This window comes from Blastomonas natatoria (assembly GCF_003201955.1).
In the GTDB taxonomy this organism is placed as follows: domain Bacteria; phylum Pseudomonadota; class Alphaproteobacteria; order Sphingomonadales; family Sphingomonadaceae; genus Blastomonas; species Blastomonas natatoria.
The window spans coordinates 172,313-284,352 of record NZ_QJJM01000002.1; the positions used below are offsets into that span (position 1 = coordinate 172,313).

Sequence of the window (112,040 nt, forward strand, 5' to 3'; positions counted from 1 at the left end):
ACTACTGCAGCCTGACCTAGGATCACGACGGTGCCAGCTTTGACGTTCTTTCGAGCAAAGGCGGTGTGTCTTTAAGCGGTCCCGTTACCGGTGCCAGACTAACCACCCCCGCTCATCCTGAGCCGCGGGCGACAAGCCCGCGAAGTCGAAGGACCCGCGCCCACGCTGGCCGAATAGCGGGGCCTTCGACAGGCTCAGGCTGAGCGGATGTGGGTGGCTGCTATGGAGCCGTTCTAAAAAAACCTGCCGTTCAGGAAGCGACCCCATAGTCGACATTACATTAATCGCCGCTCAGAATCTGGCTTGCCGCATAAATCGCGATCAGCTCTTCCGGTTTCGCTTGCGTAGCGACATGGAGGATCATAGTTCGTTGCAGTTCGACATAGGGATGAAACGCACAGTTCCCGGCGAACCATAGCGCTTCCGACATTGGTTCATCGGAATGCCACGTCGTCATGACGAACTTTTCATCCGGTATGTGGCCGTAATTAAAGGTTTCAAGGACCGCCCAATCAACCGCGTCATGCCACTTTTCGCACTCGGCCCCCCAGGCGATTGCATACAGGCAACCGCCTTCTACCAACCATTGGGCGATGCTGTTGCGCCAGTCGTCGATCACCGTGGTCTCGGAGACAATGACTGCCCGAAGCGGCCCGATGGGTAGCTGTGGTGGAGTCTCGTTTGGAGGCAGATGCACGTATTCCGGTCCCATGCGCTCAGCTTAGGGGAACGGTTCCAATCGGCAATCCCTTGTCCGCAAACCACCCAGAAATCGTCATTCGTGCCGAGTAAAGTCAATGCCGGAAGCGGAGGTTGCAAAAACTCGAGAAGACAGAGGTTTCTGAATGCAACGCTCCTGCAGCGCGCTCGCGAGCGCCGGAATCCAGAGCGGCTGCAACACCATATCGCACCTGGGCTCCGGCTTTCGCCGGAGAACAGGAGGCCGCTTCAGCTGAAATTCGCAGCCCGCTTCTGCATGAACGCGAAGACCGCTTCCATCTGGTTGGGCGTGCGGATAATGTCTTCCTGCAGCTCGCTTTCCTCCATCAGGATCGCGTCGGTGTCCATGTCCGGGGTGCGGTTGAACAGGTCCTTGGCGGCCCGGATGGCGTCGGGGTTCTTGCCTGCGATCTCGGTGGCGATGGCCATCGCGCGCGCGTGCGGATCGGCATCGATATGCGTGGCAAAGCCGACCCGCCCCGCCTCCTCGCCGCTGAACTCGCGGTTGGTATAGGTGAGCTCGCGCAGTGCATCCTCACGCACGGTGCCGCGCCAGAGCGCATAGCCGCCCATATCGGGGATCAGCCCCCAACGCATCTCCATGATCGACAACCGCGCATCGGGCGCGATGATGCGCATGCACGCGCCGGACATGATCTGTAAGCCCCCGCCGAAGCACACGCCGTGCACCGCAGCGATCACCGGCATCGGCAGCTTGCGCCAGCCGAACGCGACCTGCTGGAACTTGTTGGCATTGCCGTAGGTACGATCGGTGAGCTTCGACGGAGCCGAACCGTCGCCGCCCCCGGCAGGCGCGGTGAAGCTCGCCATGTCGAGCCCCGCGCAGAACGAGCGCCCCTCGCCCGAAAGCACGACCGCGCGCACGCCCGGTTCCTTTTCCAGCCGGTCGATCGCGCCGATAATACCGTCGAACATCGCCGGATCGAGCGCATTCATCTTGTCCGGGCGGTTGAGCCGCACATCGGCGACGTGGTTTTCGATTGTGATGCTGACCCGGTCGTTCATGAAACTGCCTCTCCGTTGAGCCTTAATGCCTGCTCCACCAGCGGGAGCTGATCGTTGCCGAAATACATATCGGTGCCATGCACGAAAATCGAGGGCGAACCATAGCCGCCGCGCGCCACCAGCCGCTCGGTATTGGCGCGCAGGCGGTCCTTGACCGGCTGGCTGCTGGCCGCCGCGACTAGAGCCGCGCCGTCCATCCCGATCGCTTCCGCGACCGCAGCCACCTCTGCCGGATCGTCAAGATTGCGCTGCTCGACGAAATAGGCGTGGAAGGCGGCTTCGGCGAAGCGTTCGAGCGCAGCCTGATCATCCTCCAGCGCGCAGCAGGCGCGCATGGCGTTGACACTCTTCAATGGATGCCAGGGCGCGGGGAATTTGAGCTCCACGCCCGCCAGCCGTGCCCAGTCGCGCATCACCTTGCCCATATGGCGGAACTTGGGGCTGTCCATGGCCTCGCGCGCGGCATAGACCGACGGGTTGACCGCATTGAACACACCGCCGACCAGGATCGGCGTCCAGCGGATTGTCGCGCCATGGCGCGCCGCCAGCGGGCGGATGTTGTGGAATGCGAGATAGGTCCAGGGGCTGGAGAGGTCGAAGCAGAATTCGATGGCGTGGGTCATTTCGTAGCTCGCCGATCAAGAGAGTGGAAGATATTCGTCATTCCCGCGAACGCGGGAATCCCGCTTGTCCGGATGCCTGTGAAGAAAGCGGGACCCCCGCCTTTGCGGGGGTGACGAGAGGGCAAGAAGGTCACGACTTTATCCCGAATAATGTCTCGCGCACCTTCTCATCGGCCTGCGGGTTGCGGTTGATCGCGTTCTTCATCACCGCAAGCCCCGCCTGCAGCGCCGGACGCGCGCGGCACAGCGCATACCAGCGCTTGATGTTCGGATAATCATCGAGCGTGATCTCCTGGCGCTTGTGCGTCATGATCCACGGGAAGATCGCCATGTCGGCGATCGTATATTCCGCCCCGGCGACATAGTCCGCCTCGCCCAGCCGCCGGTCGAGCACGCCGTAAAGCCGCGCGGTCTCGCGTTCGTAGCGGTCGATGGCATAAGGCAGTTTCTCGGGCGCATAGAGCTTGAAATGGCCGTTCTGGCCGAGCATCGGCCCCAGCCCGCCCATCTGCCACATCAACCACTGCATCACGCTGTACCGCCCGCGCAGATCGCTCGGCATGAACTGCCCCGATTTTTCCGCGAGATAGAGCAGGATGGCGCCGGTCTCGAACACGCTCACCGGCTCGCCGCCGTCAGTGGGGGCGTGATCGACGATTGCCGGGATCCGGTTGTTCGGACTGATCTTCAGGAACTCCGGCGCAAACTGCTCGCCTGCGCCGATATTGACCGGGCGGACGGTATAGGGCAGCCCGCATTCCTCCAGCATGATCGATATCTTCCACCCATTGGGTGTCGGGGCAAAATACAGATCGATCACGGCCTCTCCTCACGCAGATTCGCATTGCGTCTTGCAACCGACCATAATCAATGTGCACCGCCTGTCACCCCTCAGATACCGGCAGTCAGACCAGTCGATAACCACCGTGCCGAACCGTTTCGATTTCGGCGCTTCCCTCCAGCACAGAAAGGCTGCGGCGCAGCTTGCAGATATGCACTTCGACGCTGTTGGTGCCTGGATCGAAGGCGGTTCTCCACACCGCCCGCAACAGGTCATCGCGGCTGACGACCGAACCGAACTGCCGCGCCAGTGCCAGCAGCAGGTCGAACTCGCGCGGCATCAGCGCCAACGCCATGCCCTGCCATCGCGCCTGTCGCAGGCCGACATCGAATTCGAACCCTGCCAGCCGCACCAGTCCTTGCTGGGCGGCGTGCAATCGGTCTGCGGCCCTGAGCCGGGCAGCGAGTTCGCCAGGTGCGATGCGCGCGCAAAGGGCATCGGCCGCGCCGGCGTCGATCAGACTGGCCCGCCCGAAGGCCGCGCGGACACCGACGAACAGCAACGGCGCCGAACGCGCGGACAATTCGGCTGCCCACAGACGCGCGTGCTTCCGATCCCGGGCGTCGCAAACCACCCGCCGGTGGCGGACCATGGCGGGATCTCTGGAATAGGGCTGGGTATCGACGCCGAAACGCGTCAGCATCAGCGCAAGCCGCTCCAGGCTCGCGCTATCGGACCCCGCCAGCAACCAGCGCGAGTCCTCGGTATTTTGGCTGTGCGGCGCACCGCCCGGGGCAGGATTGGAAACTTGCTTCATGGCTTGTCCTCCGGCGCACGAGACCGTGTGCCGGAGAACATTAAAGCGCGTTCATTGCATCTGTTTGAGCGCAGTCGCCTCCGAAACGGAGGGTTGCCGGCCCGGGTTCAGGAGCCGACCGCCTGGCCCGGCGTGTTGACGCCCATGCTGGCGAGATAGCGCTTAACGTTGCGCGCCGCCTGGCGCAGGCGCTGCTCGTTCTCGACCATCGCGATGCGGACATAGCCCTCGCCGTCCTCGCCATAGCCGACGCCCGGCGCCACCGCGACCTTGGCGTGCTGCAGCAGCTGCTTGGAAAATTCGAGGCTTCCCATATGCTTGAGCGCAGGCGGCAACGGGGCCCAGGCGAACATCGAGGCGCGCGGGGCGGGAATGTCCCACCCTGCCCGGCCGAACGCATCGATCATCACGTCGCGGCGCTTGTGATAAAGCTCGCGGTTCTTCTGGACGATATCCTGCGGGCCGTTGAGCGCCGCGCAGGCCGCCGCCTGGATCGGCGTGAATGCTCCATAATCGAGATAGCTCTTCACCCGGGTCAGTGCGGCGATCAGCTGGCGGTTGCCCACGGCAAAGCCCATGCGCCATCCGGCCATCGAATAGGTCTTGGACATCGAGGTGAATTCGATCGCCACGTCCTTGGCGCCGGGCACCTGCAGGATCGAGGGCGTCGGGCAGCCATCGTAATAGAGTTCGCTATAGGCAAGGTCGGACAGGACCCAGACCTTGTTCTCCTTCGCCCAGGCGACCAGCCGCTCGTAGAACGCCAGGTCGACCACCTCTGCGGTGGGGTTGGACGGATAGCCGACCACCAGCACCGAAGGCCGCGGCACGGTGAACGCCATCGCGCGGTCGAGCGAGCGCCAGTAATTCTCGTCCGGCGTGGTCGGCACTGAACGGATCGTCGCGCCGGCGATGATGAAGCCGAAAGTGTGGATCGGATAGCTGGGATTGGGCGCGAGCACGACATCGCCCGGCGCGGTGATCGCGGTGGCGAGGCTCGACAGGCCTTCCTTCGAGCCCATGGTCACCACCACCTCGGTCTCCGGGTCCAGCTCGACATTGAAGCGGCGCGCGTAATAGTTCGCCTGGGCGCGGCGCAGGCCGGGAATGCCCTTGGATTGGCTGTAACCATGCGCATCGGGCTTCATCGCGACTTCGCACAGCTTTTCGATGACGTGCGGCGGCGGCGGCAGGTCGGGATTGCCCATGCCGAGATCGATAATGTCCTCTCCGGCCGCTCGCGCCGCGGCCCGCATCGCATTGACTTCAGCGATCACATAGGGCGGCAGGCGTTTGATGCGGTAGAATTCGTCGGACATAAGGATTTCGCTTTTCAGTTCTCCGTGAATGGAGCGGCATCCTTGACCTATGTGCGCGCGCGTGTCGAGCAAAAGCGGGCAGAATCGATCCTCCCCGATACGGGGAGGTGGATCGCCGAAGGCGAGACGGAGGGGAAGCGAGATCACGCCGCACGTCCAGACGCTTCCCCTCCACCATCCTGCGGATGGTCCCCCTCCCCGTTTCGGGGAGGACTTAGAAGGACTTATCTTTGCGTGTCGTGGCTGCTAGTAAACCCGAAAGCATCGACAACGAGAGGCCGCCATGTCCGCCGAGAACGACTTCACCCCGCCGGGCCTGCCCACGCTGGAAGAGATGCAGCACTGGACCTGGGTGTTCGGCCGCGCGCAGCAGATGATGCTGGAACACGCCGCGACCATGGCGCAGCAGATGGCGCAGAAGGACCTGCCCCAGCTCGCCGATCCGCAGGCGTTCCAGGCGAAGCTCCCCGCCTGGATGGGATCGATGCCGCAGGCGATGCTCGATGCGCAGGCCGATATGTGGCGCGACGGCATGACCTTGTGGCAGGGCTTTATCGGCGCGATCACCCCGCCTGCCCTGATCGCCGAGCATGAGGGCGGCCCGCCCGCGACCCCGGCGCAGGTGCCGGAACTGCGCAGCGACCGCCGCTTCGCCGCGCGCCAGTGGCACGACAACCCGGTCTATGCGCTGATCCAGCAAAGCTATCTCATGGTCAGCGAACAGATGCTGCGCGTCGCAGACCGGCTGGAAGGGCTGGAACCCAAGCAGAAGGAAAAGCTGCGCTTTGCCCTGAAGGGCATGATCGACGCATCGAGCCCCGCCAATTTCGCGCTCACCAACCCGCTGGTCATGGAAAAGCTGGTCGAGAGCAAGGGCGAGAACCTGTTGAAGGGCCTCGACCACATGCTGTCCGACATGCGCAAGGGCCAGCTCACCCATACCGACCCCGATGCCTTCGAGCTCGGCCGCAATATCGCGGTGACGCCGGGCAAGGTGGTGTACGAAAGCCCGCTGTTCCAGCTGATCCAGTATGCCCCCGCGACCGAGGAGGTGGTGGAAACACCGCTGGTCATCCTCCCGCCCTGGATCAACCGCTTCTACATTCTCGATCTCAACCCGCAGAAAAGCTTCGTCAAATGGGCGACCGAACAGGGCATCACCGTGTTCATGGTCTCGTGGAAGTCCGCCGACGAGAGCATGGCCGAGGTGATCTGGGACGATTACGTCAAGGCGCAGATCGAGGCGATCGATACCGTGCGCGACCTGCTCGAGGTGCCGAGCGTCCACACCATCGGCTATTGCGTCGCGGGCACCACGCTGGCCGCCACGCTGGCGCTGCTGGCGAAGCGCGGCGAGGCCGATCGGGTCAAGTCGGTCACCTTCTTCACCGCGCAGGTCGATTTCGAAAAAGCGGGCGACCTCACCCTGTTCGTCGATGACGAGCAGCTCGCGCTGATCGAGCAGCTCGGCAGCGCGGGCTATCTCGACGGGCGCTACATGGCCGCGACATTCAACCTGCTGCGCGGGCGCGACCTCATCTGGAACTATGTGATCAACAACTATCTGCTCGGCGAGGATTATCCCCCGTTCGATCTGCTGCACTGGAATGGCGACACCACCAACCTGCCCGCCAAATGGCACCAGTCGTATCTGAAGGACCTGTATCGCGACAACCGGCTGGTCCGCCCCGGATCGATCGTGATCGACGGCACGCCCATCGACCTGAGGCTCATCGAGACCCCGGCCTATATCCAGGCAGGCAAGGAAGACCATATCGCGCCGCTGGAGAGCGTGTGGCGGCTGAACGAGCAGCTTTCCGGCCCCACCCGCTTCGTGCTGGCAGGATCGGGCCATATCGCGGGCGTGGTCAACCCGCCCTCGATGCAGAAATACCAGTACTGGACCAACGACGCGCCCGCGAACAGCCTCGAGCATTTCGTCGCAGGGGCGAAGGAGACGAAGGGCAGCTGGTGGCCCGACTGGATCGACTGGCTGAAGGCGCATGGCTCCAAAACAGTCAAGGCCAAGGGCGCGCGCGTGCCCGGCAAGGGCAAGCTGAAAGCCATCGAGGATGCGCCGGGCCGTTACGTCAAAGCGCGCTGATCCGATTGCGCGTGCGGCGCAAAGAGGCTATGGAAAAGGCCATGGCCGCGAAGGCCTGAACCTGCTGGCCTAAGCAGATTTGCACTTTTGTGCAGTGCAACATTTTCCTTGACGTCAAGCCCGGCGATCACTATTGTGCAGTGCAGCATGAAGCAGCACGAGAGTGATATTCCAATGTCCGATCAAAGCAAAACGCCCGCCGTCGGGGACGCCGGCAAGGCCTATGCCGCTGCCGCGAGTGCGAAAGCGGAAGCCGCCTCGGCGGCTCCCAAGGCCGAACCTGCCAAGGCTGCCGACCCTGTGGTCGCGCCGAAGGTCGCCCCGGCTGCGGCACATGCCGTAACCCCGGCGCCCGTGGCGGCGAAGCCTGCCCCCGTGGCCAAGGCGGTGGCTGCCAAGCCCGTCGTCAAGGCCCCGGAACCAGAGATGGCCAAGCCTGCCGCCAAATCGGCAAAGCCCAAGACCACGCCCAAGAAGTCCGCAGTCAAAGCATCACCGGTCGCCGCAAAGGCCGCCGCACCCGCAATCGAGAAGGAATCGAAGATCATGACCACCGCAGAAACCATCACCACCGAAACCAAGAAGGCCGCCGAAGCCATGACCGAGCGCCTGAAGAGCCTGATGGGTGACATGTCGACCCGCGCCAAGACCGCCTATGAAAAGGGCACGGAAATGGTTTCGCAGGCCAGCGAGTTCAACAAGGGCAATGTCGAAGCCCTGGTCGAATCGGGCAAGATCGCTGCCAAGGGCGCGCAGGAAATGGGCCAGGCCTATGCCGAAGACGCCAAGAAGGGCTTTGAAGAGCTGACCGCGGCGCTCAAGGAAATGACCACCGTCAAGTCGCCGACCGAGTTCATCGAGCTGCAGACCAAGCTGGTCAAGAAGAGCTTCGACACCGCCGTCGCCCAGACCTCGAAGAACAGCGAAGCGTTCATCAAGCTGGCCGGCGACGTGTTCCAGCCGATCTCGAACCGCGTCAGCGTCGCAGTCGACAGCTTCAAGAAGGCCGCGTAACCCTTACGCCCCTTCCCACTGGGAAATCAGAAAGCCGCTCCGGGCAACCGGGGCGGCTTTTTTGTGTGCTATTGTTCAACACACCGCTGAGTGTTAGATTTGAGTTATTGGCGTGTTTAAGAAAAGTGGCTATAGTTCAAGCAGAAGCTCTATTTTCTACGCAGGGAGGATGGCGCCTTTGCTCGTCAAGCGCGCTACGCCATTTACCGTCCAACACATATTGCCCGCCCATTCGTCGAGCTAATCGGTCGGCAGTACGAGAAACTTCGTCTATGACATCCAGAGTGCGTTGATCTCTGTCAGTCATTTTTCGTCTCCCTTTTTCCGTCGGGTTTTGGATGCCTGAAACCCATGAAATTTTCCAGCCGAAAATCACGAAAGGAACAGAATGTCAGACGAGCCGAACGCAATTTCGCACCCGGAGCTGGTGTTTGGCATTGCTGGCCCAATCGGGATTGATATTGACGCAATCTCGCAAACACTCACAGCCGCATTACAATCAGTCGATTACCTCACCGTGCCCATCCGCATCACCGCAGAGATCGACGAAGAGATCACCGACGTTATCAGACCCGAGAGCGCCGATTACGAATCGGTGATGTCATACAAGATGGACCACGCAAGCGCGGTATGCCGTCGGTATCAATCAGCTGACACACTGATGCGATTTGCAATGCGAGCTATCCGGCAGCACAGGGCATCACTCGGTAGCCCGAATCAATCAGATGAACAGCCCGACCAGATTCCCCCAGAGGATCGGGTAGCAGCCAAAACTGCTTATTTGATTCGACAATTAAAACGACCTGAAGAAGTCGATCTCATGCGTAAAGTTTATGGGCGACAATTCGTCCTTATCTCTGCTTATGGATCCGCCGATCAGCGAAAGCGTATTATCGAGCAAAAATTGAAAAGATCGCTTCAGCTTGATGTACCTGAACATGAAATCAGTGCAAAGGCTGACAAGCTCATACATCGAGATATGAATGAAGACGGAGACGTTCATGGCCAGCATTTGCGTGAAACTTTTCATCGTGCGGATGTTTTTATCGATGGAATAAATAAGAAGGAAATGGAAGATAAAACTGTTCGCTTTATCGAAGCTTTATTTGGCAAATCAGATATAGCTCCTACAAAATCAGAGTATGGAATGTACGCGGCAAAATCTGCCTCCCTGCGTTCAAGCGACCTATCCCGACAAGTAGGCGCGGCCATTTTCACTCACGATGGAGAACTAATCACCCAAGGTTGCAACGAGGTCCCCAAAGCCTTTGGAGGAACCTATTGGGATGGCGAAGAACCTGATTTTCGTGACATAAAAATGGGACACGATCCGAACGATATCTTGAAGCGCGAAGTTATTCGTGATCTCCTAGAAAGGCTACTCCGAGGCGGTATGCTCTCTGAGGAAGCTAAAAATATTGGATCCTCTTCTGATATTGTGGACCGACTCACCCAAAAACGTGGCGCTGATCCAAAAACCGGTGAAGGTGCGTTACATGGTGCCCAGATCACTGATCTGACCGAATATGGCCGCGTCGTCCACGCTGAGATGTGCGCCATCTGCGATGCCGCTCGACTTGGTCGATCAATAAAAGGGGGGACACTTTATTGCACCACTTTTCCATGCCACAATTGCACAAAGCATATACTCGCATCAGGTATATCAAAAGTCATCTATATGGAACCATATCCAAAAAGTAAGGCCAAAGAACTTCACGAGAATGAAATAGAGATCGAAAACGAAAGCAGCGAACGCGTATCTTATTTACCATTTCTGGGAATATCACCGTACCGATACAGAGACATATTCCAAAAAGGCCGCAGAAAAAAGGATGGAATTGCTGTGGAATGGTATGCGAACGTCCCAAGACCGATGATTGACGTTCCCGTCCCAACTTATGTCGATCTTGAAAAATGGGAATACGGATTACTGCTCGGCCAATTCCAATCCATATCACCATAGTGGCTAAATAAAAATCAAATCAGCTCCACCTCAATAATTTCCCCGCCCCGGACCCTCTGACGTACTGGGGCATGCCACGCCCGATTCTCGGAGGGCCTTATGCGTATCTGTTCGTACATCCCATCATCGGTTAAGCGGGGCGGAGAATGCGGGGACATGGCCTCGCGCCTGGCTGGCCTATCTCACCGGGCCTTCGTGGCGCACCGGTAAATGATTTGTTGAGAACACCCACGCTACACACCATCGCAACCTCCAGCGGAGATGGTGCTTGGAATTCTCGCTCGATCCGATGCGGTTATGGGAGCTGCGATCCTTCCAGGTGATCGTCGGCACGGCGGCGGTCACGCTGCTGGTCGCGCTGGTCGGCGGATATCGGGCGTGGGTGTCGCGCAAGGCGCTGGCCAATAGCGGGGTCAGCGTGCTGTTCTGGCTGACCAACCTGCTGCTGCTGCCCTGGCTGGCGCTGGCGACTGCCGGCTTCCTCATGGCCTATGAGGCGCTCGGCCTGCCGGGCCTGCCGTCCTCGGTCTGGCAGGATGTGCCGTTCCCGCTGCTGGTGGTCATCGCCTTTGTCGCCAAGGAATTCTGGCTCTACTGGTCGCATCGCTGGCTGCACAGCCGCTGGGGCTGGCCGATCCACGCCATTCACCATAGCGACACGCATGTGAACGGCCTCACCCAGTGGCGCATCCATCTGCTCGAGGCGGTGGTGATGCGGCTGTTCGCACTGGGGATGATCGGCTGGATGGGCCTGCCACCCGCAGCCGCCGCAGCCAGCACGCTCGCGGTGCTGATCCATTCGGCCTATGTCCATTCGCCGCTGGACTGGGACCATGGCCCCTTGCGCATGGTCATTGCCAGCCCGCGCTTCCACCGCTGGCACCATCTCGATGCCGAGCCTGCCTATAACACCAATCTGGCCAATGCCTTGCCGATCTACGACTGGATGTTCGGCACCTATCGCGCGCCGCACGTGATCGATGCGCCCATGGGCGCCAGGAGCGCGGGCGTACCCGATACCGATTTCGTCGCGCTGTGGATGTACCCGTTCCGCGAGTGGGCGCGGATGATCGGGGAGATGGCGGGGGTGCGGCCACCTTCGCCAGAAAAGCCCCCCGCTAGCCCGGAAGGGGCGTGACCAGGGGTCGGCGGCCCCTACCGGAATTTTGATCCACCTCAATGATCGCACCCTGCCCCTCCCGCATGCTCTGACATGACGGGGCATCTCCCCCGAGTCTCCGGAGGGGCCCCATGCGTATCCTGTTCGTGCATCCCAATTATCGTTCGGGCGGGGCTGAGATTGCGGGGACATGGCCTCCCGCCTGGGTGGCCTATCTCACCGGGCCGCTGCGGCGCGCCGGCTTTGACGACATCCATTTCATCGACGCGATGACCGAAGGGGTGTCGGATGACGATCTCGCCGCACGCATGGCAGCGCTTCAGCCCGATCTCGTCGGCACCACCGCGATCACGCCCAGCATCTATGCGGCCGAGCGCGTGCTGGAGATCGCCGCGCTCACCGTGCCGCACGCGGTGCGCGTGCTGGGCGGGGTGCATGCGACCTTCATGTACAAGCAGGTGCTGGTAGAAGCGCCGCATATCGATGTCATTGTCCGCGGCGAGGGCGAGAATATCGCGGTCGAGCTGTTCGGCGCGATCCAGCGCGGGCGCTATCTCGAGGAGCGCGGCGAGATCGCGGGCCTCGCGTACCGGGAGGGCGATGCGATCGTCGCGACCAGGGCGGCCGAGACGATCAAGGACATGGACAGCCTGAAGCCCGATTGGGACATTCTCGACTGGAAGCAATATACCTATATCCCGCTCGGCACGCGCGTCGCCATCCCCAATCTGGCGCGCGGCTGTCCGTTCACCTGCAGCTTCTGTTCGCAATGGAAATTCTGGCGCGATTATCGCGTGCGCGATCCCAAGAAGGTCGTCGACGAGATTGAGGAGCTACACGAGAAGCACGGCGTCGGCTTCTTCATCCTCGCCGACGAGGAGCCGACGATCAACCGCAAGAAATTCATCGAATTCTGCCAGGAGCTGATCGATCGCGGCCTGCCGGACAAGGTGAAATGGGGCATCAACACCCGCGTCACCGATATCTATCGCGACAAGGAGCTGCTCAAATTCTATCGCTCCGCAGGGCTCGTGCATGTGAGCCTCGGCACCGAGGCGGCGGCGCAGATGCGGCTCGACCTGTTCAACAAGGAAACCAAGGTCGAGGAGAACAAGACCGCGATCCGCCTGCTGCGCGAGGCCGATATCTTCGTCGAGGCGCAGTTCATCGTGGGCCTCGAGAACGAGACGGCCGAGACGCTCGAGGAAAGCTGGCGCATGGCCTGGGACTGGCAGCCGGACCTCGCCAACTGGTCGATGTACACGCCCTGGCCGTTCACCCCGCTGTTCGAGGAGCTGAAGGACAAGGTCGAGGTCCATGATTTCAGCAAGTACAATTTCGTCACCCCGATCATGAAACCCGCAGCGATGGAGCGCGGCGAGCTGCTCGACCGCGTGATGGCCAATTACCGCCGATTCTACATGCGCAAGGCCCTGTTCCATTATCCCTGGCGCGGCACCGGTTTCCGGCGGCGCTATCTGCTGGGCTGCCTCTATGCGTTCCTGCGCGCGGGCTTCCGCCGCACCTTCTATGATCTGGGCAAGGCGGGCTATTGGGGGCCGCAGACCGCGAAGAGCGTCGACTTCCATTTCGACGAGAAGCGCATCGCGGTCGAGAATGCCGCGACCGACTGGGAAACGGCGGCGGACCGCGCCGCGCGTGCCGGGGAACGCCGCGCTGCCGTCCGCGCGCAGATGAAGGAGCGCGCAAGGGATCGCATCGAGCTGAGTGCAGCGCCGAAGGGCGAGTGAGGTGGCTGACGCTCCCTCGCGCGCTGGCAGTGTGCAGGCGCACACGGGCGCGCTGATCGGTCCCAATGCCGTGCTGCAACTGGCATGGGCGATGGAGGGCACGATCGGCGCAGACGCGGCGCGCGAGGTCCTGGAGGTGGCGGGCATCGACGCGCTCCCCTCGGGCGAGACGATGATCGCGGAAGCCGAGGCGCTGCGCCTGCATCAGGCGCTGGCGATACTGCACCCGGACGCGGCGGAGCAGATCGCCGAGGCGGCAGCAATCGGCACGGCGGACTATATCATCGCCCACCGCATCCCGCGCCTTGCCGCGATGGCCTTGCGCTGGCTCCCCGCCCCCCTCGCCGCGCGGCTGCTGATGCGTGCCATCGAGCGGCACGCCTGGACGTTCGTAGGCGCAGGGCATTTCACCGTCACCGGGCCATGGCATTTCATCATCGACCGGTCCCGCTCAGGCGATGCGACCGACCCGCCCGACACCCTGTTCCTATGGTATGCGCACGTTTTCGCGCGGCTCTATTCGCGGCTGGTGCGCGCGCGGTCAGGCTGCACCGGTGCCGCGCCCGATCCGCGCTATCCCTCGCGCTGGCACTATCGCATCGCGCCGGTCACAACTGGCGCAGCGCCCGCGCGGGCCGCGCCGCCAGCACGGGGAGCGATCCGGCAATCCCCAGCCCCAGCGTCAGCAGCGCGCCTCCACCCAGAGTCATCAGCACCACCGGCCAGTCGGGTGCCCAGTTGAAGCTGAAGATCTGGGTGATGACATACCAGGCAGCGGTCAGCCCCAGCGCGAGCGCGACCAGCGCCAGCAGCGCGGCGAGCAGGCCATATTCGAGCGCCTGGGCCGACAGGATCTGCCTTCGCGTCGCGCCCAGCGTCTTCAGGATCACGCTGTCATAGATGCGCGCCTGACGGCTGGCGGCGATCGCGCCGATCAGCACCGCGATGCCGGAGAGGATCGCGATCGACCCGGCGGCGGCAATGGCGGTGGCGACCTGCGTCAGGATCGTCGTCACCTGGCCGATCACGTCGCGCACCTCGATCACCGAGCTTGAGGCGAACCCGGCGAGCACCGCCTTGCTGACGGCGCGCTCCTTGACGTCCGCGTCCGCCATGCCCTTGAGCGAGACCGTCGCGGCGAGGTTGTGCGGCGCATCGCGCAGCGTGTTGGGGCTGAACACCATAGTGTAGTTGAAACCCATCGTGTCCCAGTTGATCTGGCGAAGCGAGGCGATCTTCGCGGTGAATTCGCGCCCCAGCAGGCTGACGGTCAGGCTGTCGCCGACCTTCAGATCGAGGATTCGCGCCATCTCGCGATCGACCGAGACCAACGGCGGTCCGTCATAGCCTTTCGGCCACCATTTGCCCTCGACCAGTTCGCTCCCCTCCGGCAGGGTTTCGGCGTAGGTCAGCCCCCGCTCGCCACGCAGCACCCAGGCGTTCTCCGGAATGTCCTTGAGATCGGCGACGCGGATGTCCTTGTAGCCGGTAATCGTCCCGCGCAGCGAGGGCACCGCGTTGACCTTCGCCCCGGGTGCGGCCTGCTCGACCGTCCGGCGGAACTCCTCGCCCCGCGCCACCGGCACGTCGAGCACGAACAGGTTTGGCGCTTCCTTGGGCACAGTGCGGGTGATCTCGTTGGTCAGGCTGGTCTGGATGCCCGCAAGGATCACGAACAGGGTGAGGCCCAGCCCCAGTGCCACCACGAGCTGCCCGGTCTGCGCGCCCGGACGGTGGAGGTTGGCGAGCGCCAGCCGCAGCAACGGAGCCTTGGGACGCGGCAGGCGCGCGGCGGCCCAGCGGATCGCCCAGCCTATGCCGGCGAGCATCAGCAGCACGCCGGTCGCCGCCGCCATGAACCAGGCGGAGAACACCGCCTCGCGCGCGGTCACCAGCGCCAGCGTGACGATGCCTGCAATGCCCACGCCGACCGCGATCAGCGTCGCACGATCGGGCCAGCGATTGCCCTCGATCAGCGATCGGAACAGCCCTGCTGCGGGCACATGCCGCGCGCGCGCCAGCGGCGGCAGCGCGAAGATGAACGCGATCAGCAGGCCATAGGCAGCGCTCACCGCCAGCGGTAGCGGATGGATCGCAAAGCCCGGCTTGACCGGCAGCACATCGCCCGCCGCTGCGATGATCGCAGGCGGGATCAGCGCGCCCGCGACAAGCCCGCCCAATATGGCGAGCGCCGACACCGCGAGGATCTGCACGAGGTATATCCTCAATATGTCGCCCGAACCCGCGCCCAGAATCTTGAGCGTGGCGATGCCCTGGCGCTTGGTGGCGAGATACGATGCCACGCCATTGCCGACGCCGATGCCTGCAATCACGAGGGCCGCGAGCCCCACCAGCGACAGGAACTGGCCCATGCGTTCGATGAAGCGCGCCGTCCCCGGTGCGCCCCGTTCGCGGTCGCGCAGTTCCAGGCCTGCTTCGGGAAACTCTGCCTTCAACCGCTCGATCGATTGCGCCGGATCGGCCAGCGGGCCGACCTTCACACGGTATTTCGCTTCATACATGCTGCCCGGCTGGATCAGCCCGGTGCGCTGAATGCCGAGGTCGGACACGAGCGCGACCGGGCCGAGCGTGAAGCCCTCACCCAGCCTGTCGGGTTCGTCGACGATGATGCCGCTGATCGTGAATTCGGCCTCTCCAAAGCGGATCCTGTCGCCGGGCTTGAGGTCGAGCCGGTCGGCCAGCCCTGCACCGATCACGGCGCTAGCAGGATCGAGGGGGCCGTATGTGCCCGATTGCAGCGTCAGCGTGCCATAAAGCGGATAATCATAGTCCACGCCCTTCAACTCGGCCAGGATCGCATCGGGACCGGTCCCCTGCGCGCGCGGGCCGGTTCGCTGTGCCATGGCCTGCATGCGTACCGTTTCTGAGACCAGCCCGTCGCGCTCGAACGCGGCGAGCTCGGCCTCGGTCGCCATGCGTTGCGACATGGTCACCTCGAAATCGCCGCCCAGAATGACCTGCCCACGCTGCGACAGCTCGCCGGTGATCGAGGCGGTGAGGCTGCCGATCGTCGCCAGCGTCGCCACGCCCAGGAACAGGCAGATGATCAGCAGCCTGAGGCCGCGAAACCGTCCCGACAGGTCACGTCGCGCGATGCGCCATATCTGCGCCCAGGTCATGCGCCAGCGCCACCCGCACGATCGGCGACGATCAGCCCGTCGCGCATCTCGATCACGCGGTCGCAATGCGTCGCGAGCGACGGATCGTGGGTGATAATCAACAGCGTCGCCCCGCTCGCGCGCTGTCGGCTAAACAGCAGGTCGATGATCGCTTCACCGGTCGCGCCGTCGAGATTGCCCGTCGGCTCGTCGGCAAAGATGATCTCCGGCCCCGGTGCCATGGCGCGCGCGATGGCGACGCGCTGCTGCTCACCGCCCGAAAGCTGGCTGGGATAATGGGTGACGCGGTGGCCAAGCCCCACTGCCTCGAGCTCGCGCTGCGCGGTGCCGAAGGGATCGGCAATCCCGGCCAGCTCCAGCGGCACGGCGACATTTTCCAGCGCGGTCATCGTCGGCAGCAGGTGAAAGGCCTGCAATACGATGCCGATGCGGCCGCGCCGCGCGCGCGCCAGGCCATCCTCGTCCATCGGCCCGAAATCCACTCCGCCCACGCGCACCTCGCCGCTGCTCGCACGCTCCAGCCCGGACAGGATCGCCATCAGCGAGGATTTGCCCGATCCCGAAGGGCCCAACAGCGCCACCGACTGACCCAGCGGGATTTCCAGATCGATGCCCTTCAGAATCTGCGTCTGATGGCCTGCCTCGCCCAGCGAGAGGGTGACATTGCGGGCGGCGATAGCAATATGGGGGGCAATTTGCGGCCGCGTGAGCGTATCGTGCATGAAATGAAAGGGCTTTCGCTTTGGGACGGAACAGCATTCTATATGGGGCGGCTTTGTTGCTTGTCCATTGCACCACGGCCTGCACGCAGCCGTCGGACGAAGCGACCAAGCCGCCGGTCGAAAAGGGACAGGAAACCGGCGCCGAAAAGCCGGGGCGCAATCCGCTCAATGCCGATACGCGTCTGGTCATGGCCTTCGGTGACAGCCTATACGCCGGCTATAACGTCAAGCAGGACGAAAGCTTCCCTTCGCAGCTCGAAAAAGCCTTGTCCGCCAAGGGCATGAATGTGCAGGTCCATAACGCCGGCGTCTCTGGCGATACCACCGCCGCAGGATTGCAGCGCCTCGCCTTCGCGCTCGACGGGCTGCCGCGCAAGCCCGATCTCGTCATTCTGGGCCTGGGCGGCAACGACATGCTGCGCGGGATCAGCCCCGACCAGACCGAAAGCAATCTGGAAGCGATGCTGCAGGAATTGCAGAAGCGCGACATTCCCGTGGTGCTCACCGGCATGATCGCTGCGCCCAATCTGGGCCAGGACTATGCGCGCAAGTTCAACCCCATCTATGCGAAGCTCGCCGAGAAATATGATGCCGAGCTGTACCCGTTCTTCCTGGATGGCGTCATCACCGACAAGGCGCTGATGCTGCCCGATGGCATCCACCCCAACCCCAAGGGCATCGCCAAGGTGGTGGCGGGGATCGACGACATCGTAGCCGATGAATTGAAGGGCTGAGCCGATAGCGTCAGATTGGCGACACATCGCAGACAACCTGGCGACAGTTTGACGTAGACCAGCACCTGATGAGTCACGGTGACGCCATGGCGGCGTCATCGCATGCTCCTAGCAGCGCCCCGGAACATCAACGGGGGTTGCGCCATGATTCTGAACACATCTGCCGCTGCGCTGCTGCGCACATCGATCTCGCTCATCGCCTTTGCTGCCGCCGCGAGCGTGCCTGCCATGGCGCAGGAGGCAGCCGACGATGAGAATGCTGTCGAAGGCGAAATCATCGTCCAGGGCGCAATCATCACCGCGCAGGGCGAATCGATCGCGCAGAAGCGCAATGCCGACAATCTGATCGACATCTCGGCGGCAGACTCGGTCGGCCGCTTCCCCGACCAGAACAGCGCCGCCGCCCTGTCGCGCCTGCCCGCCGTCGCGGTACAGCGCGACCAGGGCCAGGAGCGCTATATCCAGGTGCGCGGCGCGCCCAACCGCTGGACCTCGGTCAGCATCGACGGTGTACCGATGATCGGCGCGGACGAGGGCGGCCTCACCCGCGCCTATCGCTTCGACGCGGTGCCGGCAGTGATCCTGAACGCGCTGGCGATCAACAAGTCGCTGACCCCCAATATCCAGGCCGAAGCGATCGTCGCCAATATTGACCTCCGCACCTTCTCGCCGCTGGCGGGCAAGAACGGCTTCCATGTCCAGGGCGATGTCGGCTACGGCTTCATGGAACTGGGCGAAGGCGACCAGCGCCAGGGTTCGCTGCGCGTCTCGTACAGCGACGGCACGTTCGGCGTCGTTGCGGGCGCATCGCACTATCGCCGCGAGCAGGTAACCGACAACCGGGAGGTCGGCCTGTATGACGAGCCGAGCGGCCCCGCCGACACCCAGTTCGGCCCGACCGAAATCGACATCCGCCAGTATCGCCTGGTCCGTGAGAATAACGGCCTGTTCGCCGCGTTCGAATATTCGCCGCAAGCGGGCCAGAAGCTCTATGCCAGGACCATCTATACCGAATTCAAGGACGACGAGCAGCGCGACCAGTACGAGATCCGGCTCGACCGCGCACTGTCGGGCACGCGCAACCTGTCGGGCGGCGATCTCGTCCGCGTGCCCGTTCGCGGGTCGTTCAACCTCGGCAACTATCGCACGCGCAATTTCATCAACACCATCGGCGGCGATTATGAGGAGAATGGCTGGAAGGTGAACTTCGCGGCCAACTATACCCGCACCGAGAACACCACCTATCTGCCGCTTGTCCAGGCGAGCACCGCCACCGCGACCTCGCCTTCGGTCCGCTATGATTTCAGCCGTCCCAACCTGCCGATCGTTCAGCTGTTCCAGACCGTCCCCGGCGCGACGGCGGGCAGCTTCGTGCGCGGCCCGGCGCTGGCCAATTTCGACCAGACGACGCTGATCAACGCCAACACCGCGCCCGCACTCGTCATCCCGATCGTGCAGGACGTTTTCACCGACAGCTATACGGTGAAGCTCGATGTGGCAAAGGAACTGGGCGATGTGACGCTGACCGGCGGGCTGCTCTATGCCGATCGCGATATCGGCGGCTTCATCTTCGCGACCTCGAACGCCGTACTTCTCTCGCCCGCCGCGCTGGCGGGGACCGGGCTCAGCTTCAACCCGGCCAGCTATATCACCAACACCCCCTGGGATACCGGCTTCCCGCTCGGGCTCACCTTCAACTATGTCGACAACACGCGGATGCGCGCCGATCTCGACAACATCTTCGCGACGCTGCAGCGCCAGGGTCGGTTCAATCCTGCAAATAACGTTCCGGCGGAAAACCGCTTCCAGCTGAACGAGAAGACGCTGACCGCCTATGGCATGGCCAAATGGGTTTTCGATGGCGGCCAGGTGATCGCAGGCGCGCGCGTCGAGCATTTCCGGCTGCAAAATCAGGGCCAGGCGCGGCTCGCCAACGGCACGCTGGTGCCGCTCTCGGCACCGCAGGACTATACCGACATCTTCCCGAGCGTGAACGCCAAGTTCGACCTGACCGACAATCTGGTCTTCCGCCTTGCCGGACAGCGCGGCATCGCCCGGCCCAGCTTCGGTGAAATCCGGGTCGGGTCGGCGATCAACGACACCAACAGCCCCGGCACGATCGCGGGCGGCAACCCTGATCTTCGCCCCGAATATACCTGGGGCGTCGATGCGAGCCTGGAATATTACATCCCCGGCCAGGGCATCATTGCGGTATCCGCCTATCACCGCTGGGTCGACAATGTGCTGTTCTCGAACACACAGATCGTCGGCACGGACGCGTTCAACAGCAACGGCGTCGATCGCTCGCGCTATCTGCTCACCTCGAGCTTCAACGGCAATTCGGGTGAGCTTTACGGCGTCGAGTTCAACTATCAGCAGCAGTTCACCTTCCTGCCCTCGCCGCTCGACGGCTTCGGGTTCCAGGGCAACCTGACGCTGATCGAGGGCAGCTTCGATACCGACCAGCGCCGCAATATCGGCTTCCCCGGCACCTCGGACACGATCGTCAACGCCTCGCTCTATTACGAGAAATACGGGCTTTCGGTCCGCGCGAGCTATCAATGGCGCAGCGACTATCTGGAAACTCTCTCGATCGGCACCGGCGGGACGGTTACGGGCGACGAGTTCCGCGGCGGGTATACCAATGTCGATGTCGCGATCCGCTATGACATCACGCCGAACATCAGCCTGTTCGCCGACCTCAACAATCTGACCGACGCCAAATATACCGCGTTTCTCGGCAGCAAGGGCCGCCCGACCGAGGTGGAACAGATCGGCCGCCGGTACCTTGCCGGCATCCGCTTCGGCTTCTGAAAGGAGAGACTGTATGCGCCTCAAGACCGCTTTCGCCCTCGCGCTGTTCGCCAGCGCCGCGCCTGCGCTCGCTATCGATAGCGTGATGGTCAGCCGGATCGATGCCGACAAGGTCAAGGTGACCTGGACCGACGCCGATCCGGTGGACATCATCGTCACCGACACGCCAATCGCGGCCGGGGCGGCCGTGCCGGCGGTCAAGGCCAACCGCAAGGGCGAGGCGATCGTCGCACTGCCCGCGAGCAAGCGCCAGTTCCTCGTCCTGCGCGACGGCGGCGATGCCTCGCTCACGCTGACGGCGGAGCGCGAGCTGCCGCTCGCCAGGGGATCGAACTTCCGCGATCTGGGCGGCTACAAGGCGGCGGGCGGCAAGACCGTGCGCTGGGGCAAGATCTTCCGCTCGGGCGCGCTGCCGCTGCTCACCGACGAGGATTACACGCTGCTCGGCGGGCTCGCTATCGGCACCATCGTCGATCTGCGCTCGATCGAGGAGCGCGAGGTTGCCGCGACCCAGCTCGACGATCGCACCGGTGCGCTGTTCATCTCCAACGACTATTCGCTGAAACCCCTGATGGCGAACATGGGCAGCATGAAGGGCGAATATGTCTATACCGGCATGGAAAAGCTCCTCGCCCCCCAGTACCGTTCGCTGTTCAAGCGGCTGCTCGCCGACGATGGCGCGGTGATGTATCACTGTTCCGCCGGGCAGGACCGCACCGGCATTGCCTCGGCGCTGATCCTGAGCGCGCTGGGTGTCGACCGCGAGACGATCCTGGCCGATTATCACCTCTCGACGCAGCTGCGCCGTCCGCAGAACGAGATGCCGCCGCTCGACCCGGCCGACTATCCGACCAACCCGATTGTGCAATATTATGCCGCCGCCGCGAAAAAGCCCGGTGGTGTGAAGGCAGAGCCGCTCTATTCCGCCTCGGGCAAATCGCATCTGGCGCAGTTTTTCGAGGTGATCGACCGCGATTATGGTGGGGTCGAGGGCTATCTGGCGACGATCGGGATCACGCAGGTCGACATCGCGCGGTTGCGGGCGCTGTATCTGGAATGACTTCACGTCCTCCGGCGAACGCCGGAGTCCAGAGCGACTGCAATGCAATCTCGCCCCTGGATTCCGGCTTTCGCCGGAAAACGTGCTTCATGCGACAGTTACCGGAACAGCAGCACCGATGTCTGCCCGGCGCGGATCATCTGCGTCGTGGTACTGCCCACCAGCATGTTGCGCAGCGGGCTGTGGCCGTACGCCCCCATGACGAGCAGGTCGATGCCGCGTTCCTTGATGACCTGCGGAAGAACCGCATCAGGATTGCCCTCGCGCTGAATCGCCTTGACGCCCGCGCGCCCGGTAAACCGGGTCTGCGCCCAGTCGATATGCGCGGCATTGGTATCTGTATAGGGTCCGACCAGCACGACATCGATATCGAGCCCACCGAACAGCATCGAGGTAGAAACATAGTCGAGCGCCTTGTGGCTCGAAGGCCCGCCGTCAAAGGCGATGGCGATGCGCTGCGGGGCCTTGAAGACGCGGGTGGCAACCAGCACCGGCTTGCGGCTCTGGCGGATGACGCGCTCGACCTTGCTGCCCAGATGACCCTTGGCAAAATCCGCCTGCGCGCCGCGCTTGCCGATTATGGTCATGTCGCTGAACGCCTCACGCTCGGCGATCGTCTCGACGATACCGCCCTCGCGCAGGCTGAGCTCGACATCGCTCACCCCGCGCGCGCGCAGCTGGTCGACAGCAGCCTCGAGCAGTAGCTGTCCCTGGCGATCGGCCAAACGCCCTTCCGCCGCCTTGAGCGCCAGCACCTCATCGAGCAGGCCCGGCTTGCCCGCCAGCCCTGCTCCGTCGAGCTCGGCGCGCGCGTCGTTGCGCTGGATAACGTGAAGCAGTTCGACCGTCGCCTTGAGCCGCTGCGCCGCCCAATCGGCGTGCTCGCACACGGTCTGCGAATAATGCGATACGTCGAGGCAGGCCAGAAGCCGCTGCATGTTTCTCTCCTGTCGGTTCCCGGCTGTTGCCGGTGAAGCTTGAGCATGGGGGAAGCGGCATTGCACCGGCATGGCCCCCTGGTTGTGCAACGTTCAGGACGGTGGATCGATGCCCGTCAGGTCACGCGCGTGGCGACCTTGTATTCGTCTCGCTGCCAGCGCCCCTCACCCATGATGGTGGCGAGCCGGTCGACTGCGTGCCAGATATCTGCAAAGCCCAGATAGAGCGGCGTAAGCCCCAGCCTCAGCACATCGGGCGCACGGAAATCGCCGATGACGCCCGCGTCGATCAGCGCGCGGTTGATCGGCCAGGCATTGGGATGCACGAAGCTCGCATGGCTGCCGCGAAGGTCACCACGCGCCGGAGTGATCGGGACCAGCTCGGGACAGCGCGCCGCCATCAGCTGGCTCAGGAAATCGAACAGGGCCTGTGATTTGCCCCAGAGCGCATGGCAATCCGCCTCGAGCATGAGATCGACCCCTGCTTCCAGCGCGAGCAGCGAAAGCATCGGTGGGGTCCCGGCCAGAAAGCGCTCGATACCCGGTGCGGGCTCGTATCCGTCGGTCATCGCAAAAGGCGCGGCATGGCCCATCCAGCCCTGGATCGGCGAACCGAGAAATTCGAGCGCCTCGGCCGCGACATACAGGAAAGCAGGCGCGCCGGGGCCGCCGTTGAGATATTTATAGCCGCAGCCCACCGCGAAGCGCGCGGCATCGGCAGCCATGTTCAGCGGCACCGCGCCGGTGCTGTGCGACAGGTCCCAGATCAGCGGGACGCCATGCGCATCGGCCAGCGCCTGGATCGCTGCCATATCGAACCGATCGCCAGTCTTGTAGTGCACATGGGTGAGCACGATCAGCGCGACATCCGGGCCGATCTGCTCAACAATGGAATCGCGCGCCGCGGCATCGAGCACGAGGCCATGCTGCGCAGCAATTCCTGCAGCAACATGGAGGTCTGTGGGGAAGTTTCCGCTCTCGGTGAGTATCGTCCTGCCCTGCCCCGGGCGCGCCGCCAGGATCGCGCCCATCAGCTTATAGAGGTTCACCGTGACGGAATCGCAGGCAATCACCTCGCCCGGCGCCGCTCCGATCAATCGAGCGATCTTGTCACCGATCCTGCGCGGCGCGCCGATCCAGTCGGCATCGTTCCAGCTGCGGATCAGCCCCTCTCCCCATTGCCGATCGACCGCATCGTGCATCAGGCCGCGCGTCGCCACCGGCAGCGCGCCGAGCGAATTGCCGTCGAGATAGATCACGCCTTCGGGCAGTGCAAAACGCTCGCGCCAGCCGCGCAGCGGATCGGCGGCATCGCGAGCTTCGGCCTCGGCGAGCGAAGGAAAATCGGTCATCATCAACGCCCCAACAACTGCTTGATCCGTGCCTTTTGCGCAGCCCAGCTGCGGCTGGTCGGCGCAATCAGCTCGACATGGCCTTCGGGCCCGTGGACATGATTTTCCACGGCCACCCCGCGCCTCTTCATGTCGGCAGCATAGGTCTCGGCATAGACAGGCGGTGCAATCCGGTCCTTGTCGGTATGGAACTGAATCTGCTGCGCCTGGCTCACCGGCATTTCCGGCGGAGAGGTCAGCGCGAACTGACCACCTGCCATTTTCGTCGGCGCGCCGGTGCCGCAGGCATGGCCGGTGCGCTGCATCGCCGCGCGCAGATCGGCAATGCCGGCCTGGCTGATCGCGGTGTCGATGCGCAGGGGATTTGCACCACGCAAGGGCTCGCCCTCGGGCAGCGCCTGGCGCGCGGCCAGCCAGAGGGCGAGATGCCCACCCGCCGAATGACCAATGGCAATGGTGTGGGCAAGATCGAGGTTGAGCGCCTTGGCCTGATCTGCCAGCAGATCCGCCGCTGCACCGACATCGACATAGGTGCCCGGGTAGCCGCCGCCGCGATCAACTCCGCGATATTCGATGTTCCACACGGCAATGCCGTCCTTACGCAGATCGTCAGCGATGTAGTTCATGATGTCGCGGGTCGCGATCTCGGTCTGCCAGCAGCCGCCATGGATCATCACGACGACCGGATGCGGCCCCTGGCCCTGCGGCAGCCACAGATCGACCAGCTGCAGCGGGTCCTCGCCATAGGCGATGGTGCGGGTCGGGCTGGGACGCGGCTGATCGAGCAGATCGGGCCACTGCATGATCGGCGTGTCGGCGCTCAGCATGGCCGACACCTGCGATCCGGCACCCAGCGACAGGCCAAGTGCAGCCAGCCCCAGCGCCAGCCCGTTTCCCTTGATCTTCCGCACAATGTGGTTCCTCCCCTGCCATTGACCGTTCTCCGGCGAACGCCGGAGTCCAGGAGTCCGCTGGCGCGACACCGCTTTCTGGATTCCGGCTTTCGCCGGAAAACGGCGTTGCATCAAGCCTTACCGCCCAGCCTCAATAATCCTTCGAAATCCGCACGTTGGCGCTCTGGCGACCGATTGTGGAGATCGACGAGAGCAGCGACAGCCAGCGGGTGATCTGGAATTCGACCTGCGTTGCCGAATAGCCGCGCCCGTCGGTGACGATCTCCACATAGGTGTTGCGCGTGATGTATTTGCCCGCCGCGATGCTGGTGCCCTGCCCCAGGGTCTGATTGCCCTCGACGATGCGCAGCCGGTCGAGCCCGATCGCCCCGCGCAGCGCATTGATCGGATCGAGCCCACCGCCGCCGCGCAGCGAGGCAAGCGCTGCGGCAAGCTGCACCGCCTCGGGCGCGGAAATGTCGGTGATCGACGACCCAAACAGCAGGCGGGCTAGCAGCTCGTCTTCGGGCAGCGCGGGTGTGCTGGTGAAGCTGATCTCGGGCGCAAGGCCGGTACCGCGTACGTTGATCGTGGCGTTGAGGTCGGTAAGGTTCGCCGACGCGGCGATGTCGAGCGCCGGATTGGGCGGCGATTCCCCGCGGAAGTTGATGCGTCCGCGCACCAGCTCGAAATCGCGTCCGGCAAATTCATATTCGCCGCGGATCAGGTCTGCCTGGCCGGTGATGCGCGGTGCGTCGACGGTGCCGGTGAGCGTGACGTTTGCGCCCCATTCGCTGTTGATACCAAGGCCCGTGACGGTGAACTGGTTGGGCGCGCGCGCCTTGACGTCATAGCGCCAAATTGCGGGGCGACTGCGCCGCGGCGCCTCGTCGGCGCGGCGGTTGATTTCGCGCACATTGATTACCGGCAGCGCTTCTTCCGCGTTGAACTGACCCAGTCGGAAGCGGCCGCGATTGAGTACGACATCGCCACCCAGGGTCCCGCTGCTTCCATCCGAAGAGATGGTGAGCGGCCCCGTGACGGTCGCACCGAAATCGTCACGATTGACCAGCTGAGCGTTCCTGGCACTGGCCTTGATCTCGACCGAGACGCCGCGCGAGGGCGATGCGAACAGGCCGCCATAATCGACATATCCCGATCCACTCACCGTGCCGTTCGACCCCGCCTTGCCACTGAAGCTGGTGAGTGTCAGCCGTGAACCGTTGAAACGGCCGCGCGCCGCAATGTCGCTGATCACCGTACCCGACAACGTGCTTTCCAGGCGGGCGGTGCGGGTGGCCAATATGCCCTGGATGCTGGGATCGACCAGACTGCCTGACAGGTCGGCCGCCACGCCGACCTGGCCGGTGACATCGAACGCCTCTATGCCCAGCAGACGCCAGAGAGAATCTGCCGGCCCGTTGAACCGCAACTGCCCTGCGAGCGTCCCTCGGCGAAGCCGTCCGAACAGGTCGAAGCCCTGCGGAAGGTTGCCGATGCGCGCCTGCGCCCTTCCTACGGTCTTGTCCTGTTCGCCAATCACCGCACGCATGGCGAGTGCATCGTTGCTCAGCACCAGATTGGCCGCGATATCGACAGGTTTGGAGCTCACGATCAGGCCGGTGCGGGTGAGATTGTCGAATTTCAGGCTCGCCTTGCCGGTCGGAACTCCGCCTTCGGCCTGACGATAGCTGAGCGTGCCTGAAGCGTTGCCGCCGAAGCCGAGCTCGCGCACCGCCACGTCGAAAAGCGCCAGCGGCACGGTGTTGAACTGGGCGGTCATATCGGTCAGACCCCCGCCGAACCGCCCTTGCGCGCCCAGTCTGCCGCGCCCGACCCTGAGCACCGCCGGGGCCAGACGCCATCCGCCGTCATCGAGCTTGCTGAGCCTTGCAGGCCGCACCAGCCGCAACCGCCGATTTCCGTATGTTCCGTTACCAGAGAGCGTGACCGCGTTGCTCGCGATCAGGGCGCTGGTCTGCAGATCGAAATTGCTGCCGCGTCGTCCGGCGAGCGATGCGGTCACCCGGCCTTCGCCATTGACCAGGTTTGCATTGGCCGCGAGCCGACCGATGAACACGGGTCCACGCCCGATGCCCTGCGCGCGGACGCTGCCGATGATGGTGTTCCGCCCCTCGGCGATCAGTGCGTCGATCTCTGCCGCGCCCCGGTTGATCGTGATCGGCACATCGCCATCGAACCGCGCATCGGCGAGGTTCAGCATCGCCTTTATGCCCTGCGCCTCGCCGCGGGGCTCCAGTGTCACGTTGCCGGTGATGCCGCCGCCAGCGACAGTCAGCGCGCCTTCGACGCCCGCGCTGGCCGCATAGATATCGCCCGCAAACAGTGCCTGGGAAACCGCGAAACGTTCGACCTCGATCAGCGTGCGCCCAGCCTCGCGGGCATAGATGCGGGTCACGCCCTCAATTGGACCCAGGGTTGACTGGCCCGCCACATCGACCGAAAAACCATCAGGAACAGTGCCGAGTGCGAGCCTCAGATCGCGCACGCCAAGTGCAGGGAGCGGGTCTTCGAGCGTCAGAACGGCGCGCGTATCCCCACGGATGGAATCCGCACCGACGTCGAGCGGACCGTAGTCGCGATGGCGCCCGCTGGCGCGCAGCACGATCCGGCCGTCAGGCTCTATCCGACCACCGCCGATCAGGGCGAGTTTCTGCGCCGCAAGGCTCGCATCGCGCAGCACGAAGGGCTGCCCTGCCGCATAGCTGAACCTGCCGGCAAAGCGCGGGCTTAGCCCAACAAGGTTCACCACGGTCTGGTTGACCACCCGGCGCATCAGCACCCGGACATCACCCAGCGCGTCCCAGGCCGCACCGCCCCCAAAGGCCAGACGGACATTGGCATCGATATCCGCATTGCCGACATTCTCGACACCGAAGGCGGGTAGTCGCACATCGGCGACGGCAAGATAGCGCCCGCGCTGGGTGCTGCCGGAAAGCTGCACCAGCGCCACCAGGCTGTTGCTGACCATTCGGATCGGATCGCTGCTGAGGGCACCATCTCGCATCCGCACGACGCCCTCGCCCCGCAAGCCATCGGCAAGCCGGTCGCCATAAGCGTTGCCAGTGGCTACGCGCGTTGCGCTCAGCTTGACGGGAATCGTGAAATCCTTGTCCTGCCGCCGGATCGTGCCTTGCACGAGCAATGCATCGGCGCTCACCCCGGCCAGCGCAACGCGATCAGCCGACAGGCGATAGGGCGCGGTGAGGTCACCGAATGGGCCATCGAGTGTCAGCGTGGCGCGCACATTCCGCGCATCAAGTCCCTCCGCGAGCAGTCCGGGCCGCGACAGCGCAGCGAGAAGCTCGAGATTGTCGAAGCGGTTTTCGCCCAGGTCGATCGCGCCTTCGGCATTCACCGACCCGGCCTGCCCCGCCAGCGCAATCGTGCCGGAGAGCACGCGCGCGTCGAGCGTACCGCTTGCGACCACGCCGACTGCTGGACCCAGCGCGCGCGTGAAGCTGTTGCCGATCAGCGGCTCGGGACGCACGAAACCCCGGACCCGCACCTGGCCTTCACGCTGCGTGAGATCAAGCGAGGTCAGTTCGCGATTGCCCAGCCGGGCAAGCAGCTTCCCCCGCCAGAAACCCCAGTCACCCCGGCCCTTGATCGAGGCAGCGAGGTCGCGGGTCAGACCTGCCAGAGCCGCGATCGCGCCGTCGGCGGGCGCCACGACATCACCATCCACCATCAGCCGGTTCTGATCGGGCCTGGCATCGATCTTTACGGCAAGACGATCGGTGCCATCGGCAAGCGAGGCGCGCGCCTCGACGAGCACCCGGCCCGATCGGATATCGGCCCTGGCTGACAGATTGGCAACGCGGCGCGGCCCGGCCACTCCCTGGCGGATGACCAACCCGTCAGCGCGCAGCCGATCGATGCGGATGTCGAAGGCGGGCAGCAGCGGGTCGTCGGGGTCGCCGGGGTTGAGCTCGGGCAGGCTGCGCAACTCGCCGCGCCGAATGTTCAGATCGCGAATGTCGAGCCGGTTGTTCAGGAACGTGAATGGCCGCCAGTCGAGATCGATAGCCGATGCGGCGAAAAACACCCGCCTGGTATCGCGGATTTCCACACCGCGCAGCACGGCCTTGCCATAGATCGAGCCATCGATCCGCGCGACCCGGAGCGAAAGGCCCGACTTGAGCTGGTATCCCGCGATCTGTTCGGCCACGAAGCGGCGGCCCGGCCCGGTGTCCAGCCCGAACAGCAGTGCAGCAACGAGCCCGGCCATCACCAGCACGCCAATCATCACACCGCGCAGCCATCGGATGGGCGCACGATCCGGTGCGGCCTGATCTGCCGGGGCGGAAATGGGCTCGTCAACCATTAGAAAGCCTGCCCCAGCGAGATGTAAACCCCGATGCGGCTATCGCCTGGCTGAGGGTTGATCGGAGTACCGACATCCAGACGCAGTGGCCCGAAGCTGCTGTAATATCGCACGCCGATGCCCGCGCCGTAGCGGATGCCGCTGAAATCGGGCGTGCTACCTTCATAGACATTGCCCGCGTCGAAGAATGGAACGATGCCGAAATCACCAAAGCGTACACGGGCTTCGAGCGAGAATTCGGCCAGGCCATTGCCCCCGATCGGATCGTTGTTGCCGTCGCGCGGACCGATAGCCTGAAAGCCGAAACCGCGCACCGACCCGCCACCACCCGCATAGAAGCGCCGCGACGGTGCGATATCGAACCGATTGGCGCCGATGGTGCTGCCCAGACGCAACCGGCCAGCCAGCACGATCCTGCCTGATACCGGACGATAATAGCTGCCGTCGATCTGGATGCGCGCATAGCCCTTGCTGCCCGATTGCAAGGAGTATTCGGGCGAGATGCGGCCGCCGAGACGGAAACCCGCGGTGGGATCGAGCAGGTTGTCGGTGCCGTCATAGGTCAGCGCGGTCGGGAGCGCGGCAATGAAGAATGTCCGCCGCGCCCCGCCGACTATGCGCGCGCGGCTGTCGCGTTCATCGGAGAGCACCAACTCAGCGCCGAGCGACCATGTCCATTTCTTCTGGAAGATCAGGTTGGTCTGTCGTTCCAGCGATGCTGCCACAAGGAAGGTGCGCGCCTCGAAAGCGTCCCGGTCGATATTGCTCGCCAGGATCTGCGCGGTGAGCACCCGGTCGCGCTTGATGAAATTGTTGCGGCGATAGACGAGATTGATCAGCTGTTCCTGGGTGCCCCCGACGGCCCTGGCGCGGACCAGACCCTCGGGCGGGAAGAAATTGCGATGTTCCCAGCTGACTTCGGCGCGATAGCCTTCGCCCGTGCCATAGCCGACCTCCCCGGCAATGGTCCGCAGCGGCGCCGCGACGGTTTCGACTGCAACATCCACCGTGCCCGGCTCGCTGCCCATGGGCTGGGTGGCGGCGACCGGAGTCAGCGTGACGGTCGATACCAGCCCCGTCGCCAGAATCGCCCGGCGCAGGTCGTCCATGTCCGAAGCCTGGAAAGTGTCTCCGCGATCGAACCGGGCGATCCGTTCCAGATGGCGTGATCCGAACAGGCCATCATCCCTAGCGATAACGCCGCCGAAGCGATACTGCCCGCCGGGTGTGACGGCGATGGTCAGCGCCCCACTGCGCGCCTCGTGATCGATCACCAGATCGGGCTCGCCCGTCTGCGCAAATGGAAAGCCTGTCTCGAGCAGGCTGGTCAGCACCGCCAGCCGCCCGGCCACGATCCTGTCCGAATTGGCGGCATCTCCGGCCTTCATCCCGAACGCGGCCCGGGCAGCCGGCACATCGACCCCAACGGCATCGAGCCCTGCCAGATCGATCGAGGCCAGCCGGTAGATGGGACCGACATTGACATCGAAGGTCAGCGCGACCCGGTCCTCTCCCTCTATCCGGGTGACCGAATTGCGCACATCACCGTCGTAAAAGCCGTAGACGCGCAGCATCGTGTCGATCAGATCGTTGTCGTCGCGCGCGCGCCGGTTGACCTGCGCCAGATTGGCATCCTCATCGGACAGCCGGTCAAGCGTCGAAAGCGAACCGAAACGGTTGCGAAACGCCGCCTGGTCCAGTTCGGCGAGATCGTCAGAAGGAAGAAAATTGACGGTCACGCGATAGCGCACGTCGCCATCGTCGATTTCGCGCAGCGCCTGGCGTTCGGCACGACGCGCCTCGCGCTCGGCCTGCCTTTCGGCGCGACGCGCGGCGCGGCCTCCCCCCTCTTCCGCGCCCGGCACGCCTTCATCCGCGTCCGCTGCTGCTGTTGTCGTCGCCAGACCGTCGCGCATGTCGTCGGCCTCGGTTGCGACACTATCGCTGGTCGAGCTGTCCGATGCTTCGGCTGGCTGGGCATCGGCGGGAAGCGCATCGTCCGCTGCGAATTCGCCCGGCCAGGCCGGGATGTCGCTACCGTCGGGCCACTCGACTTCCATGCCGGGAAGCTGGTCTAGCGGGGCGAGCGGATCGATGCTCAGCGGATCGTCGACCTGCACGTCCGCAGGACCTGGGGCGGAATCTGCCGGCATGGCTTCCGGAGGTGTCGCAATGGAGGTGGCCTCTGCGGGCGGATCGGCCTGCTGTGCCTGTGCCAAGGCTGGCCATGCACATCCGAAGGCCAGCGTGACCAGGGTTCCAGCCTTTGCCGGGCGCGCGCGATCAGCCAGCCTCATCAACACAAAACGCTTTCAAAGCGGGCAAGGTCCCGCCCCGCCGCGAAAACCAATGACTAGGCGGGGGCACCGTCGCGTTCAAGGTCGAAAGCGTGCCAGCCATCGGGACCAAGCAGTTCGAGCGGCTGGTATTTTATCTTGTACTGCATGCGCGGCGAAGATTTTACCCAATAGCCGAGATACACATAGGGCAGCCTGGCTCTGGCAGCGCGCTGGATATGGTCCATGATGATGTAATTGCCCAGGCCCCGCCGGGTCGGGTGATCGGGCTCGTAGAAGCTGTAGATCATCGACAGGCCGTCGCCCTGCTGATCGGTCAGGCAGGCGCCCACCAGCTTGCCCGCGCTGCCATCAGGATTGGGCTCGCGATACTCGATGACATAGCTGCGCACCGGGGTATGCTCGACCATGTCGGCATAGTCCATGTCGTCCATGTCCGACATACCGCCGCCGGGATGCCTAGTCTTCAGGTAGCGGCGCAGCAGATCATATTGCTCCTGAGTCGACCATGGCTTGCACGCGGAAACGATCAGATCGCGGTTGCGCTTGAGCAGCTTTCGCTGGTTCGACGAAGGCACGAACTGGTCAGCCACCACGCGCACCGACACGCAGGCGCGACAGTCGACACAGCTCGGTCGATAGGCCACATTCTGGCTGCGCCGGAACCCGATACGGCTGAGCGCGTCATTGAGCTCGTCGGCGTGCGGGCCGCTCAACTCCGTGAACACCTTGCGCTCGCTCTTGCCCGGCAGATACGGGCACGGGCCGGGATTGGTAACGAAGAAGCGGGGAAAGCGTGCCGGTGCGCTCACGTGCCGAGAAATCCTTGTGTGTAGGTCCGAATGTGCCGAATGCTAACTGCGGCTATCGATATGCGCGACAACCGCTGCGGCTGCCAAACAAGTTAACCATTTTTCGTGGTTAAGGCGCGCCAAGTCGAGTCTAATCGGCGATAAAGCGCGGACCGATTGTGGATAAGATGTGATTCATGCTGAATCGTCACCAGCGATGACACAAGTGCGATGAGGCCAAAGCCGCGTTCTCATTCGCATTGTCGCGAACTGAGATGGGACCGTCGCTTGCCCGGTCCCGATATCGCGATTGGCGCTAGCGCGGCAGACCGGGCGGCGTCACGCCACCTCGACCAGCCCCACATCATACCCGCTGGCCTTGAGCGAAGCGACCAGCGCGTCGAGCTGGCCACGGTCGCGTGCCTCGCACTCGATATCGGTGATCAGCCCCTTGGCCGGCAGGTTGGTAAAGACCCGCTGATGGTAGATTTCGATGATGTTGACCTGGTGCGCATCGAACTGCCGCATGACCTTGAACAGTGCACCAGGCCTGTCCTGCAGCGCGATGCGCAGCCGCGCGAGGCGACCCGAGCGCGCCAGATCGCGCAGCAGCACATTGGCAAGCAGGCGCGTATCGATATTGCCGCCGCACAGGACCACGCCGACGGTCTGGCCCTTGAACCGGTCGGGTTCGGCCAGCAGGGCAGCAAGTCCGGCCGCGCCAGCGCCTTCGGCCACAGTCTTCTCGATCTGCAAGAGCAGGCTGACAGCGGTTTCGAGCTGGGGTTCGGTGACCAGAACGATGTCATCGGCGAGCGCGCGGACGATCTCGCGGGTGAAGTCGCCAGGCTGCTTGACCGCAATGCCCTCGGCCAGCGTATCGCCCTCGCACGGATACTGGGTGCCCTTCACCGTGTTGTACATGCTGGGGTAAAGCTGCGCCTGAACGCCGGTCAGGCGGACATCGGGCTTGAGCGCACGCGCGGCGGTGCCCATGCCAGAGAACAGGCCGCCTCCGCCGATCGGAATCACGAAATGGTCGATCTCGGGCGCATCCTCGAGCATTTCGAGCGCGACCGTCCCCTGCCCCGCCGCGATCACCGGATCGTCGAACGGATGCACGAAGGTCAGACCCTCGCTCTTCTCCAGCTCGCGGGCATGCGCATAGGCATCGTCATATTTCTCGCCGAACAGGATCACGCGGCCGCCATTGGCTTCGGTCTGCTGCACCTTGATGGTCGGCGTCGGCTTGGGCATCACGATGGTGACGGGCACGCCGAGGCGCGTGCCGTGCCAGGCCAGCCCCTGCGCATGGTTGCCGGCCGATGCCGCGATGACGCCCTTGGCCTTCGCCTCCTCGGTCATCTGGCTGAGGAAATTGAGCGCGCCGCGCTCCTTGTAGGCGGCAGTGAACTGGAGGTTCTCGAACTTGAGATATACCGTCGCGCCGGTAATCGCCGAAAGCGTCTTGCTGACGAGCGTGGGCGTGCGGACGATGGAACCTGCGATGCGGGCATGCGCGGCGCGGATATCGTCCAGGGTGAGGCGGTCTGTCGGGCTGGTCATATCGGCTGCGGCCCCTAACCGATATGGCGCGGATTGAAAACATCCGTTAAGGCACCGCCATGGCAAATATAGCATTTATCGGTATCGGCGTGATGGGCGGCCCCATGGCGCGTCATCTGGGCAATGACGGGCATTCGCTTGCTCTCTACAATCGCACTCCTGCCAAGGTTCATGCCTGGATCGAGGCGCACCCGCATCTGGCCGACAAGGCGCGGGTTGCCGCGACCCCGGCGGAAGCCGCCGAAGGCGTTGACGCGGTCATCACCTGTGTCGGCAATGACGATGATCTGGCGCAGGTGATCATGGGGCGTCAGGGTGCTTTCACCACGCTGCCAAAGGGCGCGCTGTTCATCGATCACACGACGGTATCGGCAACGATCGCGCGGCAGATTTCGGTCGAGGGTCGCGCCAAGAACATCCTGTGCGTCGATGCCCCGGTGACCGGCGGCCAGGCAGGTGCGGAGAACGGCACGCTCGCCATCATGTGCGGCGGCAAGAAGGATGCCGTCGATGCCGCGCGCCCGATCATCAAGAGCTATTCCAGCCGCATCGTCCATGTCGGCGGTCCGGGCGACGGCCAGACCACCAAGATGGTCAACCAGATCTGCATCGCAGGCGTGCTTGGCGGCCTGAGCGAGGCGATGCGCTTTGCTCAGGCCAGCAGGCTCGATCTCGACAAGGTGTTCCAGGCGATTTCGGGCGGCGCGGCGCAAAGCTGGCAGATGGACAATCGCTGGAAGACCATGGCCGAGGACAGCTTCGATTTCGGCTTTGCCATTGACTGGATGCGCAAGGACCTGGGGCTTGCTCTCGACAAGGCGCGCAACAACGGCGCATCGATTCCTGTCGCCGCGCTGCTCGACCAGTTCTTCGCCGAGGCGCAGCATCTGGGCGCAGGCCGTCAGGATACCAGCGCGCTGATCCGCAGGCTTCCCCGCAAATGAGCCGTCCGATGTTCGCGCGCACCGCCGCGCTCGCCGCCGCCCTGTTCGCCAGCGGCGCCGTGCCCGCATGGGCCGACGGGCTGATCGACAATGTCAACGGCATGACGCTCGATGCAAAGGGCAAGGTCGTCAATTTCACCGGACTGGTCATCGACGATGACGGCAAGGTGAAGCAGTTGCTCGAGAGGCGCGACAAGCGGCCCGAAAAGCTCGACTACAAGCTCGACGGCGATGGACGCACGCTGATACCCGGGATCATCGACGCACACGGCCATGTGATGGGCCTCGGCTTTTCGCTGCTGACGCTCGACCTTTCGGCCACGAAGTCACTTGAGGAAGCGCTGGCCAGGATCAAGGCCTATGCCGACGATAACCCCAGCCGCCCCTGGATCATCGGGCGCGGCTGGAATCAGGAAAAATGGGGTCTGGGCCGCTTTCCCACTGCCGCCGATCTCGACGCGGTGGTGCCCGATCGCCCGGTCTGGCTTGAGCGGGTCGATGGCCATGCCGGCTGGGCGAACACCGCCGCTATGCAGGCCGCTGGCGTCAAGCCCGACGTCAAGGATCCCGCAGGTGGCCGGGTCGAGCGGATCGGCGGCAAGCCTGCAGGCGTGTTCGTCGATGCAGCCGAGGCGCTGGTCAGCAAGGCGGTGCCGCCACCGCGCGCGGTCGATCGCGATGCAGCGCTGATCGCCGCGCAGGACCATCTGCTAGCGCTCGGCATCACCGGCATTGCCGATATGGGCACGACCATCGACGACTGGCAGGCCTATCGCCGCGCCGGGGACGAGGGGCGGCTGCGCGTGCGCATCATGTCCTATGCTGCCGGGATCGACGCGATGGTTGCGATCGGCGGCCCGCGACCTACACCCTGGCTTTATGACGACCGCCTGCGGCTGAACGGCGTGAAGCTCTATCTCGACGGCGCGCTCGGCTCGCGCGGGGCGCTGCTCAAGGCCGATTATGCCGACATGCCCGGCCAGCGAGGTCTCGCGTTCGTCAACGACACCCAGTTGCTCAACATGATGAGCCGCGCGGCGATGGACGATTTCCAGGTCGCCGCCCATGCCATCGGCGATGGTGCAAATGCGCAGGCGCTGTCGGCCATCGAGGAACTGGCCAAGGATTACAAAGGCGACCGCCGCTGGCGCATCGAACATGCCCAGATCATCGATCCGGTCGACATCCCGCGTTTTGCGAAGAACGGGATCATCGCCTCGATGCAGCCGGTGCACCAGATTTCCGACCGGCTGATGGCCGAGGCGCGGCTGGGCCCGGCACGGCTGGCGGGTGCCTATGCGTGGAGGACGCTCAGCCAGGCGGGGGTTCCTCTGGCCTTCGGTTCGGACACGCCGGTGGAATCGCCCGATCCCTTTGCCGGCCTGGCTGCCGCGATCACGCGCGAGGGTGCGGACGGCCAGCCATTCGGTGGTTGGCAGCCGCAGGAAAGACTTGGCCGTGTCGAAGCGATCGATGCATTCACACGCGGCGCAGCCTATGCCGGGTTTGCCGAAGATCGGTTCGGTACGCTGATGCCGGGCATGCGCGCGGACTTCATCCTGCTCGATATCGATCCTCTGCTCAGCACACCGGGTGAACTTCGCTCGGCCAAGGTCGTAGAAACATGGGTGGGAGGGGTACGTCGTTACCAGCAGAGCGAAGTGCGTTAACCTTACGGAAAGCATTCGTTGCGCTGCTGCAACAGCCTGCCACAAAAGCCTTTTTGCCGCAGTTTTGGGCCCGAAACCTTCTTGCACCTGTGGAACTTTGCGCCTAGTTGGGCATTGAGCGTCGGGAAGAGCTCGTAAAACACTCTTTTCGCAACGGGTTGCAATGCCTTGATTTAAAATGATTAAGGCGTGAACTGAATACGTGACGGAGGCTATAATGAAGAATCGTTTTGCTGCGGCCGCTCTGGCTGTACTCGCAATCGCCGCAACGCCCGTACTGGCCCAGGCCGGTGCATCGCGCGTTTCGGCCGCTTCAGCAGAAGCTAGCGAAGCTGAAGGCAGCACCGGCATCATCATCGGTGTCGTCGCTGCTGCTGCCGTGATCGGCGGCATCGTGATCGCTGCCGACCAGGACAGCGACACCCCGACCAGCCCCTGATTTCGGTCAGGTACTGGCGGACCTCACCGGTCCAAACAGATCAAGGAAACGGGGTCTTCGGGCCCCGTTTTTTTGTGCCCGGATGACGAAACCGAACCGAAACTGTCGGTGTCGCAGCGCCTTGAAGATACCCGCTTGCGTCAACTTGAAAAAAACAGCGCCGTTGCATTTTTTCCGTGGAACCTATTTTGGGCATATGGGTTTTCACAACAGGACGGCAGACCAAGCCCCCCTCCAATGTCGTCCTAACAAACATGAGCCCGGGCGCGCGATCCTCCCCCCTTCTCATCGCGCCCGGGCTTATATTTTTCCAATCATCGTCAATCACGTGCGCCGTGAGGCCACCAGGCCGTTTACGAGGTCGGCACGTGGAGCCCTGCGACGGGCGCCGGAACTGGACCTCTGCCAGCAGCCCAGCTAAGACCGCGGGCATGACCGCAACTCCAGCCTGGCCCCCGCGCTCAGCACCGCGCCTGTTCGTCGATCAGCCACTGAACGAAGGTGGCTCGCTGCGTATCGAGGGCAATCAGGCGCATTATCTGCTCAACGTCATGCGCCTGACCGAAGGCGCGGCGGTGAAGCTGTTCGACGATATCAGCGGAGAGTATCTCGGCCGGGTCGGTGCGCGTGGCAAGCGCGACCTGATGATCGAGATCGAGGGGCTGACCCGCCCGCGCGAGGCGGTGCCCGATTTCTGGCTGTGCGCCGCGCCGATCAAGAAGGCGCGCTTCGATTTCCTCGCCGAAAAGGCCTGCGAGCTTGGCGTGGCGCGCTTCGTTCCGGTGCTGACCGACCGGGCGGTGGTCGACAAGGTCAAGGACGACCGGCTGCGGGGCACCATGATCGAAGCCGCCGAGCAGTGCGAGCGCACCGCGCTGCCCGAGATTGCCCCCCTCACCCGGCTCGACGCGCTGCTCAAGGCCTGGCCCGAGGGGCGGCACCTGTTCTTTGCCGACGAACGACTGCACGATGGCAGCGGCGGTTCACTCGCCGCGAAGCTCGCCGCGCATCTCGGTCCGGCAGGGGTGCTGATCGGCCCCGAAGGCGGCTTTACCGATGCCGAGAATGCCGCGATCCGCGCGCATCCCGCCGCAGTACCCGTGTCGCTTGGCCCCCGAATCCTGCGCGCTGAGACGGCCGCGATCACTGCAACCGCAGTCTGGATGGCGGCGAATGGTGACTGGAGCACTTGATTGTCCGGGCATCGCCACCATTACAGATTTTAAAGCTGGCATGGGTTGCAAGCCGCAACTAAAGCACCGGCAATAGCATATTCAGGGGTTCAGGGCGCATCAATGAGCACACGCACCACAACCGGTGAGGACGATCCGGTCATCACCTCGATTGCGCAACTGGCAGAGCCGATGGCGGCGGGCGAAAAGCCCAAGGACCGCTGGCGGATCGGTACCGAGCACGAAAAATTCGTGTTTTGCCGCAACGACTTCCATGCACCCAGCTATGACGAGCCCGGCGGCATTCGCGACCTGCTGATGGCGCTGACCGAATTCGGCTGGGAGCCGGTCGAGGAGCGCACCCCCGATGGTGGCAGCAACGTCATCGCGATGCGCGGCCCCGACGGCACGGTGAGCCTGGAACCGGCAGGCCAACTCGAACTCTCCGGCGCACCGCTCGAAAACCTGCACGAAACCTGCGCCGAGACCGGCCGCCATCTCGCGCAGGTCAAGGCGATCGGCGAGAAGACCGGCAAGGGCTTTCTGGGCCTCGGCATGTGGCCCGACAAGACCCGCGCCGAACTGCCGATCATGCCCAAGGGCCGCTATGGCATCATGCTGAACCATATGCCGCGCGTCGGCAGCATGGGCCTGGACATGATGCTGCGCACCTGCACGATCCAGGTGAACCTCGATTATGCGAGTGAAGCCGATATGGCGAAGAAGTTCCGCGTCGGCCTGGCGCTGCAGCCGCTGGCGACCGCATTGTTCGCCAACTCGCCCTTCACCGAAGGCAAGCCCAACGGCATGCTCTCGTATCGCAGCCATATCTGGTCGGACACCGACCCGGCACGCACCGGAATGCTGCCCTTCGTGTTCGAGGACGGTTTCGGTTACGAACGCTATGTCGACTACATGCTCGATGTTCCGATGTATTTCGTCTTCCGCGACGGGCTGTATATCGATGCGGCGGGGCAGAGCTTCCGCGATTTCCTTGAGGGCAAGCTGCCTGCGCTGCCCGGCGAGCGCCCGACGCTGAGCGACTGGAACGATCACCTCTCCACCGCCTTTCCCGAAGTCCGCCTCAAGAGCTTTCTCGAGATGCGCGGTGCCGATGGCGGCCCGTGGAGCCGCATCTGCGCACTGCCCGCGCTCTGGGTCGGCCTGCTCTACGACCAGGGCGCGCTCGATGCCGCCTGGGATCTGGTCAAGGGCTGGAGCATCGAGGAGCGGCAGGCTCTGCGCGATTCCGTGCCGAAGCTGGGCCTCGACGCGCCGATCGCGGGCGGCCGCAAGTTGCGCGACATCGCGGCCCAAGTGCTCGACATTGCCTCGTCAGGCCTGGCATCTCGCGCGCGGCTCAACAGCAGCGGCGACAATGAAACCGGCTTTCTCGAACCGCTGCGAGATGTCGTCGCGCGCGGCAAGACCCCGGCGGAAGACCTGCTCGCGCTCTACCACGGCGAATGGGGCGGCGACATCAGCAAGGTTTATGGCGCAATGCAGTTCTGACACCCCATCCCTCTCCCTTGAAGGGAGAGGGATGCGCAATCTTCACTCATTCCCCGTCACTCCCGCGAACGCGGGGGTCCCGCTTTTGCGTCAGGCGGTTAAGGAAAGCGAGATTCCCGCGTTCGCGGGAATGACTAGGAAGCTTCAAGCCCGCGCCATCTGCCCGGCACCGCCGGGCAGTCTTGCTACCAGTAGCAGATACCAGACCAGCAGCACCGTGTTGGGGATCGCATTCCGCCAGAAGCCCGTCGCCACAGAAAGCGCGCTGTCGACCACGAACCATAACAGCACCGACCAGGTCACCATCCGCCACAGCTTCTGCGCCTGGGGCGCAGAGAGGTCCGGCGTGACCCGCGCCACTGCCAGCAATGTCGCACCCCAGCCGAGCGAGACCGCGCCCATCAGCGCGATGCTGAACCGGTGCAAAGGATCGTAGATGATAGGCGCTTCGGCCCCGAGCCCCTCCAGCAGCAATGTCATCGCCCCGTCGGTCGCGGCAAAGGCGCCCGAGATCAGCAGCAGTCCGAAAGCGATGACCCCGCCGCACCAGATCGTCATCTGTGTCGTCCAGTTGTTCATCCTTTTCACTCCCAATTCGTCCGATGCGCCACTGGTGAACGAGCCGCGATGCGCAGACAATTACGTCCCAGGTCATCGGACTGCATCTTCTGCAGCCAATGCACGTTAGAACGGCATATGCGCATTCCCAACATCATCGCCTGGGTGCGGCGGCTCGTCTGGCTCGGCCTCATCGCATTCGCGCTGCTGGTCGGCTATGCATGGTTGCAGCCGGGGCGCGAGGACCTGCCCTGGACGCCGCTGGCCCTTACCGATCCGATCGGCATGGCGACGCGCAGCAAGATCGTCGATCTGACCGGCGAGCGCGACCAGTGCCTTGCGCTACTCGACAGCTCGGGGCTGCAATTCACGCCACGCGAACCGTTTGGCGCCGACCAGTGCCGGGTCGAGGACGCGGTGCGCGCCGATGCAGGCCAGACGTTGCTGCCTCTTGCCCCGGCGTCCGTCGCGCCCTCCTGCCCGATGGCGATCGGGCTGCTGCTCTGGCAGGCGCAGGTGGTTCAGCCGCAAGCCCAGGCGCTTCTGGGCAGCAAGGTCACCAATATCGAGACGTTCGGCAGTTACTCGTGCCGCCGCATGTATGCGCGCGAAGATGGTCCGTGGAGCGAGCATGCCACCGCCGATGCGCTCGACGTCAGCGGCTTTGTGCTCGCCGACGGACGGCGGATCTCGGTGCTGAAGGACTGGCCGGGCGATGGCGACAAGGCGCGCTTCCTGCGCGCGGTGCGCAATGGTGCGTGCGACCTGTTTTCGACCACGCTTTCGCCCGATTACAATGCTGCGCATGCCGACCATCTGCATCTCGACCTTGCGGACCGTGGCACGATGAGCTGGCGCGCCTGCCGCTGACTATTCGCGACCGGCGCGGATCGCGGCACCGGCGGCGATCGGGCAGATGACGGTCAGCAGCAGGCTGGCGGCAGCGAGCAGCAGCAGCCCGTTCTGGCTGCCCGGGGTCAGGCTGCCCGCACCGAATATCAGAAGCGGCACCGCCAGCGGCAGCAGCAGCAGCCCACCCAATGCCGCGCCATGGCGCAGGCCAGCGGTCAGCGCGGCGATCATCACGCCCAGAGCCGCCAGCGCAGGGGTCGCGCAGGCGAGACCGATCTCGACGATGATCAGCTGCTCCGCCGATTGACCCAGCAATCCGGCGGAAATGATCGCCGCCAGCATCAAGGGCGGGCCGAAGCTCAGCCAATGCCCAATGGTCTTGGCCAGCGCGATCAGCTCTTCGGACATCCCGCGCACGACATATTGGTCGATCATGCCCTGATCGACATCGGCCTGGACCAGCCGGTCGATCGGCAGGATGCTGGCGAGCAAGGCCGCGACCCAGATCACCCCGCCCCCGGTCCGCCCGAGCAGTTGCGCATCGGGGCCGACCGCGAACGGATAGATGGTCGCGACCGCCAGGAAGAAGATGATCGGCATGACGAAGCCGGCAGAGCCCCGCGCACCGCCGCCCAGCCCGAAGGCCAGCATCAGCTCGCGCCGGACGAGCGTGCCAAGTGCGCCGATCATTCGGCATCCTCCGCCGCCGCGACGGGCACGAAATCGGCAAGCGCCAGGGTCTGCGCGGCCTCAAGCGGCAAGGGCTGGTGCGAGGCGGCGAGCACGATCCCTCCCCCTGCCCGATGCCGCGCCATCAGATCGCCCAGCCGCGCGATCGACGCGGTGTCGAGGCCGTTCGCGGGTTCGTCCAGCAGCCAGATGCCTGCGCGCGACAAGCTGATCCGCGCGAGCAAGGCACGCTTGCGCTGACCGGTCGAAAGGAAGCGCACCGGCACATCGGCGAGATGCGCCAGATCCACCGCCGCCAGCGCTGCCGAAACATCGGCCTCCGCGCTGCCGTCGAGCCTGGCCCAATGGCCGAGCGCGCGCGCAAGCGGTTGGCCTGCATCCAGCGCGACCTTCTCGTCGGCAAGCGCCATACGTCCCGTTGCCTTGATTTCGCCCGCATAGGCGGGGAGCAATCCGGCGATGACGCGGATCAGGCTCGATTTGCCGAGCCCGTTCGGCCCGGTGACATGGAGCGCCTGCCCCGCCGAAAGCTTCAGCGACACCCCGCGAAACAGGATGCGCCCGCCGCGCAAGCACGCAAGGCTCACGCATTCCAGCGCGGCGCTGCTCTCAAAGCCCTTGGATATTGCAGCATCTTGCGCCATCTGCCCCCGGATGGCGCATTTGCCGCCCGCTGCCAAGAGGAGACGATCATGGTCCGCAAACTGGAAGGCGCCGAACGCGCCGAAGCTCTGGCCAGCCTGCCCGACTGGACCCACGAACCGAAGCGCGACGGCATCACCCGCAGCTTCAAGTTCGCCGATTTCACGCGCGCCTTCGGCTTCATGACCAGCGTCGCGATCCTCGCCGAAAAGGCCGATCATCATCCCGAATGGTCGAATGTCTACAACAGGGTCGACATCCTGCTCACCACGCACGACGCCGACGGGCTGTCGCAGCGCGATATCGACCTTGCTCGGGCGATCGACGCACTGTTCTGACACCGGAAATCGCGGCCATTGTGCAGGCTGCGGCACCGCTATACTGTACTCTCCGACCGTCCCGGCATGAACCGGGCGGCAAGCCATTTTGGGAGAGACAGTCTATGGCAGGTGACACCCCGGATCTCGTCGATGAAGCCGCTCAGTCCACCACGGCGCTCGGGCCGCTGATGGGGCTGGCGCGCGAGGATTTCATCGGGGCGATCGGCCTGTTGCTGCGCGAAACCGCCAGCGACCCGGCCCGTACCATGCGCCACGCCCAGGCCTTTTCCGAAGATGTCGTCAAGATCATGATGGGCCAGTCCGAACTCTCGCCCGATCCCAAGGACAAGCGCTTCATGGACCCCGCCTGGCGTTTCAACCCGTTCTTCAAGGCCGGCGCGCAATATTATCTGGCCGTGCAGAAGGGCATGAAAAGCTGGATCGACGAACTCGAGCTCGATGCGCTCGAACGCGACCGCGCCAATTTCATCTCCGCGATCATCATCGACGCCCTCGCCCCGACCAACAGCCTGATCGGCAACCCCACCGCGCAGAAGCGAATCGTCGATTCGGGCGGGCTCTCGCTGCTCAAGGGGCTGAAGAACGCCTATAACGACATGGTTTTCAATGACGGCATGGTCAGCCAGGTCGACAAGAAGCCGTTCCAGCTGGGCGAGAATGTCGCGACGTCGAAGGGCAATGTCGTCTATCGCGACGAGATCATGGAGCTGATCCAGTACGCGCCGACGACGCAAGAGGTCTACGCGATCCCGCAGCTGACCATCCCGCCGCAGATCAACAAGATGTATATCAACGACCTGTCGCCCGAAAAATCGGTGGTCAAATGGCAGGTCGACAACGGCATCCAGACCTTCGTGATCTCGTGGCGCAACCCGCAAAAGGAGCATGGTGCCTGGGCGATGGCTGACTATATCGCCGCCTGCACCCGCGCGGTCGACGTTGTGTGCGAAATTACCGGCTCGAAAAAGGTCAATGTCTCGGGCGGCTGCTCGGGCGGGCAGACGCTGGCGATGCTGCTGTCAAAGCTTCAGGCCTCGGGCGACGATCGCATCGGATCGGTGACGCTGATGGTGTGCGTGCTGCACCCCAAGCAGACCGATATCGAGGCAGGATCGCTGATGAGCGACAACGGCCTGGCGCTCGCCAAGCAGCGCGCGGCGCGCAAGGGCGTGATCAAGGGCAGCGATCTATCGCGCGGCTTTGCCTGGCTGCGGCCCAATGATCTGATCTGGAACTATGTCATCAACAACTATCTGATGGGCGAGGACCCGCCAGCGTTCGACGTGCTGTTCTGGAATGCGGATGCCACCAACCTGTCGGCCAGTCTGATGGGCGATTTCCTGCACATCTATGAAACGCTCGCCTTTACCCGCAAGGGCGAGGTCGAGATGGTCGATCACAGGATCGATCTGTCCAAGGTGACCAATGACCTGTTCATCCTGGGCGGGGTGACCGACCACATCACCCCTTGGCGCGCCTGCTATCGCTCGACCCAGCTGTTCGGATCGAAGAATATCGATTTCATCCTGTCGCAATCGGGCCACATGCAGGCGATCCTCAACCCGCCGACCAATCCCAAGGCCAAATATTTCAAGATGAAGGGCAACACGCCGACCAAGGCAGGCAAGGCCCCGGCGGACGTCGACGAATGGCTCGCCAAGGCCGAAGAGGTCAAGGGCAGCTGGTGGCCGTACTGGATGGAATGGGTGCAGGCGCGCTCGGGCAACAAGGTCACAGCACCCAAGTCCACCGGCAGCAAGAAGAACCCCGCGCTGGAACCGGCGCCCGGCCTGTATGTACTGGAGTGAGACTTGCAAATCCTCCCCGTAACGGGGAGGACCGTACCGACGAAACACCCATAGATCGGAATTCTGTTTGGCCACCCAGTTCAAAACCGCTGCCGCCACCGGCCCCGAAATCACCATGGAACAGGCCGATGGCCGCACCTTGCGCGTCGCGCGCTGGCGTTTCGACGAGGGGCTGAGCAAGCCACCGCTGCTGTTTTTCAACGGCATCGGCGCAAACATGGAGGCGGTGGCCCCCTTTGCCGATCTGCTAGAGGAACGGCCGTTCATCACCTTTGACATGCCCGGCGTCGGCGGCTCGCCCGACCCGCGCGTGCCCTATAATGCATTCCTGATGGCCCGCATCGCCTGGCTGCTGCTCGACCGGTTCGGGATCGAGACGGTGGACGTGATGGGGGTCAGCTGGGGCGGCGCGATGGCACAGCATTTTGCGCTCCAGCATTCGCAAAACGTCAACCGGCTGGTGCTGGCTGCGACCACCGCGGGCATGTTCATGATCCCGGGCAATATATCGGCCTTGAGCAAGATGGCCGATCCGCGCCGCTATATCGACCCCAGCTATATGGAGAAGCATTTCGCGACGCTCTATGGCGGCTCGACCGAAGGCGCTGGGGGCCATACCGGCCGCATCACCCCGCCGTCCAAGATCGGCTATTTCTACCAGTTGCTCGCGATGATCGGCTGGACCAGCGCGCCCTTCCTGCCGTTCATGAACAAGCCCACTCTTGTGTTGATGGGCGGCGACGACCAGATCGTGCCGGTCGCCAATGGGCATATCCTGAAGACACTGATCCCCAATTCGGAACTGAAGATCATCGAGGATGGCGGGCACCTGTTCCTGCTCAGTCATCTGGACGAGAGCCTCGCCGCCATTCGTGCGCATCTGGATGCGGTGGAAGCGTAGCCGCAATCCTTGGCGCGTACGTCCCTCGACTTCGCTCGGGAACTCGGGAATGCTGTTTAGCGATCAGCACTGACCCCGTCCGTTTGTCCCGAGCGTAGTCGAGGGACGTACGTGTATGCTCTCCTTTCGCCTTATGCCGCCTTCACCTTCTGGCGATACGCGTGGAGCAGCGGTTCGGTATAGCCGCTGGGCTGTTCCACGCCCTTGAACACCAGATCGCGCGCCGCCTGGAAGGCGAACGAACCCTCGGGATCACTCGCCATTGGCTTGTAGAGCGGATCGCCCGCATTCTGCGCGTCGACCTTGGCCGCCATGCGCAGCAGCGCCGCATCCACCTCTTCTGCCGTGCAAACACCGTGCAGCAGCCAATTGGCCAGCGCCTGGCTGGAAATGCGCAGGGTCGCGCGGTCTTCCATCAGGCCGACATCGTGAATGTCGGGCACCTTGGAACAGCCGATGCCCTGATCGACCCAGCGCACGACATAGCCAAGAATCCCCTGAGCATTATTGTCGAGCTCGGCGCGAATATCTTGCGGAGACCAGTTCTGCCCCGCGGCGAGCGGCACGTTGAGCAGCGGCTCGAGCGTTGGCACTGGCTGGCCCGCGATCTCGGCGCGGCGGGCGAAGACATCGACCTTGTGATAGTGCATCGCGTGCAGCGTCGCGGCGGTGGGTGACGGCACCCAGGCGGTGTTTGCCCCGGTCAGCGGATGACCGATCTTCTGTTCCATCATATCGCGCATCATGTCGGGGGCGGCCCACATGCCCTTGCCGATCTGCGCCTTGCCGTCGAGCCCGCACTTGAGGCCGATCCCGACATTGCGTGCCTCATAGGACTTGATCCAGTCGGAGGTCTTCATGTCGCCCTTGCGGATCATCGCACCGGCCTGCATCGAGGTGTGGATTTCGTCTCCGGTGCGGTCGAGGAACCCCGTGTTGATGAACACGATCCGGTCCTTCACCGCATGGATGCACGCGGCGAGGTTAGCAGACGTGCGGCGCTCCTCGTCCATCACGCCGACCTTTATCGTGTGGCGCTTGAGGCCCAGCATGTCCTCAACCGCATCGAACAGCTCGTTGGTGAAGGCGCATTCCTCCGGACCGTGCATCTTGGGCTTGACGATATAGATCGATCCGGCGCGGCTGTTACGGAAGCGACCAAGACCGTTCAGATCATGCATGCCGATGGCGCTGGTGAACACTGCGTCGAGAATGCCCTCGGGCGCTTCCGATCCATCGGCAAGCAGCACCGCCGGGTTGGTCATCAGATGCCCGACATTGCGCACGAACAGCACACTGCGCCCCGGCAGGGTAAAGGCGGTGCCATCGGGCGCGACATAATCCCGATCAGCTTCGAGCGCACGGGTGAGCGTCTTGCCGCCCTTGGGGAAGCTGGCCTGCAGGTCTCCGCGCATCAGCCCGAGCCAGTTGGTATAAGCGAGGATCTTGTCCTCGGCATCGACCGCCGCGACCGAATCCTCCATGTCGACGATCGTGGTCAGCGCGGCTTCGAGCAGCACATCGGCAATGCCAGCAGGATCGTCCTTGCCGATCGGGTGCGCGGGATCGATCACGATCTCGATATGCAGGCCGTTATGCTTGAGCAGCAGGCTGTCACCGCGCGTTCCGACCAGTTGTGCCGGATCGGCAAGCTCGGGCGTGCCGCCGGTAAAGTCCGCCCAGCTGCCTTGGGCGAGCGGCACCGCTTCATCGAGAAACGCCTTGGCCGCCTTGACCACCGCCGCACCGCGCACGGGGTCGTAGCCGCCGGGCTGCGCCGGGGCCGCATCGAGCGCATCGGTGCCGTAATAGGCATCGTACAGGCTGCCCCAGCGCGCATTGGCGGCATTGAGCACGAAGCGGTCGTTGAGCGAGGGCACCACGAGCTGGGGACCTGCCATGGTCGCGATTTCCGGATCGACATTCTGCGTACCGATGGCGAACGGCTGCGGCTCGGTCACCAGATAGCCGATGTCGTAGAGGAAGGTGCGATATTCCATGGCGTTGAACGGCTGGCCCTTGCGCGCGCGGTGCCAGTCGTCGATCTTTGCCTGAAGATCGTCGCGCTTTTCCAGCAGCTTGCGGCCCACAGGTACGAAGCGTTCGAGCAGCGCGGCGAAATCCGCCCAGAAGCGATCCGCATCCAGCGCCAGCGGGGCCAGCACCGATTCGGTGACAAAGCCATGCAGCGCGGAATCGATGCTGATGCCGTTGCTCTGGAGATATTCGCTCATTCCCGGTCCTCTTTGCTTGATGCGATCGGCCCTTGGCATAACGCCAAAGGGTGCAGAGTTTTCCCGGGGAGGAATGGCCCACAGCCTATGGCAAGGCAAGGCATCAAAGTAAATCCGGTTTAGGTTGCTACGGGTGGCGGCGCGGCTGCAACCCGGCTATGGGGTGGATGATGACGACCAGCCCTGCCAGCCTGACCGCATCCGAAATCGCCTGTCTGGAGCGGATCGACAAGGCTGCAATGCTGGCCCAGGTCGAACGCTGGGCCGCGATCAACAGTGGCTCGGGCAATCTTGCGGGCCTGGAGCAAACCGCCGCGCTGCTGGCCGACGCGTTTTCGGTGCTGCCAGGCGAGGTCCGGCTGGTCGATGGCGCACCGGTCGAGGCCGTCCGCGCCGATGGCAGCATCGACACCATCGAGCGAGGCAAGCATCTGGTCGTTTCCGTCCGCCCCGGCGCCAATCTGCGGCTGCTGCTGACCGGGCATATGGACACGGTATTCCCTGCCGATCACCCTTTCGAGAGTCTGACCTGGATCGAGCCCGGCGTTCTCAACGGCCCCGGCGTCGCTGACATGAAGGGCGGAATCGCGGTGATGCTCGCGGCGCTGCAGGCGGTCGAATTGTCGCCGCTCGCCAGCAGCATCGGTTACGACGTGCTGATCAACAGCGACGAAGAGGTGGGTTCGGCCTCGTCTGCGCCGCTCATTGCGGGGCTGGCGGCAGGCAAGGTCGCCGCCCTGACCTATGAACCCGCCCTGCCCGATGGCACGCTGGCGGGCGAACGCGGCGGATCGGGCAATTTCTCGATCATTATCACCGGCCGCTCCGCGCATGCCGGACGCAACCCGCACGAGGGGCGCAACGCGCTGGTCGCCGCCGCCGATCTGGCGGTGCGGTTGAAGGCGCTGACCCGCGATGGCCTTTCGGTGAACCCGGCCATGATCGATGGTGGAAGCGCCAACAATGTCGTGCCCGACCATGCAATCTTGCGCGTCAACTTCCGCCCGCAGAGCCTTGAGATGCAGGCGTTTGCCGATGATGCGCTGCACCGGCTCGCCGACGAGATCGCTGCCACGCACGAAGTGAGCGTGCATGTCCATGGCAGCTTCGGCCGCCCGCCCAAGCCGATCGATCCGGGCGCGGAGAAGCTGTTCGGACTGGTCAGGCGCTGCGGTGCCGATCTGGGGCTCGACATATCCTGGCGCGGTACCGGCGGGGTGTGCGATGGCAACAATATCGCGGCCTGCGGCGTCCCCGTTGTCGACACGATGGGCGTGCGCGGCGGTGCAATCCACAGCGCAGACGAATTCCTGATCGCCGACAGCCTGGCCGAACGCGCCCGACTATCTGCGCTCACCATATTGCGGCTTGCCGAAAAGAGGGGGTTATGAGTTTTGTCATCCGGGCGGCGACGCCCGACGATCTGCAGGCGATCTACGAGATGGCCAAGCTGACCGGCGGGGGGTTCACCAACCTGCCCGCCGATCGCAAGTCGCTCGAGGGGAAGATCCAGCGCTCCACCGACTGTTTCGCGCGCAAAGACGATGATCTCAGCGACGAGCTGTTCGTGCTGGTGCTCGAAAATACCGAGACTGGCGAAATTCGCGGAACCTGCCAGCTACTGACCCAGGTCGGGCAGAAATGGCCCTTCTACAGCTATCGGCTGAGCACGCTGACGCAGCACAGCGCCGAGCTGGGGCGCACCTTTCGCGCCGAGATCCTGAGCCTGGTGACCGATCTGGAGGGGTCGAGCGAAGTCGGCGGGCTGTTCCTGCATCCCAATGAGCGCGCAGGGGGTCTCGGCATGCTGCTGGCGCGCAGCCGCTATCTGTTCATCGGCCTGCACCGCGCGCGCTTTGCCGACCGAATCCTGGCCGAACTGCGCGGGATCATCGACGATGCTGGCGATTCGCCCTTCTGGGACAGCATTGCCGGGCGCTTTTTCGGCATGAGCTTCGACGAAGCCGACACCTTCAACGCTCTCAACGGAAATCAGTTCATCGCCGATCTGATGCCCAAACACCCGGTCTATGTCGCCATGCTGAGCGACAGTGCGCGCCATGTGCTGGGCCGCCCCAATGTCAGCGGCCGCGCAGCGATGCGGATGCTGGAAAACGAAGGCTTTGCGCACGAGAATTATGTCGACATTTTCGACGGTGGCCCGACCATGACCGCGCGCACCGATCAGGTCCATTCGATCCGGAATGCGCGCAATGCCCAAGTCGCCGGATTGGGTGATGGCGGCACGACATCGCTGGTCGCCACCGGTCGCCTGGCCGATTTCCGCTGCGCCTATGGCAAGGTGGTCGATGGCGAGGAGGGCGTGACGCTCGATCCCGCAACGGCAAACGTCCTGCGCGTCGGTACAGGCGACATGGTGCGCTGGATCGAGAGATAGGGAAAAACACCCCTCTCCCTTGATGGGACAGGGCTGCGGAGACTTAATGAGCGAAGCGAATTTAGGCGAAGCAGGGTGAGGGTGAAGATGCGCCGCCGGTAGCGAGCGACACCCTCATCCAACTCCGCCTAGCCAGCGAGCTGGCAAGGCTTCGTATCCGTCTCCCCTCAAGGGAGAAGGTGTAGGACCAGGAAGAAACATGCTCACCGAAATCAATTTCGACGGAATTATCGGCCCCAGCCACAATTATGCGGGCCTCAGCCTCGGCAATATCGCCTCGGCCAATAATGCTGGGTCGGTGAGCGAGCCGCGCGCTGCCGCGCTGCAGGGCGTGGCCAAGATGCGCGCCAATGTCGCGCTCGGGCTGGCCCAGGGGTTTTTCATGCCGCTCGACCGGCCCAATACCGCATGGCTGGAAAGTCTCGCCACCGATGTTGCGAACGCCGAACCGCATTTGCGCGCCGCAGCCTTTTCCGCCTCGTCGATGTGGGCCGCGAATGCCGCGACCGTCTCCCCTGCCCCGGACACCGCCGATGGCCGCTGCCACCTGACCGTCGCGAACCTCATGACCATGCCGCATCGCAGCCATGAATGGACAGGCACGCTGGCGCAGCTGCAACTCGCCTTTGCCGACGAGCGCCATTTCGCGGTGCATGCACCTGTCCCCGCCCCGTTCGGCGACGAGGGCGCGGCCAACCATATGCGGCTGTGCGAGCGGCACGACAGCAAAGGCGTCGAGATTTTCGTCTATGGCAAGACGGGCGGCCCCTTCCCCGCGCGCCAGCATGTCGAGGCGGGCAAGGCGATCGCGAGACGGCACGGCCTGGCAGCAGAGCGCACCCTGTTCATCCAGCAGAGCGAGACTGCGATCGCTGCCGGCGCATTCCACAATGATGTCGTCGCGGTCGCCAACGAAAGCGTGCTGTTCACCCACGAACAGGCGTTCGAGGACCGCGATGGCGCCTATGCCGCGATCCGGGCGGCCTTTCCGGCGGTGCAGATCGTCGAGGTGCCTGCAAGCGCCGTGTCGCTCGCCGATGCGATCAAGAGCTATCTGTTTAATGCGCAGCTCGTCACTTTGCCCTCTGGCGGTCAGGCGCTAGTGCTGCCTTCCGAATCGCAGGAAGTGCCTGCCGTGTGGCAATGGCTCGAGGCGATGGTCGCGGGAAACGGCCCGATCCGCCAGCTTGTGCCGGTCAATGTCCGCCAGTCGATGGCCAATGGCGGCGGCCCGGCGTGCCTTCGCCTGCGCGTCGTTGCAGATCCCGCCACGGTCGATCCGCGCTTCATCGCTACACCGGAAAAGCTCGATGCGATCGAGCGGGTCATCGCCGCGCACTGGCCCGAGCGGATTGCGCCCGGCGATCTTGCGGACCCGAAGCTTGCCGAGACCGTCCGCGCGGCGCGCTTTGCCCTGCTGCGTGCACTTGACCTGGATACGCTCGCCTGATCTGTCGGCAGCCTTTACAGTTTAACCCATTCTTAACTATCGTAGCCCGCAGAAAACCGCCCTTGGCACGGGGCTTGCGGGGATTTTGCCATGTTCGAGAAGATACGCCGCCTGTTCATCATCAAGACCAAGTTCGAAGTGTATCTGATCACCTATGCCCTGGCGCTCGGCGCCTGCGAACGCGGCAAGCTCTATCTCGATCAATATCCCGGCTATGGCGGCTGGATGCTGTTCGTTGCCTGCACCGGCGCCGTGTTCATGGCGGGCGCCAAGATGCTCGACGCGATCGATTACCAGAGGGCGTACGGCCCTGAATAGCGATAGGGGTAAGTGGAGAGCTTCTGTTGCCCGGTGCTCTCCAAACCGCTGAACTCCGCTTCTGTTGCCCGGTGGGTTCAACCGCGCTCTTACTTCCTTATTCTTGGCCGTTAGGCCGCTGAATTAGGCAGCAAGTGCGAGTGCGTCATTGTCATTGGCACTTATGAGTTTTGAGCCTTTAACGGGTTACTCAGCCCGGACGAAAACACCGCTTTTCAACACACGTCGATCCTAGTTCGGCCCCGTCAGAAGCCCCGCTTTCACGAGGTTTATGGTGGAGCCGCCGGGTACCGCCCCCGGGTCCGCTGTGCCTATTGCACGCCGCAATTTATCGTCATAGCCGGACGAACCGGCAGAAACCCATATAGCGATGCTTTGGTGAATGGGAAGTGAGCGGCGGGAGAATTCTCTCCCTTCCCCTTTGGCAGGGTTGGCCGAAGGCCTCGCAACCTGCTCCCCTCCCTGCAAGAGAGGGGCCGGGGGTGGGTAGGCGAAATTGCGCCAATGCCTGCGCAGATGACCCACCCCTAACCCCTCCCTGGCCAGGGAGGGGAAGTTTTACTTCTTCAGCAGATCCCGGATTTCCGCGAGCAGTTCCACCTCGCTCGGTCCAGCCGGAGCGCCGGGTTCCTCGGGCTTCTTGAACAGCTTGTTGGCACTGCGCACGATCAGGAAGATGATGAACGCCAGGATCAGGAAGTTGATGATCACGGTGATGAACTGGCCATAGCCGAACAGGGCAACACCTGCCTTCTTAAGCTCGGCATAATTGTCCAACGAACCGGCATAGCCCTCGGGCACCGGGCCGAGCATGATGAAATAGCTGGAAAAATCCGCGCCGCCGAAGATCGCGCCGACCACCGGCATGATGATATCCTCGGTCAGCGATGTCGTGATCGTGGCGAACGCCGCGCCGATGATCACTGCGACCGCCAGATCGAGCACATTGCCGCGCGCGATGAATGCCTTGAATTCCTGAAGCACCTGTTTCCCCTTTTGCTGTCAGCAGATCGCCCTATAATCGCCAGCAACGTGGAGTTGTCGAGTGCGTTGCAAGAGGACCGTGTAAAAGATGGTCTTGCGGCTTTGCCGTATTAACACGATATAACGGTCGCGTGCCATCAACCGGAGGGAATTACTGACCATGCGTATCACCCGTTATGCCCTGCCCCTGCTGGCAGCGCTGTCCCTTACCGCGTGCGGCATCAATTCGGTCCCCACGGCGGAAGAAAACGCCAAGGCGAAATGGGCCGATGTCGAAAACCAGTATCAGCGCCGCGCCGATCTCGTGCCGAATCTGGTGGCGACAGTGAAGGCCGGGGCGGCATCGGAAGAAAAGATCCTGACCCAAGTGACCGAGGCGCGTGCCAAGGCGATGGGAGTGAATATTACGACTGATGACCTGTCGGACCCTGAGACGTTCGAGAAGTTCAGCCAGGCCCAGAACCAGCTCACCCAGGCGCTCGGTCAGTTCAGGACAGTGGTCGAGGCCTATCCGCAGCTGCAGAGCCAGCAGAATTTCACCACGCTGATGAGCCAGCTCGAAGGAACGGAGAACCGCATCTCGGTCGCCAGGCGCGACTATAACGAGGCGGTGCGCGAATATAACACCACCATCCGCACGTTCCCCGATTCGATCGGCGCGAACCTGATCCACGGTGCCAAGCCGATGGTGCCGTTCAAGGTCACCACCCAGGGTGCCGAGGAAGCGCCCAAGGTCGATTTCGGCCAGTGAAGCGCACACCCGCCTTTGCGGGTGGCGTGAAGCAGTGGCTCGGCCAGTGGCTGGCGGCAACGCTGCTGCTGGTCGTCGCTGCACACAGCGCCGTTTCCGCACAGACCTTCCCCAAGCTCACCGGCCGGGTGGTCGATCAAGCCAATCTGCTCGATCCGACGCAGGAAGCCGCGCTGACCGCCAAGCTGGAAGCGCTGGAGAAGCAGTCGACTCGCCAGCTCGTTGTGGTCACCGTGCCCGATCTGCAGGGCTATGAAATCGAGGAATATGGCTATCAGCTCGGTCGCAAATGGGGCATCGGCCAGGCCGAGAACGGGACGGCGGAAAAGGATAATGGCGCGCTGCTGATCGTCGCGCCCAATGAGCGCAAGGTGCGGATCGAGGTCGGCTATGGCCTTGAGGGCGTGCTGACCGATGCACTGTCGAGCATCATCATCCAGCAGGATATCTTGCCGCGCTTTCGCGACAAGGACATGCCGGGCGGCATCGCAGCGGGTACCGACGCGCTGATCACACAACTGACCCTGCCCGAAGACGAAGCGCGTGCCTATGCCGCCAAGGTCGAGGCAGAGTCGCGCAAGGCAGAAGACGGCGGCGGCATCGGACTTTTCCTGTTCTGGGGCGCGATCATCCTGTTCTTCTTCGTCATTCCGGCGCTCAGCAGCATGGGACGCGGCAGCCGGTATCGCAGCTCGAGGATCGACGCGGGCGATATCATCACCTGGGGCATCGCGATCGGCTCGGCCATGAATGACCGTGGCGGGGGCGGAGGCGGCTTTGGCGGCGGCGGTTTTGGCGGAGGCGGCGGCAGCTTCGGCGGCGGCGGCGCTTCGGGCGGGTGGTAACAATGGCGAAGGTGGAAAGCATCGGCCCGGACGAACATTGCATCGTCACTGACGCAGTCGCGGAAGCCGAAAGGCAGACCGATGGCGAGATCGTGACCGTTATTGCCCGCGAATCCGATGACTATCGCGAGACACCGATCTATTGGGCGGTCGCAGTCATGTTTCTCGCACTGGCCTGCATCGCGGTGTTTCCGGACTGGTTTGCCAATCTGCTGGCGACGACGACTGGCGGCTGGGAGCATGTCTACACGCCCAGCGAATATCTGACGCTAATCATGCTGCTGCTCGCCGCCAAGTTCGGCGCTGTGCATCTGATCGTGGGATGGAAGCCGCTGCGGCTGGCGCTGACGCCGCCGGCGATCAAGCGCGCGCGGGTGCGGGCACGTGCCATCAATCTGTTCCGGGTGAGTGCCGAAAAGCGCACGCGCGGGCTGACCGGCGTCCTGATCTACCTCTCCATGGCCGAACACCGGGCAGAAATCGTCGCGGACAGCGCGATAGCCGCAAAGGTAAGCCCCGACATATGGGGCGAGGCGATGGCAGACATGATCGTGGAACTGCGCGCAGGCCGCGCGGGCGAAGGCATGGCCGCAGCGGTGCGCGATGTCGGCAAGGTCCTGGCCGAGCATTTCCCCAAAAGCGACGACAATCCCAACGAGCTGCCCGACCGGCTGATCGAGCTTTGAGCACGCTGTCCCTGCCTGCAAAACCATGAACTGTCACCCCCGCGGAGGCGCGGGTCCCGCTTTTGCACCGTCCCCGAACTGAAAGCGGGATTCCCGCGTTCGCGGGAATGACGATAACTGGAGCAAGACCATAATGACCCAGCCCGCCATGAGCGAGCCCGAAGAAATTGTCTGGCAGGGCCGTTTCATCACCACCAAGACCCGCGGCAAGTGGGAGTATGTCTCGCGCAGCCGGGGCATCGGCGCGGCCGTGATTCTTGCCGTTCACGATGGTGCCGTCGTGCTGGTCGAGCAGTTCCGCGTGCCGCTGGGCCGGCCGTGCATCGAACTGCCTGCCGGGTTGATCGGCGACGACGAGAGCGGTGAAGCGCCCGAGATGGCCGCCGCGCGCGAGCTTGAAGAGGAAACCGGCTTCAGGGCTGGGCGCATCGAGAACATGGGCGAATTCTATTCCTCGCCTGGCATGGTCAGCGAATGTTTCCACCTGATGCGCGCGCACGATCTGGAGCGGGTGCATGAGGGTGGCGGCGTGGCCGGCGAGGACATTATTGTGCACCTCGTCGCGCTTACGGATCTTGAGGGCTTTATCGCCGACAAGCGCTCCGAGGGCTGCGGCATCGATGTGAAGCTGCTGCTTTTGCTGGGCGCAAGGATGCTGGGCTGACCGGCGATCCGATCAGCCCCTTCCCGGGTCAGCCCTTGCCCTTGGTCTTCGTCTTGCCTGCCTTGGAATTGGCGGCAAGAAAATCGATGATCATGCCCGCGATGTCCTTGCCGGTCGCATTCTCGATCCCCTCCAGCCCGGGCGAGCTGTTCACCTCCATGATCACCGGGCCGTGATTGGAGCGCAGGATATCGACGCCTGCGACATTCAGCCCCATGACCTTGGCGGCACGCACGGCGGTCGAGCGTTCCTCCGGCGTGATCTTGATCGCCCTGGCGCTGCCTCCGCGGTGCAGGTTCGACCGGAAATCTCCCTTGGCGCCGGTGCGCATCATCGACGCGACGACCTTGCCGCCGATCACGAAGATGCGGATGTCGCTGCCATCGGCTTCCTTGATGAATTCCTGCACCAGAATGTTGACGTTCGCACCGCGAAACGCCTCGATCACCGATTTGGCCGATTTCTCGGTCTCGCCGAGCACCACGCCGATGCCCTGCGTGCCTTCGAGCAGCTTGATGACCACGGGCGCTCCGCCGACGATCTTCAGCACCTCGTCGGTCTGCTTGGGATCGTGGGCAAAGGCAGTGACCGGCAGGCCAAGACCATGCTTGGCAAAGATCTGCATCGAGCGCAGCTTGTCGCGCGATCGGCCGATGGCGACACTCTCGTTGAGCGACCACACGCCCATCATTTCGAACTGGCGCAGCACCGCCAGACCGTATTGGGTGATCGAGGCGCCGATGCGCGGGATCACCGCGTCATAATGGCCGATCGGCTCGCCATGATATTGCGCGCCTGGCCGGTGCGAGGTGACATTGAGCGTCACCCGCAGCGTATTGAGTATGTCGATTTCATGCCCCCTTTCGCGCGCCGCCTCGCAAAGGCGGACATGCGAATAGAGATTGGGGTTGCGCGCCAGCATCGCGATCTTCATCGGAGGTACTTCATCTGTCGGTTTCCTCAGGCAGGCCGAGCACCCATTTGCGCGTGCAGTCGACGCGGAATCCGCGCCGAAGCGCCCGGCGGCCAATCAATAAGGGAAAGGTCATGGTGTTGCGGTTGGCCAAGGTCATGTGTCCCTTCCACCGCACGCTACCAAGCATCATCGTCGTTTCTATGACATAGCGCAGTTCGATCGCCCCGTTGGAGCTCTTGACGCTGCGCTGTTCCACGCCCGGCGCGCGATACTTGCGCGCTGGCTCGGCACGATGCGCACGAAACCAGAATTCGACGACCAGTTGGCCGTCGATCATCATCGGCTTGACGCGGGTAGCATGGATGGACGAGGTGGCGGCGCCTGTATCGATCTTGGCCTTGATCCTCGACAGGCCAAGATCGGGCAGATCGACGCACTCGACCCAGCCGATATCGATCGGTTGCCGGTCTGCTTTCGGGATACGGGGAGACCGGGCCATCTTCGCGCCCGTTAGCAGGCGCTACGGTGAAAGCAACAGGGATGCGGCGAGCAGTTCATCGCGCTCGCCGCCCCCCTGAGCGGCTCAGACCACACCAAAGGCGAGCATGGCGTCGGCAACCTTCTTGAAGCCGGCGATGTTCGCGCCCTTCACATAGTCGATATAGCCGCCGCCCTGGTCGCCATATCTGATGCAGCTGTCGTGGATGCCCGACATGATGTCCTTGAGCATCTGCTGCAGTTCCTCTTCCTTCCATGCCCGGCGCTCGGAATTCTGGCTCATTTCCAGGCCCGAGACAGCCACACCGCCCGCATTCGAGGCCTTGCCCGGGGCGTAGAGAATCTTGGCGGCCTTGAACGCATGCACGCCATCGAGATCGGTCGGCATGTTCGCGCCTTCGGACACCGCGATGCAGCCATTGGCGACAAGGGTCTTCGCATCTTCGCCCAGCAGTTCGTTCTGCGTGGCGCAGGGCAGCGCGACGTCGCAGGGCACGCCCCACGGGGTCTTGCCCGCATGGAAGGTCGCGTTCGGAAAGGCCTCCACATATTCCTCGATCCGGCCCCGGCGGTGCGTCTTGTGTTCCTTCACCCAATTGATCTTGTCCTGGGTGATGCCGTCGGGATCATGAATGAAGCCACCCGAATCCGACAGGGTGAGCACCTTGCCGCCCAGCTGCACGATCTTCTCGGCCGCGTGCGTGGCGACATTGCCCGATCCGGAGATGACCGCCGTCTTGCCGACCAGATCCTGGCTTTTGGTCGCGAGCATGTTGGCGAGGAAATAGACCGCGCCATAGCCGGTCGCCTCGGTGCGAATCAGCGATCCTCCCCATTCCAGCCCCTTGCCGGTCAGCACGCCGGTAAACTGGTTGGTGATGCGCTTGTACTGACCGAACATATAGCCGATCTCGCGGCCGCCCACGCCGATATCGCCGGCAGGCACGTCCACATCCGCACCGATATGGCGGTAGAGCTCGGTCATGAAGCTCTGGCAGAAGCGCATGATCTCGCGGGTGCTCTTGCCCTTGGGATTGAAGTTCGACCCGCCCTTGCCGCCGCCCATGGGCAGGCCGGTGAGCGCGTTCTTGAAGGTCTGTTCGAAGGCCAGGAACTTGAGCACCGATTCGGTGACCGAGGGATGAAAGCGGATGCCGCCCTTGTAGGGGCCGATCGCATTGTTGTTCTGCACGCGCCAGCCGCGCTGCACGCGAATGTTGCCGTTATCGTCCTCCCAGCAGACACGGAACGAGACGACGCGATCGGGCTCTGCAATGCGCCGCAGGATCTGCTGCGCGTGATACTGTTCCTTGTCCGCCATGAAGTCGAAAATGTCTTCGGCGACTTCCTGAACCGCCTGGACAAATTCGGGCTGGTACGGATTGCGCTTCTTCACGCCTTCCATGAAGGTCGGCAAATCTACGTGATCGGATACGGCCATGGGTCCCCCCTGTGAGGTGATGCTGCGTACTGCGCGACCCGGACCGAATGCAGCAAACTCTCTCGATTCGCCTGCATTGCCGGGCGAACTCTACCGCAAAACCGGTCAAGCGATAGTGCTAAACCGCACAAGGCCAGTGCGGCGCGCGGGAGTCCCCGTTCCGGGAATTTGGCGGCCGAAGGCCGCTCGCATGACCGCAAGGATGAGCGCCGTCAGATCCGGCAACGTCCCTCGCCATCAGGCCGCACGCTCGTCTGGCGGTACAAGCGCACGAAAGCTCCCCTGGAAGGGTCGCCGCCCAGTCCTGCTTGTCGCCACTTCGTCATAGTACCCTGGGTTCGGACTCGACCTTGCCAGCGTCAGACGAGCCCTCGGACAATGTCTCATCGGGCGCGAGATCGGTGACGAGCGCCCGCATGCTACCGGAAGGCTGATCTTCGGGAGCGTTCGGCGATGGCTCCGAGGCCGATGCCTCCGTAACGGTCTTGATGGGCTTTTCAGGCTCGGCTTCCGGGCTATCCCCTGCCCCGACGAGAGGGCCAAGCGCCATGCCGAGGCGCGAAAGCTGCGCCACCATCACCGTGTCGACTGCCGGGGCGATATCTCCAAACCCGGTCCTGCTGAACCCGCCGACCACATAGTCCATCACCACGCGCGTCCCGCCCTTCACCGGCTTGAGCGTGAAGGTCAGCGATCCGTTGACGGCCTCACTCTGCAGCGGGCCCAGCGCACCTGTCAGCCGCAGGAGCCTGCCCGGATCGACATAGACGATCTGCATATGCTGGACGCTGCCGCGCAAAGTACGCTGCGGCACGCCGCTTTCGGTCGTGGCCTCATTAGGAATGAGTTCACAGAAACAGCCACCGGCCTGCGAATCCATGTACAGGTTCTCAGCATTGCCGGTCCAGCTATGATCCTTGTCCCACCATTTGGCCGGCGTGCGAAGCATTGCGAAGGTTGCTTCGGGATCGGTCGAAACCGTCACGCTGTGCTGGACTGCAAATCCGGCATCCGTCTGCTTTACGAGTTCGGCGCGCGCAGGCGTGGCGACAGCCAGTGGAAGGACAAGGGCGGCAAGAGCAAGGCGCATGTCAGAGGTTCCCCGATATCAGGCGGCCATCCATGCCGCTGAAACGGGGCGGGAGCAAGCGATCCATCACGCTTCGTTTACACCCGTCGGCCCAATCCGCGGGGATTGCGCCGGCTGACCTTCCCTTCACAGGGAAGGCCGGGACGCTTCAGGCGTCGAGAACGGCGGCAATCTGGCCAGCGACCGAGTCCATGCTCGCCATGCCGTCAACCCGGCTGACGATGCTCCGCGCTTCGTAGATGGGCAGGATCGGCGCGGTCTTGGCGCGATATTCGGCCATGCGCGTACGAACGGTTTCCTCATTGTCATCGGGCCGCCGCTTGAACTCGGTCGACCCGCACTTGTCGCAAACACCCTCTTTCGCGGGCAGCTTGTAGCGATCGTGATAACCCTCGCCGCAATTGGCACAGGTGAAGCGGCCGGTGATGCGATCGACCAGCGCGTCCTCGTTGACCTCCAGCTCGATGACATGATGGAGACTGCGGCCACGGGCCTCCAGGATTTCGTCGAGTGACTCTGCCTGAGCGGCGGTACGCGGATAGCCGTCAAAGATAATTCCAGTGTCCGGCGAAAGCTCGTCAAGCGCATCGCCGATGATGCCCGAGACGATCTCGTCCGAAACCAGCTCGCCAGCTTCCATCACCGCCTTGGCCTTGAGACCGATGGGCGTACCCGCCTTGACGGCGGCCCGCAGCATGTCGCCTGTCGAGAGCTGCTTTATGCCGCGTTCGTCCACCAGACGCTGGGCCTGGGTGCCCTTGCCCGCGCCCGGAGGGCCCAAAAGAATGATATTCATGGGTAATCCATCCCCCAACGGGCCGGTTGTGCCCGGCCCCGACTATCCTCAAACGCTGCGCTTAGCGCAAGCGTCCCTTCAGCTTGGCCTTCTTGATAAGATCGGCATATTGGTGCGCGAGCAGATGGCTCTGGATCTGCGTGATCGTATCGACGGTCACGTTGACCACGATCAGCAGGCTGGTGCCGCCCAGGAAGAACAGCGGAATTCCCGTCTGTGCAATGACATATTCGGGCAGCACGCAGACAAAGGTCAGATAGGCTGCGCCGACAACGGTGATGCGCGTGAGCACATAATCCAGATAGGTCGCGGTGTTCTTGCCCGGACGAATGCCCGGAATGAAACCGCCATTCTTCTTCAGATTCTCCGAGGTCTCTTCCGGGTTGAACACCACGGCGGTGTAGAAGAAGCAGAAGAAGATGATGCCCAGCGCATAGAGCGCCATGTACAGCGGCTGGCCATGCGCCAGATACTGATTGAGCGACTGAAGGATGCCACCGGCGGTCGAGTTCGCGTCCACCGAGTTGCCGGCAAACTGCGTGATCGTCAGCGGCATCAGCAGCAGCGAAGAGGCAAAGATCGGCGGAATGACGCCTGCAGTGTTGATCTTGAGCGGCAGATGGCTGCGATCGGCCTGCATCACGCCGCGCTGGGTGGCGCGCTTGGGATACTGGATCAGCACCCGGCGCTGGGCGCGTTCCATGAAGCTGATCAGCAGGACAAGGCCGACGATCATGGCGATGAGAGCAACGATCGCGAAGGGCGAGATTGAGCCGGTACGACCGCCCTCGAACATCTGTGCCGCAAAAACCGGCATCTGGGCGACAATGCCCGCCATGATGATCAGCGAAATGCCGTTGCCGATACCGCGCGCAGTGATCTGCTCGCCAAGCCACATCAGGAACATCGTGCCGCCGATAAGGCTGATCACGGCGCCGATGCGGAACATGATGCCCGGATCGATCACGGCCTGGATACCGCTGGCACCGGCGTAGGATTCAAGACCCACGGCGATGAAATAGCCCTGCATGGCCGTCAGGAACACGGTGCCATAGCGCGTGTACTGGTTCAGCTTCTTGCGCCCCGACTCGCCTTCCTTCTTGATCGCGGCCAGCTGCGGCGAAAGCGACGCGGCGAGCTGCACCACGATCGACGCGGTGATGTACGGCATGACCCCCAGCGCGATCAGGCTCATGCGCTCGAGCGAACCGCCCGAGAAGGTGTTGAAGATGTCGAGAACGCCGCCCTTGGTCTGCTGGTACAGCGCCGCCAATGCGGTCGGATCGACACCGGGGAGCGGGACATAGCTCAACAGCCGGAAGATGATGAGAGCGCCGATCGTGAACCAGATGCGGTTCTTCAGATCGGTCGCCTGGCTGAATTTCGCCAGGCTGAAATTGCTAGCCAGATTGTCGGCCCGTGATGCCATGAAACCTGTATCCCAAAAAGCGGCCTGTAGGGGCGCCCAAACTGGCGCGAGGCCGAAAAATCTGTCCGAAGCGCCCTGCTGAACGCTGGTCTGCCTAAGCGAACGAGCGCAGCGATACCGCCTTGGGGCGCTTCAAGCAAGACGCCCCGCACTCACCATATCGGGAGGCGGGGCGTGCTTGACAAGCCGACCGTCGCGGTCAGGCTTTCTTTTCGCGTTCCGGCTTGCGATAGGGCTCGCGCGGGGCGATGATCTCGACCTTGCCGCCAGCCTTTTCGATGGCTTCGACGGCCGACTTCGACGCACCGGCCACTGCAAAGGTCACCTTGGCGGTCAGTTCGCCCTTGGCGAGCAGACGAACGCCGTCCTTGCCGCCGCGCGACAGACCGGCAGCGCGCAGTGCAGCCTGATCGACGGTACCATCGGTGGCGAGCTTGCCCGCATCGATGAACTTCTGGATCATGCCCAGATTGACGATGTCATAATCCTTGCCGAAAGGATTGTTGAAGCCGCGCTTCGGGATGCGCATGTGGAGCGGCATCTGGCCGCCTTCAAATCCGGCGATCGAGACGCCCGAGCGGCTGGTCTGGCCCTTCTGGCCGCGTCCGCTGGTCTTGCCCTTGCCCGAACCGATGCCGCGTCCGACGCGCATACGGCCCTTGCGGGCGCCCTTGTTGTCGTTGATTTCGTTCAGTTTCATGATTGCACTCGCTTTCGCTTTGTTCGCGCTGATAAAAGTCGCCCCTCTGTCGGGGGACGTGCTGGCTACCCAGCCCGCAGGCTGGACGCAGTAGAGAGGGGCTCGCCGCAAAGCAAGCCCCTCCCCGATCTTCTCCCCGTCGGAAGAAGAAAGTTCAGTTTCAGTCGACGATGGTCACCATGTGACGGACCTTCTGGATCATGCCGCGAATTTCGGGCGTGTCCGTGTGTTCCACCACGCGGTTCATCTTGCCGAGGCCCAGGCCTGCCAGCACCTTGCGCTGCGATTCCGGGCGACGGATCGGCGATCCGGTCTGCTTTACCTTGATGGTTGCCATGTCGATTACTCCGTAATCGCGGCGGCTTCGACCTCGGCGACAGCAGCCGATGCTCCGCCACGGCCCAGCAGGTCGGCAACCTTCTTGCCACGACGTGCTGCCACCGACTTGGGGCTGGTCTGTTCGCCGAGCGCCTCGAAGGTCGCGCGGATCATGTTATAGGGGTTCGAGGTGCCATTGGACTTGGTCACAACGTCGGCCACGCCCAGGCTTTCGAACACGGCGCGCATCGGACCACCGGCGATGATGCCGGTACCCTGGGGCGCGCTGCGCAGCGTGACCTTGCCAGCGCCGAAATGGCCCTTGCCGTCATGGTGCAGCGTGCGGCCTTCCTTGAGCGGAACGCGGATCATCTTCTTCTTGGCAGCAGCGGTTGCCTTGCTGATCGCCTCAGGCACCTCGCGGGCCTTGCCATGGCCGAATCCGGCACGACCCTGGCCATCACCGACCACCACCAGAGCAGCAAAGCCGAAGCGCTTGCCGCCCTTGACGGTCTTCGAGACGCGGTTGATGTGAACGAGCTTTTCGATCAGCTCCTCACCCTGTTCCTCGTCGCGCTTGTTGCGATCGTCACGACGGCCGCGGCCACCGCGTTCACCGCCACGGTCGTTGCCACCGCGACCACGACCACGGCCACCACGACCCTGGCGTTCCTGCTGCGGCTGAGCACCGCCTTCGGCGCTCTGGTTGTCGGCAGCTTCCGAGCTCATCAGTTCATCAGCCATCATTAAAACTCCAGTCCGCCTTCGCGAGCGGCATCAGCCAGGGCCTTGACCCGGCCATGAAAAATGAAGCCGCCACGGTCGAAGACAACGGTGGTGACGCCGGCCTGCTTGCCGGCTTCGGCGATCTTCTTGCCAACGGCAATGGCATCAGCAACGGTTGCGCCGCTGCCTTTGCTGCCCTTGGTAAGGGTCGAAGCCGCTGCGAGGGTCTTGCCAGCTTCATCATCGATGATCTGAGCATAGATGTGCTTGCCGGTGCGGTGCACCGAAAGACGGGGACGTCCGCCTGCCCGCTTGCGCAGCGAACTGCGCACGCGCTGACGGCGACGATCGAACAAAGAGAGCTTCGCCATGGCTTACTTCTTCTTCCCTTCCTTGCGGAAGATAAACTCGCCCGCATATTTGATACCCTTGCCCTTGTAGGGCTCCGGCTTGCGCCAGCGACGGATCTCGGCAGCCACCTGGCCCACCTTCTGGCGATCGCTGCCAGAGATGTGGATGGTGGTCTGGTCCGGGGTCTTGATGTCGATGCCATCGGGGATGGCGAAATCGACGTCATGGCTGTAGCCGAGCTGCAGCTTCAGGTTGTTGCCCTGAACGTTCGCACGATAGCCGACGCCGGTGATGTTCAGCGTCTTGGTGAACCCTTCGGTCACGCCCACCACCAGGTTCTGGACCAGCGTGCGCTGCATGCCCCAGAAAGCGCGGGCGCGGCGAGTGCCATTGGCCGGCTTCACCGAAACTTCGCCATCACCCAGTTCGTAGGTGATGTCGGGAACGGTCGGCATCGACAGTTCGCCCTTGGGGCCCTTCATGGTGATAACACCATCGGCCATCGAGGCAGTGACGCCTGCGGGAATTGCCACAGGCTTTTTACCAATGCGGCTCATATCAGAATACCTCCGCCAGCACCTCGCCGCCGACATTCTGTTCGCGCGCTTCAGCGTCGGACAGAACACCGCGGGGGGTGGATACGATGGTGATGCCGAGGCCGTTGCGTACGATCGGCAGGTCCTTCGACCCCGAATAGACGCGGCGGCCAGGCTTGGACACGCGCGCGACATGCTTGATCGCGGGCTGGCCCTCGAAATACTTCAGCTCGATGCGCAGGCCCTTGTGACGGCCCAGCAGCTCTTCGCTATATCCGCGGATATAGCCTTCGCGCTGCAGCACATCGAGAACACGGGCGCGCAGGTTCGACGCCGGCGACATCACGCTGTCCTTCTTGGCCTGCTGGCCATTGCGGATGCGGGTGAGCATATCGCCCAGAGGATCGGTCATTGCCATATCATCAAATCCTTACCAGCTGGACTTCGTAACGCCGGGGATAAGGCCCTTGTTGGCCAGATCCCGCAGCTCGATACGGCAGAGCCCGAACTTGCGGTAATAGGCACGCGGACGACCGGTGGTGTTGCAACGGTTGCGCACGCGCGTGGGGTTCGCGTTGCGGGGCAGTTCAGCCATCTTCAGCCGGGCGATGAGACGCTCGGTCTCGTCCAGGCTGCTGTCTTCTGCCTTCGCACGAAGACGCGCATAACGGCCAGCATACTGCTTGACCATCTTCTTGCGACGTTCGTTCTTGTTGATGGAACTCAGTTTCGCCATGACTTAAGTTCTCGCCTTTCTAAAATGCGAGACGGAGGACAATTATGCCGCCGCCTTTTCCTGGGTTTCCTCAACCGGGAACGGGAAGCCGAAAAGACGCAGCAGTTCGCGCGCTTCTTCGTCCGTCTTGGCGGTCGTGGTCACGATGATGTCCATTCCGCGAACAGCATCGATCTGGTCGTAGCTGATTTCGGGGAAAATGATCTGCTCCTTCAGGCCCATGGCGTAGTTGCCACGACCGTCGAAGCTCTTGGGGTTCAGGCCACGGAAGTCGCGGATGCGCGGCATCGCGATTGTCACCAGACGATCGAGAAACTCGTACATGCGTTCCTTGCGCAGGGTCACCTTGCAGCCGATCGGCATGCCTTCGCGCAGCTTGAACTGTGCGATCGACTTGCGCGCCTTGGTGATCACGGGCTTCTGGCCGGCGATCAGTTCCATTTCGGCAGCGGCGGTGGTCACCTTCTTCTTGTCCTGGCTGCCTTCACCGACACCCATGTTGATGGTGATCTTTTCCAGCTTGGGAACCTGCATCGGGTTCTTGTAGCCGAACTTTTCCTGCATCGCCTTGGCGATGACGTCGTCATAGCGCTGACGCAGGCGGGGGGTGTACTTATCAGCCATCGATCTTCTCCCCGGACTTCACGGCCACGCGGACCTTCTTGCCGTCGACCGTCTCGAAGCGGACGCGCGTGGGCGCTCCGGTCTTCGGATCGGCCACGGCGACCTTGGAAATGTGCAGCGGAGCCTCGACGCGGTCCAGACCGCCCTGGGGGTTCGCCTGGCTCGGCTTGCGATGGCGGACCATCACGTTCAGGCCCGAAACAACGACCTTGTCGTCCTTCGGCATCACCTTGGTGACGGTACCGTTACGACCCTTGTCCTTGCCGGACAGGACGACGACCTTGTCACCCTTTTTGATCTTAGCGCTCGCCATGATTACAGCACCTCCGGAGCCAGCGAGATGATCTTCATGTGCTTGCGCGCGCGCAGCTCACGGACCACCGGGCCAAAAATACGGGTGCCGATGGGCTCATCGTTCTTGTTGATCAGCACGGCAGCATTGCTGTCGAAGCGAATGACGCTGCCGTCGGCGCGGCGGACGTCCTTGGCGGTGCGCACGATGACGGCGCGGTGCACGTCACCCTTTTTCACGCGGCCGCGCGGTGCGGCTTCCTTGACGGAGACGACGATGATGTCGCCCACGCCGGCGAAGCGACGCTTCGATCCGCCGAGAACCTTGATGCACTGGACGCGCTTCGCGCCACTGTTGTCAGCGACATCAAGATTGGATTGCATCTGGATCATGGATCCGTTTCCTTCTTGTCTGGCTTGCCGGAACCGGTCCGGCAGTTCCTAATGGCTTACGCTTCGCTCGAAGCTTCGGGCGCCTTGTGGGTATTCACCCGATCCAGCACCTTCCAGGTCTTCAGCTTGGAAATCGGAGCCGTCTCTTCGATGCGGACGGTTTCGCCTTCCTTGAAGCTGTTGTTCTCGTCATGCGCGTGATACTTCTTCGAACGACGGATGATCTTCCCATAAAGCGGGTGCTTCACCTTGCGCTCGACATTCACCACCACGGTCTTGTCGCCCTTGTCGGAGACCACCGTTCCGGTCAGAACTCGTTTCGGCATATCGGCCTCCTTACTTGGCTGCAGTGCGAGCGCGCTCGCTCTGCAGGGTCTTGATGCGGGCAATCGTGCGACGCACTTCGCGGACGCGTGCGGGACGCTCCAGCTGGTTGGTCGCGGCCTGGAAGCGCAGGTTGAACGCTTCCTTCTTCAGCGCACCCAGTTCAGCCGAAAGCTGATCGTCGGTCTTCTGCTGAAGGTCTTCAAAAATCTTGCTCATCACTCACCTCCCAGGTGCGACGTATCGCCGAGGCGCGCCACGACCTTGGTCTTGATCGGCAGCTTCATCGCTGCACGCTCGAACGCCACAGCGGCGATCGGACCGGGGACGCCATCCAGTTCGAACAGGATGCGACCCGGCTTCACGCGGGCTGCCCAATATTCGACCGAACCCTTGCCCTTGCCCTGACGGACTTCGGCGGGCTTCTTGGTCACCGGCACATCGGGGAACACGCGGATCCACAAACGTCCCTGACGCTTGATGTGACGCGTGATCGCACGACGGGCGGCTTCGATCTGGCGAGCGGTAATCCGCTCGGGCTCCAGCGCCTTCAGGCCGTACGACCCGAAATTGAGGCTGGTTCCGCCCGGCGCGTTGCCGCTGATCCGGCCCTTGAATGCCTTACGGAACTTCATTTTCTTCGGTTGCAGCATGATGCTCTACCTTGTCTGTCTGTTCTGGGCTCAGCGGGCCGGGCGGACGCCGGAAGTCTGCGCTTCCATCATCAGCCGGTCCTGCGCCATCGGATCGTGACCAAGGATTTCGCCCTTGAAGATCCAGCACTTGATGCCGATGATGCCGTACGCGGTGAGCGCTTCGGCTTCGGCATAGTCGACATTGGCGCGCAGCGTGTGCAGCGGAACGCGGCCTTCGCGATACTGCTCGGTGCGGGCGATTTCGGCACCGCCAAGGCGGCCGCCGCACATCACCTTGATGCCTTCTGCGCCCAGACGCATCGCAGACTGCATCGCGCGCTTCATCGCACGACGGAAGGCAACGCGGCGGATCAGCTGGTCGGCAATGCCCTGCGCGACAAGCTTGGCGTCGATTTCGGGCTTGCGGATCTCGACGATGTTGAGCTTGACCTCACCACCTTCGATCAGACCTTCCAGCGTCTTGCGCAGCTTCTCGATGTCCGCGCCTTTCTTGCCGATGATGACACCGGGACGGGCAGCGTAGATCGAGACGCGGCACAGCTTGGCCGGGCGCTCGATGACCACCTTGGAGATCGCAGCCTGAGGCAGCGTCTTCATGATGTACTTGCGCAGCTCGATATCTTCCTTGAGCAGGCGCGCATAGTCGCGACCTTCGGCGAACCAGCGGCTGTCCCAGGTGCGGTTGATCTGCAGACGCAGGCCAATCGGATTGCTCTTGTGACCCATGGCTTACGCTTCCTCTTGTTCGCGCACGACGATGCGCAGGCGGCTGAACGGCTTCACGATGCGGCTGGAACGGCCACGTGCGCGGGTCATGAACCGCTTCATCGTGATCGCCTTGCCAACGCTCGCTTCAGCGACGACCAGCGCGTCGACATCGAGGTTGTGGTTGTTTTCCGCGTTGGCGATAGCCGACGCGAGGACCTTCTTGGCGTCGACAGCCATGGCCTTCTTCGAGAAGGACAGGATGTTCATCGCCTCTTCGGCCTTCTTGCCACGGATCAGGGCAGCGACAAGGTTGAGCTTCTGAGCCGAACCACGGATGGTGGTGCCGACGGCCAGCGCCTCATTTTCGCCCACGCGGCGCGGAGATTTTGCCTTGCCCATTAGCGCTTGCCCTTCTTGTCAGCAGCGTGGCCAGGGAAGGTGCGGGTCGGAGCGAATTCGCCCAGCTTGTGACCCACCATGTCTTCGTTGACCGCCACGGGAATGAATTTGTGGCCGTTGTACACGTTGAACGTCAGGCCGACGAACTGCGGCAGGATCGTCGAACGACGCGACCAGGTCTTGATCGGAGCACGGCCGCCAGCGTCCTGCGCCGCTTCTGCCTTCTTCAGCAGATACAGGTCGAAGAACGGCCCTTTTTTGATGGAGCGAGCCATGACTTACCTCTTCTTCTTCGCGTGACGCGACCGGATGATCATCTTGTCGGTCGACTTGTTCTTACGAGTGCGCATGCCCTTGGTCGGCTTGCCCCACGGCGTGACCGGATGACGGCCACCCGAGGTGCGGCCTTCACCACCTCCATGCGGGTGATCGACCGGGTTCTTGGCAACACCGCGCGTCAGCGGGCGCTTGCCCATCCAGCGCTTGCGACCGGCCTTGGCAAAGTTCTGGTTGCTGTTGTCGGGGTTCGAAACTGCGCCCACGGTGCCCATGCAGGCGCCGGGGATGTAACGCTGTTCGCCCGAATTCAGACGGACCATCACCATGCCGCGGTCACGACCGACGACCTGTGCATAGGTGCCTGCCGAACGTGCGATCTGACCGCCCTTGCCCGGCTTCATCTCCACATTGTGGATGATGGTGCCGACCGGCATCTGCGCCAGCTTCATGGCATTGCCCGGCTTCACGTCGGTCTTTTCGCCGGCGATCACGGTGTCGCCTACGGCCAGGCGCTGCGGCGCCAGGATATAGGCGAGTTCGCCGTCTTCGTACTTGATCAGCGCGATGAAGGCGGTGCGGTTGGGATCATATTCGATCCGCTCCACGGTGCCGGCAACGTCAAGCTTGCGACGCTTGAAGTCGACGATACGGTAACGCTGCTTGTGGCCGCCGGCGATGCCGCGCGAGGTCACGTGACCCTTGTTGTTGCGGCCACCGGTCTTGCGCTTGCCTTCGGTCAGCGCCTTGACCGGGCCACCCTTGTACAGGTCGCTGCGGTCGACAAGGATCAGGCCGCGACGGCCCGGGCTTGTCGGATTATATGATTTGAGTGCCATATCTCTATCCTGTCAGCTTGCCGACCGCGCTCAGACGCCGGTGGTGACGTCGATCGACTGGCCTTCGGCCAGACGAACAACGGCTTTCTTGATGTCGTTGCGGGTGTAGGGACGACCCTTCCAACGCTTGGTCTTGCCCTTCTGGACCAGGGTGTTCACACCCACGACCTTGACGTCGAACAGGCCTTCCACTGCCGCCTTGATCTGCGGCTTGGTGGCGTCCTGGCTGACCTTGAAGACCACCGCATTGTTTTCGCTGAGCAGCGTCGACTTTTCGGTGATGTGCGGGGCCACGATCACGTCGTAATGACGGGTATCGATGGTGTCGGATTTCTTAGCCATTGAACCGGGCCTCCAGCTTTTCAACAGCGGCGCGGGTCAGCACCAGCGTATCGTGTTTCAGGATGTCATAGACATTGGCACCAACGGCGGGCAGCACGTTCAGACCGATCAGGTTGGCCGAAGCCTTCTTGAAATTGTCGTTCACGGCATCGCCATCGATGAACAGCGCCTTCTTGCCGAGGCCGAGCTTGCCGAGCTGCGCAGCCAGCGCCTTGGTCTTCGCTTCACCCAGATCGAGCGATTCCACGACGATCAGGCTTTCGCTGGCCAGCTTCGACGACAGGGCCATCTTCAGGCCGAGCGCGCGGACCTTCTTGTTCAGCGACGGATTGAAGTCACGGACGCGGGGACCGTGAGCCTTACCACCGCCGACGAAGATCGGGGCACGACGATCGCCGTGACGAGCGGTACCGCCGCCCTTCTGACGACCGAACTTCTTGCCGGTGCGCGCAACGTCGCTGCGCTCGCGAGCCGCGCGGGCGGTGCCGCGACGGTTTTCGAGCTGCCAGGTGATCACGCGGTGCAGGATGTCCGCACGCGGGGTCACGCCGAACACGTCATCGTTGAGTTCGATGTCGCCCTTTGCGGTGGCGTCGAGGGTTTGAACCTTGAGCTTCATGACCGATTAACCCTCCTGGCCGTCGGTTGCTTCCACGGCAGCCACGTCTTCAGCAGGCGTGTCGGCGGGAGCATTGTCGTTATTGCCCGCAGCAGAGCGGATCGCAGCGGGGTACGGAGCGTCGGCATGGCGCGGAACCTTGACGGCGTCGCGAACCATCAGCCAGCCGCCCTTCGAACCGGGCACCGAACCCTTCACGAAGATCAGACCGCGAGCCTCGTCGGTGCGGACGACTTCCAGGTTCTGCTGGGTACGCTGGCGGTCGCCCATGTGACCGGCCATCTTCTTGTTCTTGAAGACCTTGCCCGGATCCTGACGCTGACCGGTCGAGCCGTGAGCACGGTGCGAGATCGAGACACCATGCGATGCGCGCATGCCCCCGAAACCCCAGCGCTTCATGGCGCCGGCAAAGCCCTTGCCCTGGGTGTGGCCGGTAATGTCGACCAGCTGACCGGGGATGAAGTGGTTGGCGGAAATGGTGGCGCCCACGTCGAGGATCGCATCGTCTGCGACGCGGAACTCGGCCATCAGCATCTTGGGAGCGACTTCTGCCTTAGCAAAATGCTCGCGCTGCGGCTTGTTGACGTTCTTGGGCTTGGCAGCTCCGGCACCCAGCTGGACAGCGACGTAACCGTCACGGTCCTGGTTCTTCACCGAAACCACCTGGCAATCTTCCAGCGACAGGACGGTGACGGGCACGTGCCGGCCATCTTCCTGGAACAGGCGGGTCATCCCGACTTTTTTCGCGATCACGCCAGTGCGCATGATCATTCTCCCAATAGAGGCCCGTTCGCGTGATTGCTCGCGGGCGTATCCAACGAAAAACCCCCAAGGCGCAAACCTTGAGGGCCAACCCGAATTTTGATGATCACCCCGTCCGGGTTGGCTTTTTCCATATGCCCGAGGGCAGGCTGGAAAAGACGGGGGACCAGAGCCGCAGCATTGGCTGCGCGGTATCCCTTAGGCCCCTGCCCTGTCGGGCAGAGATGCCCGGACCTGGGCCCGGGCGGACTGGCCTCAGGCCAGCTTGATCTCGACATTGACGCCAGCGGCCAGTTCGAGCTTCATCAGAGCATCGACAGTGGCCGGGGTCGGCTGGACGATATCCAGCAGACGCTTGTAGGTGCGCACCTCGAACTGCTCGCGCGACTTCTTGTCGACATGCGGGCCGCGGTTCACGGTAAACTTCTCGATGCGCGTCGGCAGCGGAATGGGACCACGAATGAGAGCGCCGGTGCGACGGGCGGTATCGGCGATGTCGCCGGTCGCCTGATCGAGCACGCGATGATCAAATGCCTTGAGGCGAATACGGATATTCTGCGTTTCCATTACCACTTTACCGATGCGAAAGAGCGAAAAACAAACCGCCCCAGAAACCCGTTGATCCCTGGAGGGACCGAACGCCGGGGCGGCCTATAAAAATTCCATCTCCCGGACGAATCAGATCCGTCCGGGAGATGGCCCTATATTACTTGGTGATCGTGCTGACAACCCCCGAACCGACGGTACGGCCACCTTCGCGAATTGCGAAGCGCAGACCCGGATCCATCGCGATCGGAGCGATCAGCTTGACGCCGATCGTGACGTTGTCGCCCGGCATCACCATTTCGGTGCCCTCGGGCAGGATCACTTCGCCGGTCACGTCGGTCGTGCGGAAGTAGAACTGCGGACGATAGTTGGCGAAGAACGGCGTGTGACGGCCACCCTCGTCCTTCGACAGCACGTAGACTTCTGCGTTGAACTCGGTGTGCGGCGTAACCGAACCGGGCTTGCAGAGAACCTGACCACGCTCGACTTCTTCACGAGCAACGCCGCGAACCAGTGCACCGATGTTGTCGCCAGCTTCGCCCTGGTCGAGCAGCTTGCGGAACATTTCGACGCCGGTGACGACGGTCTTGCGGGTGTCCTTGAGGCCGACGATTTCGACTTCTTCACCAACCTTGACGATGCCGGTTTCGACGCGGCCGGTCACAACGGTACCACGACCCGAGATCGAGAACACGTCTTCCACGGGCATCAGGAACGGCTTGTCGACGGGGCGAGCCGGCTGCGGGATGTACGAGTCAACAGCAGCCATCAGCGCGTTGATCGAGTCCTTGCCGATATTGTCGTCGCGGCCTTCGAGAGCGGCCAGAGCCGAACCCTTGACGATCGGAATATCGTCGCCGGGGAAATCATACGAGCTCAGCAGTTCGCGAACTTCGAGTTCGACGAGCTCGAGGATTTCCTCGTCGTCAACCTGGTCGACCTTGTTCATGTACACGACCAGCGCGGGCACGCCGACCTGACGGGCGAGCAGGATGTGCTCGCGGGTCTGCGGCATCGGGCCGTCAGCAGCGTTCACCACCAGGATCGCGCCGTCCATCTGGGCGGCACCGGTGATCATGTTCTTCACATAGTCAGCGTGACCCGGGCAGTCGACGTGCGCATAGTGACGGGCATCGGTTTCATATTCGACGTGTGCGGTCGAAATGGTGATGCCGCGCTCGCGCTCTTCGGGAGCCTTGTCGATGTTCGCATAGTCGGTGAAGGTCGCGCCGCCGGTTTCAGCGAGCACCTTGGTGATGGCTGCGGTTAGCGTGGTCTTGCCATGGTCGACGTGACCGATGGTACCGATATTGCAGTGCGGCTTGGTCCGCTCAAATTTAGCCTTGGCCATTTTTTCCTACCTTCGTTCTTTACTATCTGTGGGATAGTCCGCGCCGCGCTCTGGCCGGACTGCCCAAAACTGTCAACACCCTAATGAAAGCCCGACGCGCCGGTCAGCGCGATTCGGCGGGCTAAGGTCGAGCGCCTATAGCGATTATGCCCGGCTTATGCCAGCTTCTCCTTGACCTCGGCCGCGACATTCGCCGGAACCTCGTCATAGTGAGAGAACTGCATCGTGTACTGCGCACGTCCCTGGGTGAAGGAACGCAGCTGGTTCACGTATCCGAACATGTTTGCGAGCGGCACGATCGCTTCCACCGCCTGCGCGTTGCCGCGCGTGTCGGTGCCCTGGATCTGGCCACGACGGCTGTTCAAGTCGCCGATGACGTCGCCCAGATAATCCTCCGGCGTCACCACCTCGACCTTCATGATCGGCTCGAGCAGCTTGATGCCGGCCTTCTGCGCAGCTTCGCGCATGGCGGCACGGCCAGCGATTTCGAACGCCAGCGCCGAGGAGTCGACGTCATGATACGCGCCGTCATACAGGTCGATCTCGAAGTCGATGATCGGGAAGCCGACAAGCGAGCCCGAAGCCGCCGTCTCGCGCATGCCCTTCTCGACTGCGGGGATATATTCCTTCGGAATGTTACCGCCCTTGACCGAGTCGACAAAGGTGATGCCCGATCCGCGCTCGCCCGGCGTCAGCTTGAACTTGACGCGGCCGAACTGACCCGAACCACCCGACTGCTTCTTGTGAGTGTAGTCGATGTCCACGGGCTTGGCGAGATATTCGCGATACGCCACCTGCGGTGCACCCACGTTCGCTTCCACCTTGAACTCGCGCTTCATTCGATCGACCAGGATTTCCAGGTGAAGTTCACCCATGCCCTTGATGATCGTCTGGCCGCTTTCGGCATCCGACGACACGCGGAACGACGGGTCTTCACGAGCAAGGCGGTTGAGCGCCACGCCCATTTTCTCCTGGTCGGCCTTGGTCTTGGGTTCGACCGAGAGCTCGATCACGGGCTCGGGGAATTCCATGCGCTCGAGGATGATCGGCGCGTTCGAAGCGCAGAGCGTGTCCCCGGTGGTGGTTTCCTTCAGACCCGCCAGAGCGACGATGTCACCGGCATAGGCTTCCTGGATGTCTTCGCGGCTGTTGGCATGCATCAGCAGCATGCGGCCAACCTTTTCCTTCTTGTCCTTGACCGAGTTGGTCACCGAAGTACCGGCTTCCAGCTTGCCCGAATAGATGCGGGCAAAGGTCAGCGTTCCGACGAACGGGTCGTTCATGATCTTGAACGCCAGTGCGCTGAACGGCGCATCGTCGGCCGGCGGACGGGTATCCTTGGTTTCGCCGTCGAGCTTGACGCCCTCCACATCGGGAATGTCGAGCGGCGAAGGCAGATAGTCGACAACCGCGTCGAGCAGCGGCTGAACGCCCTTGTTCTTGAACGCCGAACCGCACAGCACGGGGACGAACGAGAAGTTCAGCGTGCCCTTGCGGATCAGCTTCTTGATGGTGTCGGCGTCGGGCTCGTTGCCTTCGAGATACTGTTCCATCACCGCATCGTCCTGCTCGACGACGGTTTCGATCAGCTCGGCGCGCGCAGCCTCGGCGGCATCCTTCAGATCATCAGGAATGTCGGTATAATCGAACTTCGCGCCCAGCGCTTCGTTCTGCCAGACGATGGCACGGTTGTGCACCAGGTCGACCAGGCCGATGAACGAGCTTTCGATGCCGATCGGGAGATAGAGCACCAGCGGACGCGCGCCCAGACGGTCGCGGATCATGTCGACGCAGCGCTCGAAGCTTGCACCGGTACGGTCCAGCTTGTTGACGAAGCACATGCGCGGAACCTTGTACTTCTCCGCCTGGCGCCACACGGTTTCAGACTGCGGCTCCACACCGGCCACGCCGTCAAAACAGGCGACCGCGCCGTCGAGCACGCGGAGCGAACGCTCGACTTCGATGGTGAAGTCCACGTGGCCCGGGGTGTCGATGATGTTGATGCGGTGATCGTTCCAGAAGCAGGTGGTCGCCGCCGAGGTGATCGTGATGCCACGCTCCTGCTCCTGCTCCATCCAGTCCATGGTCGCAGCGCCGTCATGCACTTCGCCGATCTTGTACGACTTGCCGGTATAGTAAAGAATCCGCTCGGTCGTGGTGGTCTTGCCCGCATCGATATGGGCCATAATGCCGATATTGCGGTACTTCTCCAGGGGATGGCTGCGTGCCATGATCTCAAACTCCAAGATTTGGGGGCGTAATTTGCCGCGCCCTATAATGAAGCCCCGGCGCTTTGACCAGCGCGAATTGGCTCATGACGGGATGCAGCCTGATCCCTCTCCCATCACGGAAAGGGCATTTCCAGCGGGACAGGCAAGGACCTGTCCCTCAAGCGAAAAGGGGGTGGCGCGGCCTATATGGTGCGCCCTCCCCTTCCCTGCAACACGAAGGTGTTGCGGCCCCTCCCGTTGCCGGGAGAGGACCGAGATTACCAGCGATAGTGCGAGAAAGCACGGTTCGCTTCGGCCATGCGGTGCGTGTCCTCACGCTTCTTGACCGCATTGCCCCGATTGTTGGCAGCGTCGAGCAGTTCGCCCGACAGACGCGCGGCCATCGTGGTTTCGCTGCGGTTGCGCGCAGCCGAGATCAGCCAACGGATGGCGAGAGCCTGGGCGCGCTCCGGACGCACTTCGACGGGGACCTGATAGGTCGCACCACCGACGCGGCGGCTGCGCACTTCGATGCCGGGCTTCACATTGTTCAGCGCATCGTGAAACATCGGCAGCGGGTCGGCCTTGGCCTTGGTCTGCATGGTTTCCAGTGCACCATAGACGATGCGTTCGGCGACGGACTTCTTTCCGTCCAGCATCAGGTTGTTCATGAACTTCGAGAGCGTCAGATCACCGAACTTGGGATCGGGCAGGATGACGCGCTTTTCTGGGCGACGACGACGAGACATAGGTAACTCCTGAAAAAAGCCTGAGCTTCAAGCGGGGGAGAAATGGATCCCGGACAAGATCGCCTTTGACGATCCTCTCGGGACGATCCTCACCCCGTGAGGATCACTTGGGACGCTTGGCGCCGTACTTCGAACGGCTCTGCTTGCGGTCCTTGACACCCTGGGTATCGAGGACGCCGCGCAGCACGTGATAGCGCACACCGGGAAGGTCGCGCACACGGCCGCCGCGGATGAGCACGACCGAGTGCTCCTGCAGGTTGTGGCCTTCACCCGGAATGTAGGTGATGACTTCGCGGCTGTTGGTCAGACGGACCTTGGCCACCTTGCGCAGCGCCGAGTTCGGCTTTTTCGGGGTCGTCGTGTAGACGCGGGTGCAAACGCCACGCTTCTGCGGGTTTGCATCCATTGCGGGCACCTTGGACTTCGCCTTCTGGGGCACCCGGCCCTTGCGGACCAGCTGGTTGATCGTTGGCATGTTTCTCTTCACCTGATTGGTAGAGTGAGGTTACTCTGCCGCCCGATACGTGACCTGCATGCGATGGTGTCGCACGCAGATATGGTGGAGGCTCCGCCTGTTGCCCACCCGCACCTTGCGCCAGTGTTCTGCTTGGTTTCGATCGATTAGACCCATGGGCTCCGCCGATCGAAGCGCGGCCCTTAGCCGCGATTGCACGCGGGGTCAAGCCGCTGCGGAGAGTCCTTGCGCCTTGGCGAGTACTGCCTGGCGCAAGCCGGCCCAATCATCAAAGTGCCAGAAATCGGGACGCTCGATGCCCAGGATCTGCGGTCCCTTGTCCGGAACCACGATCAGTTCCTGCGGCTTGATCTCTACCATCCGCGACGTGCAATAGAAAGGCAGGACGCGTGTGGCCATCAGTTCCTCAGGGCAGTTGTCGACGATCAGCGCAAGACGGTGATCGTTCAGCCGCACCAGGCCTCCTGCGGGGTAGAGACCCATCGAATTGATGAACACGCCCATCAGCCGCTCGTCGAAATGGCCCTGCCACTGCCCCATCCGGCCCAGCGCCATGCACGGAGTCCAAGGGTTCTTGTAAGGCCGGTTCGATGTCACCGCATCATAGACATCGCAGATTGCCCCCATCCGGGCCGCCATGCTGATCTCGTCCCCCGCCAGACCAAAGGGATAGCCGGTGCCATCGATCTTCTCGTGATGATGCAGGCACACATCGCGCGCCACATCGGGGATTTCCGGATTGTCGCCGATCAGCGCATGTCCCCGTTCGGGGTGCGTGCGGATGGTCGAGAATTCCTCCTCGGTCAGCCGGCCAGTCTTGTCGAGGATCATCTGCGGCACGGCCATCTTGCCAAGATCGTGCAGCAGCCCGGCCATTCCCATGTTGCGGATCGTGGCGTCGTCCAGGTCCAGCTTGCGCGCCATGTTGATCATCAGCGCGCAAACCGCGACCGAATGCATGTAGGTATACTCGTCCTTGCTCTTGAGCCGGACGAGGTTGGTCAGCGCCTTGTTGTTGCGTTCGACCGACTCGCGAATTTCATCGATCAGCGGCGCGACGTCCTTGACCTTGATCGCCTGGCCCATGCGCGCCGCCTCGAACATGGCGCCGACCTGCTTCTTGGATTTCTCGACGATCCTGGCTGCGCGCTTGGCTTCCTGCTTGAAGCCCGTATTCTTGGCGGCGACCGATGGCGGCGTGTAACGCGTTGCGATCGGGTTAGGCTGGGTCGCCAGTCGCCGAACAGGTTCGTGCTCGGCAGCCAGCGACACGGTGGATGCGGCGGGCACTGGTCGCGGCATGGCCCCGCGCTCGTCATCGACAATGACGGCCTCGACCCGGCTCTGGCGGATCTTGAGCAGGTCATCCTCGCTTTCGAGCAGGAATTTCTTGCGCCAGAACGGGTGATCGAACCACGAGCCGACAAAGCCGTGGACAAACATCCCCAATTCTACCCGTTCTGGCCTTATATGCTGCAGCATCCGCCCGCCTGCCCCCTGGATTTGCCCCCGTTGCAACGGGCCGGGCAAGCCGTGTTGCAAGGAATTCAACCAGCGTGATGGCGCAAAAACGTTAATCGAGAGTAATGCTGAAGATGCTGCCGCAGAATTTACATCGCCTGTGTCATTATGGAGCGACGATGCGGCGAGCGCTGATCAGGCGAATGGGATGGCCCGGCATTTCGCCAGCAAACGATCCGCCAACCGTCTTCGCAGGATCGACAGGGGTGTCGAGAATGCGCGTCAGCACTTCGCGTCCCTTTACCACCCGGGCGAAGGCGGCATAGCCCAGATTGTCACCCAGGCCCGCTGGATTGGCGTCGAGCCAGGTCTGGTCGCCAAGCATGATCGTGAATTCACCGCGGGCCGAACCCGGCTCGAATCGCGCCACGGACAGATAGCCATCCTTGTGGCTGAGCCCCGTCTGGCTGGTGGGCTCATGCGCTATGGGCGGCAATACCCGCTTCGCCTCGCCAAGCCCGCCGAACTGCAGGAAACCGTAATTTTCAGCAGCCTTGACCACGCGATAGAAGAAGACCCCATCGAGCATCTTCTTGTCGACATAGGCCAGGAAGTTGTTGCCGGTGATCGGTGCGCGGCGGGTGTCCACCTCGACGGTGAAGGTCCCGACATCGGTCGAGATGTCCACCATCGGCAGCGCACGTACAGCTTCGGCCGCTGGTGCATCCTGGGCCAGCGCTGGCGCGAATGCAGCGAGAACTGCCGCAATCAGCGCCAGCCAGAGCTTCATTCCGAAAGGGCCTTCTTGAGCTGCGCGTTGACCAGCTGCGGATTGCCCTTGCCCTGCATCGCCTTCATCGTCTGGCCGACGAAGAAACCGAACAGGGCTTCCTTGCCGCCCTTGTACTGCTCTACCTTGTCGGCATTGTCAGCAAGCACCTTGGCGATCGCGGCATCGATAGCGCCGGTATCCGAGGTCTGCTTGAGGCCCCGCTCCTCCACGATCTTGCCTGCCGGCTCGCCGGTTTCGAGCATGATTTCGAAAACCTGCTTCGCAATCGTCCCCGAAATCGTGCCATCGGCGACCAGAGCGATCAGTTCAGCGCCCGCCGCCTGGCTGACCGGGCTGTCGTCGATCGTCTTGCCAAGCCGGTTGAGCGCGCCGTAGAGTTCGGACAGCAGCCAGTTCGCCGCGGCCTTGGCGACTTCGGCCTCCGGCTTGCCCTGCGCCTTGGCGCATTCGGCGAGCAGCCCTTCAAACCAGCGCGCGGTCTCAGCCTCGGCGGTCAGCACCGCGGCATTATAGGCGGACAACCCGAGCTCGGTCTCGTAGCGCTTGCGCTTGGCGTCAGGCAGTTCTGGCAGCGAGGCCTTGCACTCGTCGAGAAACGCATCGTCGAGTTCGAGCGGCAGCAGGTCCGGATCGGGAAAATAGCGATAATCGTGCGCATCTTCCTTCGAGCGCATCGAGCGGGTCTCGTTCCTGTCCGGATCATAGAGCCGGGTTTCCTGGACGATCGTGCCGCCGCTTTCGAGCACGTCGACCTGGCGGTTGGCCTCGTGCTCGATCGCCGCCATCACATAGCGCACCGAATTGACGTTCTTCGTCTCGGTCCGCGTGCCGAATTCGTCGCCAGGCTTGCGCACCGAGACGTTGACGTCGGCGCGCATCGAGCCCTCTTCCATGTTTCCGTCGCAGCTGCCGACATAGCGCAGGATCGTGCGCAGCTTCTTGAGATACGCGCCTGCTTCCGCCGGCGAGCGCATATCGGGGCGCGAGACGATTTCCATCAGCGCCACGCCCGAGCGGTTCAGGTCGACATAGCTCATCGTCGGGTGCTGGTCGTGCATCAGCTTGCCGGCATCCTGTTCAACATGGATGCGCTCGATACCGATCGTCTTGGTCTGGGCGTCGGGGTTCTTTTCGTCGAGACTGATCTCGACTGCGCCCTCGCCCACCAGCGGGTGATAGAGCTGGCTGATCTGATAGCCCTGCGGCAGATCGGCATAGAAATAGTTCTTGCGATCGAAGCGCGACCAGCGGTTGATCTGCGCGCCGATCGCCATGCCGGTGCGCACCGCCTGGCGGATGCACTCCTTGTTCGGCACGGGCAGCATGCCCGGCATCGCGGCATCGACAAGGCTCACCTGCGCATTGGGCTCCGCACCGAACGCGGTCGCGGCGCCTGAGAACAGCTTGGCGTTGCTGGTGACCTGCGCGTGCACCTCAAGGCCGATCACGACCTCCCACTCACCGGTGGCACCCTGGATACGATAGGTTGATTCGGTCATTGTTACCACCACTTGCCCGGACGCGCCGTAAACCCTGCCCGCTCCTCGATCGCGAGGCCTGCGTTCAGCACCCCCTGCTCGTCGAGCGGCTTGCCGATGATCTGCAGGCCGAGCGGCAGCCCCTGGCTGTCGAGACCGCCGGGCACCGACATGGCGGGAAGCCCCGCCAGCGAGGCCGGGACGGCGAACACGTCGTTCAGGTACATCGCAATCGGATCGTCGCTGTTCTCGCCGAGACCGAATGCGGCGCTCGGCGCGGTGGGCGCGAGCAGCACGTCGCAATGTTCCCAGACCTGCGCGAAATCGCGCGCGATCAGCGCGCGGACCTTCTGTGCCTGGGTATAATAGGCGTCGTAGAAGCCGGCGGAAAGCACATAGGTGCCGATCATGATGCGGCGCTTGACCTCCGGCCCGAAACCGGCAGCGCGCGTCGCGGCATACATGTCCTGCAGGCCTGCGCCATCGGGCAGGTTGCGCTGGCCATAGCGCACGCCGTCATAGCGCGCGAGGTTGGACGAGGCTTCCGCCGGCGCGATGATGTAGTACGCGGGCAGCGCATAGCGGGTGTGCGGCAGCGACACCTCGACAATCTCCGCACCAGCGTCACGCAGCCATTCGGCACCCTTGTCCCAGATCGCGGCAATCTCGGCATTCATGCCGTCCATGCGATATTCCTTCGGAATACCGACGCGCTTACCTTTGAGATTGCTCGACAATCCGGCTTCCCAATTGGGCACTGGCAGGTCGAGCGAGGTCGAGTCCTTGGGGTCGAAGCCGCTCATCGCCTCGAGCATGATCGCGCAGTCGCGCACGTCGCGCGCCATCGGGCCCGCCTGATCGAGCGACGAGGCAAAAGCGATCACGCCCCAGCGCGAGCAGCGGCCATAGGTCGGCTTGATGCCGCTGATACCGGTGAACGCGGCAGGCTGGCGGATCGAACCGCCGGTATCGGTGCCGGTCGCCGCCGGGCACAGCCGTGCGGAAATCGCCGCCGAGCTGCCGCCCGACGAGCCGCCGGGGGCGAGCGGAGCGTTGCCGCCATCGTTGCGCCGCCAGGGCGAGATGACATTGCCAAAGGCGCTGGTCTCGTTCGACGATCCCATGGCGAACTGGTCCATGTTGAGCTTGCCCAGCATGCCGCAGCCTGCGTCCCACAGCTTCTGGCTGACGGTGGACTCATAGGTGGGCTTGAAGCCGTTCAGGATCTCGCTCGCCGCGCGCGCCTCGACGCCCACGGTGCAGAACAGGTCCTTCATGCCGATCGGCACGCCCGCCATGATCGGCAGTTCCTCGCCCGCCGCGCGCTTCGCGTCGATCGCGTCCGCCGCCGCCAGGGCGTGTTCGGGCGTGTCGATCAGGAACGCGTTGAGCGCCTTGGCCTCGGCGACATTGGCATTGAACGCGGTCGCGACTTCGCGCGCGCTGAAGGTTCCGGCGCGCACGCCGTTGCGGATATCGGCAACGCCGAGATCGGTAAGGTCGGTCATGGTTATTCGATCACCTTCGGAACGCCGAAAAAGCCGTGTTCGGCTGCGGGCGCATTGGCCAGCACATGATCGCGGATATTGCCGTCGGTGACGACATCCTCGCGCAGGCGCAGGCTGTTGGGAATGACAGCGGTCATCGGTTCGACGCCGGTGACATCGACCTCGCCCAATTGCTCCACCCAGCCCAATATGCCGTTGAATTCCGGCACCATGGCTTCGACCTCGGCGTCGGTCATCGCGATCCGCGCCAGGCTGGCGATCTTCTTGACGGTTTTGCTATCTACAGACATGAACCAAGCGGCTAGCACCGGCCCGCGCGGCCATCAAGCGGGCAAATGCTGCATTTGCGCAATAGCGGCGTTTCCAGTGAGGTTCCGGGGCAACACTTTGCTGGCAGTAACCGTAATCGATTTCTATATGCGCCCCGAAGGATCGTGTGCCCGCCACGCGCCCGCCCCGCCACCGGAGACTGTCTTGGCCCGCAAGTTCCTGTACCTGATTGCGACGATCATCTTTCTGATCGTCGCAGCTTTCGCGGCCTACCGCCTGTTTCCGCAGCAGATTTTTGCTGCTGCCTTCGTGCCCTCGGCCGAGTTCGTGAAACCCGAGGCGGTCGAGACCAGCGCCTATGCCGATCCGAAAATGTGGTTCTCGCGGCCGGGGATGACCGGCGAGACCGACCCTTCGCTCTGGACCCCCGAAGGCGTCGAGGTGACCAGGACGCCCAAAGTCGCGGTGTTCTATATCCACCCCACCTCGTACATGAAGCGCGCGCTGTGGAACGCGCCACTCGACGACCAGGAATCGCAGGATCGCGCGCGCATCTTCCTGCGCAGCCAGGCCAGCGTGTTCAATGGCGTGGGCGAAATCTGGGCACCGCGCTATCGCCAGGCCGCGATCGGCGCGTTCCTGACGACCCAACCCGAAGCGCAGATGGCGTTCGATGCCGCCTATTCGGACGTGCTTGCAGCGTTTGACGAGTTCATCGCCGAAATACCCGAGGACATGCCGATCATCATCGCCGGGCACAGCCAGGGCGGACTGCACCTTACCACGCTGATGCGCCAGCGCGTCGTCACCCGTCCGCTCGCCGACCGGATTGTTGCGGCCTATGTCATCGGCTGGCCGGTCTCGCTGACCACGGATCTGCTCGCGCTGGGCCTGCCGCCGTGCACCGACCCCGATCAGGCAGGCTGCATGCTAGGCTTCCAGAGTTTTGGCGAACCCGCCGAACCGCAGTTGCTGCTTAACGCCTATGCCGCCAGCGTCGGGTTCAGCGGCGAGTTGCGCGGCCAGAGCCCGATGCTGTGCGTCAACCCCATCACCGGTGTGCTGGGCGATGAAGCTGCCGCCGATGCAAATCTCGGCACGCTGGTGCCCAATGAAGAGCTGACCGACGGTGTCATCACCCCGGCGCTTGTCGGCGCGACATGCGACGATCGCGGGCTTCTGCTGCTCGGCGGCGAGCCGCAGCTCGGCCCCTATGTCCTGCCGGGCAACAATTATCACGTTTATGACTATCCGCTGTTCTGGGCCAACCTTCGCGCAGATGCGGAGCGGAGGGTGAAGGCATTTCTGGACAAGTGATCACGACGCACGCGACAGACTTCCGCGCCGCCCTGCCTCAGGGCGGGCGGCTGATGGGCCTGGATGTCGGCAGCAAGACCATCGGCACCGCATTCTGCGACGCCGGATGGAGCTTTGCGACCGCCGCCAAGACGATCAAGCGCACCAAATTCGGCGCGGACAAGGCAGCGATCGAGCAGTTGGTGCGCGATCAGGAGATTCGAGGGCTGGTCATCGGCCTGCCGCTCAACATGGATGGGACGGACAGCCCGCGCACACAGAGCACGCGCGCCTTCGCCCGCAACATCGCGGTGCTGGGATTGCCGATCCTGCTCTGGGATGAGCGCTGGTCAACCCAGGCGGTGGAGCGCGCCATGATCGATGCTGACATCAGCCGCGCCAAACGCGCCGAGCGAGTCGACAGCGCGGCAGCAGCGTTCATTCTGCAAGGGGCAATCGACGCCATGGCGGGCTGAGCGCCGCCACCCGTCGATCAGAGAAAATCAGCGAAAATTATCGGCATAGGCCTGGATCTTCAGGCGGCGCGGAGGTGTCTGTTCGATACGCACGGTGATGCCGTACTTCTCGGCATAGGCCTTGGCTGCCTCCAGATCAGGGAATTTCAGCACGACCTGCTGCTGGGTGTCGCCCGATCCTGCCCATCCGGTCAGCGGATCGGGTTTCTTGGCTTCGGCGGGTTCGAATTCGAGCACCCACAGATCGGTAAGCGCGCGGCCCGACTGCATCGCGTTCTTGGGGCGCTGATAGATTCGTGCGGCCATTGATGTGTTTCCGTCCCGGGAATATGTGATGCTCGCGCCTTTGCTACAGCGCGGGGCTGCGGGTCAAGGGCGGTGTCGCATGAAATGCCTTGACCGTTGCACAACCCCATAACCACCTCCGCTCACCCTGAGCTTGTCGAAGGGCCCGCGCCTACGCCAGCCAAATAGCGGGGCCTTCGACAGGCTCAGGCTGAGCGGCCATAAGCAATTCTTTATGCCCCGCCTGTCTCAAATCCCCTGCCGCTTCTTGGTCGCGAGGCTCGCAACCGCTTCCCAGGGCGTATCGGGCCAGTGATGGCGGGGATAGCGACCGCGCATGTCCTTGGCGACATCGCGCCAGCTGCCGCGCCAGAAGCCGGGCAGATCGCGTGTCGTCTGGATCGGGCGTTCGGCGGGCGAGGTCAGCGAAAGGACCAGCGGGATGCGATCCCGTCCGACGGTCGGATGCGCGTCCAGCCCATAGAGCGCCTGCACCCGAAGTTCGACCGTCGGTCCGGCACTCGCGGCGTAATCTATAGCGTGGCGTGTACCGGCGGGGCTGGCAAACTCGGCGGGCGCAATCCGCTCGATCGTCTGCATCGCATCCCATCCGGCCAGCCCCTCCAGCGCATTGTGAAGATCGCCGGCGCTGACGCTGCCCAGCGCCCGCTTGCCCACCAGCAGCGGCGCGAGCCACTCTTCGAGCGTCTCCAGCAATCGCTCGTCATCCAGCCTGTCCACGCCGGCAAACGCCGCACGCTGACGCAGGGCGAGCGCCTTGTCGCCCCAGTCGAGCAAACCGAGCCCGTGATCGCGCACGCCCTGCAGCAGCGCGGCCAGCACCGCCCCGGCGTCGGGCGCGGGATCGGGCGCGCTCGCGAGCCGGATCGCGCCCAGCCGCCGCTCCAGCCGCGACTCCACCCGTCGTCCATCGGCCACGAAATCGCAGCGACTGACCCGCTCCATGCGCTGCGCCAGATGCGTGTCGACATCGGCCGCGTCGAGCGCAAAGGCGCTGAGGATACGTGCGTCTGCCGCCTTGCCCTGAACCTCGCCGATCGCCAGCCACCCTGCGGTGATCAATGGCGAGGCCGGATCGAGCCGGAAACTGCGCCCGCCCGCGCTCGCCCAGGTTTCACCCGAAGCATCGCGGCGCCTGGCTACGCGGTCGGGATAGGCAAAGGCGAGCAGAACGGCAGGTAGCATGTCGCGCGCTTGACCTCCCCCAGCCTGCCGCTCAGCGAGCTTCGCCCAGCGTTCGGCGAGCTTGCGCGACTTGGTTGCGCGCTCGCCCCGATCGCTGCGCCAGCGCGTCAGGCGCGTGTCGAGATCATCGCCTTGGCCGCCCAGGCCGCGCTCCTGCAAAAGCAACGCGATCTCCGCCGCCAGCAGCGCGCACCCTGCCTCCGCACCCTTGAGCAGCATCGCAGCGAGATGCGGCGGCAGCGGCAGCGCGGCAATCGATCGTCCCAGCGGCGTGATTGCACCGCCTGCATCGACTGCACCCAAGGCTTGCAGCCGCTTGCGCGACTCAGCCAGCAGAGGTGCGGGCGGCGGATCGAGCCAGTTCAACCGGGCGGGGTCGCTTTCCCCCCAGGCAGCGCATTGCAGAACCAGAGGAGCCAGATCGCTGTCGAGAATTTCCGGCGGATCGAACGGTGGCAGCCCCCCGGTCGCCGCTTCCTCCCAAAGGCGATAGGCAACGCCCGGCCGCTGCCGCGCGGCGCGCCCTGCGCGCTGGATCGCCGCGGCCTGACTCGCGCGTTCGGTAACCAGCCGGGTGGTCGCAGCCATCGGATCGTAACGCGCCCGACGCGCGAGCCCGCTATCGACGACGATGCGGACACCGTCGATGGTCAGACTGGTTTCGGCAATGCTGGTCGCGAGAATGATCTTGCGCCGGCCTTGCGGATCGCGGCGGATGGCAGCGCGCTGCTCCACCGGGGTCAGCGTGCCATGCAGCGGCAGCACCGCGATGCCATCGCCGAGATTGGCCAACCGCTCCTCTGTCCGCGCAATCTCCGCGACGCCGGGCAGAAACGCCAGCACATCACCTTCGGCCTCGTCGCGCAGCGCGGTGCGGATCGCCTGGGCCATGCCCTCCTCGATCCGCTGCTCGCCGCGCCGCCCCAGATAGCGCAATTCGAGCGGGTGCGAGCGGCCTTCGCTCTCGATTACCGGGGCTCCCTGCATCAACGCGGCAAAACGCGCCCCATCGAGCGTCGCGGACATGGCGAGCAGCCGCAGATCGGGCCGAAAGGCTGCCTGCGCCTCGAGCGCCAATGCCAGCCCGAAATCGCTGTCGAGGCTGCGTTCATGTACCTCGTCGAACAGCACGGCGGAAACACCTGCCAGCTCCGGATCGGCCTGGATGCGGTTGACGAATATCCCCTCGGTCAGCACCAGCACGCGGGTCGCGGCACTCGCCCTGCTGTCCATGCGGGTCGAATAGCCGATGGTCTGTCCCACGGGCTCGCCTGCCAGCTCGGCCATGCGCTCGGCAGCAGCGCGCGCGGCCAAGCGGCGGGGCGAGAGCAGCAATACCTGGCCAGCACACCAGGGCTGATCGAGCAGCGCGGGGGCGACCGTGGTGGTCTTGCCCGCGCCGGGGGGTGCGACGAGCACAGCGTTGGAGCGGTTGCTCAGCACCTCCAGCAGATCGGGCAGCACGGAATCGATGGGGAGGATGGCCATAGATGATTCCCCTATCCGCTTGTCCCGAGCGAAGTCGAGGGACGTACGCGCCAACGTTTGCGATCAGGTCCCTCGACTTCGCTCGGGACAAACGCAAATCTCATGACTGTTCAGGCGTATAACCCCAGCCCGAACCGCTCGCGCAGCGCCCAGCGACCGACCATGAGCACGGACACGACCGCCAGCCCCGCCGCCAGCCCGATCCACACGCCGACGCCGTCCCAGCCGAGGCGGAAGGCGAAGAACCAGGCGGTGCCCATGCCGACCACCCAGTAACCGAAGGCCGCAAACAGCATCGGCCAGCGCGTGTCCTGCAGCCCGCGCAGTACCCCTGCTCCGACTGCCTGCACCGCATCGACCAGCTGGAAGATCGCGGCGACCAGCAGGAAGCTCAGCGCTAGTGCGAAAGCAGAGGCGGCGCTCGCATCGGCAGGATCGATGAACAATCCGACCAGCGCGCCGGGAATCAGCGCCATGATGGCCGACATCAGACACGCCGCGAGCACGCCCAGCCCCAAGGCCGCCCATCCCGCGCGCGCCGCGGCTTGAGCATCGCGCGCGCCATGGTGCAAGCCGACCCGCACCGTGGCGGCCTGGGACAGGCTGAAGGGCACCATGAAGGCGAACGAGGCGATCTGGATCGCGACGGCATGGGCGGCCAGCGAATCGCGGCTGATCAGGCCCATCAGAAACGCAGCCGAACTGAAGATCGCAACCTCGAAGGCAAAGGTCACCGCAATCGGCAGGCCCAGCTTGAACAATGCCCGGTAGCGCCCCCAATCGGCCACCCAGAAACGCCCGAACAACCGATAGCGGCGGAAAGCGCGCACCTGTGTCACGACCAGCGCCATGACGGCAAACAGGGTACAATTGGCGATCAGATTCGCGATCGCCGCGCCCTGCAGGCCCAGTTCGGGAAAGCCGAGATTGCCGAACACCAGCGCCCAGCAGGCGACTAGGTTCATCGCGACGCCGCACAGCGTTACGAACACGCCCCAGATCGGCCGCTCGAGCGCAGAGACATACATGCGCAGCACGAACTGCAGCAGCCAGGGCAGCAGGCCCCACATCGCAATGCGCATGAACTGCCCGGCATCGCGTGCGAGGTCCGGCTGCTGCCCCATCAGCAGGAACAGCTGTTCGGCGTTCCACAGCACCGCCCATATGGGCAGGCATACCGTCAATGCGACCCACATGCCCTGACGCACCGTGCGCCGGATATCGCGTACCGAATGCTTGCGCCGCCCGCGCTCGGCCGCGATCATCGGCGAGGCTGCGGTCATCAGCCCCATGCCGAAGGTGCCGCAGGCAAAATAGAGGTTCACCGCGAGCGCCGCCGCCGCCAGCGCCTGAACGTCATATCGGCCGAGAATGATGACTTCGGTCGTATGGATCGCCATCTGCGCCAGATTGCCGAGCACCAGCGGCCCGGCGAGCAACAGCAGCGCGCGAATTTCGACGCCAAGTCCCGTCGTGACAGGCTTGCTGGGGCTGGAGGTGGCTGGAAGAGCCGTCATTACCTGAATCTCTGTCTGCCGGGGCTGCCCCGGCGATTCGGGTCAGCCGCGTTCAATAGCCTCGCGCGATGGCGAATTCGACCGTTTCTATCAGTGCGGACTTGGCCTTGCTTGCCGGAAAGCCTGCGATGGCATCAATAGCGCGCTGGCCGAAATGGCGGGCGCGATCCAGCGTCAGGTCGATCGCATTGTGCTGGCGCAGCAGCTGGGTTGCGTGTGCCAGATCCTCGTCCGACGTGCGGTGACCGATGATCGCCGCCTCCCAGAACTTGCGCTCGTCCGGGGATCCGTGCGCATAAGCGAGGATCACGGGCAGCGTCACCTTGCCGTCCCTGAAGTCGTCACCCACGCCCTTGCCCATCGTTGCCTCGTCAGAGACATAGTCGATGGCATCGTCGACCAGCTGGAAGGCTATGCCGAGATTGCGGCCATAGGCATCGAGCGCAAGTTCGACCTGCTCGTCACGCTCGGCCACCACTGCGGCTATGCGGCAGGCGGCGGCAAACAGTGCGGCGGTCTTGGCGCCGATGATTGCAAGATAGCGTTCCTCGCTGGTCTCGATCTGACGCTGTGCGGTCAGCTGATCGACCTCGCCCTCGGCTATGATTGCCGATGCGCCCGAGAGGATCTTGAGCACCTTGAGCGAGCCGTCTTCCACCATCAGTTCGAACGAGCGGCTGAACAGGAAATCGCCCACCAGGACTGTTGCCGGATTGCCGAACACCAGATTGGCAGTCTTCTTGCCCCGGCGCAGGTCCGAACCGTCGACCACGTCATCGTGCAGAAGCGTGGCCGTGTGAATGAACTCTACAGCTGCGGCCAGCTTGTGGTGCCGGGTGCCCGGATAGTCGAGCAGCCGGGCAGAGGCGAGCGTCAGCATCGGCCGCATCCGCTTGCCTCCACCGGCGATCAGATGCCCGGCAAGTTCCGGAATCAGAGGAATCTTCGACTGCATCCTGTCGAGAATGACACTGTTTACCGAATTCAGATCCTGAGCGACGAGCGCCATGATGGGATCGAGGCTGGGAGCGGTGGCAGGTGCGCCCGCAGGGCGGCCAATCGGGTGAACAGTCGCGGTCATGGGTTGCGATGTGGCAATCCGCATGGCTTAAGGCAAGCGCAAAGCGCAGTCATGACAGAGGCATGCGCGATTCTGGCAAGGGCATGAGAGTTATGGCGCAAGATCCGGTTCTGGCAGCCTTTCGGCAGAGCATCGACAATATCGATGCGGCACTGATCTTCATGCTTGCCGAGCGGTTCAAGATCACCAAGGCGGTGGGCGAATACAAGGCGAAGACCGATCTTCCGCCAGCAGATCCGGGCCGCGAGGAAGAACAGATTGCGCGAATGAAGCGGCTCGCGGCCGATGCCGATCTGGACCCCGAATTTTCGGAAAAGTTCCTGCGCTTCGTGATCGACGAAGTCATCCGCCATCACGAAAAGATTCGCGATCAGGGCTGATCGCTCAACGGGCGGCCTCGCGCTCCTTCGGCGTCATCAGCACGCAGCCCCAGCCTTCGCGAAATTCCGCGCTTTCCGATGCCATCAGCGGCACCGTCGCGTCGATCCGCCTTTCCTCCGCTGCCTCGCTCAGGCTCACCACCTCCATGCCGGGCTCCAGGTCCTTCTCGCAATCGCCAAGCTCGCGTCCGCCGATATAGCGGCAAGAACACACGACACGGGCGGAATAGGCGGCTCCTGTCTGGCTATAGGCGCGCAGGCTGGGCCAGAGCCAGGCCAGCACGGCAACCAGTATGACCGCCAGCGCCAGCACTATCCATTTGAGCCTGCCGCCAGCGCCCTGCATCGCACTGATATTTCGAGTTGCCATTGATCCCTGCCTGATTGATGGAGGCGGGCATGAAGCACCGCATCCTTCTGGCCCTTGCCGCAACCGGCCTTCTCGGCGCAACCGCTTTCGGACTTTACGGGATCGAAGGCCGCGCGGCCGACAGCGGCGAGACGATGATCGCCGATGTGCCCGGCGTTCCCACCGCCGCGCTGAATGCCGAGATCGACAAGCTGTTCAGCGAGGACGAATTTGCCGAAACCCGCGCGCTTCTGATCATGCGCGGCGGCGAAATCGTCGTCGAGCGTTACGCGCCCGGCTATGATCGCGACACCCGGTTCATCAGCTGGTCGATGGCCAAGAGCGTGACGGCTGTGCTGGTCGGGCTGATGGTCGCCGACGGACGGCTGGCGCTCGATGCCCCTGCCCCGGTGCCAGACTGGCAGCGCCCCGGCGATCCGCGCGGCGCGATTACCCTGAGGCACTTGCTGCACATGTCCTCGGGCCTGCAGCATACCGAAGCGGGCGATCCGCCCTACGAATCGGATGAGGTGCGGATGCTGTTCCTCGACGGGCGCGACAACATGGTGCGCTATGCCGAGGGTCAGCCGCTCGAGGCCGAGCCGGGGTCGAAATTCGAATATTCGACCAATAGCAGCGTAATCCTGTCCGACATCATCACCCGCCAGCTCACCGACAGCAAGGACCCCGACACGCGCCGCCGCGCGATGCTCGAGTACATGCGCGGGCGGCTGATCGAGCCGCTGGGCATGAATTCGATGGTGCCCGAATTCGACGCCTCAGGCACACTGATCGGCGGATCGATCATCCAGGCCAATGCGCGCGACTGGGCCAAGCTCGGCGAGTTCCTGCGCAACAAGGGCTCGATCGCGGGCAACCAGTTCCTCACCCGCGGCTGGGTCGACTTCATGCTGACCAGCTCGCCCAACGATCCGGCCTATGGCGGACATATCTGGCTCAACAAGCCTCGCGCTGCCGGGCTGAAAAAGGTGCTCTATCCGGATTTGCTGCCGGGCGATGTCTTCGCCGCGCAGGGCCATCTCGGCCAGTTCGTCATCGTCAGCCCCAGCCAAAAGCTCACTCTCGTTCGGCTCGGCAAGACGCAGGATGATGAGCTCGATCCAGTCAAGGAACAGCTCGGACGAATCCTGGCGCTCTTTCCGAGGGACTAGGCCAGACGCGCCGCTTCTGTCAGTCTGACCCCAGCCGAATCTCAGGGGGACTGCCGATGACCTTGCTTCGAATATTCGCTGCCTTGCCGCTTGCGTTCGCCGCGCCTGCGCTGGCGCAGGACGGATCGGGCTATGCAGCCACGCAAAGGGCCGAGGCCGCATCGTTCGTGCCAGCCGAGTTCAAGGTCCCCACGCTGGTCGAGGGCCCCGGTTTCAAGCTGGTTCCGCTCGGCCCCGATCTGGTCAGGGTCGATTTCGAAGCATACATGTCATCGATCGAGCATCTGCAGAAGACTTTCACGCGATCGACCGCCTGGCCGCATCCGAACATTTCAGACGCCGATGCAATGAAGGACATGCAGACCGAGCAGGGCCGTTTCCAGCGCCGCGAATCCTTCGCCTATGCAGTGCTGACCCCGGACGGCAAGCGAGAGCGCGGCTGTGTCTATGTCTATCCCAGCCCCGTCCCCGGTTATGACGCAATGGTCACCTTATGGGTGACCAAGGCCGAACATGACGCGGGCTTCGATGCGAAACTCTATGCCTGGGTGCAGCAATGGATCGCGAAGGACTGGCCGCTGCGCAGCGTCGCCTATCCGGGCCGCGCGATCGACTGGGGCACCTGGGACGCGCTGGAGGCGGCGAGCAAGGCGAAAACGCCAGGCTGATCGCCTCGCCCTTCCACGTGCGCGACGGGAAAGCCGACGCGACCTATTTCAGCCGGAAGCTACCCGTTACGACGGTAAAGCACTTGCCCGCCAGCACCGCCCGGTCGCCCTCCAGCGTGCAGTGAAGCTGCCCGCCGCGTCGGCTTGCCTGATAGGCAGTGAAGCTGCTGCGCCCCAGCCGCGCGGCCCAGAACGGGGTGAGCACCGCATGCGACGATCCGGTCACGCTATCCTCGTCGATGCCGACACCGGGCACGAACACGCGGCTGAGCACATCGGTGTCCTTGCCAGGCGCGGTGCAGATGAACTGGTGGTCACCCAGGGCCGCCAGCGCCTTGAAATCGGGCTCGAGCGCGAGAACGTCATCGGCATGATCGAACAGCAGCACGTTGTAGCGCCCGACATGCACATGGCATTCGCTCGGCAAGCCGCCCAGCAGCGCAGTCCAGTCGGGCAAGGCCACCGACTCGGGCGGCAGTGCGGGCAGCGACAGCGACAGCATGTCGCCCTCGCGGCTGACGCTGAGCACACCTGCCTGGCGTGTGAGAAAGCGTACGGTATCGCCCGCGAAGCCCTGTTCGAAAACATAATGGCCCGAAGCGAGCGTCGCATGACCGCACATCGCGACCTCCACCGCAGGGGTGAACCAGCGCAGTTCGTAATCCGCCTCGCCGCTTTCGACCGGAACGATGAAGGCGGTCTCAGCGAAATTGTTCTCCTCGCCGATCGCCTGCAGCACCGCATCGTCGGGCCAGGCATCGAGCGGCATCACCGCCGCCTGGTTGCCGGTGAACGGACGGTCCGCAAACGCGTCGATATGGCAATAGGGCAAGGTGTCGGGCAGATCGGTCATGTCAAACGTCCTTACGGGTAAAGCAGGCCTTCATTCCAGCCGGTCTCGGTGCGGGTGAACACACGGCGATGGTGCAGCCGGTGATCGCGGTCCTCCCAGAACTCGATCCGCTGCGGGGTGACGCGGAACCCAGACCAGTGCGGCGGCCGGGGCACGGGCTTGTCGGCAAACAGCTTTTCCACTTCGGCAAAGCGTTGCTCGAAGATTCGCCGCTCGGGCAGCGGCCGCGACTGGTCCGACGCCCAGGCCCCCAGCTGCGAATCGCGCGAGCGGGTGGCGAAATAGGCATCGGCAGTGGCATCGTCGACCGGCGTCACCGGCCCCTCGATGCGGATCTGGCGGCGCAGCGACTTCCAGTGGAACAGCAGGGCGGTATGCGGGTTGGCGAGCAGTTCGCCGCCCTTGCGGCCTTCGTAATTGGTGTAGAAGATGAACCCATCCGGCCCATGGCCTTTCAACAGCACCATGCGCACCGAAGGATGGCCTTCGGGATCGGCGGTGGCGAGCGCCATCGCATTGCTGTCGTTGATCTCGGTTTCTCGCGCTTTCCTGTACCAGTCGTCGAACAGCGCAAAGGGGTCGTCGGCCATGTCCATCCTGTCTCGTCGGTCGCGGGCTCGCTTGACTGCCTTAGCCATATAAGACACTGGTGAGTCCGTCGGCGCGGTTTATGGCGCATGGGCCGCGCGTTGAACAGGATTTTGCTGAAGGGAGCGCGCGCCGATGTGGGAGCAGATTTTCGGGATCGCGAATCTCGTCGCGATGATCGGCTGGGCGGTGCTCATCCTCGCCCCGCGTCGCGATATCATGATGCGCGCGCTGTTCTTCGGCCCCGTGTTCCTGCTGGCCCTGGGTTATGCGACTGGCCTTGCCCTCGTCATGACCGGGGTAGTTCCGACCGACGGCGGCGCGGATTTTTCGACGATCGAGGGCGTGCGCGCCATCTTTGCCAGCGATGCCGGGGTGACCATAGGCTGGGTGCATTACCTCACCTTCGACCTGTTCGTCGGTCTGTGGATCGCGCGTAACGCCGATGCGCATGGCCTGAACACGCTGAAAGGGCGGCTGATCCAGGCACCGATCCTGCTCTTCACCTTTGCTGCCGGCCCGTTCGGCCTCGCGCTTTACATCATGTTGCGGATGATTTTATGGCGCGCCCCCTCTGACCGCCGCATCCCGGGTTGAAAAATGCCCTGCCCCTTCCCCAGATATTGTTGTAAATCGGCAACAATGGATAACCTGACCAACAATGGCGACCACATTCATGGCTGATCCCTATTCAATTCTCGGCGTGTCCAAGGGCGCAAGCGAGAAGGACATCAAGAGCGCGTATCGCAAGCTCGCCAAGGAGCTGCACCCGGATTACAACAAGGACAATCCGGCCGCAGCCGCGCGCTTTTCCGAAGTGACGCGCGCCTATGACCTGCTGTCCGACAAGGACAAGCGCGCGCGTTTCGATCGGGGCGAAATCGATATCGATGGCAACCCGGCCGCGCCTTTCGGCTTTGGCGGCGGCGGCTTTCGTCAGCAGAGCCGGTCGAGCGACAATGCGGGATTTTCCGGCTTCGGCAATGACGGAATCGATTTTGCCGATATCTTCGACGGCCTGTTCGGAGGCTTCGGCGGCGGAGCGCGCGGCAGCAGTTCGGGCCCCTATAGCGGCACCCGGCAGAATGCGCCAAAGGGCGCCAACGTCGCCTACAAGATGGCGGTCGATTTCACCGATGCTGCGACGCTCAAGCCGCAACGGATCACGCTGGCCGATGGCAAGACCATCGACCTCAAGCTGCCCAACGGCGTCGAGACCGGCACCAACATGCGGCTGTCGGGCAAGGGCCAGCCCGGCCCCGGCGGCCCCGGCGATGGCATCGTGACGATCGAAGTGCGCCCGCACCGCTTCTTCCGCCGCGATGGCGACAATGTCCGGCTCGACCTGCCGATCACCCTGAGAGAAGCCGTGGCTGGCGGCGAGGTGCGCGTACCGACGGTCGATGGTGCGGTGATGATGAAGATCAAGCCAGGCAGCCAGTCGGGCCAGCAGATGCGCCTCAAGGGCAAGGGCTTTCACGGCAAGAACGGCGTGCGTGGCGACCAGATCATCGAACTGCAGATCCGCCTGCCCGAAGGCGGCGATGCAGCGCTGAGCCAGTTCGTCGACGGCTGGGGTACGAGTTACGATCCGCGCGCCGGGCTGACCGGGTAAGCTCGGCACGACTGGATGGCCGTTACCGATCTTCTGCAGCCTGAAAAGCGCAAGCAGCTGCAAGCCGCATCGCTGGCGATCATTCGCGAGGTTGCGGCGAATGTGCTCACCCATGGCGGGGTGGTCGCGGGCAATTTCGCCTATCTCGCGCTGCTCAGCGTCTTTCCGTTCTTCATCGTGGCGGCCGCGCTGGGCGGCGTCTTCGGGCGCAGTGAATATGGTGCGGAAGCGGTTCGGGGCTTTCTCGCGGCTGTACCGCCTAGCGTGGCATCGGTGATGGCCGCGCCCATGGAAGCAGCGATGACGGCGCGTACCGGGCCGCTGCTATGGCTGGCTGTCCTGGTCGGGCTGTGGACTACGGCCAGCCTGATCGAATCTATCCGCGCTGTCATCCGTCGCGCCTATGGGACCGAAAGCAACAAGCCGTTCTGGCAGTACCGATTGGGGTCGATGGCGCTCATCATCGTGGCCGTCATTGCCACCATGCTCGCGCTCAGCGTGCAGGTAGTTCTTGCGGGGGCTGCAGAAGTGATCGCCAACAGCCTGTATTTCCCCGGGGAATCCTGGGCACTGGTGGCGATGAGCCAGCTTTTCACCTTCGCGGTGCTGCTGCTTATGCTGTTTCTGGTTTATGGCCTGCTGACCCCGCTCCGATATCGCGAGGCGGGGCATCCGATCTGGCCCGGGCCGGTTTTCATCAGCTTCTGGTGGATGCTGTGCCTGGCAATCCTGCCGAGGTTTCTCGCAACCTTTGCCAATTATGATCTTACTTACGGCAGCCTTGCGGGCGTCATGGTCAGCCTCATTTTCTTCTTTCTCATTGGCCTTGCTATGGTAATCGGGGCCGAATTGAACGCCGCCATCGCGCGGGCGCGCGGCGGTTTGCCGCAGGGTACAAAGACAGACTGAAGGATCACGACATGGACGGACTGATGAAGGGCAAACGCGGCCTCATCATGGGGCTTGCCAACAACAAGTCGCTCGCCTGGGGCATCGCGCAGAAGCTCGCAGAACATGGTGCCGAACTGGCGTTCAGCTACCAGGGCGAGGCTTTGGGCAAGCGCGTCATCCCGCTCGCGGCAGAGCTGGGCAGCGACTTCACCTTCGATTGCGACGTATCGGACATGGATGCGCTCGATCGCGCTTTCGAGACCCTTTCCGAACGCTGGCCGACGATCGATTTCGTCGTCCATGCGATCGGCTTTTCGGACAAGAACGAACTGCGCGGGCTCTATGTCGATACTAGCCTCGACAACTTCCTGATGACCATGAACATCTCGGCCTATTCGCTTGTCGCGGTTGCGAAAAGGGCGCGAGCGATGATGCCGAACGGTGGCTCGATCGTGACGCTGAGCTATTATGGCGCCGAGAAGGTCATCCCGCATTACAACGTCATGGGCGTCGCCAAGGCCGCGCTCGAGACCAGCGTGAAATATCTCGCCAACGATCTCGGCCGCGAGAATATCCGCGTCAATGCGATCTCCGCCGGCCCGATCAAGACGCTGGCTGCAAGCGGCATCGGCGATTTCCGCTACATCCTCAAATGGAACGAATATAACGCGCCGCTGCGCCGCAACGTGACCATCGACGATGTCGGGGGCGCGGGCCTGTACCTTTGCTCGGACCTGTCCTCGGGCGTGACCGGCGAGACGCATCATGTCGATTCGGGCTATCATGTCGTCGGCATGAAGCAGGAAGACGCGCCGGACATCGCGCTGGATTGATGCGCCGTGCCGACGGTCCTACGCGAGCGTGGCTTCCGACTCTTCTTCTATTCTGACGAAGGCAGCCCGTTGGAACCTTGCCATGTTCACGTCACCAAGGGCGATGGTGAAGCCGAGTTCTGGCTTGGTGATGAAGTGGCGGTAGCCTTCAATCATTGTATGAACCGGCGCGATCTTGCGATGGCAATGATGATCGTGCGCGCGAACCGCAGCGCATTGGAAAGGGCCTGGCATGGATATTTCGGTTAGCCCCACTTCGGCGCATTGCGATGATGACACCCTCTGGGTGAACCTGTCGGACGGGCGCACGCTCGGCGTGCCCCTGGTGTGGTTTCCCCGCCTGCTCGATGCGAAACCGGAACAGCGTGCTGCGGTTACCCTCTCCCCGCGCGGCCTGCATTGGGAAGAAATCGACGAGGATATTTCAGTCGCGGGGCTGATTGCCGGTCGCGGGGATCAGACCCTCCCCTCCTCACGCGCCGCCTGACCGTCCGCCGCGCACTGGACAGCGCGCGCGCTTTGACGCAAAGCGCGCGCAAATTCCTTTCTGCCTGACGGGACAGCCGCATGAGCTTCAACACTTTTGGCCGCGTATTCCGCTTCAGCACCTGGGGCGAAAGCCATGGCCCTGCCCTTGGAGCAGTAGTCGATGGTTGCCCGCCGGGATTGACGCTCAGCGAAGCCAACATCCAGCCGTTCCTGGATGCGCGCCGCCCGGGCACCTCGCGCTTCACCACGCAGCGGCAGGAGCCCGATGCGGTGCGCATTCTTTCCGGCGTGTTCGAAGGGCGTACCACCGGCACGCCGATCTCGCTGATGATCGAGAATGTCGACCAGCGATCCAAGGACTATAGCGAGGTCGCCAAGGCCTATCGCCCCGGCCATGCCGATTATGCCTATGACGCCAAATACGGCTTTCGCGATTATCGCGGCGGCGGCCGGTCCAGCGCGCGCGAGACGGCAGCTCGGGTGGCCGCCGGAGCCGTCGCGCGGCTCGTCATCCCCGAAGTGACGCTCACCGCCTATGTGTGCGAGCTTGGCGGCGATGCCATTGATCCGGCGCGGTTCGATGCGGCGGAAATCGCCCGCAACCCGTTCTTCTGCCCTGATCCCGAAGCCGCGAAGCGCTGGGAGGCGAAGGTCGATGCCGCGCGCAAGTCGGGCAGTTCGCTGGGCGCGGTGGTCGAATGCGTGGCCTCCGGAGTGCCTGCAGGCTGGGGCGCGCCGCTTTATGCCAAGCTCGACAGCGAACTCGCCGCCGCCTGCATGTCGATCAACGCGGTCAAGGGCGTCGAGATCGGCGACGGCTTTGCCGCTGCGCGACTGAGTGGCGAGACCAATGCCGACCCGATGCGACCGGGCACGGATGGTGAGCCCGAATTTCTCGCCAACCATGCCGGAGGCATTGCAGGCGGCATTTCGACGGGCCAACCAGTGGTCGTACGGGTCGCGTTCAAGCCGACCAGTTCGATCCTGACCCCGGTCGAGACGATTACGCGTGACGGCGAAGCGAGCGAGATAGTCACCAAGGGCCGGCACGACCCGTGCGTCGGCATTCGCGGCACCCCGGTGGTCGAGGCGATGGTGGCGCTGGTGCTGGCCGATCAGAAGCTGCTGCACCGCGCGCAATGCGGTTGAACGCGCTTTTCCCCTATAGCTGAAGCACCCCTGCCGTAGCGGTAGTTGACGCTTACGTCACATTTTGTCGCAGGGTGATTGCCTCGCGGCGGCAAATGGCTAGCATGGCTTTCACAAGCGACCGCCCACCCGCACAAGGGTCAGGAAGCGGCGCGACAGGAGAGTGCATGACCGTCACCCGCAACCCGGCAGCCGATGCCGGTGTGCCGCCGACCATGGCCGCAGCCGCAGTAGCATCTTCTGGCCCTGCCCCGTCGTCCGTCCAGGGCGCATCCAGTCCGCGCGTCATGCTGTGGACGCTGATGATCATCTATATCTTCAACTTTCTCGACCGGCAGATCGTCTCGATCCTGGCAGAACCGATCAAGCGCGATTTCCAGCTGTCCGACACCCAGCTCGGCCTGATGACGGGCCTGGCCTTTGCGCTGTTCTACACTTTGCTCGGCATCCCCATCGCGCGCTATGCCGATCGCAGCACCACCAACCGGGTGTCGCTGATCGCGTGGTCTGTGGCGATCTGGTCGGCAATGACCATGGCCTGCGGGGCGGCGCGCACCTTCCCGCAACTGCTGCTCGCGCGCGTCGGGGTCGGCGTCGGCGAGGCGGGCTGCACTCCGGCCGCGCATTCGCTGATCACCGACAGCGTCCCCGCCGACAAGCGCTCGTCCGCCATCGCCTTCTATGGCCTCGGCATCCCGATCGGATCGCTGCTGGGCATGGTGATCGGCGGCGGTCTTGCCGATGCCTATGGCTGGCGCACCGCCTTCTATGTCGTCGGCATGCCTGGCGTTGTGCTCGCGCTGCTGGTGCCGTTCCTGATGAAGGAGCCGCGTCGTGCAGGCCTCATCAAGGGGGCGGCCCTGCCCGCCGCCAAGGTGCAGGTTCCGGTGCGCGAGGCGTTGCGCGAACTCGTCAGTTCACGCTGCTTCGTCTTCCTCTGCATTGCAGGCGGGCTGATCGCCTTTCTCTCCTATGGCAAGGGCGTCTGGGTTGCGGTGCTGTTCATCCGCAATTTCGGCCTGACGCCGGGCGAGACGGGGCTGTATCTCGGCGTGACGCTGGGCATTTCAAGCATGATCGGAACCTGGGGCGGCGGCAAGCTGGCCGATCATTTCGGCAAGCGCGATCGCAAGCATCTGCTGACCGGACCGGCCTTTGCCATTGCGCTCGCCGCGCCCATCCTGTTCCTGGCCTATTCTGCGACCGACTGGCGCGTGGCGCTGGCCTTGCTGATCCTGCCGACGGCGATGAACATCATGTATTACGGCCCGGTCTATGCCTGTGTGCAGGGGCTGGTTCGGCCCGAAGTCCGCGCCGTCGCTGCCTCAGTCATGCTGTTCTCGCAGAACCTGATCGGTCTCGGGCTCGGGCCGCTCTTCTTCGGGATGATGTCCGATGCGTTCCAGCCTTATGCCGGGGAGGACAGCGTGCGCTGGGTGCTCTATGGCGCCGCCTGGCTCGGACTGATCCCCGCCTTCCTGTTCTGGCGCGCGAGTTTGCGGCTTACAGCGGAACTCAAGAGCGGCTAGAGGATAGTCCGTCTTTACGCGACATCTTGCGCGACAAAGAGGGGGGGCCAACAGCCTATGGACGACATCAGGCTGTTTATCGAGACATGGCAGGCGCCAATCGGGCTCGCAATTCTGGCCCTGATGTTCGTCGGCTTCATCATGGAGCGTTTTCCCGCAGCAGTTGTCGCGATTCTGGGGGCCTGCGGCTTCCTGTTCCTGGGCATCATCGATTCCAAGCAGCTGTTTTCCGTGTTCTCCAGCAGCGCTCCAATCACCATCGGCGCAATGTTCATCCTGTCGGGGGCCTTGCTGCGCACCGGCACGATCGATGCCATTGCAGGCGCGATCATCAACCGCGCAGCCCGCCATCCGCGCATGGCAGTCGCCGAGATGTTCCTTGGGGTTTATGTCGCCTCGGCCTTCATGAACAACACGCCCGTTGTCGTCGTGATGATCCCCATCATCATGCGATTGGCGCAGGCGACCGGCTATTCAGCCAAGAAACTGCTGATTCCGCTCAGCTTCGTCTGCATCCTGGGGGGCACGACAACGCTGATAGGAACCTCGACCAACCTGATCGTCGATTCGGTCGCCAGAGCCAACGGCTTGCCGGCTTTCGGCATTTTTTCGATCACGCCCTATGGTCTTATCGCCGGGGTTGCCGGGATGATCATGCTGGCCACCTTCAGTTCATGGCTGTTGCCGCGCGAGGAGAACAGCCTGGCAAGCGGGACGAGCAGCGACGAGGTGTTCGTGACCGAACTCACCATCCGCAACGCCTCCACGCTGCGTGGCAAGACCCTCGGCGAAACACCCATTGCCAAGCGCTCCAAGATTCAGGTGACGGCCATCAAGCGCAACGGGCGCTATATCCGCCACAACCTGCCGACCGAAATCCTGCAGCCGGACGATGTCGTGGTGATACGAACCGACCTTCCCGAGCTGATGTCGCTGCGCAAGAGCCAGGATTTCAAGGTCGGCATCGTGCGCAAGGGCGATGTGGGGCCGATGGGCGAAGTGGTGGTCGAAGCGATGGTGGCGCCCAGCCATCCCAGCATCGGCAACCGATTGTACGATATTCCGTTTCTGTCGATGCTCAACGTGCGCATCCTGGGGCTGAGCCGCTATCGCAACCTGCCGCGCTCGGACCTGCCCAACGCCAAGATTCATGCCGCCGACAAGCTGGTGGTGACAGGATCGAAAGCGGACATCGCGCGGATGTACGAAAACCCGAACCTTTTCGGCATCACCAACACCAGCGCGCGCGCCTTCCGCCGCGACAAGGCCCCTCTGGCCATCGGCGCGCTGGCGGCCGTGGTGATCCTGTCTGCGCTGAATGTGCTGGCGATCGAGGTCGCCGCCATCCTTGCGGTCGGCTTCATCCTGATAGCGCGCTGCATCGATGCCGAGGAGGCATGGAGCTCGATTGACGGCAACGTGCTGGTGCTGATTTTCGGAATGCTCGCCGTCGGGCTGGCGCTGGAAGAAGCCGGCAGCGTCAAGCTGGTGGTGGATGCGCTCGCTCCATTCCTTGCCGAAGCGCCGGTCTGGGCGGTGGTCTTCGTCGTCTATGTGGTGTCGGTTCTGCTGACCGAAATCATCACCAACAATGCCGTGGCCATCCTTGTCACTCCGATCGTGATCAAGCTCGGCACGGATCTGGGCATTGATCCGCGTCCACTGGTTATCGCGGTAATGTTCGCCGCCTCGGCCAGCTTTGCCACGCCTATAGGTTATCAGACCAACACCCTGGTCTATGCGGCCGGCAACTACCGCTTCACGGACTTCTTCAAGGCGGGAATTCCGCTCACCATCGGTGTCGGCCTGGCAACCTGTTTCGCGATCATTGCGTTGAGCTGATGAAACCTGCCGCGATGTCCCGGTGAAGCCGCGTCGCGTTCCTGGCGGGTGAGCGCATCGGGGGACGCATTTTGGCATTCTGGTTCCGGATACCGTTATGGCAGCGCGTGATCGCAGCGCTCGCGCTGGGAATCGCGACAGGGCTGATCTGGGGCGAAGGGGCAGTGTCGATCAAATGGATCGGAGACCTGTTCATCCGGGCGATCAAGATGCTGGTCGTGCCCCTGATCTTCTTCTCGCTGGTCGCCGGCGTCGCCTCGATCGGCGATATCCGCAAGCTGGGTTCGGTGGGCGGACGCGCGATGCTGCTGTTCCTCGTGACAGGTCAGCTGGCCGCCATATTGGGGCTGACAATGGGCACGCTTGTGCAGCCGGGCCGCGGCGTTGATGCCAGCCTCGCAGGGTCCGCAGACACACCCCCGCCAGCCTCTGCCAGCGCCACCGAAACCATATTGAAGATGGTCCCCGAAAATGTCGTGGAAGCGATGGCGACGACCGACGTTCTGGCGCTGATCGTCTTCTCCCTGCTGCTGGGGATCGGCATCCTGATGGCCAGGGAAGAGGGAGCGCCGGTGGCACGCATCTTCGATTCGGGTGCCATCGTCATGCAGAAGGTCACCATCGTCGTCATGGAGCTGACGCCTTTCGGTGTCTTTGCGCTGATGGCCTGGGTGGCAGGAACCTTCGGGTTCGAAGGGCTTGTACCGCTCGCGAAGCTGGTAGCGCTGAACTATATCGGCTGCGCTATCATCATTCTCGTATTCTACCCGGTGATGATCCGCTTCATCGCGAAGCTGCCGGTCATCGATTTCTTTCGCGGGATGGTCGATGCCATCGCCGTCAGCTATTCGACCGCCTCATCCAACGCCACCCTTCCGGTTACGCTGCGGTGCACCCAGCGCAACCTGGGCATATCGACCAGCGTGTCGAGCTTCGTGGTGTCGCTGGGCGCGACCATAAACATGAATGGCACGGCCATGTATCTGTGTCTTGCCACATTGTTTGGAGCGCAGATTTTCGGCGTGGACCTGAGCTGGGGCGATTATGCGATGGTCGCCTTCACATCGACGCTGGGTGCGGTCGGCGCTGCGGGAATTCCCGGAGCAGGGCTCATCATGATGGCGCTGGTGTTCGGATCGGTGGGCGTCCCGTTGGAAACGATCGCGCTGGTGGCCGGGGTCGATCGCATCATGGACATGATCCGAACGACCACCAACATCACCGGCGATGCTGCGGTCGCGGTTACCGTCGCCGCGATGACCGGGGAACTCGATCGCGTCGAAATGATATCCGACGACGACGTCTGATCAGCGCTTCTTCGGCTGCTTGACGAGCTTGACCGGCGTGAACATGCCTAGCCCGCAACTGGCCCCCCGCTGCAGACCACCACCGACATTCTGCACCACCGTGATGATGTCAACATTGCACAACTGAGTGAGCGAGGTGGAATAGGTAAAGGACCGGTCGAAGCCCAGATTGCCGCATTGCTGTGGCAGTTCGTTGCGATAGACCTTGCCGCCGGCCATCATGAAATCGATCGTGCGGTTGTCCCGGACCTGGCTGCCCCGGATCTGGGCAAGGTTGATGCAGCTGACTGGCTCGCCCACGACCTCTGCAGGGGGCACGCGCGATGCCTTGGGCCGATCCTCCGTGGCCAGCACCAGCGACTGGAACGCAAACAGCGCCGCCCCCGTCGCGAACAGACTGGCAGCAATCAGACGACGCGAAACACGCATGGCGAATCCTTTCCGGCGCGGAACGGCACTCACCATGGCCTGATCACCCTTGCACGGTCATGAATGGGCCGCCGATCAGCCGGCGATCATCTCCGCGAGCACGGCGACACAGTCATGTGCCAGCAGCTTGGAGCGTTCGGGGCTCCATGCCTGGTCCGGGCAGGGCAGATCATCATTGTCCTTGAACGGCATCTCCAGCGTCATCGACACGCAGCCGTGCGAGGGGCCGAAGCGTTCTGCAAGCTGGTTGGTCGACATCGACAGATTGGCCCTGCCCGCAGCCGCCTTGGGATAGCCCTTTGCGGTCTGGAAATCGGGAGTCCGGGCGGCCAGCAGATCGCGATAGCGGTTGTAGCGCACACCCTGCTCGTCGCTCCACGACGGGATGCCCTCGAACCCGGCGATAAAGACATGCGGGATGGCTTCGTCACCATGCACGTCCATCGCCCAGTGCACCCCGGTGGCATCCATGGCATTGCGCACGCACAGCACTTCGGGGCTGCGCTCGGGCGTCGGATCGTGCCATTCGCGGTTGAGGTTCACGCCTGCAGCATTGGTGCGCAGATGTCCGCGCAGCGATCCGTCGGGGTTCATGTTCGGCACGATATGCAGCGTGCACTTGCTGCGCAACAGGCGGGCATGGGGATCGGCAGGATCGGTGAGCTTTTCCAGCGCGCCTTCCATCCACCATTCGGCCATGGATTCGCCCGGATGCTGGCGCGCATAGAACCAGACCTGCACCGGCCCCTCGCCCATGGTCAGGCAATCGATCGGCTGACCGTCGAGGCTGAGCCCCAGTTCCTGATGCCGGACGCCCGGGCGGCTCGCCATTTCGGCGACCAGATCATGGTGACGTTCCATCGAATAGGGCGCAAAATACGCGAACCAGGCCACGCCCGCACCCATTTGATGGCGGATCGTCAGCGCACCAGCGGCAGCGTCATAGCTGGTGTCCGCGCGGCCCCAGAAGTCGCGATCCTCGCTTACGCACGCTCGATAACCGGGCCAGCCTTCAGGATAGGCCGAGTCCCTGAGGCCAGTAATGACCAGTTCCAGATCAGTCCCCGGCTGCGCGGCGACGCGGAAGTGAAACCATTGAAAAAAGTCCGAATCCTTGTCCTTGCGGATCGAAAGTTCGGCGCGCCAGCCGCCGTCGGGCGATGGGCCCATATGGTGAGTGACGATGTTTCCGGAATCGAAAGCGGCGGTGATGCTGGGGGTGTATGCCTGAGTCATTTCACGCTGATAGTCTCTCCAGACTCGCCGGGAAACCCAGTAAACAGACCCTGGGCCAGTTTCGCTGCATTGAGCTGGGTTTCGGCCATGGGCGAGCCCTCCTTCGCCTCGACGCTCGCCCGGCCTTCCCATAGGATGGTGCCATCACCGGCGCGGATATTGGCAAGCATTTCCGTCGCGACCTGACCCTTGGGCCGGCCGCCCAGGTTGATGCCGATACCCAGGCCCACTCCCGATCCGAACCCACCCGTTCCGCCGCCAACGCCGACACTGACAGGATTGCGGTTCTGATCAGCAGCAGCGAGTACCGATCGCTCGACACGCACGGTCGCCGTCTGCACATCGGGAGCCTGGCGCGCGCCTACCGGCAGGACCTGATAGCCGATCCTTTCCAGCTCGCGCTCCACCGCGACCGCATAGCTGCGATATTCCAGGCTGGCATTGTCCATGCCCTCGCCTGCCACGACCCGAATCGGACCTCGCCCAAGTTCTCCTGCACGATCGGGCGAGACAAAGCGCACCGCCTCGACCGGGCCTGCCGGAGAAACACATCCGCCCGCCAGCAGCGCCAGTGCTGCAACCGCCGTCCAGGCCGATCGCCGTATCGTGCCAGAAAAGCCCATGATGTCCGCGCCCTTTCTTGTAACAGGCCTTGCGAGCCCTTGGTCTGACTGCCTAACGCTTTAGGCGATGAATGGCCAATGAAGCGCAGAAAAATTGGTGCGCCAGACGGCGCCTGCGCTTGACTTTGTCTGCCTTGCCACGTATCCGCGCCGCTTTCCGGCATGGTTGCTTCGGCCAGGCCAACGCGCATCGGCGTGTTGCCACCGACACCCTGCCCCCCAAATGCTTTCAACCAAGGGCTCACGTCATGAAGATTCGCAATTCGCTGAAGTCGCTGAAGGACCGCCACCGCGACAATCGCGTGATCCGTCGTCGCGGCCGCACCTATGTGATCAACAAGACCAACCGTCGCTTCAAGGCTCGTCAGGGCTGATCGACCTGGCGCGTCTTCGACAGGCGCGTCAGACATGGTTTGGAAGGCTTCAAAGGCTCCGGCATGCTCCGGGGCCTTTTGCTTGCGCGCTTGAGAGGTCCCGATGCCACCGGTTGACGCGATCATCTTCGATGTCGGCAATGTCCTGTATCAGTGGGACATCCGCCACCTTTATGCCAAGCTGATCGAAGATCCTGCCGAACTGGATCATTTTGTCGGCAACATCGTCACCGCCGAATGGCATTTCCAGCATGACGCCGGCCGCCCGCTCGCGGAGATGGTTGCCGAACTGACGGCGGAATATCCCGACCATGCCGATCTGATCGGCCATTATGTTCCGCGCTGGCTGGAGACCATTCCCGGCCCGGTGCCCGGCATGATCGATCTGGCAGAAAAGCTCGCACTGCTCGGCTATCCGCTTTACGGAATCACGAATTTCGGGGTCGAGTTCTGGGAGATATTCCGCCCCACTGCACCCATTTTCGATCTGTTTCGCGATGTAGTGGTGTCTGGCGCGGAAAAGATGGTGAAGCCCGATCCTGCGATCTATCATCTCGCGATCAAGCGCTTCGGCATCGACCCTGAGCGCGCGCTGTTCATCGACGACCGCCAGGACAATATCGAAAGCGCCATCGCATGCGGGCTGCAGGGCCATGTCTTCCGCAATTGCACAACACTCGAGGCAGAGTTGGTCGCACGCGGCGTTCTGGAGAATGTGAATACTTAATGGTCACCGATTATGCTACGGCATCGCCATGCATATGTCGATCCGCGAAGCCAAGGCCCGTTTCTCCGAAGCCATAGCCGCTGCCATGCGGGGCGAGCGGGTGGTCATCACGCGCCATGGCCGCGCCGTCGTCGAACTGACAGCTGCGACGGGCAAACAACCGCTGAATTTTGCCGCCGCGGATGCCTATCTGGCCGAAATTGGCTGGGATAATCAGGCCATGAAGCTGCCGGACCATTTCACCGCCCCGGCCTTTAGCCGGGAAGTACTGGGGCTCGACGATTGAGGCTGCTGCCCGATACGCATATCGCCTAGTGGCTGGCGGTCGAGCGCACCGCCCTGACTGGCCATGAACTCGCGACGCTGACGGCTTCTGACAATGAGATTCTGGTCTCGACGGTCACAATCTGGGAGCTGCGTCTCAAATGGAACAGCTTTCATGTGTCCGGAGCGCGCAAGGGGCCGGGTGACCCGACACCGCTTTTGGGCTCGCTCAGGCGCATGGGCCTCGACATTCTTCCGCTCAATGCCGAAACCGCGGCCGCCCCTCTCCACATCCCCATCGCGCACAAGGACCCGTTTGACGAACTGCTGCTCGTCCAGGCGCAACAGAGCGGCGCGCGGTTGCTGACGCGCGACCGCGCGATGCTCGAACACCCGCTGACCTATCAGCCCTTGTAGCCCTTGAGCTCCTCGCCGGTCAGCGTCACGATGTGCAGCACGTTGGTCGATCCGGGCGTACCGAACGGCACACCGGCGAGCGCAATGATCCGCCCGCCTGCCTCGCCAAAGCCATGGCGCAGCGCCATGCGCTTGCCCTTGCCGATCATCTCCTCGAAGCTGCCGATATCGCGGGTGACGACCGGATAGGCGCCCCAGAGCAGGCCGACGCGGCGGGCCGTCTCGCGCGAGGGGGTAAGCACCATCACCGGCACTGCTGGGCGCTCGCGCGAAACACGCCGCGCCGTCGATCCTGAAAGAGTGAAGCATACGATCGCGCTCACCCGGACGGTATTGGCGATCTCGCTGCAGGCAGCCGACAGCGCATCGGCGGTGGTCGCATCGGGCAGCGTCTCGATGAAGTGCACCCGCGCCGCATAGCCGGGGTCGCTTTCCACTTGGGTCGCGATCCGGTCCATCATGCCGACGGCCAGTTCTGGCCAGTCGCCCGCCGCCGTCTCGGCCGAGAGCATCACCGCGTCCGCCCCGTCATAGACCGCGTTGGCGACGTCAGATACCTCCGCACGGGTCGGCGAAGGGCTGGTAATCATGGATTCGAGCATCTGGGTCGCGACGACCACCGGCTTGCCCGAACGACGAGCCGTCTCGACGATGCGCTTCTGCATCACCGGCACCTCCTCGGGTGCCATCTCCACGCCCAGATCGCCGCGGGCCACCATCACCGCGTCGGACAGCTCGATGATCGCTTCGAGCGAAGCCAGGGCAGCGGGCTTCTCGATCTTGGCGATCAGCGCCGCACGCCCGCCGATCAGGCTGCGCGCCTCGGCAACGTCATCGGGCCGCTGCACGAAGCTCAGGGCAATCCAGTCTGCCCCCATGTCGAGCGCAAAGGCAAGATCGCGTCGGTCCTTCTCGGTCAGCGCCGCCATCGGCACCAGGCTGTCAGGGACGTTCAGACCCTTGCGATCCGAGATGAAACCGCCAACCTCGACCGAACACAGGATTTCGGTTTCGCCCGGGCGAAGTACGCGCAGCACCATCTTGCCATCGTCGATCAGCAGCCGCTGGCCCTTGTCGAGTGCGGCGAAAATCTCCTTGTGCGGCAGATAGGCACGCTGGTCGTTGCCGGCTTCCGGGTTCGAATCGAGCGTGAAATGCTGGCCGTGCTTCAGGAATGCCTTTCCGCCCTCGAACGTGCCGACGCGCAGCTTGGGGCCCTGCAGATCGCACAGGATGGTGATCGGGCGCTGCAGCCTGGTTTCGATCTGCCGGATCGCGTTGATCGTCGCGGCATGCGTTGCATGCTCGCCATGGCTCATGTTGACGCGGAACGCATCGGCCCCGGCGCGGAACAGCTTCTCGATCATCTCGGGGCTATTGCTGGCGGGGCCCAAGGTCGCCAGAATCTTGACCTTGCGACTGCGCTTGGCGATAGTCTTGCTCATCTTTGTCCTTTGAACTGGTGATGGCCGCTAAGGCCAGCAAGGCGTAGCGGCAGCGTCGCCTCACGCTTAGGCCAGTTCCTCGCCAATCGCAAAACCCATATGGAAAAAATGCCATGACCCAAGCCGTTCCTGCCCCGCCGTCGCAAGTCGACATTCCTGATGACGTCGCCGCTGCCGCGTTCCGTCGGCTGGTCGCGCATCTGCGCCACCGCCATGATGCAGAGAATATCGACCTGATGGGGCTCGCCGGGTTCTGCCGCAACTGCCTGGCCGATTGGGTGATGGAAGCCGGCGGCGCGTCCGACCGCGATGCCGCGCGCCAGCTCATCTACGGCATGGACTTTGCCACCTGGAAATCGCGCTATCAGGGCGAGGCGAGCGAAGAGCAGCTCACCCGGATGAAGGAAAGCGTGGCGAAGAATGCTCACCCCCATTAAGGGGGCGCTCCGAATGATTCCGCGCCGGGGATTCGCCCGGTGCTCCCACCCCCTTGTTGAAAGACCTTAGCGATGAGCGAAACCATTTCCGCCGACGACCAGCTGCGCCTTTTCATCGAACGCATCGAGCGTCTGGAAGAGGAACGCAAGGGCGTCGCTGATGACATCCGCGATACCTATAACGAAGCCAAGTCGCAGGGCTATGACGCCAAGATCATGCGCCAGATCGTCCGCCTGCGGAAGATGGAGCCGCACGATCGCCAGGAAATGGAAGCCATCCTGGACACCTACAAGGCGGCCCTCGGCCTCGGCTGATTGCGCGATGGCGGCGTTCGACATCCGCGACGGCCACCCCGACGACGGAGCCGAACTCGCCGCCATCTACGCCCCCCATGTCGAAAACAGCTGGGTGAGCTTCGAGACCGAAGCGCCCGATGCGGGGGAAATGGCGCGGCGGATCGCCGAATACGGCCGGTCGCACGCCTGGCTGGTCGCCGAGCGAGACGGCGTGATACTCGGCTATGCCTATGCCAGCCCTCACCGCGTCCGCGCCGCTTATGCAACATCTGCCGACATCGCCATCTATATTGCCGATCATGCGAGGGGCCAGGGCGTGGGCCGCGCGCTCTATACCGCCCTGTTCGACAGGCTGAGGACGAAATCGATCCACGCCGTGTTCGCCGGGATCGCGCTGCCCAACCCGGCAAGCATAGCGCTGCACGAGGCCATGGGCATGGCGCCGGTCGGCATCTATCGCGAAGTCGGCTGGAAGCTGGGCGCCTGGCGCGATGTCGGCTGGTGGCAGCGGTTGCTTTGATCGCCCCCGCTGGTGTAAAGGCCCGCTCCAGCACGTACATCCACCCATAAAGCAGGCAGAAATCCGCCATGGCAGGCCATAGTAAATTCAAGAACATCATGCATCGCAAGGGCGCGCAGGACAAGAAGCGCTCGGCCATGTTTTCCAAGCTCAGCCGCGAAATCACCGTCGCGGCCAAGATGGGCCTGCCCGATCCGGACATGAACCCGCGCCTGCGCCTTGCGGTCAACGCCGCCAAGGCTCAGTCCATGCCCAAGGACAATATCCAGCGCGCTATCGACAAGGCAGCCGCCGCCGGCGGCGAGGATTACGAGGAAATCCGCTATGAGGGCTATGGCCCTGGCGGCATCGCGCTGATCGTCGAGGCGCTGACCGACAACCGCAACCGCACCGCGACCAACGTCCGCACCGCGTTCAGCAAGAATGGCGGAAACCTCGGCGCATCGGGCGCGGTGAGCCACGGCTTCGACCGCATGGGTCTGATCACCTATCCGGCGAGCGCCGGCGACGAGGAAAAGGTGCTCGAAGCCGCGATGGAAGCAGGCGCCGAAGATATCGAGTCGACCGAGGACGGGCACGATATCTGGACCAGTATGGAAGACCTGCACGCGGTCGCAGGAGCCCTGGAAAAGACGCTGGGTGAAGCCGAGAGCGTCAAGCTCGCCTGGCGCCCGCAGGTCAAGGTCGACGTCGCCGAAGCCGACGCGCAATCGCTGTTCAAGCTGATCGACGCCCTCGACGATGACGACGACGTGCAGACCGTCTGGGGCAATTACGAGGTGTCGGACGCGGTGATGGAGAAGCTGGGTTAACGCCTTCTCCCCCGCCGTTTGTCCCGAGCGCAGTCGAGGGACGTTGTGCGACGTCCCTCGACTGCGCTCGGGACAAACGGGACTTTCGCCAGCATCATGACCCTCATCCTTGGCATCGACCCTGGCCTCGGCACCACCGGATGGGGCGTGATCCGCTATCAGGGCAATCGCCTCAGCCATATCGCCAATGGGCAGATCAGGACCAACGCCAAGGCCCCCCTGCCCTCGCGGCTGCTCGAACTCGACACCGCGCTCGCCGCGATCGTCACCGATTACCGGCCCGATGCAGCGGCGATCGAGGAGATCTATGTCAACAAGAACCCGCAGACGACACTCAAGCTCGTCCAGGCGCGGGGGGGCCTGATGCTCAGCCTGGCGCGCGCCGGCTTGAGCGTCGGCGAATATGCGCCGCGCCTCATCAAGAAGGCCATTGTCGGCACCGGCGCTGCGGAAAAGGTGCAGATCGACGCGATGGTGCAGAGGCTGCTGCCCGGCGTACAGATCGCAGGGCCGGATGCCGCCGATGCGCTCGCGGTCGCTATCACCCATGCGCATCTGGCGGCCTTCGAAAAACTGCGCTAACCCCCTCCTCTCCCTCGACGGGAGAGGATAGCGAAGCTTGCCGCGCAAGCGGCTAGCGCAGCTTGGAGAGGGTGTGGCACCCCTCACCCAGCTCCGACCAGGGCGCATGCGCCCAAGTCTGCGCAACCCTCTCCCGCGGAGGGGAGAGGGAAGAATGAAATGATAGCCAAGCTTACCGGACTGCTGGACAGCACTGCACACGACCATGCGGTCATCGACGTGGGCGGCGTCGGCTATCTGGTGTTCGCCTCCTCACGCACCCTGTCCAACCTCGGCGCGCGCGGCGACAAGGTGGTGCTGCACACCGAGATGCAGGTGAGCGAGACCGACATGCGGCTGATCGGCTTTGCCTCGGCGAGCGAGCGCGATGGTTTCCGTTTGCTCACCAGCGTGCAGGGCGTGGGATCGAAAGTGGCGCTCGCCATCCTTTCCGCCCTGACGCCTGAGGAACTCGCGCGCGCCGTAGCCCAATCTGACAAGGCAATGATCGCGCGCGCCCA

General features: G+C 63.3%; 117 protein-coding genes, 1 other RNA gene and 1 pseudogene (1 of these 119 cut by a window edge). 51 read left to right on the forward strand and 68 right to left on the reverse strand.

The features are described 5' to 3' along the window. Positions 1 to 280 precede the first annotated feature (280 nt). The 6 genes from C7451_RS03390 to C7451_RS03415 form a co-directional block, all read right to left on the reverse strand. Positions 281 to 712, reverse strand: coding sequence for a DUF7684 family protein (locus tag C7451_RS03390; RefSeq protein ID WP_110297572.1), 432 nt, complete (start codon positions 710 to 712; stop codon positions 281 to 283). 236 nt (positions 713 to 948) lie between these two features. Further along, on the reverse strand, positions 949 to 1,746 hold the full coding sequence (locus C7451_RS03395) for a crotonase/enoyl-CoA hydratase family protein (protein WP_110297573.1): 798 nt from the start codon (positions 1,744 to 1,746) through the stop codon (positions 949 to 951). Continuing rightward, positions 1,743 to 2,369: a 2-hydroxychromene-2-carboxylate isomerase gene (locus tag C7451_RS03400; RefSeq protein WP_110297574.1), complete on the reverse strand. Its 627-nt coding sequence runs from the start codon at positions 2,367 to 2,369 to the stop codon at positions 1,743 to 1,745. The genes C7451_RS03395 and C7451_RS03400 overlap by 4 nt, the downstream gene beginning before the upstream one ends. Before the next feature lie 130 nt (positions 2,370 to 2,499). Further along, on the reverse strand, positions 2,500 to 3,189 hold the full coding sequence (locus C7451_RS03405; RefSeq protein WP_110297575.1) for a glutathione binding-like protein: 690 nt from the start codon (positions 3,187 to 3,189) through the stop codon (positions 2,500 to 2,502). Between the two features lie 85 nt (positions 3,190 to 3,274). After that, complete coding sequence (locus C7451_RS03410; protein WP_244181551.1) at positions 3,275 to 3,967, reverse strand: winged helix-turn-helix domain-containing protein; 693 nt, start codon at positions 3,965 to 3,967, stop codon at positions 3,275 to 3,277. 107 nt (positions 3,968 to 4,074) lie between these two features. Further along, a complete protein-coding gene (locus C7451_RS03415; RefSeq protein ID WP_060980279.1) occupies positions 4,075 to 5,286 on the reverse strand; it encodes an LL-diaminopimelate aminotransferase in 1,212 nt (403 codons plus the stop codon). A gap of 283 nt (positions 5,287 to 5,569) precedes the next feature. Between C7451_RS03415 and C7451_RS03420 the strand changes: the two genes are divergently transcribed. The 6 genes and pseudogenes from C7451_RS03420 to bchJ all read left to right on the forward strand — a co-directional run. Continuing rightward, on the forward strand, positions 5,570 to 7,390 hold the full coding sequence (locus tag C7451_RS03420; RefSeq protein WP_110297576.1) for a PHA/PHB synthase family protein: 1,821 nt from the start codon (positions 5,570 to 5,572) through the stop codon (positions 7,388 to 7,390). 174 nt (positions 7,391 to 7,564) lie between these two features. Continuing rightward, on the forward strand, positions 7,565 to 8,404 hold the full coding sequence (locus C7451_RS03425) for a phasin family protein (protein ID WP_167398411.1): 840 nt from the start codon (positions 7,565 to 7,567) through the stop codon (positions 8,402 to 8,404). A gap of 388 nt (positions 8,405 to 8,792) precedes the next feature. Beyond that, positions 8,793 to 10,367, forward strand: coding sequence for an anti-phage dCTP deaminase (locus tag C7451_RS03430; RefSeq protein ID WP_244181552.1), 1,575 nt, complete (start codon positions 8,793 to 8,795; stop codon positions 10,365 to 10,367). 268 nt (positions 10,368 to 10,635) lie between these two features. Further along, positions 10,636 to 11,505, forward strand: coding sequence for a sterol desaturase family protein (locus C7451_RS03435; protein WP_110297578.1), 870 nt, complete (start codon positions 10,636 to 10,638; stop codon positions 11,503 to 11,505). Positions 11,506 to 11,618: 113 nt separating this feature from the next. Next, positions 11,619 to 13,238: a magnesium-protoporphyrin IX monomethyl ester anaerobic oxidative cyclase gene (gene bchE / locus C7451_RS03440; RefSeq protein WP_110297579.1), complete on the forward strand. Its 1,620-nt coding sequence runs from the start codon at positions 11,619 to 11,621 to the stop codon at positions 13,236 to 13,238. A gap of 31 nt (positions 13,239 to 13,269) precedes the next feature. Further along, a pseudogene (gene bchJ / locus C7451_RS20175) lies at positions 13,270 to 13,767 on the forward strand (bacteriochlorophyll 4-vinyl reductase); the annotation flags it as partial. Between the two features lie 79 nt (positions 13,768 to 13,846). Here the strand turns inward: bchJ and C7451_RS03450 are convergent. Continuing rightward, positions 13,847 to 16,378, reverse strand: coding sequence for an ABC transporter permease (locus C7451_RS03450; RefSeq protein WP_110297581.1), 2,532 nt, complete (start codon positions 16,376 to 16,378; stop codon positions 13,847 to 13,849). Further along, a complete protein-coding gene (locus tag C7451_RS03455) occupies positions 16,375 to 17,100 on the reverse strand; it encodes an ABC transporter ATP-binding protein (protein ID WP_110297582.1) in 726 nt (241 codons plus the stop codon). Before C7451_RS03455 ends, C7451_RS03450 begins: the two co-directional genes overlap by 4 nt. 53 nt (positions 17,101 to 17,153) lie before the next feature. On the opposite strand from C7451_RS03455, the gene C7451_RS03460 reads away from it, so the two are divergent. From C7451_RS03460 to C7451_RS03470, 3 genes are all read left to right on the forward strand, one after another. Further along, positions 17,154 to 17,834: an arylesterase gene (locus C7451_RS03460; protein WP_110297583.1), complete on the forward strand. Its 681-nt coding sequence runs from the start codon at positions 17,154 to 17,156 to the stop codon at positions 17,832 to 17,834. Positions 17,835 to 17,978: 144 nt separating this feature from the next. Continuing rightward, the gene (locus C7451_RS03465) at positions 17,979 to 20,648 is read left to right on the forward strand and encodes a TonB-dependent receptor (RefSeq protein WP_110297584.1); all 2,670 of its coding nucleotides are present in this window, start codon (positions 17,979 to 17,981) and stop codon (positions 20,646 to 20,648) included. A gap of 13 nt (positions 20,649 to 20,661) precedes the next feature. After that, positions 20,662 to 21,708, forward strand: a complete 1,047-nt coding sequence (locus tag C7451_RS03470; RefSeq protein ID WP_110297585.1) for a tyrosine-protein phosphatase — start codon at positions 20,662 to 20,664, stop codon at positions 21,706 to 21,708. A gap of 98 nt (positions 21,709 to 21,806) precedes the next feature. Here the strand turns inward: C7451_RS03470 and C7451_RS03475 are convergent, their stop codons facing one another. The 7 genes from C7451_RS03475 to C7451_RS03505 form a co-directional block, all read right to left on the reverse strand. After that, complete coding sequence (locus C7451_RS03475; protein ID WP_110297586.1) at positions 21,807 to 22,646, reverse strand: universal stress protein; 840 nt, start codon at positions 22,644 to 22,646, stop codon at positions 21,807 to 21,809. Between the two features lie 116 nt (positions 22,647 to 22,762). Further along, positions 22,763 to 24,001: a kynureninase gene (gene kynU / locus C7451_RS03480; RefSeq protein WP_244181553.1), complete on the reverse strand. Its 1,239-nt coding sequence runs from the start codon at positions 23,999 to 24,001 to the stop codon at positions 22,763 to 22,765. Further along, the gene (locus C7451_RS03485; protein ID WP_244181554.1) at positions 24,001 to 24,909 is read right to left on the reverse strand and encodes an alpha/beta hydrolase family protein; all 909 of its coding nucleotides are present in this window, start codon (positions 24,907 to 24,909) and stop codon (positions 24,001 to 24,003) included. Before C7451_RS03485 ends, kynU begins: the two co-directional genes overlap by 1 nt. Positions 24,910 to 25,042: 133 nt before the next feature. Continuing rightward, complete coding sequence (locus tag C7451_RS03490; RefSeq protein ID WP_110297588.1) at positions 25,043 to 29,239, reverse strand: translocation/assembly module TamB domain-containing protein; 4,197 nt, start codon at positions 29,237 to 29,239, stop codon at positions 25,043 to 25,045. Then, positions 29,239 to 31,536 carry an autotransporter assembly complex protein TamA gene (locus C7451_RS03495; RefSeq protein WP_110297589.1) on the reverse strand — a complete coding sequence of 766 codons (2,298 nt, stop codon included), beginning with the start codon at positions 31,534 to 31,536 and terminating at the stop codon, positions 29,239 to 29,241. The genes C7451_RS03490 and C7451_RS03495 overlap by 1 nt, the downstream gene beginning before the upstream one ends. A 56-nt stretch (positions 31,537 to 31,592) precedes the next feature. Further along, the gene (locus tag C7451_RS03500) at positions 31,593 to 32,348 is read right to left on the reverse strand and encodes an arginyltransferase (RefSeq protein WP_110297590.1); all 756 of its coding nucleotides are present in this window, start codon (positions 32,346 to 32,348) and stop codon (positions 31,593 to 31,595) included. 318 nt (positions 32,349 to 32,666) lie between these two features. Next, positions 32,667 to 33,893: a threonine ammonia-lyase gene (locus C7451_RS03505; protein ID WP_110297591.1), complete on the reverse strand. Its 1,227-nt coding sequence runs from the start codon at positions 33,891 to 33,893 to the stop codon at positions 32,667 to 32,669. 59 nt (positions 33,894 to 33,952) lie between these two features. Between C7451_RS03505 and C7451_RS03510 the strand changes: the two genes are divergently transcribed. From C7451_RS03510 to C7451_RS03530, 5 genes are all read left to right on the forward strand, one after another. Then, a complete protein-coding gene (locus tag C7451_RS03510; RefSeq protein WP_110297592.1) occupies positions 33,953 to 34,837 on the forward strand; it encodes an NAD(P)-dependent oxidoreductase in 885 nt (294 codons plus the stop codon). An 8-nt stretch (positions 34,838 to 34,845) separates the two neighbouring features. Continuing rightward, positions 34,846 to 36,507 carry an amidohydrolase gene (locus C7451_RS03515; RefSeq protein ID WP_110297716.1) on the forward strand — a complete coding sequence of 554 codons (1,662 nt, stop codon included), beginning with the start codon at positions 34,846 to 34,848 and terminating at the stop codon, positions 36,505 to 36,507. 217 nt (positions 36,508 to 36,724) lie between these two features. Further along, positions 36,725 to 36,946, forward strand: coding sequence for a hypothetical protein (locus tag C7451_RS03520; protein ID WP_110297593.1), 222 nt, complete (start codon positions 36,725 to 36,727; stop codon positions 36,944 to 36,946). 431 nt (positions 36,947 to 37,377) lie between these two features. Then, positions 37,378 to 38,139 (forward strand): 16S rRNA (uracil(1498)-N(3))-methyltransferase, encoded by a 762-nt coding sequence (locus C7451_RS03525; protein WP_110297594.1) that lies wholly within the window; start codon positions 37,378 to 37,380, stop codon positions 38,137 to 38,139. A 102-nt stretch (positions 38,140 to 38,241) separates the two neighbouring features. Next, positions 38,242 to 39,630 carry a glutamate--cysteine ligase gene (locus C7451_RS03530; protein WP_110297595.1) on the forward strand — a complete coding sequence of 463 codons (1,389 nt, stop codon included), beginning with the start codon at positions 38,242 to 38,244 and terminating at the stop codon, positions 39,628 to 39,630. A 144-nt stretch (positions 39,631 to 39,774) separates the two neighbouring features. Here the strand turns inward: C7451_RS03530 and C7451_RS03535 are convergent, their stop codons facing one another. After that, on the reverse strand, positions 39,775 to 40,209 hold the full coding sequence (locus C7451_RS03535) for a hypothetical protein (RefSeq protein ID WP_110297596.1): 435 nt from the start codon (positions 40,207 to 40,209) through the stop codon (positions 39,775 to 39,777). Between the two features lie 117 nt (positions 40,210 to 40,326). Between C7451_RS03535 and C7451_RS03540 the strand changes: the two genes are divergently transcribed. After that, positions 40,327 to 41,058: an extensin-like domain-containing protein gene (locus tag C7451_RS03540; RefSeq protein WP_110297597.1), complete on the forward strand. Its 732-nt coding sequence runs from the start codon at positions 40,327 to 40,329 to the stop codon at positions 41,056 to 41,058. Here C7451_RS03540 and C7451_RS03545 read toward each other — a convergent pair whose 3' ends face one another. Both C7451_RS03545 and ccmA read right to left on the reverse strand, forming a co-directional pair. Then, complete coding sequence (locus tag C7451_RS03545) at positions 41,059 to 41,730, reverse strand: heme exporter protein CcmB (RefSeq protein WP_110297598.1); 672 nt, start codon at positions 41,728 to 41,730, stop codon at positions 41,059 to 41,061. Further along, positions 41,727 to 42,374, reverse strand: coding sequence for a heme ABC exporter ATP-binding protein CcmA (gene ccmA / locus C7451_RS03550; protein WP_110297599.1), 648 nt, complete (start codon positions 42,372 to 42,374; stop codon positions 41,727 to 41,729). The genes C7451_RS03545 and ccmA overlap by 4 nt, the downstream gene beginning before the upstream one ends. 48 nt (positions 42,375 to 42,422) lie before the next feature. Here ccmA and C7451_RS03555 point away from each other — a divergent pair, with 48 nt between their 5' ends. The 3 genes from C7451_RS03555 to C7451_RS03565 all read left to right on the forward strand — a co-directional run bounded on the left by C7451_RS03555 (position 42,423) and on the right by C7451_RS03565 (position 45,422). Beyond that, positions 42,423 to 42,710 carry a 4a-hydroxytetrahydrobiopterin dehydratase gene (locus C7451_RS03555; protein ID WP_110297717.1) on the forward strand — a complete coding sequence of 96 codons (288 nt, stop codon included), beginning with the start codon at positions 42,423 to 42,425 and terminating at the stop codon, positions 42,708 to 42,710. A gap of 104 nt (positions 42,711 to 42,814) precedes the next feature. Then, the gene (locus C7451_RS03560) at positions 42,815 to 44,521 is read left to right on the forward strand and encodes a PHA/PHB synthase family protein (protein WP_110297600.1); all 1,707 of its coding nucleotides are present in this window, start codon (positions 42,815 to 42,817) and stop codon (positions 44,519 to 44,521) included. A 67-nt stretch (positions 44,522 to 44,588) separates the two neighbouring features. Next, a complete protein-coding gene (locus C7451_RS03565) occupies positions 44,589 to 45,422 on the forward strand; it encodes an alpha/beta fold hydrolase (RefSeq protein WP_110297601.1) in 834 nt (277 codons plus the stop codon). Between the two features lie 131 nt (positions 45,423 to 45,553). Here the strand turns inward: C7451_RS03565 and C7451_RS03570 are convergent, their stop codons facing one another. After that, complete coding sequence (locus C7451_RS03570) at positions 45,554 to 47,656, reverse strand: malate synthase G (RefSeq protein WP_110297602.1); 2,103 nt, start codon at positions 47,654 to 47,656, stop codon at positions 45,554 to 45,556. A gap of 158 nt (positions 47,657 to 47,814) precedes the next feature. Here C7451_RS03570 and C7451_RS03575 point away from each other — a divergent pair, with 158 nt between their 5' ends. The 4 genes from C7451_RS03575 to C7451_RS03590 all read left to right on the forward strand — a co-directional run bounded on the left by C7451_RS03575 (position 47,815) and on the right by C7451_RS03590 (position 51,822). Next, entirely contained in the window at positions 47,815 to 49,047 is a 1,233-nt protein-coding gene (locus C7451_RS03575; protein WP_110297603.1) for a hydrolase, read from the forward strand. Continuing rightward, a complete protein-coding gene (locus C7451_RS03580) occupies positions 49,044 to 50,054 on the forward strand; it encodes an arginine N-succinyltransferase (RefSeq protein ID WP_110297604.1) in 1,011 nt (336 codons plus the stop codon). Before C7451_RS03575 ends, C7451_RS03580 begins: the two co-directional genes overlap by 4 nt. Before the next feature lie 199 nt (positions 50,055 to 50,253). After that, entirely contained in the window at positions 50,254 to 51,504 is a 1,251-nt protein-coding gene (locus tag C7451_RS03585; RefSeq protein ID WP_110297605.1) for an N-succinylarginine dihydrolase, read from the forward strand. Positions 51,505 to 51,594: 90 nt separating this feature from the next. After that, on the forward strand, positions 51,595 to 51,822 hold the full coding sequence (locus C7451_RS03590; RefSeq protein ID WP_110297606.1) for a hypothetical protein: 228 nt from the start codon (positions 51,595 to 51,597) through the stop codon (positions 51,820 to 51,822). Between the two features lie 49 nt (positions 51,823 to 51,871). Here the strand turns inward: C7451_RS03590 and ssrA are convergent. After that, positions 51,872 to 52,215, reverse strand: a transfer-messenger RNA (tmRNA) gene (ssrA, locus tag C7451_RS03595). A gap of 165 nt (positions 52,216 to 52,380) precedes the next feature. After that, complete coding sequence (gene mscL, locus C7451_RS03600; RefSeq protein WP_110297607.1) at positions 52,381 to 52,806, reverse strand: large conductance mechanosensitive channel protein MscL; 426 nt, start codon at positions 52,804 to 52,806, stop codon at positions 52,381 to 52,383. Positions 52,807 to 52,966: 160 nt separating this feature from the next. Between mscL and C7451_RS03605 the strand changes: the two genes are divergently transcribed. The 4 genes from C7451_RS03605 (at position 52,967) to C7451_RS03620 (ending at position 55,752) form a co-directional block, all read left to right on the forward strand. Beyond that, the gene (locus C7451_RS03605) at positions 52,967 to 53,557 is read left to right on the forward strand and encodes a LemA family protein (RefSeq protein ID WP_110297608.1); all 591 of its coding nucleotides are present in this window, start codon (positions 52,967 to 52,969) and stop codon (positions 53,555 to 53,557) included. A gap of 50 nt (positions 53,558 to 53,607) precedes the next feature. Continuing rightward, positions 53,608 to 54,402, forward strand: a complete 795-nt coding sequence (locus C7451_RS03610) for a TPM domain-containing protein (protein ID WP_110297718.1) — start codon at positions 53,608 to 53,610, stop codon at positions 54,400 to 54,402. Between the two features lie 2 nt (positions 54,403 to 54,404). After that, complete coding sequence (locus tag C7451_RS03615) at positions 54,405 to 55,088, forward strand: TPM domain-containing protein (protein ID WP_110297609.1); 684 nt, start codon at positions 54,405 to 54,407, stop codon at positions 55,086 to 55,088. Positions 55,089 to 55,221: 133 nt separating this feature from the next. After that, positions 55,222 to 55,752, forward strand: coding sequence for an NUDIX hydrolase (locus C7451_RS03620; protein ID WP_167398412.1), 531 nt, complete (start codon positions 55,222 to 55,224; stop codon positions 55,750 to 55,752). 28 nt (positions 55,753 to 55,780) lie between these two features. On the opposite strand, the gene rimK is transcribed toward C7451_RS03620, so the two are convergent. From rimK to gatC, 36 genes are all read right to left on the reverse strand, one after another. Then, on the reverse strand, positions 55,781 to 56,686 hold the full coding sequence (gene rimK, locus C7451_RS03625; RefSeq protein WP_110297610.1) for a 30S ribosomal protein S6--L-glutamate ligase: 906 nt from the start codon (positions 56,684 to 56,686) through the stop codon (positions 55,781 to 55,783). A 10-nt stretch (positions 56,687 to 56,696) separates the two neighbouring features. Beyond that, entirely contained in the window at positions 56,697 to 57,167 is a 471-nt protein-coding gene (locus tag C7451_RS03630; RefSeq protein WP_110297611.1) for an ATP-dependent zinc protease family protein, read from the reverse strand. Between the two features lie 84 nt (positions 57,168 to 57,251). Continuing rightward, entirely contained in the window at positions 57,252 to 58,607 is a 1,356-nt protein-coding gene (gene gdhA, locus C7451_RS03635; RefSeq protein ID WP_110297612.1) for an NADP-specific glutamate dehydrogenase, read from the reverse strand. A gap of 322 nt (positions 58,608 to 58,929) precedes the next feature. Further along, positions 58,930 to 59,697 (reverse strand): SRPBCC family protein, encoded by a 768-nt coding sequence (locus C7451_RS03640; RefSeq protein WP_110297613.1) that lies wholly within the window; start codon positions 59,695 to 59,697, stop codon positions 58,930 to 58,932. A gap of 148 nt (positions 59,698 to 59,845) precedes the next feature. Continuing rightward, the gene (locus C7451_RS03645; RefSeq protein ID WP_110297614.1) at positions 59,846 to 60,493 is read right to left on the reverse strand and encodes an adenylate kinase; all 648 of its coding nucleotides are present in this window, start codon (positions 60,491 to 60,493) and stop codon (positions 59,846 to 59,848) included. Between the two features lie 61 nt (positions 60,494 to 60,554). Beyond that, positions 60,555 to 61,922: a preprotein translocase subunit SecY gene (secY, locus tag C7451_RS03650; protein ID WP_110297615.1), complete on the reverse strand. Its 1,368-nt coding sequence runs from the start codon at positions 61,920 to 61,922 to the stop codon at positions 60,555 to 60,557. A gap of 199 nt (positions 61,923 to 62,121) precedes the next feature. Further along, on the reverse strand, positions 62,122 to 62,622 hold the full coding sequence (gene rplO / locus C7451_RS03655) for a 50S ribosomal protein L15 (protein ID WP_167398413.1): 501 nt from the start codon (positions 62,620 to 62,622) through the stop codon (positions 62,122 to 62,124). A 160-nt stretch (positions 62,623 to 62,782) separates the two neighbouring features. After that, complete coding sequence (rpmD, locus tag C7451_RS03660) at positions 62,783 to 62,959, reverse strand: 50S ribosomal protein L30 (protein ID WP_023837771.1); 177 nt, start codon at positions 62,957 to 62,959, stop codon at positions 62,783 to 62,785. A 5-nt stretch (positions 62,960 to 62,964) separates the two neighbouring features. Then, a complete protein-coding gene (gene rpsE / locus C7451_RS03665) occupies positions 62,965 to 63,684 on the reverse strand; it encodes a 30S ribosomal protein S5 (RefSeq protein ID WP_244181570.1) in 720 nt (239 codons plus the stop codon). Positions 63,685 to 63,686: 2 nt separating this feature from the next. Next, positions 63,687 to 64,037, reverse strand: coding sequence for a 50S ribosomal protein L18 (gene rplR, locus C7451_RS03670; RefSeq protein WP_110297616.1), 351 nt, complete (start codon positions 64,035 to 64,037; stop codon positions 63,687 to 63,689). Between the two features lie 3 nt (positions 64,038 to 64,040). After that, a complete protein-coding gene (rplF, locus tag C7451_RS03675) occupies positions 64,041 to 64,574 on the reverse strand; it encodes a 50S ribosomal protein L6 (RefSeq protein WP_110297617.1) in 534 nt (177 codons plus the stop codon). A gap of 1 nt (position 64,575) precedes the next feature. Continuing rightward, positions 64,576 to 64,971 (reverse strand): 30S ribosomal protein S8, encoded by a 396-nt coding sequence (rpsH, locus tag C7451_RS03680; protein ID WP_110297618.1) that lies wholly within the window; start codon positions 64,969 to 64,971, stop codon positions 64,576 to 64,578. Positions 64,972 to 64,983: 12 nt separating this feature from the next. Continuing rightward, positions 64,984 to 65,289 carry a 30S ribosomal protein S14 gene (gene rpsN / locus C7451_RS03685; RefSeq protein ID WP_110297619.1) on the reverse strand — a complete coding sequence of 102 codons (306 nt, stop codon included), beginning with the start codon at positions 65,287 to 65,289 and terminating at the stop codon, positions 64,984 to 64,986. Positions 65,290 to 65,331: 42 nt separating this feature from the next. Next, a complete protein-coding gene (rplE, locus tag C7451_RS03690) occupies positions 65,332 to 65,913 on the reverse strand; it encodes a 50S ribosomal protein L5 (RefSeq protein ID WP_110297620.1) in 582 nt (193 codons plus the stop codon). Further along, the gene (gene rplX / locus C7451_RS03695; protein WP_023837778.1) at positions 65,906 to 66,226 is read right to left on the reverse strand and encodes a 50S ribosomal protein L24; all 321 of its coding nucleotides are present in this window, start codon (positions 66,224 to 66,226) and stop codon (positions 65,906 to 65,908) included. The genes rplE and rplX overlap by 8 nt, the downstream gene beginning before the upstream one ends. 2 nt (positions 66,227 to 66,228) lie before the next feature. Next, the gene (gene rplN, locus C7451_RS03700) at positions 66,229 to 66,597 is read right to left on the reverse strand and encodes a 50S ribosomal protein L14 (RefSeq protein ID WP_023837779.1); all 369 of its coding nucleotides are present in this window, start codon (positions 66,595 to 66,597) and stop codon (positions 66,229 to 66,231) included. A gap of 56 nt (positions 66,598 to 66,653) precedes the next feature. Further along, a complete protein-coding gene (rpsQ, locus tag C7451_RS03705; protein WP_023837780.1) occupies positions 66,654 to 66,923 on the reverse strand; it encodes a 30S ribosomal protein S17 in 270 nt (89 codons plus the stop codon). A gap of 10 nt (positions 66,924 to 66,933) precedes the next feature. Continuing rightward, positions 66,934 to 67,140 carry a 50S ribosomal protein L29 gene (gene rpmC / locus C7451_RS03710; RefSeq protein WP_110297621.1) on the reverse strand — a complete coding sequence of 69 codons (207 nt, stop codon included), beginning with the start codon at positions 67,138 to 67,140 and terminating at the stop codon, positions 66,934 to 66,936. Then, positions 67,140 to 67,574, reverse strand: coding sequence for a 50S ribosomal protein L16 (gene rplP / locus C7451_RS03715; protein ID WP_031318020.1), 435 nt, complete (start codon positions 67,572 to 67,574; stop codon positions 67,140 to 67,142). The genes rpmC and rplP overlap by 1 nt, the downstream gene beginning before the upstream one ends. 30 nt (positions 67,575 to 67,604) lie before the next feature. Further along, complete coding sequence (rpsC, locus tag C7451_RS03720; RefSeq protein ID WP_023837783.1) at positions 67,605 to 68,303, reverse strand: 30S ribosomal protein S3; 699 nt, start codon at positions 68,301 to 68,303, stop codon at positions 67,605 to 67,607. Between the two features lie 3 nt (positions 68,304 to 68,306). Beyond that, positions 68,307 to 68,684, reverse strand: coding sequence for a 50S ribosomal protein L22 (rplV, locus tag C7451_RS03725; protein WP_060979874.1), 378 nt, complete (start codon positions 68,682 to 68,684; stop codon positions 68,307 to 68,309). Beyond that, a complete protein-coding gene (rpsS, locus tag C7451_RS03730) occupies positions 68,684 to 68,959 on the reverse strand; it encodes a 30S ribosomal protein S19 (protein WP_023837785.1) in 276 nt (91 codons plus the stop codon). Before rpsS ends, rplV begins: the two co-directional genes overlap by 1 nt. Before the next feature lie 3 nt (positions 68,960 to 68,962). After that, complete coding sequence (gene rplB, locus C7451_RS03735) at positions 68,963 to 69,799, reverse strand: 50S ribosomal protein L2 (RefSeq protein ID WP_110297622.1); 837 nt, start codon at positions 69,797 to 69,799, stop codon at positions 68,963 to 68,965. A gap of 30 nt (positions 69,800 to 69,829) precedes the next feature. After that, a complete protein-coding gene (locus C7451_RS03740; RefSeq protein WP_110297623.1) occupies positions 69,830 to 70,141 on the reverse strand; it encodes a 50S ribosomal protein L23 in 312 nt (103 codons plus the stop codon). Beyond that, positions 70,134 to 70,760: a 50S ribosomal protein L4 gene (rplD, locus tag C7451_RS03745; protein ID WP_110297624.1), complete on the reverse strand. Its 627-nt coding sequence runs from the start codon at positions 70,758 to 70,760 to the stop codon at positions 70,134 to 70,136. Before rplD ends, C7451_RS03740 begins: the two co-directional genes overlap by 8 nt. A gap of 6 nt (positions 70,761 to 70,766) precedes the next feature. Then, on the reverse strand, positions 70,767 to 71,525 hold the full coding sequence (gene rplC / locus C7451_RS03750; RefSeq protein ID WP_031318022.1) for a 50S ribosomal protein L3: 759 nt from the start codon (positions 71,523 to 71,525) through the stop codon (positions 70,767 to 70,769). 252 nt (positions 71,526 to 71,777) lie between these two features. Continuing rightward, positions 71,778 to 72,089 carry a 30S ribosomal protein S10 gene (gene rpsJ / locus C7451_RS03755; RefSeq protein WP_017670443.1) on the reverse strand — a complete coding sequence of 104 codons (312 nt, stop codon included), beginning with the start codon at positions 72,087 to 72,089 and terminating at the stop codon, positions 71,778 to 71,780. 139 nt (positions 72,090 to 72,228) lie between these two features. Beyond that, a complete protein-coding gene (gene tuf / locus C7451_RS03760) occupies positions 72,229 to 73,419 on the reverse strand; it encodes an elongation factor Tu (protein WP_110297625.1) in 1,191 nt (396 codons plus the stop codon). A 155-nt stretch (positions 73,420 to 73,574) separates the two neighbouring features. Then, positions 73,575 to 75,650, reverse strand: a complete 2,076-nt coding sequence (gene fusA / locus C7451_RS03765; RefSeq protein ID WP_110297722.1) for an elongation factor G — start codon at positions 75,648 to 75,650, stop codon at positions 73,575 to 73,577. A gap of 257 nt (positions 75,651 to 75,907) precedes the next feature. Continuing rightward, the gene (gene rpsG, locus C7451_RS03770; RefSeq protein WP_023837792.1) at positions 75,908 to 76,378 is read right to left on the reverse strand and encodes a 30S ribosomal protein S7; all 471 of its coding nucleotides are present in this window, start codon (positions 76,376 to 76,378) and stop codon (positions 75,908 to 75,910) included. A 103-nt stretch (positions 76,379 to 76,481) separates the two neighbouring features. Next, positions 76,482 to 76,853, reverse strand: coding sequence for a 30S ribosomal protein S12 (gene rpsL, locus C7451_RS03775; protein WP_017670439.1), 372 nt, complete (start codon positions 76,851 to 76,853; stop codon positions 76,482 to 76,484). A gap of 204 nt (positions 76,854 to 77,057) precedes the next feature. Next, positions 77,058 to 78,335, reverse strand: coding sequence for a cyclic di-GMP phosphodiesterase (locus C7451_RS03780; protein ID WP_110297626.1), 1,278 nt, complete (start codon positions 78,333 to 78,335; stop codon positions 77,058 to 77,060). Positions 78,336 to 78,480: 145 nt separating this feature from the next. Continuing rightward, positions 78,481 to 79,104 (reverse strand): peptidylprolyl isomerase, encoded by a 624-nt coding sequence (locus C7451_RS03785; protein ID WP_110297627.1) that lies wholly within the window; start codon positions 79,102 to 79,104, stop codon positions 78,481 to 78,483. Continuing rightward, positions 79,101 to 80,606, reverse strand: a complete 1,506-nt coding sequence (gene gatB, locus C7451_RS03790; RefSeq protein WP_110297628.1) for an Asp-tRNA(Asn)/Glu-tRNA(Gln) amidotransferase subunit GatB — start codon at positions 80,604 to 80,606, stop codon at positions 79,101 to 79,103. Before gatB ends, C7451_RS03785 begins: the two co-directional genes overlap by 4 nt. Positions 80,607 to 80,608: 2 nt before the next feature. Then, positions 80,609 to 82,093, reverse strand: coding sequence for an Asp-tRNA(Asn)/Glu-tRNA(Gln) amidotransferase subunit GatA (gene gatA, locus C7451_RS03795; RefSeq protein WP_110297629.1), 1,485 nt, complete (start codon positions 82,091 to 82,093; stop codon positions 80,609 to 80,611). A 2-nt stretch (positions 82,094 to 82,095) separates the two neighbouring features. Beyond that, positions 82,096 to 82,383: an Asp-tRNA(Asn)/Glu-tRNA(Gln) amidotransferase subunit GatC gene (gene gatC, locus C7451_RS03800; protein WP_110297630.1), complete on the reverse strand. Its 288-nt coding sequence runs from the start codon at positions 82,381 to 82,383 to the stop codon at positions 82,096 to 82,098. 184 nt (positions 82,384 to 82,567) lie between these two features. Here gatC and C7451_RS03805 point away from each other — a divergent pair, with 184 nt between their 5' ends. Together C7451_RS03805 and ruvX are read left to right on the forward strand one after the other, a co-directional pair. Then, positions 82,568 to 83,680 (forward strand): DUF3089 domain-containing protein, encoded by a 1,113-nt coding sequence (locus C7451_RS03805; protein ID WP_110297723.1) that lies wholly within the window; start codon positions 82,568 to 82,570, stop codon positions 83,678 to 83,680. After that, entirely contained in the window at positions 83,677 to 84,135 is a 459-nt protein-coding gene (gene ruvX / locus C7451_RS03810) for a Holliday junction resolvase RuvX (protein ID WP_110297631.1), read from the forward strand. The genes C7451_RS03805 and ruvX overlap by 4 nt, the downstream gene beginning before the upstream one ends. A gap of 27 nt (positions 84,136 to 84,162) precedes the next feature. Here ruvX and C7451_RS03815 read toward each other — a convergent pair whose 3' ends face one another. From C7451_RS03815 to C7451_RS03830, 4 genes are all read right to left on the reverse strand, one after another. Then, on the reverse strand, positions 84,163 to 84,441 hold the full coding sequence (locus tag C7451_RS03815) for an ETC complex I subunit (RefSeq protein WP_110297632.1): 279 nt from the start codon (positions 84,439 to 84,441) through the stop codon (positions 84,163 to 84,165). 228 nt (positions 84,442 to 84,669) lie between these two features. After that, positions 84,670 to 87,114: an ATP-dependent helicase HrpB gene (hrpB, locus tag C7451_RS03820; protein ID WP_110297633.1), complete on the reverse strand. Its 2,445-nt coding sequence runs from the start codon at positions 87,112 to 87,114 to the stop codon at positions 84,670 to 84,672. A gap of 110 nt (positions 87,115 to 87,224) precedes the next feature. After that, on the reverse strand, positions 87,225 to 88,631 hold the full coding sequence (locus C7451_RS03825) for an MATE family efflux transporter (RefSeq protein ID WP_110297634.1): 1,407 nt from the start codon (positions 88,629 to 88,631) through the stop codon (positions 87,225 to 87,227). Between the two features lie 52 nt (positions 88,632 to 88,683). Next, positions 88,684 to 89,712: a polyprenyl synthetase family protein gene (locus C7451_RS03830; RefSeq protein WP_110297635.1), complete on the reverse strand. Its 1,029-nt coding sequence runs from the start codon at positions 89,710 to 89,712 to the stop codon at positions 88,684 to 88,686. Between the two features lie 92 nt (positions 89,713 to 89,804). Between C7451_RS03830 and C7451_RS03835 the strand changes: the two genes are divergently transcribed. Next, positions 89,805 to 90,092, forward strand: a complete 288-nt coding sequence (locus tag C7451_RS03835) for a chorismate mutase (RefSeq protein ID WP_110297636.1) — start codon at positions 89,805 to 89,807, stop codon at positions 90,090 to 90,092. A 4-nt stretch (positions 90,093 to 90,096) separates the two neighbouring features. On the opposite strand, the gene C7451_RS03840 is transcribed toward C7451_RS03835, so the two are convergent. Then, on the reverse strand, positions 90,097 to 90,462 hold the full coding sequence (locus tag C7451_RS03840) for a hypothetical protein (RefSeq protein WP_244181557.1): 366 nt from the start codon (positions 90,460 to 90,462) through the stop codon (positions 90,097 to 90,099). Between the two features lie 29 nt (positions 90,463 to 90,491). On the opposite strand from C7451_RS03840, the gene C7451_RS03845 reads away from it, so the two are divergent. Together C7451_RS03845 and C7451_RS03850 are read left to right on the forward strand one after the other, a co-directional pair. Further along, on the forward strand, positions 90,492 to 91,613 hold the full coding sequence (locus tag C7451_RS03845; RefSeq protein ID WP_244181559.1) for a serine hydrolase domain-containing protein: 1,122 nt from the start codon (positions 90,492 to 90,494) through the stop codon (positions 91,611 to 91,613). Between the two features lie 56 nt (positions 91,614 to 91,669). Next, positions 91,670 to 92,281, forward strand: a complete 612-nt coding sequence (locus tag C7451_RS03850) for a twin-arginine translocation pathway signal protein (RefSeq protein ID WP_110297639.1) — start codon at positions 91,670 to 91,672, stop codon at positions 92,279 to 92,281. 43 nt (positions 92,282 to 92,324) lie between these two features. Here C7451_RS03850 and C7451_RS03855 read toward each other — a convergent pair whose 3' ends face one another. After that, positions 92,325 to 93,134: a PhzF family phenazine biosynthesis protein gene (locus C7451_RS03855; protein WP_110297640.1), complete on the reverse strand. Its 810-nt coding sequence runs from the start codon at positions 93,132 to 93,134 to the stop codon at positions 92,325 to 92,327. Between the two features lie 11 nt (positions 93,135 to 93,145). Further along, positions 93,146 to 93,772 carry a pyridoxamine 5'-phosphate oxidase gene (pdxH, locus tag C7451_RS03860; RefSeq protein ID WP_110297724.1) on the reverse strand — a complete coding sequence of 209 codons (627 nt, stop codon included), beginning with the start codon at positions 93,770 to 93,772 and terminating at the stop codon, positions 93,146 to 93,148. Positions 93,773 to 93,857: 85 nt separating this feature from the next. On the opposite strand from pdxH, the gene C7451_RS03865 reads away from it, so the two are divergent. The 10 genes from C7451_RS03865 (at position 93,858) to C7451_RS03910 (ending at position 103,377) form a co-directional block, all read left to right on the forward strand. Further along, positions 93,858 to 94,319, forward strand: coding sequence for an ABA4-like family protein (locus C7451_RS03865; RefSeq protein WP_110297641.1), 462 nt, complete (start codon positions 93,858 to 93,860; stop codon positions 94,317 to 94,319). A 79-nt stretch (positions 94,320 to 94,398) separates the two neighbouring features. After that, positions 94,399 to 95,337: a DnaJ C-terminal domain-containing protein gene (locus C7451_RS03870; protein WP_110297725.1), complete on the forward strand. Its 939-nt coding sequence runs from the start codon at positions 94,399 to 94,401 to the stop codon at positions 95,335 to 95,337. 15 nt (positions 95,338 to 95,352) lie between these two features. After that, positions 95,353 to 96,246 (forward strand): YihY/virulence factor BrkB family protein, encoded by an 894-nt coding sequence (locus C7451_RS03875; protein ID WP_110297642.1) that lies wholly within the window; start codon positions 95,353 to 95,355, stop codon positions 96,244 to 96,246. An 11-nt stretch (positions 96,247 to 96,257) separates the two neighbouring features. Continuing rightward, entirely contained in the window at positions 96,258 to 97,061 is an 804-nt protein-coding gene (gene fabI, locus C7451_RS03880; protein ID WP_110297643.1) for an enoyl-ACP reductase FabI, read from the forward strand. Between the two features lie 6 nt (positions 97,062 to 97,067). Beyond that, positions 97,068 to 97,310, forward strand: a complete 243-nt coding sequence (locus tag C7451_RS03885) for a DUF4160 domain-containing protein (RefSeq protein WP_110297644.1) — start codon at positions 97,068 to 97,070, stop codon at positions 97,308 to 97,310. Further along, a complete protein-coding gene (locus C7451_RS03890) occupies positions 97,294 to 97,548 on the forward strand; it encodes a DUF2442 domain-containing protein (RefSeq protein WP_208625132.1) in 255 nt (84 codons plus the stop codon). The genes C7451_RS03885 and C7451_RS03890 overlap by 17 nt, the downstream gene beginning before the upstream one ends. Positions 97,549 to 97,628: 80 nt before the next feature. Next, positions 97,629 to 98,699, forward strand: coding sequence for a chorismate synthase (aroC, locus tag C7451_RS03895; protein ID WP_110297645.1), 1,071 nt, complete (start codon positions 97,629 to 97,631; stop codon positions 98,697 to 98,699). Positions 98,700 to 98,866: 167 nt separating this feature from the next. Next, positions 98,867 to 100,228, forward strand: coding sequence for a spinster family MFS transporter (locus tag C7451_RS03900; RefSeq protein WP_110297646.1), 1,362 nt, complete (start codon positions 98,867 to 98,869; stop codon positions 100,226 to 100,228). 57 nt (positions 100,229 to 100,285) lie between these two features. Beyond that, entirely contained in the window at positions 100,286 to 102,070 is a 1,785-nt protein-coding gene (locus C7451_RS03905; RefSeq protein WP_110297647.1) for an SLC13 family permease, read from the forward strand. 68 nt (positions 102,071 to 102,138) lie between these two features. Next, positions 102,139 to 103,377, forward strand: coding sequence for a dicarboxylate/amino acid:cation symporter (locus C7451_RS03910; RefSeq protein ID WP_110297648.1), 1,239 nt, complete (start codon positions 102,139 to 102,141; stop codon positions 103,375 to 103,377). Here C7451_RS03910 and C7451_RS03915 read toward each other — a convergent pair whose 3' ends face one another. The 3 genes from C7451_RS03915 to C7451_RS03925 all read right to left on the reverse strand — a co-directional run bounded on the left by C7451_RS03915 (position 103,378) and on the right by C7451_RS03925 (position 105,665). Beyond that, a complete protein-coding gene (locus C7451_RS03915; RefSeq protein WP_110297727.1) occupies positions 103,378 to 103,806 on the reverse strand; it encodes a hypothetical protein in 429 nt (142 codons plus the stop codon). A gap of 75 nt (positions 103,807 to 103,881) precedes the next feature. Beyond that, positions 103,882 to 105,042 (reverse strand): M14 family metallopeptidase, encoded by a 1,161-nt coding sequence (locus C7451_RS03920; RefSeq protein ID WP_110297649.1) that lies wholly within the window; start codon positions 105,040 to 105,042, stop codon positions 103,882 to 103,884. Next, positions 105,039 to 105,665, reverse strand: coding sequence for a DUF4136 domain-containing protein (locus tag C7451_RS03925; RefSeq protein ID WP_110297650.1), 627 nt, complete (start codon positions 105,663 to 105,665; stop codon positions 105,039 to 105,041). Before C7451_RS03925 ends, C7451_RS03920 begins: the two co-directional genes overlap by 4 nt. Positions 105,666 to 105,913: 248 nt before the next feature. Here C7451_RS03925 and ykgO point away from each other — a divergent pair, with 248 nt between their 5' ends. The 4 genes from ykgO to C7451_RS03945 all read left to right on the forward strand — a co-directional run bounded on the left by ykgO (position 105,914) and on the right by C7451_RS03945 (position 107,447). Beyond that, positions 105,914 to 106,039 carry a type B 50S ribosomal protein L36 gene (gene ykgO / locus C7451_RS03930; RefSeq protein ID WP_003046794.1) on the forward strand — a complete coding sequence of 42 codons (126 nt, stop codon included), beginning with the start codon at positions 105,914 to 105,916 and terminating at the stop codon, positions 106,037 to 106,039. 103 nt (positions 106,040 to 106,142) lie between these two features. Continuing rightward, the gene (locus tag C7451_RS03935; protein WP_110297651.1) at positions 106,143 to 106,766 is read left to right on the forward strand and encodes an HAD family hydrolase; all 624 of its coding nucleotides are present in this window, start codon (positions 106,143 to 106,145) and stop codon (positions 106,764 to 106,766) included. 28 nt (positions 106,767 to 106,794) lie between these two features. Further along, positions 106,795 to 107,052 carry a type II toxin-antitoxin system Phd/YefM family antitoxin gene (locus C7451_RS03940; protein ID WP_110297652.1) on the forward strand — a complete coding sequence of 86 codons (258 nt, stop codon included), beginning with the start codon at positions 106,795 to 106,797 and terminating at the stop codon, positions 107,050 to 107,052. 77 nt (positions 107,053 to 107,129) lie between these two features. Continuing rightward, entirely contained in the window at positions 107,130 to 107,447 is a 318-nt protein-coding gene (locus C7451_RS03945) for a PIN domain-containing protein (RefSeq protein WP_279629486.1), read from the forward strand. On the opposite strand, the gene pyk is transcribed toward C7451_RS03945, so the two are convergent. Further along, positions 107,435 to 108,892 (reverse strand): pyruvate kinase, encoded by a 1,458-nt coding sequence (gene pyk, locus C7451_RS03950; protein ID WP_110297654.1) that lies wholly within the window; start codon positions 108,890 to 108,892, stop codon positions 107,435 to 107,437. The genes C7451_RS03945 and pyk overlap by 13 nt on opposite strands. A 113-nt stretch (positions 108,893 to 109,005) precedes the next feature. Here pyk and C7451_RS03955 point away from each other — a divergent pair, with 113 nt between their 5' ends. From C7451_RS03955 to ruvA, 6 genes are all read left to right on the forward strand, one after another. Continuing rightward, positions 109,006 to 109,329 (forward strand): DUF1244 domain-containing protein, encoded by a 324-nt coding sequence (locus C7451_RS03955; protein WP_110297655.1) that lies wholly within the window; start codon positions 109,006 to 109,008, stop codon positions 109,327 to 109,329. 72 nt (positions 109,330 to 109,401) lie between these two features. Next, positions 109,402 to 109,644, forward strand: a complete 243-nt coding sequence (locus C7451_RS03960) for a DUF2312 domain-containing protein (protein ID WP_060977056.1) — start codon at positions 109,402 to 109,404, stop codon at positions 109,642 to 109,644. A 7-nt stretch (positions 109,645 to 109,651) separates the two neighbouring features. Further along, entirely contained in the window at positions 109,652 to 110,146 is a 495-nt protein-coding gene (locus C7451_RS03965) for an arsinothricin resistance N-acetyltransferase ArsN1 family B (RefSeq protein ID WP_110297656.1), read from the forward strand. 68 nt (positions 110,147 to 110,214) lie between these two features. Then, positions 110,215 to 110,958, forward strand: coding sequence for a YebC/PmpR family DNA-binding transcriptional regulator (locus C7451_RS03970; protein ID WP_023837181.1), 744 nt, complete (start codon positions 110,215 to 110,217; stop codon positions 110,956 to 110,958). A 96-nt stretch (positions 110,959 to 111,054) separates the two neighbouring features. Beyond that, a complete protein-coding gene (gene ruvC / locus C7451_RS03975) occupies positions 111,055 to 111,540 on the forward strand; it encodes a crossover junction endodeoxyribonuclease RuvC (RefSeq protein WP_110297657.1) in 486 nt (161 codons plus the stop codon). Positions 111,541 to 111,699: 159 nt separating this feature from the next. Next, positions 111,700 to 112,040: the 5' portion of a Holliday junction branch migration protein RuvA gene (ruvA, locus tag C7451_RS03980; protein ID WP_110297658.1), read on the forward strand. It continues 259 nt past the right edge of the window; only the first 341 of its 600 coding nucleotides appear in the window; the start codon lies at positions 111,700 to 111,702; its stop codon lies beyond the right edge, outside the window.

Coding starts and splice junctions, on each gene's coding strand:
- gatB (WP_110297628.1), bottom strand. CDS start 80,606: ATGACCGAATCAACCTATCGTATCCAGGGTGCCACCGGTGAGTGGGAG.
- rpsQ (WP_023837780.1), bottom strand. CDS start 66,923: ATGCCGAAACGAGTTCTGACCGGAACGGTGGTCTCCGACAAGGGCGAC.
- gatC (WP_110297630.1), bottom strand. CDS start 82,383: ATGTCTGTAGATAGCAAAACCGTCAAGAAGATCGCCAGCCTGGCGCGG.
- C7451_RS03455 (WP_110297582.1), bottom strand. CDS start 17,100: ATGCACGATACGCTCACGCGGCCGCAAATTGCCCCCCATATTGCTATC.
- C7451_RS03900 (WP_110297646.1), top strand. CDS start 98,867: ATGACCGTCACCCGCAACCCGGCAGCCGATGCCGGTGTGCCGCCGACC.
- C7451_RS03645 (WP_110297614.1), bottom strand. CDS start 60,493: ATGAATATCATTCTTTTGGGCCCTCCGGGCGCGGGCAAGGGCACCCAG.
- C7451_RS03865 (WP_110297641.1), top strand. CDS start 93,858: ATGTGGGAGCAGATTTTCGGGATCGCGAATCTCGTCGCGATGATCGGC.
- C7451_RS03970 (WP_023837181.1), top strand. CDS start 110,215: ATGGCAGGCCATAGTAAATTCAAGAACATCATGCATCGCAAGGGCGCG.
- C7451_RS03925 (WP_110297650.1), bottom strand. CDS start 105,665: ATGGGCTTTTCTGGCACGATACGGCGATCGGCCTGGACGGCGGTTGCA.
- C7451_RS03390 (WP_110297572.1), bottom strand. CDS start 712: ATGGGACCGGAATACGTGCATCTGCCTCCAAACGAGACTCCACCACAG.
- C7451_RS03920 (WP_110297649.1), bottom strand. CDS start 105,042: ATGACTCAGGCATACACCCCCAGCATCACCGCCGCTTTCGATTCCGGA.
- C7451_RS03630 (WP_110297611.1), bottom strand. CDS start 57,167: ATGGCCCGGTCTCCCCGTATCCCGAAAGCAGACCGGCAACCGATCGAT.
- C7451_RS03490 (WP_110297588.1), bottom strand. CDS start 29,239: ATGGTTGACGAGCCCATTTCCGCCCCGGCAGATCAGGCCGCACCGGAT.
- C7451_RS03965 (WP_110297656.1), top strand. CDS start 109,652: ATGGCGGCGTTCGACATCCGCGACGGCCACCCCGACGACGGAGCCGAA.
- C7451_RS03835 (WP_110297636.1), top strand. CDS start 89,805: ATGGCGCAAGATCCGGTTCTGGCAGCCTTTCGGCAGAGCATCGACAAT.
- C7451_RS03415 (WP_060980279.1), bottom strand. CDS start 5,286: ATGTCCGACGAATTCTACCGCATCAAACGCCTGCCGCCCTATGTGATC.
- rpmD (WP_023837771.1), bottom strand. CDS start 62,959: ATGGCAACCATCAAGGTAAAGCAGACCGGATCGCCGATCCGTCGCCCG.
- ykgO (WP_003046794.1), top strand. CDS start 105,914: ATGAAGATTCGCAATTCGCTGAAGTCGCTGAAGGACCGCCACCGCGAC.
- hrpB (WP_110297633.1), bottom strand. CDS start 87,114: ATGGCCATCCTCCCCATCGATTCCGTGCTGCCCGATCTGCTGGAGGTG.
- rpsN (WP_110297619.1), bottom strand. CDS start 65,289: ATGGCGAAACTGAGTTCCATCAACAAGAACGAACGTCGCAAGAAGATG.
- C7451_RS03845 (WP_244181559.1), top strand. CDS start 90,492: ATGAAGCACCGCATCCTTCTGGCCCTTGCCGCAACCGGCCTTCTCGGC.
- C7451_RS03830 (WP_110297635.1), bottom strand. CDS start 89,712: ATGACCGCGACTGTTCACCCGATTGGCCGCCCTGCGGGCGCACCTGCC.
- rplN (WP_023837779.1), bottom strand. CDS start 66,597: ATGATCCAGATGCAATCCAATCTTGATGTCGCTGACAACAGTGGCGCG.
- rimK (WP_110297610.1), bottom strand. CDS start 56,686: ATGAAGATCGCGATGCTGGCGCGCAACCCCAATCTCTATTCGCATGTC.
- C7451_RS03515 (WP_110297716.1), top strand. CDS start 34,846: ATGTTCGCGCGCACCGCCGCGCTCGCCGCCGCCCTGTTCGCCAGCGGC.
- fusA (WP_110297722.1), bottom strand. CDS start 75,650: ATGGCACGCAGCCATCCCCTGGAGAAGTACCGCAATATCGGCATTATG.
- C7451_RS03785 (WP_110297627.1), bottom strand. CDS start 79,104: ATGAAGCTCTGGCTGGCGCTGATTGCGGCAGTTCTCGCTGCATTCGCG.
- C7451_RS03575 (WP_110297603.1), top strand. CDS start 47,815: ATGGGGTGGATGATGACGACCAGCCCTGCCAGCCTGACCGCATCCGAA.
- C7451_RS03890 (WP_208625132.1), top strand. CDS start 97,294: ATGGATATTTCGGTTAGCCCCACTTCGGCGCATTGCGATGATGACACC.
- C7451_RS03530 (WP_110297595.1), top strand. CDS start 38,242: ATGAGCACACGCACCACAACCGGTGAGGACGATCCGGTCATCACCTCG.
- ccmA (WP_110297599.1), bottom strand. CDS start 42,374: ATGGCGCAAGATGCTGCAATATCCAAGGGCTTTGAGAGCAGCGCCGCG.
- C7451_RS03640 (WP_110297613.1), bottom strand. CDS start 59,697: ATGCGCCTTGCTCTTGCCGCCCTTGTCCTTCCACTGGCTGTCGCCACG.
- tuf (WP_110297625.1), bottom strand. CDS start 73,419: ATGGCCAAGGCTAAATTTGAGCGGACCAAGCCGCACTGCAATATCGGT.
- C7451_RS03400 (WP_110297574.1), bottom strand. CDS start 2,369: ATGACCCACGCCATCGAATTCTGCTTCGACCTCTCCAGCCCCTGGACC.
- bchE (WP_110297579.1), top strand. CDS start 11,619: ATGCGTATCCTGTTCGTGCATCCCAATTATCGTTCGGGCGGGGCTGAG.
- C7451_RS03740 (WP_110297623.1), bottom strand. CDS start 70,141: ATGGCTAAGAAATCCGACACCATCGATACCCGTCATTACGACGTGATC.
- rplF (WP_110297617.1), bottom strand. CDS start 64,574: ATGAGCCGCATTGGTAAAAAGCCTGTGGCAATTCCCGCAGGCGTCACT.
- rplB (WP_110297622.1), bottom strand. CDS start 69,799: ATGGCACTCAAATCATATAATCCGACAAGCCCGGGCCGTCGCGGCCTG.
- rplP (WP_031318020.1), bottom strand. CDS start 67,574: ATGCTGCAACCGAAGAAAATGAAGTTCCGTAAGGCATTCAAGGGCCGG.
- C7451_RS03615 (WP_110297609.1), top strand. CDS start 54,405: ATGGCGAAGGTGGAAAGCATCGGCCCGGACGAACATTGCATCGTCACT.
- C7451_RS03505 (WP_110297591.1), bottom strand. CDS start 33,893: ATGACCAGCCCGACAGACCGCCTCACCCTGGACGATATCCGCGCCGCG.
- C7451_RS03780 (WP_110297626.1), bottom strand. CDS start 78,335: ATGCTGCAGCATATAAGGCCAGAACGGGTAGAATTGGGGATGTTTGTC.
- C7451_RS03535 (WP_110297596.1), bottom strand. CDS start 40,209: ATGAACAACTGGACGACACAGATGACGATCTGGTGCGGCGGGGTCATC.
- rplD (WP_110297624.1), bottom strand. CDS start 70,760: ATGAAGCTCAAGGTTCAAACCCTCGACGCCACCGCAAAGGGCGACATC.
- C7451_RS03840 (WP_244181557.1), bottom strand. CDS start 90,462: ATGGCAACTCGAAATATCAGTGCGATGCAGGGCGCTGGCGGCAGGCTC.
- rpsG (WP_023837792.1), bottom strand. CDS start 76,378: ATGTCTCGTCGTCGTCGCCCAGAAAAGCGCGTCATCCTGCCCGATCCC.
- C7451_RS03620 (WP_167398412.1), top strand. CDS start 55,222: ATGACCCAGCCCGCCATGAGCGAGCCCGAAGAAATTGTCTGGCAGGGC.
- C7451_RS03545 (WP_110297598.1), bottom strand. CDS start 41,730: ATGATCGGCGCACTTGGCACGCTCGTCCGGCGCGAGCTGATGCTGGCC.
- C7451_RS03430 (WP_244181552.1), top strand. CDS start 8,793: ATGTCAGACGAGCCGAACGCAATTTCGCACCCGGAGCTGGTGTTTGGC.
- C7451_RS03605 (WP_110297608.1), top strand. CDS start 52,967: ATGCGTATCACCCGTTATGCCCTGCCCCTGCTGGCAGCGCTGTCCCTT.
- C7451_RS03915 (WP_110297727.1), bottom strand. CDS start 103,806: ATGCGTGTTTCGCGTCGTCTGATTGCTGCCAGTCTGTTCGCGACGGGG.
- gdhA (WP_110297612.1), bottom strand. CDS start 58,607: ATGGCCGTATCCGATCACGTAGATTTGCCGACCTTCATGGAAGGCGTG.
- rpsS (WP_023837785.1), bottom strand. CDS start 68,959: ATGGCTCGCTCCATCAAAAAAGGGCCGTTCTTCGACCTGTATCTGCTG.
- C7451_RS03850 (WP_110297639.1), top strand. CDS start 91,670: ATGACCTTGCTTCGAATATTCGCTGCCTTGCCGCTTGCGTTCGCCGCG.
- C7451_RS03570 (WP_110297602.1), bottom strand. CDS start 47,656: ATGAGCGAATATCTCCAGAGCAACGGCATCAGCATCGATTCCGCGCTG.
- pdxH (WP_110297724.1), bottom strand. CDS start 93,772: ATGGCTAAGGCAGTCAAGCGAGCCCGCGACCGACGAGACAGGATGGAC.
- C7451_RS03560 (WP_110297600.1), top strand. CDS start 42,815: ATGGCAGGTGACACCCCGGATCTCGTCGATGAAGCCGCTCAGTCCACC.
- C7451_RS03955 (WP_110297655.1), top strand. CDS start 109,006: ATGACCCAAGCCGTTCCTGCCCCGCCGTCGCAAGTCGACATTCCTGAT.
- rplV (WP_060979874.1), bottom strand. CDS start 68,684: ATGGGCAAGGCAAAATCTCCGCGCCGCGTGGGCGAAAATGAGGCGCTG.
- C7451_RS03825 (WP_110297634.1), bottom strand. CDS start 88,631: ATGACGGCTCTTCCAGCCACCTCCAGCCCCAGCAAGCCTGTCACGACG.
- C7451_RS03815 (WP_110297632.1), bottom strand. CDS start 84,441: ATGGCCGCACGAATCTATCAGCGCCCCAAGAACGCGATGCAGTCGGGC.
- fabI (WP_110297643.1), top strand. CDS start 96,258: ATGGACGGACTGATGAAGGGCAAACGCGGCCTCATCATGGGGCTTGCC.
- rplO (WP_167398413.1), bottom strand. CDS start 62,622: ATGAAACTGAACGAAATCAACGACAACAAGGGCGCCCGCAAGGGCCGT.
- ruvC (WP_110297657.1), top strand. CDS start 111,055: ATGACCCTCATCCTTGGCATCGACCCTGGCCTCGGCACCACCGGATGG.
- secY (WP_110297615.1), bottom strand. CDS start 61,922: ATGGCATCACGGGCCGACAATCTGGCTAGCAATTTCAGCCTGGCGAAA.
- gatA (WP_110297629.1), bottom strand. CDS start 82,093: ATGACCGACCTTACCGATCTCGGCGTTGCCGATATCCGCAACGGCGTG.
- rpsC (WP_023837783.1), bottom strand. CDS start 68,303: ATGGGTCACAAGAGCAATCCGATTGGCCTGCGTCTGCAGATCAACCGC.
- C7451_RS03465 (WP_110297584.1), top strand. CDS start 17,979: ATGATTCTGAACACATCTGCCGCTGCGCTGCTGCGCACATCGATCTCG.
- C7451_RS03935 (WP_110297651.1), top strand. CDS start 106,143: ATGCCACCGGTTGACGCGATCATCTTCGATGTCGGCAATGTCCTGTAT.
- kynU (WP_244181553.1), bottom strand. CDS start 24,001: ATGATGACCGATTTTCCTTCGCTCGCCGAGGCCGAAGCTCGCGATGCC.
- rplX (WP_023837778.1), bottom strand. CDS start 66,226: ATGGCGAGCGCTAAGATCAAAAAGGGTGACAAGGTCGTCGTCCTGTCC.
- aroC (WP_110297645.1), top strand. CDS start 97,629: ATGAGCTTCAACACTTTTGGCCGCGTATTCCGCTTCAGCACCTGGGGC.
- C7451_RS03495 (WP_110297589.1), bottom strand. CDS start 31,536: ATGAGGCTGGCTGATCGCGCGCGCCCGGCAAAGGCTGGAACCCTGGTC.
- C7451_RS03525 (WP_110297594.1), top strand. CDS start 37,378: ATGACCGCAACTCCAGCCTGGCCCCCGCGCTCAGCACCGCGCCTGTTC.
- C7451_RS03540 (WP_110297597.1), top strand. CDS start 40,327: ATGCGCATTCCCAACATCATCGCCTGGGTGCGGCGGCTCGTCTGGCTC.
- C7451_RS03940 (WP_110297652.1), top strand. CDS start 106,795: ATGCATATGTCGATCCGCGAAGCCAAGGCCCGTTTCTCCGAAGCCATA.
- rpsL (WP_017670439.1), bottom strand. CDS start 76,853: ATGCCAACGATCAACCAGCTGGTCCGCAAGGGCCGGGTGCCCCAGAAG.
- rplC (WP_031318022.1), bottom strand. CDS start 71,525: ATGCGCACTGGCGTGATCGCGAAAAAAGTCGGGATGACCCGCCTGTTC.
- rpsH (WP_110297618.1), bottom strand. CDS start 64,971: ATGGCAATGACCGATCCTCTGGGCGATATGCTCACCCGCATCCGCAAT.
- C7451_RS03960 (WP_060977056.1), top strand. CDS start 109,402: ATGAGCGAAACCATTTCCGCCGACGACCAGCTGCGCCTTTTCATCGAA.
- C7451_RS03425 (WP_167398411.1), top strand. CDS start 7,565: ATGTCCGATCAAAGCAAAACGCCCGCCGTCGGGGACGCCGGCAAGGCC.
- C7451_RS03510 (WP_110297592.1), top strand. CDS start 33,953: ATGGCAAATATAGCATTTATCGGTATCGGCGTGATGGGCGGCCCCATG.
- C7451_RS03420 (WP_110297576.1), top strand. CDS start 5,570: ATGTCCGCCGAGAACGACTTCACCCCGCCGGGCCTGCCCACGCTGGAA.
- C7451_RS03590 (WP_110297606.1), top strand. CDS start 51,595: ATGTTCGAGAAGATACGCCGCCTGTTCATCATCAAGACCAAGTTCGAA.
- rplE (WP_110297620.1), bottom strand. CDS start 65,913: ATGGCTGATAAGTACACCCCCCGCCTGCGTCAGCGCTATGACGACGTC.
- rpsE (WP_244181570.1), bottom strand. CDS start 63,684: ATGGCTGATGAACTGATGAGCTCGGAAGCTGCCGACAACCAGAGCGCC.
- C7451_RS03905 (WP_110297647.1), top strand. CDS start 100,286: ATGGACGACATCAGGCTGTTTATCGAGACATGGCAGGCGCCAATCGGG.
- pyk (WP_110297654.1), bottom strand. CDS start 108,892: ATGAGCAAGACTATCGCCAAGCGCAGTCGCAAGGTCAAGATTCTGGCG.
- C7451_RS03875 (WP_110297642.1), top strand. CDS start 95,353: ATGGCCGTTACCGATCTTCTGCAGCCTGAAAAGCGCAAGCAGCTGCAA.
- C7451_RS03475 (WP_110297586.1), bottom strand. CDS start 22,646: ATGCAGCGGCTTCTGGCCTGCCTCGACGTATCGCATTATTCGCAGACC.
- C7451_RS03395 (WP_110297573.1), bottom strand. CDS start 1,746: ATGAACGACCGGGTCAGCATCACAATCGAAAACCACGTCGCCGATGTG.
- C7451_RS03555 (WP_110297717.1), top strand. CDS start 42,423: ATGGTCCGCAAACTGGAAGGCGCCGAACGCGCCGAAGCTCTGGCCAGC.
- C7451_RS03855 (WP_110297640.1), bottom strand. CDS start 93,134: ATGACCGATCTGCCCGACACCTTGCCCTATTGCCATATCGACGCGTTT.
- C7451_RS03520 (WP_110297593.1), top strand. CDS start 36,725: ATGAAGAATCGTTTTGCTGCGGCCGCTCTGGCTGTACTCGCAATCGCC.
- rpsJ (WP_017670443.1), bottom strand. CDS start 72,089: ATGGAAACGCAGAATATCCGTATTCGCCTCAAGGCATTTGATCATCGC.
- C7451_RS03410 (WP_244181551.1), bottom strand. CDS start 3,967: ATGAAGCAAGTTTCCAATCCTGCCCCGGGCGGTGCGCCGCACAGCCAA.
- C7451_RS03580 (WP_110297604.1), top strand. CDS start 49,044: ATGAGTTTTGTCATCCGGGCGGCGACGCCCGACGATCTGCAGGCGATC.
- C7451_RS03470 (WP_110297585.1), top strand. CDS start 20,662: ATGCGCCTCAAGACCGCTTTCGCCCTCGCGCTGTTCGCCAGCGCCGCG.
- rplR (WP_110297616.1), bottom strand. CDS start 64,037: ATGGCGAAGCTCTCTTTGTTCGATCGTCGCCGTCAGCGCGTGCGCAGT.
- C7451_RS03870 (WP_110297725.1), top strand. CDS start 94,399: ATGGCTGATCCCTATTCAATTCTCGGCGTGTCCAAGGGCGCAAGCGAG.
- C7451_RS03585 (WP_110297605.1), top strand. CDS start 50,254: ATGCTCACCGAAATCAATTTCGACGGAATTATCGGCCCCAGCCACAAT.
- rpmC (WP_110297621.1), bottom strand. CDS start 67,140: ATGAGCAAGATTTTTGAAGACCTTCAGCAGAAGACCGACGATCAGCTT.
- C7451_RS03450 (WP_110297581.1), bottom strand. CDS start 16,378: ATGACCTGGGCGCAGATATGGCGCATCGCGCGACGTGACCTGTCGGGA.